Origin of the sequence: Paenibacillus sp. V4I3, assembly GCF_030817215.1 — a bacterium.
GTDB lineage: Bacteria > Bacillota > Bacilli > Paenibacillales > NBRC-103111 > Paenibacillus_E.
Window position 1 is genome coordinate 3,824,587 of sequence record NZ_JAUSZA010000001.1, and the last position, 115,343, is coordinate 3,939,929.

Annotated in this window: 93 protein-coding genes, 2 pseudogenes, 2 riboswitches and 1 other annotated feature (2 of these 98 only partly in view); of the genes and pseudogenes, 65 read left to right on the forward strand and 30 right to left on the reverse strand. The window is 44.8% G+C overall.

Going from position 1 to position 115,343, the window contains the following annotated elements; all coding sequences use genetic code 11:
• On the reverse strand, positions 1-1,768 hold the 5' portion of the coding sequence (locus QFZ77_RS17465; protein ID WP_307441394.1) for a PAS domain-containing hybrid sensor histidine kinase/response regulator. 170 nt of this gene lie to the left of the window's left edge; only the first 1,768 of its 1,938 coding nucleotides appear in the window; it begins with the start codon at positions 1,766-1,768; the stop codon falls past the left edge of the window.
• An 83-nt stretch (positions 1,769-1,851) separates the two neighbouring features.
• Positions 1,852-2,712 (reverse strand): AraC family transcriptional regulator, encoded by an 861-nt coding sequence (locus tag QFZ77_RS17470; protein WP_307441396.1) that lies wholly within the window; start codon positions 2,710-2,712, stop codon positions 1,852-1,854.
• A gap of 136 nt (positions 2,713-2,848) precedes the next feature.
• Between QFZ77_RS17470 and lacZ the strand changes: the two genes are divergently transcribed.
• The gene (gene lacZ / locus QFZ77_RS17475) at positions 2,849-6,001 is read left to right on the forward strand and encodes a beta-galactosidase, LacZ type (protein WP_307441398.1); all 3,153 of its coding nucleotides are present in this window, start codon (positions 2,849-2,851) and stop codon (positions 5,999-6,001) included.
• 72 nt (positions 6,002-6,073) lie between these two features.
• On the opposite strand, the gene QFZ77_RS17480 is transcribed toward lacZ, so the two are convergent.
• From QFZ77_RS17480 to QFZ77_RS17490, 3 genes are read right to left on the reverse strand one after another with little or no spacing between them, the layout of a single operon-like run.
• Positions 6,074-7,603 (reverse strand): MDR family MFS transporter, encoded by a 1,530-nt coding sequence (locus tag QFZ77_RS17480; protein WP_307441401.1) that lies wholly within the window; start codon positions 7,601-7,603, stop codon positions 6,074-6,076.
• Positions 7,604-7,663: 60 nt separating this feature from the next.
• The gene (locus QFZ77_RS17485; RefSeq protein WP_307441403.1) at positions 7,664-8,386 is read right to left on the reverse strand and encodes a pentapeptide repeat-containing protein; all 723 of its coding nucleotides are present in this window, start codon (positions 8,384-8,386) and stop codon (positions 7,664-7,666) included.
• Positions 8,387-8,402: 16 nt separating this feature from the next.
• The gene (locus QFZ77_RS17490) at positions 8,403-8,732 is read right to left on the reverse strand and encodes a PadR family transcriptional regulator (protein ID WP_307449593.1); all 330 of its coding nucleotides are present in this window, start codon (positions 8,730-8,732) and stop codon (positions 8,403-8,405) included.
• Between the two features lie 175 nt (positions 8,733-8,907).
• Here QFZ77_RS17490 and QFZ77_RS17495 point away from each other — a divergent pair, with 175 nt between their 5' ends.
• The 3 genes from QFZ77_RS17495 to QFZ77_RS17505 all read left to right on the forward strand — a co-directional run bounded on the left by QFZ77_RS17495 (position 8,908) and on the right by QFZ77_RS17505 (position 13,569).
• The gene (locus QFZ77_RS17495) at positions 8,908-9,789 is read left to right on the forward strand and encodes an NAD(P)-dependent oxidoreductase (protein WP_307441407.1); all 882 of its coding nucleotides are present in this window, start codon (positions 8,908-8,910) and stop codon (positions 9,787-9,789) included.
• A 1,729-nt stretch (positions 9,790-11,518) separates the two neighbouring features.
• Positions 11,519-12,976: a catalase KatA gene (gene katA, locus QFZ77_RS17500; protein WP_307441409.1), complete on the forward strand. Its 1,458-nt coding sequence runs from the start codon at positions 11,519-11,521 to the stop codon at positions 12,974-12,976.
• A 101-nt stretch (positions 12,977-13,077) separates the two neighbouring features.
• Entirely contained in the window at positions 13,078-13,569 is a 492-nt protein-coding gene (locus tag QFZ77_RS17505) for a hypothetical protein (RefSeq protein ID WP_307441411.1), read from the forward strand.
• A 2-nt stretch (positions 13,570-13,571) separates the two neighbouring features.
• Here the strand turns inward: QFZ77_RS17505 and QFZ77_RS17510 are convergent, their stop codons facing one another.
• The 4 genes from QFZ77_RS17510 to QFZ77_RS17525 all read right to left on the reverse strand — a co-directional run bounded on the left by QFZ77_RS17510 (position 13,572) and on the right by QFZ77_RS17525 (position 17,516).
• Positions 13,572-13,784, reverse strand: a complete 213-nt coding sequence (locus tag QFZ77_RS17510; protein WP_307441412.1) for a hypothetical protein — start codon at positions 13,782-13,784, stop codon at positions 13,572-13,574.
• 114 nt (positions 13,785-13,898) lie between these two features.
• Positions 13,899-15,020 (reverse strand): Ger(x)C family spore germination protein, encoded by a 1,122-nt coding sequence (locus tag QFZ77_RS17515; RefSeq protein WP_307441413.1) that lies wholly within the window; start codon positions 15,018-15,020, stop codon positions 13,899-13,901.
• On the reverse strand, positions 15,013-16,101 hold the full coding sequence (locus tag QFZ77_RS17520) for a GerAB/ArcD/ProY family transporter (protein ID WP_307441415.1): 1,089 nt from the start codon (positions 16,099-16,101) through the stop codon (positions 15,013-15,015). The genes QFZ77_RS17515 and QFZ77_RS17520 overlap by 8 nt, the downstream gene beginning before the upstream one ends.
• 11 nt (positions 16,102-16,112) lie before the next feature.
• Positions 16,113-17,516, reverse strand: coding sequence for a spore germination protein (locus tag QFZ77_RS17525; RefSeq protein ID WP_307441416.1), 1,404 nt, complete (start codon positions 17,514-17,516; stop codon positions 16,113-16,115).
• 225 nt (positions 17,517-17,741) lie between these two features.
• On the opposite strand from QFZ77_RS17525, the gene QFZ77_RS17530 reads away from it, so the two are divergent.
• The 12 genes and pseudogenes from QFZ77_RS17530 to rpoN all read left to right on the forward strand — a co-directional run bounded on the left by QFZ77_RS17530 (position 17,742) and on the right by rpoN (position 27,599).
• Positions 17,742-18,380, forward strand: a complete 639-nt coding sequence (locus tag QFZ77_RS17530; protein WP_307441417.1) for a DMT family transporter — start codon at positions 17,742-17,744, stop codon at positions 18,378-18,380.
• 64 nt (positions 18,381-18,444) lie between these two features.
• Positions 18,445-18,555 (forward strand): annotated as a pseudogene (locus QFZ77_RS17535) (DMT family transporter); the annotation flags it as partial.
• Between the two features lie 237 nt (positions 18,556-18,792).
• Positions 18,793-19,275, forward strand: a complete 483-nt coding sequence (locus tag QFZ77_RS17540; protein ID WP_307441419.1) for a YhcN/YlaJ family sporulation lipoprotein — start codon at positions 18,793-18,795, stop codon at positions 19,273-19,275.
• A gap of 26 nt (positions 19,276-19,301) precedes the next feature.
• Entirely contained in the window at positions 19,302-19,547 is a 246-nt protein-coding gene (locus QFZ77_RS17545) for a hypothetical protein (protein WP_307441420.1), read from the forward strand.
• Positions 19,537-20,067 carry a YitT family protein gene (locus QFZ77_RS17550; RefSeq protein ID WP_307441421.1) on the forward strand — a complete coding sequence of 177 codons (531 nt, stop codon included), beginning with the start codon at positions 19,537-19,539 and terminating at the stop codon, positions 20,065-20,067. The genes QFZ77_RS17545 and QFZ77_RS17550 overlap by 11 nt, the downstream gene beginning before the upstream one ends.
• Before the next feature lie 309 nt (positions 20,068-20,376).
• Positions 20,377-21,021, forward strand: coding sequence for a chromate transporter (locus QFZ77_RS17555; RefSeq protein WP_307441423.1), 645 nt, complete (start codon positions 20,377-20,379; stop codon positions 21,019-21,021).
• Positions 21,022-21,036: 15 nt separating this feature from the next.
• Positions 21,037-21,513 carry a chromate transporter gene (locus tag QFZ77_RS17560; RefSeq protein ID WP_307441425.1) on the forward strand — a complete coding sequence of 159 codons (477 nt, stop codon included), beginning with the start codon at positions 21,037-21,039 and terminating at the stop codon, positions 21,511-21,513.
• A 289-nt stretch (positions 21,514-21,802) separates the two neighbouring features.
• On the forward strand, positions 21,803-23,371 hold the full coding sequence (gene pckA / locus QFZ77_RS17565; protein WP_307441426.1) for a phosphoenolpyruvate carboxykinase (ATP): 1,569 nt from the start codon (positions 21,803-21,805) through the stop codon (positions 23,369-23,371).
• 80 nt (positions 23,372-23,451) lie between these two features.
• Positions 23,452-24,063: a helix-turn-helix transcriptional regulator gene (locus QFZ77_RS17570; protein ID WP_307441427.1), complete on the forward strand. Its 612-nt coding sequence runs from the start codon at positions 23,452-23,454 to the stop codon at positions 24,061-24,063.
• Between the two features lie 15 nt (positions 24,064-24,078).
• Positions 24,079-24,879, forward strand: a complete 801-nt coding sequence (locus tag QFZ77_RS17575; RefSeq protein WP_307441429.1) for a pyruvate, water dikinase regulatory protein — start codon at positions 24,079-24,081, stop codon at positions 24,877-24,879.
• Between the two features lie 41 nt (positions 24,880-24,920).
• Entirely contained in the window at positions 24,921-25,886 is a 966-nt protein-coding gene (gene glpX / locus QFZ77_RS17580; RefSeq protein WP_307441431.1) for a class II fructose-bisphosphatase, read from the forward strand.
• A 402-nt stretch (positions 25,887-26,288) separates the two neighbouring features.
• Entirely contained in the window at positions 26,289-27,599 is a 1,311-nt protein-coding gene (gene rpoN, locus QFZ77_RS17585; protein ID WP_307441433.1) for an RNA polymerase factor sigma-54, read from the forward strand.
• Positions 27,600-27,658: 59 nt separating this feature from the next.
• Here the strand turns inward: rpoN and QFZ77_RS17590 are convergent, their stop codons facing one another.
• The 3 genes and pseudogenes from QFZ77_RS17590 to QFZ77_RS17600 all read right to left on the reverse strand — a co-directional run.
• Positions 27,659-28,495 carry an IS3 family transposase gene (locus QFZ77_RS17590; protein ID WP_307434634.1) on the reverse strand — a complete coding sequence of 279 codons (837 nt, stop codon included), beginning with the start codon at positions 28,493-28,495 and terminating at the stop codon, positions 27,659-27,661.
• A complete protein-coding gene (locus QFZ77_RS17595; RefSeq protein ID WP_307434631.1) occupies positions 28,492-28,821 on the reverse strand; it encodes a helix-turn-helix domain-containing protein in 330 nt (109 codons plus the stop codon). Before QFZ77_RS17595 ends, QFZ77_RS17590 begins: the two co-directional genes overlap by 4 nt.
• A 529-nt stretch (positions 28,822-29,350) precedes the next feature.
• Positions 29,351-29,596, reverse strand: a pseudogene (locus tag QFZ77_RS17600) (pyridoxal 5'-phosphate synthase lyase subunit PdxS); the annotation flags it as partial.
• 142 nt (positions 29,597-29,738) lie between these two features.
• On the opposite strand from QFZ77_RS17600, the gene gabT reads away from it, so the two are divergent.
• From gabT to QFZ77_RS17640, 8 genes are all read left to right on the forward strand, one after another.
• Complete coding sequence (gabT, locus tag QFZ77_RS17605) at positions 29,739-31,106, forward strand: 4-aminobutyrate--2-oxoglutarate transaminase (RefSeq protein WP_307441435.1); 1,368 nt, start codon at positions 29,739-29,741, stop codon at positions 31,104-31,106.
• A gap of 7 nt (positions 31,107-31,113) precedes the next feature.
• Entirely contained in the window at positions 31,114-32,538 is a 1,425-nt protein-coding gene (locus tag QFZ77_RS17610; RefSeq protein WP_307441437.1) for an aldehyde dehydrogenase family protein, read from the forward strand.
• A gap of 258 nt (positions 32,539-32,796) precedes the next feature.
• On the forward strand, positions 32,797-33,462 hold the full coding sequence (locus tag QFZ77_RS17615; protein ID WP_307441439.1) for a hypothetical protein: 666 nt from the start codon (positions 32,797-32,799) through the stop codon (positions 33,460-33,462).
• A gap of 160 nt (positions 33,463-33,622) precedes the next feature.
• Positions 33,623-34,705 carry a Gfo/Idh/MocA family protein gene (locus QFZ77_RS17620; protein ID WP_307441441.1) on the forward strand — a complete coding sequence of 361 codons (1,083 nt, stop codon included), beginning with the start codon at positions 33,623-33,625 and terminating at the stop codon, positions 34,703-34,705.
• A 33-nt stretch (positions 34,706-34,738) separates the two neighbouring features.
• Positions 34,739-35,824 (forward strand): Gfo/Idh/MocA family protein, encoded by a 1,086-nt coding sequence (locus QFZ77_RS17625; RefSeq protein ID WP_307441444.1) that lies wholly within the window; start codon positions 34,739-34,741, stop codon positions 35,822-35,824.
• A gap of 144 nt (positions 35,825-35,968) precedes the next feature.
• Complete coding sequence (locus tag QFZ77_RS17630) at positions 35,969-36,751, forward strand: SDR family NAD(P)-dependent oxidoreductase (RefSeq protein ID WP_307441446.1); 783 nt, start codon at positions 35,969-35,971, stop codon at positions 36,749-36,751.
• Positions 36,752-37,174: 423 nt separating this feature from the next.
• Positions 37,175-39,010: a right-handed parallel beta-helix repeat-containing protein gene (locus QFZ77_RS17635; protein WP_307449596.1), complete on the forward strand. Its 1,836-nt coding sequence runs from the start codon at positions 37,175-37,177 to the stop codon at positions 39,008-39,010.
• A 28-nt stretch (positions 39,011-39,038) separates the two neighbouring features.
• On the forward strand, positions 39,039-41,132 hold the full coding sequence (locus QFZ77_RS17640) for a pectate lyase family protein (protein ID WP_307441448.1): 2,094 nt from the start codon (positions 39,039-39,041) through the stop codon (positions 41,130-41,132).
• 401 nt (positions 41,133-41,533) lie between these two features.
• Here QFZ77_RS17640 and QFZ77_RS17645 read toward each other — a convergent pair whose 3' ends face one another.
• Together QFZ77_RS17645 and QFZ77_RS17650 are read right to left on the reverse strand one after the other, a co-directional pair.
• On the reverse strand, positions 41,534-41,644 hold the full coding sequence (locus QFZ77_RS17645) for a YjcZ family sporulation protein (protein ID WP_307441450.1): 111 nt from the start codon (positions 41,642-41,644) through the stop codon (positions 41,534-41,536).
• Between the two features lie 150 nt (positions 41,645-41,794).
• The gene (locus tag QFZ77_RS17650) at positions 41,795-41,905 is read right to left on the reverse strand and encodes a YjcZ family sporulation protein (protein WP_307441451.1); all 111 of its coding nucleotides are present in this window, start codon (positions 41,903-41,905) and stop codon (positions 41,795-41,797) included.
• Between the two features lie 227 nt (positions 41,906-42,132).
• Between QFZ77_RS17650 and QFZ77_RS17655 the strand changes: the two genes are divergently transcribed.
• From QFZ77_RS17655 to QFZ77_RS17685, 7 genes are all read left to right on the forward strand, one after another.
• Positions 42,133-43,479: an ABC transporter substrate-binding protein gene (locus tag QFZ77_RS17655; protein WP_307441453.1), complete on the forward strand. Its 1,347-nt coding sequence runs from the start codon at positions 42,133-42,135 to the stop codon at positions 43,477-43,479.
• A 160-nt stretch (positions 43,480-43,639) separates the two neighbouring features.
• A complete protein-coding gene (locus QFZ77_RS17660; protein ID WP_307441455.1) occupies positions 43,640-44,671 on the forward strand; it encodes a LacI family DNA-binding transcriptional regulator in 1,032 nt (343 codons plus the stop codon).
• Between the two features lie 7 nt (positions 44,672-44,678).
• Positions 44,679-45,794 (forward strand): glycoside hydrolase family 88 protein, encoded by a 1,116-nt coding sequence (locus QFZ77_RS17665; protein WP_307441457.1) that lies wholly within the window; start codon positions 44,679-44,681, stop codon positions 45,792-45,794.
• On the forward strand, positions 45,787-46,938 hold the full coding sequence (locus tag QFZ77_RS17670; RefSeq protein ID WP_307441459.1) for a DUF2264 domain-containing protein: 1,152 nt from the start codon (positions 45,787-45,789) through the stop codon (positions 46,936-46,938). Before QFZ77_RS17665 ends, QFZ77_RS17670 begins: the two co-directional genes overlap by 8 nt.
• Positions 46,939-47,124: 186 nt before the next feature.
• Entirely contained in the window at positions 47,125-48,780 is a 1,656-nt protein-coding gene (locus tag QFZ77_RS17675) for a PucR family transcriptional regulator (protein WP_307441461.1), read from the forward strand.
• A gap of 122 nt (positions 48,781-48,902) precedes the next feature.
• Positions 48,903-50,018: an alanine dehydrogenase gene (gene ald, locus QFZ77_RS17680; protein WP_307441463.1), complete on the forward strand. Its 1,116-nt coding sequence runs from the start codon at positions 48,903-48,905 to the stop codon at positions 50,016-50,018.
• Positions 50,019-50,242: 224 nt separating this feature from the next.
• Positions 50,243-51,775 carry an FAD-dependent oxidoreductase gene (locus QFZ77_RS17685; protein ID WP_373462616.1) on the forward strand — a complete coding sequence of 511 codons (1,533 nt, stop codon included), beginning with the start codon at positions 50,243-50,245 and terminating at the stop codon, positions 51,773-51,775.
• 50 nt (positions 51,776-51,825) lie between these two features.
• Here QFZ77_RS17685 and QFZ77_RS17690 read toward each other — a convergent pair whose 3' ends face one another.
• Entirely contained in the window at positions 51,826-52,719 is an 894-nt protein-coding gene (locus QFZ77_RS17690) for an AraC family transcriptional regulator (protein ID WP_307441465.1), read from the reverse strand.
• A 142-nt stretch (positions 52,720-52,861) separates the two neighbouring features.
• Here QFZ77_RS17690 and QFZ77_RS17695 point away from each other — a divergent pair, with 142 nt between their 5' ends.
• The 5 genes from QFZ77_RS17695 (at position 52,862) to QFZ77_RS17715 (ending at position 61,552) form a co-directional block, all read left to right on the forward strand.
• The gene (locus tag QFZ77_RS17695) at positions 52,862-54,832 is read left to right on the forward strand and encodes a glycoside hydrolase family 127 protein (RefSeq protein ID WP_307441466.1); all 1,971 of its coding nucleotides are present in this window, start codon (positions 52,862-52,864) and stop codon (positions 54,830-54,832) included.
• A 79-nt stretch (positions 54,833-54,911) separates the two neighbouring features.
• Positions 54,912-56,351: an ABC transporter substrate-binding protein gene (locus QFZ77_RS17700; RefSeq protein WP_307441468.1), complete on the forward strand. Its 1,440-nt coding sequence runs from the start codon at positions 54,912-54,914 to the stop codon at positions 56,349-56,351.
• Between the two features lie 119 nt (positions 56,352-56,470).
• A complete protein-coding gene (locus QFZ77_RS17705) occupies positions 56,471-57,385 on the forward strand; it encodes a carbohydrate ABC transporter permease (RefSeq protein WP_307441470.1) in 915 nt (304 codons plus the stop codon).
• Positions 57,385-58,215: a carbohydrate ABC transporter permease gene (locus QFZ77_RS17710; RefSeq protein ID WP_307441472.1), complete on the forward strand. Its 831-nt coding sequence runs from the start codon at positions 57,385-57,387 to the stop codon at positions 58,213-58,215. The genes QFZ77_RS17705 and QFZ77_RS17710 overlap by 1 nt, the downstream gene beginning before the upstream one ends.
• A 244-nt stretch (positions 58,216-58,459) precedes the next feature.
• Positions 58,460-61,552 (forward strand): DUF5695 domain-containing protein, encoded by a 3,093-nt coding sequence (locus QFZ77_RS17715; protein WP_373462748.1) that lies wholly within the window; start codon positions 58,460-58,462, stop codon positions 61,550-61,552.
• A 74-nt stretch (positions 61,553-61,626) separates the two neighbouring features.
• Here the strand turns inward: QFZ77_RS17715 and QFZ77_RS17725 are convergent, their stop codons facing one another.
• Genes QFZ77_RS17725 through QFZ77_RS17735 form a run of 3 tightly spaced genes read right to left on the reverse strand, consistent with a single transcriptional unit; the run spans position 61,627 to position 64,188 of the window.
• Positions 61,627-62,475 (reverse strand): MetQ/NlpA family ABC transporter substrate-binding protein, encoded by an 849-nt coding sequence (locus tag QFZ77_RS17725; RefSeq protein WP_307441474.1) that lies wholly within the window; start codon positions 62,473-62,475, stop codon positions 61,627-61,629.
• A gap of 28 nt (positions 62,476-62,503) precedes the next feature.
• On the reverse strand, positions 62,504-63,166 hold the full coding sequence (locus QFZ77_RS17730) for a methionine ABC transporter permease (protein WP_373462617.1): 663 nt from the start codon (positions 63,164-63,166) through the stop codon (positions 62,504-62,506).
• The gene (locus tag QFZ77_RS17735; RefSeq protein ID WP_307449607.1) at positions 63,163-64,188 is read right to left on the reverse strand and encodes a methionine ABC transporter ATP-binding protein; all 1,026 of its coding nucleotides are present in this window, start codon (positions 64,186-64,188) and stop codon (positions 63,163-63,165) included. The genes QFZ77_RS17730 and QFZ77_RS17735 overlap by 4 nt, the downstream gene beginning before the upstream one ends.
• 241 nt (positions 64,189-64,429) lie before the next feature.
• On the opposite strand from QFZ77_RS17735, the gene QFZ77_RS17740 reads away from it, so the two are divergent.
• The gene (locus QFZ77_RS17740) at positions 64,430-66,091 is read left to right on the forward strand and encodes a hypothetical protein (RefSeq protein ID WP_307441478.1); all 1,662 of its coding nucleotides are present in this window, start codon (positions 64,430-64,432) and stop codon (positions 66,089-66,091) included.
• A gap of 24 nt (positions 66,092-66,115) precedes the next feature.
• Positions 66,116-67,075 carry an alpha/beta fold hydrolase gene (locus QFZ77_RS17745; RefSeq protein ID WP_307441480.1) on the forward strand — a complete coding sequence of 320 codons (960 nt, stop codon included), beginning with the start codon at positions 66,116-66,118 and terminating at the stop codon, positions 67,073-67,075.
• 45 nt (positions 67,076-67,120) lie between these two features.
• Here the strand turns inward: QFZ77_RS17745 and QFZ77_RS17750 are convergent, their stop codons facing one another.
• Positions 67,121-67,999: a helix-turn-helix domain-containing protein gene (locus QFZ77_RS17750; protein WP_307441482.1), complete on the reverse strand. Its 879-nt coding sequence runs from the start codon at positions 67,997-67,999 to the stop codon at positions 67,121-67,123.
• 130 nt (positions 68,000-68,129) lie between these two features.
• Here QFZ77_RS17750 and QFZ77_RS17755 point away from each other — a divergent pair, with 130 nt between their 5' ends.
• On the forward strand, positions 68,130-71,111 hold the full coding sequence (locus tag QFZ77_RS17755; protein ID WP_307441484.1) for a family 78 glycoside hydrolase catalytic domain: 2,982 nt from the start codon (positions 68,130-68,132) through the stop codon (positions 71,109-71,111).
• Positions 71,112-71,512: 401 nt separating this feature from the next.
• Here QFZ77_RS17755 and QFZ77_RS17760 read toward each other — a convergent pair whose 3' ends face one another.
• Both QFZ77_RS17760 and QFZ77_RS17765 read right to left on the reverse strand, forming a co-directional pair.
• A complete protein-coding gene (locus QFZ77_RS17760; RefSeq protein WP_307441486.1) occupies positions 71,513-72,226 on the reverse strand; it encodes a DUF977 family protein in 714 nt (237 codons plus the stop codon).
• Positions 72,201-73,832, reverse strand: coding sequence for an ATP-binding protein (locus tag QFZ77_RS17765; RefSeq protein ID WP_307441488.1), 1,632 nt, complete (start codon positions 73,830-73,832; stop codon positions 72,201-72,203). Before QFZ77_RS17765 ends, QFZ77_RS17760 begins: the two co-directional genes overlap by 26 nt.
• 225 nt (positions 73,833-74,057) lie before the next feature.
• Here QFZ77_RS17765 and QFZ77_RS17770 point away from each other — a divergent pair, with 225 nt between their 5' ends.
• From QFZ77_RS17770 to QFZ77_RS17795, 6 genes are all read left to right on the forward strand, one after another.
• Positions 74,058-75,125, forward strand: coding sequence for a Bug family tripartite tricarboxylate transporter substrate binding protein (locus QFZ77_RS17770; protein ID WP_307441489.1), 1,068 nt, complete (start codon positions 74,058-74,060; stop codon positions 75,123-75,125).
• A 75-nt stretch (positions 75,126-75,200) separates the two neighbouring features.
• Positions 75,201-75,659 (forward strand): tripartite tricarboxylate transporter TctB family protein, encoded by a 459-nt coding sequence (locus QFZ77_RS17775; protein WP_307441490.1) that lies wholly within the window; start codon positions 75,201-75,203, stop codon positions 75,657-75,659.
• A 55-nt stretch (positions 75,660-75,714) separates the two neighbouring features.
• Positions 75,715-77,241, forward strand: coding sequence for a tripartite tricarboxylate transporter permease (locus QFZ77_RS17780; RefSeq protein WP_307441491.1), 1,527 nt, complete (start codon positions 75,715-75,717; stop codon positions 77,239-77,241).
• A gap of 95 nt (positions 77,242-77,336) precedes the next feature.
• Positions 77,337-78,260, forward strand: a complete 924-nt coding sequence (locus tag QFZ77_RS17785) for an AEC family transporter (RefSeq protein WP_307441493.1) — start codon at positions 77,337-77,339, stop codon at positions 78,258-78,260.
• Positions 78,261-78,291: 31 nt separating this feature from the next.
• The gene (locus QFZ77_RS17790; protein ID WP_307441496.1) at positions 78,292-79,725 is read left to right on the forward strand and encodes an NAD-dependent malic enzyme; all 1,434 of its coding nucleotides are present in this window, start codon (positions 78,292-78,294) and stop codon (positions 79,723-79,725) included.
• Entirely contained in the window at positions 79,722-79,964 is a 243-nt protein-coding gene (locus QFZ77_RS17795; protein ID WP_307441497.1) for an HPr family phosphocarrier protein, read from the forward strand. Before QFZ77_RS17790 ends, QFZ77_RS17795 begins: the two co-directional genes overlap by 4 nt.
• A gap of 458 nt (positions 79,965-80,422) precedes the next feature.
• Here the strand turns inward: QFZ77_RS17795 and QFZ77_RS17800 are convergent, their stop codons facing one another.
• Positions 80,423-80,629: a YrzA family protein gene (locus QFZ77_RS17800; RefSeq protein ID WP_307441498.1), complete on the reverse strand. Its 207-nt coding sequence runs from the start codon at positions 80,627-80,629 to the stop codon at positions 80,423-80,425.
• Between the two features lie 184 nt (positions 80,630-80,813).
• On the opposite strand from QFZ77_RS17800, the gene QFZ77_RS17805 reads away from it, so the two are divergent.
• From QFZ77_RS17805 to QFZ77_RS17845, 9 genes are all read left to right on the forward strand, one after another.
• Positions 80,814-82,568, forward strand: coding sequence for an ABC transporter ATP-binding protein (locus QFZ77_RS17805; RefSeq protein WP_307441500.1), 1,755 nt, complete (start codon positions 80,814-80,816; stop codon positions 82,566-82,568).
• Complete coding sequence (locus QFZ77_RS17810; RefSeq protein ID WP_307441501.1) at positions 82,552-84,354, forward strand: ABC transporter ATP-binding protein; 1,803 nt, start codon at positions 82,552-82,554, stop codon at positions 84,352-84,354. Before QFZ77_RS17805 ends, QFZ77_RS17810 begins: the two co-directional genes overlap by 17 nt.
• A 350-nt stretch (positions 84,355-84,704) precedes the next feature.
• A riboswitch (cyclic di-GMP riboswitch) is annotated at positions 84,705-84,790 on the forward strand.
• Between the two features lie 94 nt (positions 84,791-84,884).
• On the forward strand, positions 84,885-86,555 hold the full coding sequence (locus tag QFZ77_RS17815) for a pyridoxal phosphate-dependent decarboxylase family protein (RefSeq protein ID WP_307441502.1): 1,671 nt from the start codon (positions 84,885-84,887) through the stop codon (positions 86,553-86,555).
• Positions 86,556-86,562: 7 nt separating this feature from the next.
• Positions 86,563-88,299: a methyl-accepting chemotaxis protein gene (locus QFZ77_RS17820; RefSeq protein ID WP_307441503.1), complete on the forward strand. Its 1,737-nt coding sequence runs from the start codon at positions 86,563-86,565 to the stop codon at positions 88,297-88,299.
• A 166-nt stretch (positions 88,300-88,465) separates the two neighbouring features.
• Positions 88,466-90,637 (forward strand): GDYXXLXY domain-containing protein, encoded by a 2,172-nt coding sequence (locus tag QFZ77_RS17825; RefSeq protein WP_307441505.1) that lies wholly within the window; start codon positions 88,466-88,468, stop codon positions 90,635-90,637.
• 122 nt (positions 90,638-90,759) lie between these two features.
• Complete coding sequence (locus tag QFZ77_RS17830) at positions 90,760-91,626, forward strand: EamA family transporter (protein ID WP_307441506.1); 867 nt, start codon at positions 90,760-90,762, stop codon at positions 91,624-91,626.
• 48 nt (positions 91,627-91,674) lie between these two features.
• Positions 91,675-91,895, forward strand: a binding site (T-box leader).
• Positions 91,896-91,974: 79 nt separating this feature from the next.
• On the forward strand, positions 91,975-92,832 hold the full coding sequence (argS, locus tag QFZ77_RS17835) for an arginine--tRNA ligase domain-containing protein (protein WP_307441508.1): 858 nt from the start codon (positions 91,975-91,977) through the stop codon (positions 92,830-92,832).
• Positions 92,833-93,861: a DALR anticodon-binding domain-containing protein gene (locus QFZ77_RS17840; protein WP_307441509.1), complete on the forward strand. Its 1,029-nt coding sequence runs from the start codon at positions 92,833-92,835 to the stop codon at positions 93,859-93,861.
• Positions 93,862-94,206: 345 nt separating this feature from the next.
• Positions 94,207-94,836, forward strand: coding sequence for a hypothetical protein (locus QFZ77_RS17845; RefSeq protein WP_057306470.1), 630 nt, complete (start codon positions 94,207-94,209; stop codon positions 94,834-94,836).
• Between the two features lie 163 nt (positions 94,837-94,999).
• Here the strand turns inward: QFZ77_RS17845 and QFZ77_RS17850 are convergent, their stop codons facing one another.
• The 4 genes from QFZ77_RS17850 to QFZ77_RS17865 all read right to left on the reverse strand — a co-directional run bounded on the left by QFZ77_RS17850 (position 95,000) and on the right by QFZ77_RS17865 (position 98,656).
• Positions 95,000-96,205, reverse strand: a complete 1,206-nt coding sequence (locus QFZ77_RS17850) for a threonine synthase (RefSeq protein ID WP_307441513.1) — start codon at positions 96,203-96,205, stop codon at positions 95,000-95,002.
• 161 nt (positions 96,206-96,366) lie between these two features.
• Positions 96,367-97,122 carry a YheC/YheD family protein gene (locus tag QFZ77_RS17855; protein WP_307441515.1) on the reverse strand — a complete coding sequence of 252 codons (756 nt, stop codon included), beginning with the start codon at positions 97,120-97,122 and terminating at the stop codon, positions 96,367-96,369.
• Positions 97,115-97,516 (reverse strand): aspartate 1-decarboxylase, encoded by a 402-nt coding sequence (panD, locus tag QFZ77_RS17860; protein ID WP_307441517.1) that lies wholly within the window; start codon positions 97,514-97,516, stop codon positions 97,115-97,117. Before panD ends, QFZ77_RS17855 begins: the two co-directional genes overlap by 8 nt.
• Before the next feature lie 372 nt (positions 97,517-97,888).
• On the reverse strand, positions 97,889-98,656 hold the full coding sequence (locus QFZ77_RS17865) for a sulfite exporter TauE/SafE family protein (protein ID WP_307441520.1): 768 nt from the start codon (positions 98,654-98,656) through the stop codon (positions 97,889-97,891).
• 189 nt (positions 98,657-98,845) lie between these two features.
• On the opposite strand from QFZ77_RS17865, the gene QFZ77_RS17870 reads away from it, so the two are divergent.
• A complete protein-coding gene (locus QFZ77_RS17870) occupies positions 98,846-100,177 on the forward strand; it encodes an MFS transporter (protein WP_373462749.1) in 1,332 nt (443 codons plus the stop codon).
• A gap of 20 nt (positions 100,178-100,197) precedes the next feature.
• On the opposite strand, the gene QFZ77_RS17875 is transcribed toward QFZ77_RS17870, so the two are convergent.
• Entirely contained in the window at positions 100,198-101,979 is a 1,782-nt protein-coding gene (locus QFZ77_RS17875) for a putative bifunctional diguanylate cyclase/phosphodiesterase (protein ID WP_307441524.1), read from the reverse strand.
• Positions 101,980-102,041: 62 nt separating this feature from the next.
• A riboswitch (cyclic di-GMP riboswitch) is annotated at positions 102,042-102,134 on the reverse strand.
• Positions 102,135-102,340: 206 nt separating this feature from the next.
• Between QFZ77_RS17875 and QFZ77_RS17880 the strand changes: the two genes are divergently transcribed.
• From QFZ77_RS17880 to QFZ77_RS17915, 8 genes are all read left to right on the forward strand, one after another.
• On the forward strand, positions 102,341-102,991 hold the full coding sequence (locus tag QFZ77_RS17880) for an HAD family hydrolase (RefSeq protein ID WP_307441526.1): 651 nt from the start codon (positions 102,341-102,343) through the stop codon (positions 102,989-102,991).
• A 41-nt stretch (positions 102,992-103,032) separates the two neighbouring features.
• Positions 103,033-103,455 carry a GNAT family N-acetyltransferase gene (locus QFZ77_RS17885; protein ID WP_307441528.1) on the forward strand — a complete coding sequence of 141 codons (423 nt, stop codon included), beginning with the start codon at positions 103,033-103,035 and terminating at the stop codon, positions 103,453-103,455.
• A gap of 332 nt (positions 103,456-103,787) precedes the next feature.
• Positions 103,788-104,624 carry an electron transfer flavoprotein subunit beta/FixA family protein gene (locus tag QFZ77_RS17890; RefSeq protein WP_307441529.1) on the forward strand — a complete coding sequence of 279 codons (837 nt, stop codon included), beginning with the start codon at positions 103,788-103,790 and terminating at the stop codon, positions 104,622-104,624.
• A 61-nt stretch (positions 104,625-104,685) separates the two neighbouring features.
• On the forward strand, positions 104,686-105,828 hold the full coding sequence (locus tag QFZ77_RS17895; RefSeq protein ID WP_307441530.1) for an electron transfer flavoprotein subunit alpha/FixB family protein: 1,143 nt from the start codon (positions 104,686-104,688) through the stop codon (positions 105,826-105,828).
• Entirely contained in the window at positions 105,825-107,135 is a 1,311-nt protein-coding gene (locus tag QFZ77_RS17900; protein WP_307441532.1) for an FAD-dependent oxidoreductase, read from the forward strand. Before QFZ77_RS17895 ends, QFZ77_RS17900 begins: the two co-directional genes overlap by 4 nt.
• Positions 107,132-107,419, forward strand: a complete 288-nt coding sequence (locus tag QFZ77_RS17905; protein ID WP_036634482.1) for a ferredoxin family protein — start codon at positions 107,132-107,134, stop codon at positions 107,417-107,419. The genes QFZ77_RS17900 and QFZ77_RS17905 overlap by 4 nt, the downstream gene beginning before the upstream one ends.
• 148 nt (positions 107,420-107,567) lie before the next feature.
• Complete coding sequence (locus QFZ77_RS17910; RefSeq protein WP_307441535.1) at positions 107,568-109,763, forward strand: alpha-galactosidase; 2,196 nt, start codon at positions 107,568-107,570, stop codon at positions 109,761-109,763.
• 392 nt (positions 109,764-110,155) lie between these two features.
• Entirely contained in the window at positions 110,156-110,671 is a 516-nt protein-coding gene (locus tag QFZ77_RS17915) for a DinB family protein (RefSeq protein ID WP_307441537.1), read from the forward strand.
• Positions 110,672-110,704: 33 nt separating this feature from the next.
• Here the strand turns inward: QFZ77_RS17915 and QFZ77_RS17920 are convergent, their stop codons facing one another.
• Positions 110,705-110,932, reverse strand: coding sequence for a hypothetical protein (locus QFZ77_RS17920; protein ID WP_029198041.1), 228 nt, complete (start codon positions 110,930-110,932; stop codon positions 110,705-110,707).
• Positions 110,933-111,135: 203 nt separating this feature from the next.
• On the reverse strand, positions 111,136-111,936 hold the full coding sequence (locus QFZ77_RS17925) for a helix-turn-helix domain-containing protein (protein WP_307441538.1): 801 nt from the start codon (positions 111,934-111,936) through the stop codon (positions 111,136-111,138).
• A 135-nt stretch (positions 111,937-112,071) separates the two neighbouring features.
• Here QFZ77_RS17925 and QFZ77_RS17930 point away from each other — a divergent pair, with 135 nt between their 5' ends.
• Together QFZ77_RS17930 and QFZ77_RS17935 are read left to right on the forward strand one after the other, a co-directional pair.
• Complete coding sequence (locus QFZ77_RS17930; protein WP_307441540.1) at positions 112,072-112,848, forward strand: sugar phosphate isomerase/epimerase family protein; 777 nt, start codon at positions 112,072-112,074, stop codon at positions 112,846-112,848.
• 22 nt (positions 112,849-112,870) lie between these two features.
• The gene (locus QFZ77_RS17935) at positions 112,871-113,890 is read left to right on the forward strand and encodes a Gfo/Idh/MocA family protein (protein WP_261301246.1); all 1,020 of its coding nucleotides are present in this window, start codon (positions 112,871-112,873) and stop codon (positions 113,888-113,890) included.
• A 122-nt stretch (positions 113,891-114,012) separates the two neighbouring features.
• Here the strand turns inward: QFZ77_RS17935 and QFZ77_RS17940 are convergent, their stop codons facing one another.
• Positions 114,013-115,343: the 3' portion of an LTA synthase family protein gene (locus QFZ77_RS17940; protein WP_307441544.1), read on the reverse strand. 781 nt of this gene lie beyond the right edge of the window; only the last 1,331 of its 2,112 coding nucleotides appear in the window; its start codon lies beyond the right edge, outside the window — the gene reads right to left on this strand; the stop codon is at positions 114,013-114,015.

Genomic DNA, 115,343 nt, shown 5'->3' on the forward strand with positions numbered 1-115,343 from the left:
TCATGGGACATCGTTCTGGCGGGAGTGATTGTCTAATCATTGCGGTTGCATCAAATCCGTTAATGATTGGCATTTGGAGATCCATAAATATAATATCAAAACGGTCCCTTAAAGCGGTCTTCACTGCTTCTTCCCCGTTAGCAGCAACTTTAATGATATGACCCTGCTTCTCCAACATTTTAATTAAAACGAATTGATTAATGATGTTGTCTTCGGCGATAAGTATGTGCAAGGAAGCATGCGCTATACCTTCATTCGTATTAGCCTGATATTCATCAGAATTATGATCCTCTTTGAGACAAAGGGTGAAAATGATCGTAGTACCTGGGGCGTCGGCAGGCTCTACCCAAATATCGCCTCCCATAAGTCGGACCAGCTTTTTTGAAATAGCTAAACCAAGCCCAGTACCCTCGTATTTGCGTGTCATGACATGATCGACTTGATTGAAAGGCTCGAAGATATAGCTTCTTTTATCAGCTGGAATGCCGATTCCGCTATCTTTTACAATGAATTCTAGTTGGATGATGTGATCTTCTTGTATGCGTTTATTGACATGTACGGAGATTCCGCCGAATGGTGTAAACTTGATGGCATTGCCAACCAAATTAATAAGTACCTGCTTCAACCGTTCAGAATCACCCACTAAGGAGTGCGGGACGTTGGGATCTACTGTAAAAGTTGTGGATAATTGCTTTTCATCCGCTTTGGTCGATAAAATATGAAACGTTTCAGAGATCGTATCTCGGATATTGAAAGGGATTTCGTGAAATTCAGTTTTACCGGATTCGATTTTGGAGAAGTCTAAAATGTCATTAATGATACGAAGCAGCGTTTCACCGCTCTTATGAATAATCTCTACGTACTCTTTTTGTTCATCGTCTAACGTTGTCGTTTGCAGCAAAAGGTCTGTCATTCCGATAACGCCATTCATCGGCGTCCGAATTTCATGACTCATCATCGCCAGAAATTCACTCTTCGCTTTATTCGTATTCTCAGCTGTTTCCTTCTCAATCATTAATTTCTTCTGTTCGGTCATGTCCTTGGCAATGATATAGAACCCAACAATCATTTCGTTCATGATGATGGGAGCAATCGTCGTCAGTACTTCAACGATTTGACCATTGATTTGACGAATATGATCAATCTTCTTCTCCATGGAAGCATCGAATAGGGAATCGCTAAGGATTTGTTTCACATTGTTTTTGCCAACAAATCTGGAAAAAGGCATTCCTACGAATTCATTGTTGTAGAAACCTAACAACTCCTGTGCCCGCGTATTGCCATTAACAATAATTCCGTCCAAATCAAGAGAAATGACAGCATCATGAGTATGCATTTTCAGAGGTGTATAGCGATCAATAGATTCTTGAAGCTTTTGTTCAATGGACTTGAGCTGTGAAATATCCGTCATATGAACGATACCATACAGAGGAGGCCCGTTATGAGTATCGCAAACGAATGTGAGTTGAACGGAAGTCCAGATGATGTCGCCATTCTTATGCAAATATCGGATATCCATGGTAAAAGAAGAAGCAAGACGAGCTAACAAGTTTTGAACTTGATCGGTGTAGGGGAGCCAATCATCAGGAAAGGTGATTTCACGAATGTTAAGCTTCTCAAGCTCATCTTCTGAGTACCCAAGAATCGAGCAATAAGCTGGATTCACTTTCAGTAGGGACCCGTTTAAGGATAAACAGGCAATCCCATGAGGAGAGAACTGAACCATCTGCTCGAAGAAACGATGTATATCGAGTTGTAAGCTGCTCATCATTAGCCCCCAATCATTTTACCCATATATAACCATCATAAGCCTTTTTTGAAACGAAAACGAATGTCAAGCAGCCAGGCGAACTAACGGAAATCTTCTGATTGGTTCTTTTTGTTGTATTGATTTCTGAAAACTTCGGGCGTCAAACCGACGGATTTGCGAAATGTCGAGATGAAATGCGAAGCGTCGAGGAATCCGGTCGCGTCAGCGATTTGTTTCACCGTTTGATTAGGCTGGGCAATCAGCAATTCCTTGGATTTCTGTAAGCGCAGCTGCAGTAAGTATTGGTAAGGAGAGAGGCCAAATGCTTTGCGGAACAATGTATTGACATGTTGAGAGCTTATGCCAAGCAGCTGAGACATCCATCCAAGCCCTACGTCGGAAGATGCGAAGCTATGCTCCAGCTCTAACAATAACGGCAGCAAGCGTTCGTGACTTTGGGAAAAGGATGCGCTTTTATTTACGTTGCCGTGCTTTTTGAGCAGAGTCAGGAATTGATATATTTCTAGTGAACCATTCATACCTGTGAAGTCATGGCTGTAGCGGTACTTTTCGTAATAGTATTCATGAATATTGGCGAGAGGAGTTTCCATACCCCAGCTAATTGATGTGGATAACGGTATCTCTAAGGCATATACAATGGAGGCAGCGAGTGCGCCATCGAAGGTTAAATACCACGTCGACCATTTGGCGGCCGTGATGTTATATTCATGGGGGACGCCCGCAGACAGGAGCATGCCTTGATTCTCACTAAGCTTGACAGATCCGCTTTCGAGGATGATCTCTCCGCTGCCCTCAATCGTTTGGAGCCAATGGAAGCAGGGATATCCTTCTTCCCGTTTGTAAAATTGCTGCTCATTTTCGTAACCGACTGTTTCCAGGATGAGAGGAAGCTTCCGATCCGTTTCTGTAATAAGGAAAAATTTTCTGTAATCGGTAGCCATCGCTCAGAGTGTCAACTCTTTCATTTTTTAATATATGATGCGTATTATCTTATATTTTAAAAGAAATTATTGTCTTGTACAATAAGAAGATAGTTGAAGAAATTTATACAACCTATAGAAGCGAGGAATTCAAGAGATGGCTAAAAAATTCATATATACACCGCCCGTAAACGGATACCCGGAATGGAACAATAATCCTCAGATTTTTCAATTGAATCGCATGGAAGCACATGCTACGTTAATGCCTTACAAGTCCGAAGATGAGGCACTAGCAGGAGTTCGTGAAGCGTCCGACTCTTACCAATCATTGAATGGAACCTGGAAGTTTCATTTTGCTGAGAATGCGCAAGGCCGTCCGCAAGAGTTCTACAAGAGCGACTATGATTGCAGCAGTTGGGCGGACATCGCGGTGCCTTCCCATTGGCAGCTGCAAGGGTTCGATTTTCCACAATACACGAATGTCATCTATCCTTGGGTGGGGCATGAAGATTTGAAGCCTCCATTTGCTCCGGTAAAGTATAACCCTGTGGGCTCCTATTCCCGCAGCTTTACGGTTCCGGCAGCATGGGCAGCTCAACCCGTATACCTGAGCTTTCAAGGGGTTGAGTCCGCTTTTTACGTGTGGGTAAACGGCGATTTGGTGGGCTTCAGCCAGGATTCGTTTACACCTGCGGATTTTGATATTACACCCTACTTGGTAGAGGGGGAGAATAAGCTTGCTGTAGAGGTTTACCGTTGGAGTGATGCGAGCTGGCTGGAGGATCAAGATTTCTGGCGGTTAAGCGGTATTTTCCGTGATGTTTATATGTATAGCACGCCGATCACGCACATTGCCGATTTCAAAGTGTTGACCGATCTGGGCGCTGACTTTAAACATGCGGATTTGCATATTCAAGCGAAAGTAACGAACTACGATGGTCTCGGCACAGGGACCCGCCGAATGGAAGCTGTTCTGTATGATGCTGAACAGAAGCCTCTCTGGGCTGCGCCGCTTTCCGCTCAAATTCAAGTAAGCGGTAAGGAGAAGCAAGATGTAAAATTATCAGTTAAGGTAGCTAAGCCAGCCCTATGGAGCGCTGAAAAACCAAATCTGTACACGCTGGTATTGAGCTTGAAAGACGAGAATGGCGCTTTGCTTGAAACAGAAAGCTGTAAAGTTGGCTTCCGCAAGTTTGAGATTCATGACGGCTTAATGAAAATCAATGGCGAGCGTATCGTATTCAAAGGCGTAAACCGCCATGAATTTGATGCAGACCGCGGTCGTTCTGTGGATAAAGAGAGTATGCTTGCCGATATCCTGCTGATGAAGCAATATAACATTAATGCTGTTCGTACTTCTCACTATCCGAACAACACGCACTGGTATGAGTTGTGTGATCAGTACGGGTTGTACGTGATTGATGAAACGAATCTGGAAACGCATGGCTCATGGCGCTATGGCCAGTTGGAAGACGATGAAGGGGATACGGTTCCGGGCAGCAAGCCGGAATGGACTGAAGCGGTTCTGGACCGCGCCAATTCCATGATGCAAAGAGACAAGAACCATGCTTCTATCGTGATCTGGTCGCTTGGGAATGAGTCATGGGGCGGAGACAACTTTGTTAAAATGCATGATTTCCTTCGTGAAGCGGATCCTTCCCGCGTCGTTCATTACGAGGGTGTAGCCAACTGCCGCGGTGCTTCAGAGGCAGCTTCGGATATGGAAAGTCAAATGTATACCAAAATTGAAGGCGTAGAAGCCTATGCAAAAAGTAACCCTAAGAAGCCATTTATTCTTTGTGAGTATAGTCATGCTATGGGGAATTCATGCGGCAACCTGTTTAAATATTGGGAGCTGTTCGAGAAGTATCCAGTGCTGCAAGGCGGCTTTATTTGGGACTGGATCGATCAATCGATCCGAACAACAACACCAGAAGGTGTTACCTACCAAGCCTACGGCGGCGATTTCGGGGATACACCGAATGACGGCAACTTCTGCGGCAACGGGATTATTTTCGCAGACCGCTCCGTATCGCCTAAGCTCTTTGAAGTGAAGAAGGTTTATCAGAATGTGAAGCTTGCAGCTCTGGACCTGACTCAAGGCCGAGTTTCGGTGAAAAATGAATTCTTGTTCACGGATTTAAGCGAGTTTGATTGGGTATGGACCGTTGAGCGTAACGGAATTGCGGTTGGGGACGCCAAGCGTGGATCATTTGCTGTAAAACCTGGCGAAACGGCTGAGATTGAAATCGCTGTGGATGCTTTGGAAGTGACCTTCCCGAAAGACGAGTTCGTTCTGACCATTTCACTTCAACTGAAGGAAGATACGTTATGGGCGCAAAAAGGGCATGAGATCGCTTGGGAGCAGTTCCTGCTGCCTAACCGTAAAACAGGTGCTCTTACTGATTTGGTTGTGCAGGCAGAAATCGCCGCGGCGGTTTCGGAGTCTCAAGCCGTTGAAATTGCAAAAACTGCAGAAACTATTGCACTAAAAGGCTCTAACTTCTCGCTTACGTTTAGCTTAGTGACCGGTGATATCACATCTTATGTGTACGAAGGCAGTGAGCTGTTCCTGACAGGTCCGGTACCTAATTTCTGGCGTGCCTACACGGACAACGACCGAGGCAATCAGCACCACATCCGTTGTGCGCCATGGCAAGCAGCAGGAAGCGGAAGAAAGCTGCAATCGCTCCAGGTGAAGTCCACATTGGATGGCCGTGCGGAAGTTCATGTTTACTTCGAGCTTGCGACAGCGCCTGTTTCCACGGTGAAATTGACGTATACGGTTTCCTCCAATGGCGAGGTGGAGGTTCATATGGCGCTTGTTCCGGGTGTGAATCTGCCGGAGATTCCGGAAGTCGGCGTACTCTTCGAGCTAGACCGTTCCTTCCAGCAGCTTAGCTGGTACGGACGTGGTCCACATGAGAACTACTGGGATCGCGCAGTTGGCGCTAAACTGGCTATTCACAGCGGTACGGTTGAGGAACAGTTCGTACCGTACTTACGCCCGCAGGAATGCGGCAATAAAACGGATGTGCGCTGGGCGACGTTGACAGATTCGAACGGGCGAGGACTTCGCATTACAGGACTTCCTACCGTTGAATTGAATGCTCTGCCTTATTTACCTTCCGAGTTGGAAGCTCATGACCATACGTATAAGCTGCCTGCTAGCGACAAAGTCGTGCTGCGGGTGAATTATAAGCAGATGGGCGTCGGCGGGGATGACAGCTGGGGGGCAAGAACACACCCAGAGTTCACCCTGTATGCCAATCGTACCTATGCGTATTCATTCACGTTTAAAGGAATTTAAGTGATTTATTTCAAATGAAAAGTGCCACTTCATCTACAGGTTTGCTGTAGTTGGAGTGGCACTCTTTTTGTCTTAATGTGACATAGCTGCTTCGGTTTCTTGTGTTGGATCCAGCTTCTCTTTGCTCATCGCGATGGCACAAACGAAGGCAAGAACAGCAGGAAGTATAGTCCAAGCAAAGGTGAGAACGATGGAAGACGATAATGCGGTTGTGATTTTCTCTAGAACTGGCGCAGGAATCTCCATTCGTTTCGCGGGATCAAGCAGCGTATGCGAGTCTCCAGTTGGTATTGCAGCTCCCGTTTGACCTTGACCTGCAAAGACATCCGTCAATTTTCGAGTAAAAGCATGACTCTGAACAATTCCGAATACGGTGATACCCAGCGTCATCCCCAAGGAGCGGAGGAAGTTCAGTGTTGAGGAGGCTGAACCACGCTGCCGTACATCAAACAGATGAATGGCTGCATTACTTAATACCGAGAAGGAAGCACCGATACCAAGTCCGATAATAATCATGTAGATCGTGACAAGCCAACGAGAGGATTCTGGCGATAACGTAGTCAAGAGAGCCGTTCCGACAATAAGGAGGAAGGTCGTTGGAATCATAATCGCTCGATAACTCATTTTATTCATTAAGAAACCGCCGCCTGTTGCCGTTACAACGGAGCCTAACATCATAGGCAGAAGAACTAAGCCAGAATTGGTTGCGGACCCGCCTAAGACACCTTGAATGAAAATGGGGATATAGACAGATGCTGTGATAAAAGCTGCGCCGCTAAAAATGGCAACGGCATTGCTTGATGCATACAAACGATTTTTGAACATCGCAAAAGAGATAATAGGTTCGGCAGCGCGACGCTCTACGAAGACGAAGATGATTGTCAATACCGCAAACAGAGCGAATAAACCAAGGATAAACGCTGAATCCCAAGCGTATTCCTTGCCGCCTAATTCGAGAGCGAACATGAGGGAGACGATGGCACCAACAAGTGTAAAAGCGCCCCACCAATCGATCCTCTGTTTAGAATGTTCAACGGATTCGCGATAGAAGAAAGCAACAAAAACAAGGGAGATCAAACCAAGAGGCAGGTTAATGTAAAATACCCATTTCCAGTTCACATAATCTGTGATGTAAGCGCCAAGAAGTGGTCCGAATATGCTAGACATGCCGAATACAGCTCCGAACAATCCACCAAGTTTACCGCGGCTCTCTATCGGAACGGCATCGAACATAATCGTGAAAGCAACCGGCAGCATGGCGCCGCCGCCGATACCTTGAATAGCGCGATAGACACTGAGCTCTATAATCGAACTTGCTGTTCCACAAAGAATAGAACCAAGCATGAACACGATAACACCAAAGATGAAAAACTTTTTGCGTCCATACATATCGGATAGTTTGCCGAATATCGGCATGCCGGCCATTTCCGCCACCATATAGGCCGAAGTGACCCAAACGAATTTATCCAATCCGCCTAATTCACCGATGATGGTGCCCATGGCTGTGGCTACAATGGTATTATCCATGGCAGCCATTAGGATACCCAGCAATAGCCCGGCGATGACAATACCTAAGCCTTTGTTTTTGTTCTGCGCTACCATAATGATTGTTTTCCTCACTTTCTCTGAATCCGATTTAATTTATTTTCTATAGGTGAGTTCCTAAATGATCGTAACATGACTTAAGTTGGCTTTAAACCCTTTTAACAAAGCATAGGTGCCTCTATCCATCTTGGCGCCATCAAAAATTGTTTTTTTGACATCAGCTTTGAAGGAACAGCTTTGAAATGTGGCATTTCGAAACGATGTTCCTTTGAGATCTGAATGATGAAAAGTAGTTCTTGTAAAGATTAGGTTATCCATACATACACCAGTTAAATCGCAAGAACGGAACTCTACAAGGTGTAACGTACAGTTCTTGAAGCTGGCTCCTCTAAGATTGGATTTCGAAATCTTCGCTCCTGTCAAATTAGAACTGTCGAACTTTACCCGATCTAAGTTGCTGCACTTAAAGGAAGCATTGGTTAAGTCTGAATGGCTGAAATCGGAATCCTGAAGATTGCTGTAATTGAACTTGCCATCATGGACTTGGATAGACTTTAGGTCGGATTTTTGCAAATTCTGCATAGAGAAATCAATGCCAATGATTTGTTGGAGCTTCGTGGTGTTTGCATGAATGCTTTCGATCAACTCGGATATTTCGCCGATGGAAGCAATCGTCCTTTGAAAGGCAGCTTCTTCATCGAAGCCATCTTTTTGCAGATCTTGGAGTCTTTCCTGCAAATCAGTTAAAAGCTCTTCTTTTAATTCCTGGATGGGTCTCAAATCTTCATAATGTGAAAAAACATCATTCAAATAAGCAATGAGCCTCGGGTTTGGTTTCATCCATCATACCGCCTTTCTAAATGAGCAAATCGAGAATGGTCTTCGCATGTTCCCAATTTAACTTGTTGATTTTAAAAGCTTCTTTGCCCTTATCGGTAATGCGATAGTACTTTCTACGGCCGCCTTGCGTTTCATCCCCCCAGTAAGAGGTAATGCTTTCTTCCTGTTCTAATCGCTTGAGACTGGAGTACATGGTTGCTTCTTTCAGTTCATATTCCCCGCCTGAAGTAACTTGCACCAGCTTTGAAATTTCATAGCCATATTTATCTCCGGAAATTAAAAGCTTGAGAATAATACTGTCGGTGTGTCCTCGAATGAGATCGGACGTTATTTTCAAGTCAACGATAATCCTCACCTCTATATTATAATATACAAGAAAATACTATGTCTGTCAAAGTAATTTTATTTTCGTTACACATATAGGTATGAGCTCGGTTTGACCAGATGCACAGACGGTGATAACTTAAGAATGAAACATCATTCGAAATCAGTTACTGTTAAAATGAGAGGTGGCATTCATTGTGGTAATCAATCCGGCACAAACGATTGTAGGCTTAGTAGGAACAGGTGTCATGGGCAAAAGTATGGCAGGCCATTTTATTCAAGCAGGCTACGAGGTACATATATATAATCGAACGAAATCCAAGGCTCAGGAGCTGATAGATCAGGGTGCTCATTGGCAGGATTCACCAGGACAATTAGCGCAGCAATGTGATGTGATTATTACAATGGTAGGCTTCCCAAATGACGTAGAAGAGATTTATTTAGGCGAAAATGGTATTCTTTCTAACACTAAGCCAGGCAGCTACGTAATTGATATGACAACGTCTAGTCCAATGCTGGCCAAACAGATTTATGAAAAAGCACTCGCGCATCAAGTGTTTTCACTAGATGCACCCGTTTCAGGCGGAGATATTGGAGCTAAGGAAGCGAGACTATCGATTATGGTTGGGGGCTCACGTGAAGCTTTTGATGCCATGCTGCCGCTTTTTGAGAAGATTGGCACCAATATTGTCTACCAAGGAGAAGCGGGTGCAGGTCAGCATACGAAAATGTGCAACCAAATCGCTATTGCAAGTAATATGATGGGCGTTGTTGAAGCGCTGGTATATGCGAAGAAATCAGGACTCGAACCTTCGACTGTTCTCAAAAGTATTGAGTCGGGCGCGGCGGGCAGCTGGTCCTTAAGTAACCTGGCACCGCGCATCATCGCTGGGAATTTTGCGCCTGGCTTTTATGTGAAGCACTTCATCAAAGATATGAAGATCGCGCTTCAATCTGCCGAAGAGATGAAGGTGGAGCTGCCAGGACTTTCGCTGGCGAAATCCCTTTATGAGCAGCTAGCAGCGAGCGGCGAAGAAGACAGCGGTACTCAAGCGCTGTTTAAGATTATTGATAAGTAGCTCAAAATGATGAGCTATTGAAGGAGGCATCCCGTGAGGGATGTTTTTTTTTAGATAGCGCGCCTAGCCAAGCTAGACACAACTAATCGATGAAAGTTCAATCGAGGTAAGAGCCAATTCGCCTCGTAGCTGACAGGCAACTGGTGGAGAGATCCTAAACGTCCGGTTTGATGCAGGGGGAGCTGGAAAAGTAAAAGGAGGGCTTTCACCCTCCAATAAAATTTCAGTTCTCTACTCTACTAAGAATTTATATGTTTTATGGTTTGGGGTGAGCGTAGCTTACCCCTATTTAATTGGGCCGCCGAGGAAACGGATGTATTCATCGCTAAAGTGCGGGGAGTGCATGGAAGTGACTTGTTAGTGAGATAAACACGCTTAAAATCGGAGGATCCGTCAGAAACCTCCGAATGTCTGCTGAGGCGATGAAATTCATCGCTAAAGTGTGGGAATGGAGCTATAGCGCAGTGAGAGGTCGAAAATGCACTTTTCAGATGCTCTAAGTAAAGTAGCTTGTTGCGTCCTGAGAAGGCAGAAAAGGCTGTCTCGGAGTATCGAACTGAGCGAAAGTGTCCTGAGACGTCTGAAAAGGACTTCTCAACTGCTGAAAGCAGGCAAGTTAGCGGGTTTGCAACCTGAGAAGGCATAAAGGGGCGTCTTAGAGGCTCGAAAAGAGCGAAAGTAGAGCGAGACGTCAGAAAAGGACTTCTCAACTGCTGAAAGCAGGCAAGTTAGCGGGTTTGCAACCTGAGAAGGCATAAAGGAGCGTTTCAGAGGCTCGAAAGGAGCGAAAGTGGTGCGAGACGTCTGAAAAGGACTTCTCAACTGCTGAAAGCAGGCAAGTTAGCGGATTTGCAACCTGAGAATGCATAAAGGGGCGTCTCAGAGGCTCGAATGGAGCGAAAGTGGCGCGAGACGTCTGAAAAGGACTTCTCAACTGCTGAAAGCAGGCAAGTTAGCGGGTTTGCAACCTGAGAAGGCATAAAGGGGCGTCTCAGAGGCTCGAATGGATCGAAATTGGCGCGAGACGTCTGAAAAGGACTTCTCAACTGCTGAAAGCAGGCAAGTTAGCGGGTTTGCAACCTGAGAAGGCATAAAGGGGCGTCTCAGAGGCTCGAATGGATCGAAATTGTCCTGAGACGTCTGATGAAGACCTCTCAACTGCTGAGAGGAGGCAAAGCAGTAGGATTTATGATTTGAACAGTATTACAAAGTTTAAGAGTTAATATTTAACTTGGTTATTAGCTTCTCAGATCGCCTGTGTATTCTTGTGAATCTTGTAACCTCTAACGCATTTTATACCATCACCAGCTGGCTTAAGGAGTGATTTTTCAGACATCGATTTAAGAATTCGGCAAGCTTTTCTTGAACTGAGTTGAAGTAATTGGCTTACGTCACTTGGATTAAAACTCTTCCAATCGTCAAAGCCAACGAATTATTTCCTTCTCTATGTAATCGGTTTTAAATTCTGATAAAGACGTCCCACCAAGGTAACGACCCATAAACTGCTGTAGGGTTTGTTGATGGAGGAAGCGAGCTGAAAGCGTGCGCGGGCGCGCCCGGAGGGGAACCAAGCACTTCCTTACCCTGTGATAACCGCAGCATCATATCATGACAGGTTCTCGAATACATATGAATAAGGGAAATGGAAGGTTGTCACATACATAATCCTGTAAGCGATGAAAGCGCTATGCGCAGAGTTCCAACATTTTACTGAAGAGGTGATTCGAAAATGAGTACAGAAAAAAACAAGCTTACGACCAGCTGGGGAGCTCCTGTTGGGGACAACCAAAACTCGATAACGGCGGGTTCGCGGGGGCCAACGTTGATTCAAGATGTCCACCTTTTAGAGAAACTAGCACACTTTAACCGAGAACGCGTACCTGAGCGAGTCGTTCATGCCAAAGGGGCGGGAGCGCACGGCTATTTGGAAGTGACACAAGATTTGACGAAGTATACGAAAGCGAGCTTGTTCTCAGAGGTAGGTAAGCGTACACCGTTATTCGTTCGATTTTCGACCGTGGCGGGTGAGAATGGTTCCTCGGACACAGTCCGGGACCCGCGCGGATTCGCTGTGAAATTTTATACGGATGAAGGCAATTATGACTTGGTCGGCAATAATACGCCTGTATTTTTCATTCGCGACGCGATCAAATTCCCTGACTTTATTCATACACAGAAAAGACACCCCCAAACCCACTTGAAAAATCCAAATGCTGTCTGGGATTTCTGGTCATTATCTCCTGAATCTTTGCATCAAGTGACGATACTGATGTCCGATCGCGGAATTCCCGCAACGCTGAGGCATATGCATGGATTTGGCAGTCACACGTTTAAATGGGTCGATGCCGAGGGTGAAGGCGTATGGGTGAAGTATCATTTTAAAACAGAACAAGGCGTTCAGAACTTAGCGCCAGATGTTGCTGCACAGCTAGCGGCTGACAATCCGGATTATCATACAGAGGACTTGTTTAATGCGATTGAAAAAGGCGATTTCCCTGCTTGGAAGCTATGTGTACAGATTATGCCACTGGAAGATGCGAATACGTACCGATTTGATCCATTTGATGTCACGAAAGTTTGGTCACAGAAAGACTACCCTTTAATTGAAGTTGGGCGTATGGTGTTGGATCGCAATCCAGAAAATTATTTTGCTGAGGTTGAACAAGCCACATTCTCGCCAGGGACACTCGTACCAGGAATCGATGTTTCACCAGATAAAATGCTGCAAGGCCGATTGTTTGCATATGGGGATGCACATCGGTACCGCGTAGGAGCTAATCATCAAGCATTGCCAATTAATCGTCCGCGGAGTGAAGTGAATAATTATCAGCGTGATGGTCAAATGCGTGCGGATAACAATGGTGGGGGTTCTGTTTATTACGAGCCTAACAGCCTTGGCGGACCAAAGGAAACGCCTGCTGATAAACCGGCACCCTACGAGGTATCTGGGTCGGCGGACAGTGTTGCCTATGATCATCATGATCATTATACGCAACCAGGTGATCTATACCGCTTGTTAAGTGAAAAGGAACGTACTCGTCTTGTTCAAACGATTGTTGGTGCAATGAAACCTGTTGAGTCGGATGAAATTAAGCTCAGACAGATTGGTCATTTCTATAAGGCAGATCCCGAATATGGTATCCGCGTGGCTGAGGGTCTTGGGTTATCCATACCAGAAATGAAGTGAATAGTGAGAGGCAGCTACCTTTTCGCCACAAAAGGATAGCTGTCTTTTTTCTATGGCATATGCTACAGGGGAGCAAGGCATAATCCGAAGAGGTGATTAAGGTGGGAACTCGTCTATTATCTGAGCAACTTGTGAGAAATCGTTTTCCGCATTTAAGATATATAAGAATCCATACGCCTGAAAAGCATAAAGCGACGATCTACGCTTGGAATGGAGATTTGTATTTACCCGACAAGGATGTTCAAATCCTACAACATTATGCAAGCGGTTACTTATATCCCTATGTCAACTTTCAAGTAAAGGCATATAGCGCGGTTCAACCCGATAAAGTTCCACAACTGAAAGAGATACCGGCAGCTATCATCGAAACAGCGATGCGCAGAAACTTGAATCAATATAGCATCTTAGAGGCGATAAACCGATTATTTCCGTATGGTCGTTTAACATTTAACAGATATCAAGCTGCGGATAGTATCATCCATTTTGATTTTCATGCCATTAGATTGCTCCATGATAAGGAAAAAAAGGCCATGTACGATTATTTGCAAGAATTGATTCCACTAGGTTCCTATTGTAAAGTGACTTTTTATTAAGGCTAATAGCTGGAGCGTTCCTCAATACGGAACTCACTTTCATCCCTCAAATAACTCGTTTCGCCAATCTTTACGTAATGAGTCGTATATTTTTCGATCACGCCTGCAGCAATGAAGACAGGAATATCATCCGCTGTATGTTGAATGACTGCTACTGTAACTTGAGATAGCGCAGCCGCGAATAATTCCATATCCGTTGACAGTGTCTTGTTCATTGGGCTTTTCACCTCCGTGCTCCTTGTCTCGTTAAGCCATTCCTCTGATTCTAGCACAGGAATATTAACGTTAAAAGAGCCAGGAACAGTTCAAGCAGCTTTCAAGTTAAAAAGCTATCGAATCATACCGTAATCACGAATTGTGGTATCAACTTCTACTCGGATATCGGCACGGGGGTAAATGGATTTCCAATTCAAATTGTTCCATTTCTCATAACTCATACTGTTACGGACGTAAGTGCCAATACCCAAGTTATCCCCGCCGCTGCGCTGCACATGGCTAACTATCGTTTGTAATTGTTCGCGAATGGCTTCAGACAAATCCTGATCCAAATTTTTTTGCTCTTCCGCTTTTTTGAATGTCGATTTTCCTGTATATTCCAAAATAATGCCGCTTAAGCGAATACGGATAACGACTTGGGGAACGGTCCTTGCACGTTCCTGTTTGTTTACAATCACTTCTCTTTTGCTCGCGATTGAACTAATCATCGCACTTTCTTTCTGTCCCGATGAACGATCCATGAAAGTAATATCGAACTCACCCATTTTTAGGCTTTTATTAAGAATAGAAAACATGACGGTTTGTTCTGCACTGATTTTGCCCATGTAACGATCTTTCTTGAAAAGGGCAATCCCGTCGATTTCAACATTATCACCGTTCACGACAAGCATAGGAGCGATTGGATCAGTACCATCGTCATAATAGTCACGTACGAAACTGTAGAGAGATACGTCAGGAACCTCATGGATTTTGGCCTCTTGGGTTAATAACTGATCAATATGATTTCCGACGGATCGTATTTGAGCATATTTATGGGTCAACATGTCTACAGCACTGCCGTTAACTACGACAATTTTCAGCTTTTCTCCAACGGTATAATCGCGGCGATAGGAATCAAGTTCCTTCCAAATCCCCTGTTTAGCCAAGTCTTTCCCGAACACCATACTTCTCAACTGCCCTGAAACAAGGACTTTGTCAATTTTACGGGACAATTTGCTCCGCCCATCTTTAGGGGATTCAGCTATGGTTTGTAAAATGTCTGCTTGCTGTTTGTCCAGAGTTCCAGCTGACGGGATGGAGATAGCAATAGACACTTCCGTTTCAGAAGGTTTTCCATTCTCTTCATACACGGTGTCCATAGCAACGGCATCAGACATGCCTAATTTCTCAATGCGATTTTGTTCGACACAACCGGTGAGACACAATAGTACGACAACCATAACCCAGCTACGCATAATTCCGCCCTCGATATTTGTTAATTAACAGGACTACCAATAGAAAGATCGGCAGCAAGAAAGCAACCCCAGCTTCAGATAATCCAAACAAACCTAACCAATGTTCTGTCTTTTCAAGCGCTGAAGGTATGACAAACAAGGCGGCTAATGGGAAAATTGCAAAAATAACATAAGGGATCCACTGCTTGTTTGAAGCAGGCAGGAGCCATTTTATCGTTTCAATAGCTGCCCAAGCGTATAGGGTATTCGTAATGAGAACTCGAAACAAAGTGATATTAAACAACAGATCATCGATTCGTTTCACAAAGGGGAGTTCCACATACGAGAACATATTGAGTATAGGATACTTCATATGCTGAAGTTGATGCAGGCTGAAAAAGCCAAAGGAAACAAATGCAGTTAACGTATAAGTGAATGTGGTGATTAGATTTGCAATTTGAAAAGCACGGATTAAGTGTGTTTTTTCATTGGTATAAGGAAATAACAAAAGACAAAGTTCATAACCCAGAAAAGCTATGTAAACCTCAATCCATCCTTTGAATGAGTGAGTGGCATCCTTAAACCAGAAGGTAGTCATTCGCGATAGATCAAAATCTTCATAGGCATAAGACAATAGCAAAATATTCCAAATAGTGACATAAAAAGCAAGAACCGCGGTACTGGAGATACTCATAATGCCCTTAGTTAAAAGTAAGAAAACAAGAATTTCGAACAAAATATACAAATAGGCGGGGTGGAGCGAGGGGAATGATAACGATTTTAGAATTAAAATATATTCTTTACCAACCAAGCTGCCTAGAATTGCCCATAATCCAGCTAGAACCCCGAAAAAAGGAACTAAAATGAATTTCGGTAAAGCAGATTGTGAAATTTCGAAAATAGTTTTCCCTCTACTTAACCGATAAACAAATGAAATTAGCAGTATATTGAAAGCGGCAACGGAAGAACAGATAAGTAAAGCTACCCACCCATTTGTACCAATATTCTCAGATAGTAGCCGAGGAAGGCTGAATAGGACAACGCCAGTTTGAGCGAAGTTTGCCAAAATGGTGGTCTGATAAAATGGAAGCTTAGCACGCATGAGTGTCTCCTTCATTCGTTCGGATTATTGGTGGGAGGCTTTTTGAGTTTGGTCAAAATTTGTATGGGTGCTCGGATAATAAGTTCTATCCAACGACTTGGTTTCGACGGTGCAATTGGGTATAAATAAGATATGCCTAACATGTTAAGCCCAGAAAGTTGAATCATAATAAAGCTGAGTCCACACACCAGGCCGAAATTTCCGAGGAGGCCAGCCATCAAAATGATCACAAATCGCAGCAAGCGGATGGAAGAGCTCATAATATAGCTTGGTATGACGAATGAGGCGATTGCCGAAATAGCTACCGAGATAATGAGGATATTGCTTGTAATGCCAGCCTGAACGGCTGCTTGTCCGATGACGATCCCGCCAACGGTACCGATGGTCGGACCGATTTTGGTAGGTAAACGTGCGCCTGCTTCACGAAGCAGCTCGATGGTCATTTCCATGACAATGGCCTCTAAAAGAGGCGAGAATGGCACTTTATTGCGAGACTCCATTAAGTTTAACAGCAGGGTTGGTGGAATCATTTCATAATGATAAGTAACTAAAGATACATAAAATGCAGTGAAGCAAAGTGTGATGAATAAGGCAATGAAGCGTAGAATACGAACCGCAGAGGCAACAGCCCATGGTTGATAATAATCGTCTGGCGATGAGAAAAATTCAATAAACGAGGTTGGTGCGCTGAAAGCTATCGGACTCCCGTCTAGCAGCCCGATCACTTTACCGCTCGTTAGCTTGTCTGCTATATGATCAGGTCGGGCGCTTGTAAGGAATTGTGGGAAGATCGATAGTTTGTCAGGACTTAAGTATTGCACGAGTGTATTTGTATCATAGATCGCTTGGATATTAAGTTTGTCAATCATTTCGCTTAACTGCTGCACATGTGTGGGTTCTGCAAGTTCCTCCAAGTAAAGAAGAACCATCGTCGTTCCTGTTCTAGTACCGATTGTGAAGGTGATCGCTTTTAATCCAGAATCCTTGATGCGCCTCCGTATCAAAGACAAATTTGTACTTAGCGATTCAGTAAATGAGTCCATGGGACCATTAATGACGCTTTCTGTCTCTGAATTTTGAATGGATCGAGATTCAGGCGCGTAAGCTTCGTGTAAGTAGCCTCTATTTTTAAAGTAAATAGCGATATTTCCAGCCAAAATGCCAGTAACGAGTTCGCTTGCTTGCGGCTTATGTTTATAGGATGATTGGCTCAGGATAGCGACCATATCGGCATCTTTGTCACTGAAAGGCTCTACGGCATCTTTTCTTAAAGCCTCTGAGCTGACAAGGTGACTGAAATAAATGATATCGATTTGCTGTATCGGGAGATGCAGATGAGATAAATCCGAGCAATCGCAGAGCAATTGCAATGTTTGCTCTAGCAGACTATTTTCACTCTTCAAGTCTCCGTTCATGCTTATCGATCTCCTTCCTCGCTGTGATTCAGGATTGCCCAATATTTCCATCCTTTATTATGTTTCTTTTTCGAATTCGCTATTCGACTTCACGGAAACGATCCCAATCAAGAGTCTTATTTTCCATACATCACCTTGTAGGTTGAATCATATGTTATCATGATAAATGAATATGTGATTAAGTGAATGAACCAAGAGTTATTCAAAAAAGGAGCTCGAATCTATATGATCAAACATTCCCCCTACATTCTGCTAGTTCTCGCCACATGTATATGGGGAGGAAATTTTGTTGCTGGCAAGGCGCTTGTTCTTCACATTCCGCCGATTACGCTGGCTGCATTACGTTGGAGCATTGCTTTTATTTGTCTTCTTCCTTTCTTCGGTAGGCAGGCTTGGCAGCTAAGAACTGAATTTCTCCGCAGCTGGAAAATGATCCTTTTTCTGTCCGCAACCGGTGTGGCAGGATTCAATACGTTAACCTATGTGGCAGTCCAATATACGGGTTCGATTAATGCATCGTTAATGAATTCGGCCACACCCATCATGGTTGTACTTTTAACCTGGTTAGTTATGAAAGAGCGCTTCGCTTGGTCGGCTTTACCTGGAATTTTGGTGTCCATGGCTGGTGTGAGCTGGATTATTAGTCGGGGGAGTGTGTCCGCGCTGTTGAGTCTTTCCTTTAACAAAGGCGACCTGTTCATGCTAGTGGCCGTTCTGTGCTGGGCTCTATATTCGGTGGGTATGAAAAAGATGTCAGGGCGATTCCCATCCAGTCCTTTTTTACTGATTCAAATGACTGTGGCCTTAGTGCTGCTGCTTCCGCTTTCGGCAGTGGAATGGGCGCTAAAATCGCCGCACGTTTGATTGGAGTCCGCCTCTTGTAACAGGTCTTATTTATATTGGTTTGTTTGCTTCGATTGTTGCTTTCTTGAGCTGGAATCGAGCCATTGAGCTTGCTGGGCCTCAGCGTTGTGCGGGTTTTCTGAATTTGATTCCGATGTTCAGTGCCATTTTTGCAACTGCTTTTACCGGGGAAGCGTTAAGGATGTATCATCTTTTAGGGGCTATATGGATCGTGGTTGGGGTATATATCACGAATTATGCAATTAAGAAGCAGCAAATGAAAGGCGCAAGAATAGAGATAGCCAAAACCTAGCGGAGCTTCCGCTAGGTTTTTTACATGAATCGATTTTCTTCAAATGATTGAAATGAATATGATTATGATTGGTAAAGCATACTAAACACAATCACATATATACAAAAGGGGCGTAATAAGATGCTTGTAACCAAAGGTTCCCAAAAATTTTTAGTTTTAACTGTAGCGACCATGTCTATATTTATGTCAGGATGTACAGCTAACCCAAATAACGTTAAACAGCAAGGTACACCAATCAAACAGCAACAGGTTCAACAAACAAGTAATGAAGATAATCGCATCCAAATAGCGAATGAAGCGGCAGCTAAAATTGCAAAGCAAGACAGCGTAAAACAAGCAAATGTGCTGGTAACCAAAAGAAATGCCTATGTTGCAGCTGTGCTAAAAAACGACCAACCATTAACACGGGATATAGAAGACCAAATTGCAAATCAAGTCAGATCAACGGATCCGAATATCCAGAATGTTTACGTCTCAACAAATCCAGATTTGGCGAACCGCTTCAATACTTATGTACTTGATGTTCAACAAGGAAGACCTGTTGCAGGTTTTGTTGAACAGTTTAGTGAGATGGTATCTAGAGTTTTTCCTAACGCCAAATAATTTCTTATTAGGGATGGAAATATTTTATGAGCAGGCAGCCGGCATTTTTACTGGCTGCCTGCTCGTTTTCGGGCAGGGCTCGTCCAGTATGTTCTGAATTGTCCAAGGAACGGGCGCTAGCCGTGTTTGGCATTGCAAAAGATAAGATTCTTTTATTTCTGTTACCAGCATATGAATCAGACAAGCCTTTTACAGGAGCTGGTTTGTTTGCCTTCGTTACAAAAACACGTTGTAATCATTTTGGGAAGTTTACTGATCTCAATGGGTATTAATTTTTTTCTGATGCCTTTTAAGGTACTAGATGGCGGGCTCATTGGAATTGCCCTTATTATCAATTATTTGTTTGGACTCAAAGTGGGACTTATTATGTTTTTGTGCAGCATTCCTATTTTTATATTGGTATGGTTCCATTACAGTGACATGTTTTACAACAGCATTTATGGGTTGTTTTTTTCTTCATTCGTTATCGATTTTTTAGTGCCATACCGTGATCTTTTCTTATATTATGTGGATTTAACAGCATTCAGCAGTTCCTTGATCGGCGGATTTATTGTGGGTACTGGAATAGGAATTATGCTGCGTTATGAAACCAGTACCGGAGGGACGGATTTGCTGGCTCAATATTTTTCAAAGTGGGTTCCTATAAATGTGGGAATAATTATTTTTATAATCGATGGTATGATTATCTGCCTTGGAGGACTACTGCTTTCGGCTGAAACATTTCTGCTCTCCATCCTTACAATTACCGCAGGCGGGATAGCTACTAGTCTTTGTACGATGAAATTGAAATAGCACTGGAGTGCCAAAAAACTGCGTCCCCTACAACCGTAGAGAACGCAGTTTTTTGTTTTTATCTATTTTCTTCAAATGTGCATGATTGCGGTGGAGGAGATTAATAGTGCCGATAGCGTCTGAAGCCTATCTTTCAACCAAAATATATTAAACTTAGCGTAATAATCGGGATAATCGGGATGATCGGGATTGAATTGGACGTACATCCTACATTATAAGAGATAATGAGAGAAAAGATTAAATCTTTTGATTGGACAATAAGTGATCTTTAGTTCAAAATAGAATTAAGTGCAGGGGAGGTCAGCCAACATGCCGATGAATAACTTTCGTCATTTACTACGTATTTTTTGGACGTTTCTTCGTATCAGTCCACTTACATTCGGTGGTGGTTATGCCATGCTACCTGCTATCCAAAGAGAAGTTGTCGTTACGAACAAGTGGATGACCGACGATGAGATGTCGGAACTGCTTGCTATTTCAGGTGCCGCTCCAGGCGGTGTAGGCGTTAATGTATCAGCTTTAGTAGGGTATCATTTGGCAGGAATAAGAGGAGCAGTAGCAGCCGTCATCGGCATTACGCTTCCTACTTTTTTTATTGTGATACTCCTGAGTATCATTTACTCATTTCTTCAAGGTTATCCCAAAATGCAAGCCATTATGGAAGGTATCCATGCCGCTATTGTAGGATTGATCGCTGCCGCTGCTTACAAAATGGCGAAATCCTCAATTATAGATAAAATGACGCTAATAGCCACAGTTTGCACCGTTCTTCTGCTGCTCTTCCTACCGATTTCACCTATTTTAATGATTATATTCGGTCTATTGGTCGGGATTGCCGTTGTTTTCCTGAAACAACGCTGGGGAATGAAGAACCCGATCAAGAAGCAAGAGGACTCTATGTCAGGGGACAAAAGCAATCGTACTGCCGACTTTTACTTCGCAGACGGGATTTGAGGAATGAGGTGGATTATGCTCTTAAGTTTGTTTATTACTTTTTTTAAAATTGGCATTATCTCCTTCGGTGGCGGTTACGCCATGATACCTGTTATCCAGCGCGAGGTGGAGAGGCATCAATGGCTCACTTCAGATGATTTTAATAACGTTATATCCTTAGCTGGTACTGGACCCGGGCCTATAGCAACGAATAGTGCCACTTTAATCGGTTTTCATACAGCCGGTGTACCTGGTGCTATTGCAGCTACGCTAGGAATGGTGCTGCCTTCACTCATCCTTATTATTGTATTAGCCGCTTTCTTGTATAAATGGCACGCGAATAAATGGTTTAAATCTTCTTTCTATGGTTTGAAACCGAGTCGTAACAGGCTTTATCATTTTTGCAGCGATACACTTCGGGTGGTCGGGGTTAGGTTCAGTGAAGTACCAAATATCATGGGACCAAATTGCGACGGTGCTTATTGCGGTAGGTGCCTTTCTGGCAATTATTAAATATAAGCTGCATCCTTTTATGGTCATCGTATTTGCGGGTGTTATGGGCATTGTTTTTTTTCAGTAATTTATTAAGCATCTTCTTACAGGACTCTCTTTTCATTCCTTCAGATGGAGTGAAAGGGGGTTTTTTCGTATTATTGTGTATTATTTGTGTCGAATAGTGATAAAAAAATATTTTATGTGCTATAAACAATATTATATTCACTTATTTCGTTATATAATGTACACTATATAATAAATAGAACACACTATATAAATAAGCCTTATTGAAGAGAGGAATGGGAGAATGAGCATAGAACTAAAGGTTGAACAGCTAAGAGCAGGTGCCACCCACAATAATTTGTCAGTGTCAGAGCTAATGAGAATGAGCATCGAGCGCAAAGAAGGATCTTTCGCATCTTCCGGAGCGCTTCAAGTGAACACTGGTAAGTATACAGGGCGTTCTCCCAAGGACAAATACATTGTAAATGAGGCTTCAGTAACTGATCATATCGATTGGGGAGCTGTGAATCAGCCGATGTCGGAGCAGCAATTCGAGCGGCTGTATCAAAAAGCGCAAGACTACATGGCGACGAAAGAATTATTCATCTTTGATGGTTTTGCAGGAGCAGATTTGGCATACAGGCTGCCGATTCGAGTTGTCAATGAGTATGCTTGGCACAATTTGTTCGCCCGACAACTGTTTATTCGTCCGAGTAAGATTGAACTGATGGCACATAAGCCTGAGTTCACAGTCATTGCTCTGCCGGGGTTAAAAGCCGATCCACTCACTGACGGTACCAGGTCAGAAACTTTCATCTGTCTCTCCATGGAGAAAAAGATCGTACTGATTGGTGGTACGGAGTACGCGGGTGAAATGAAGAAATCCATTTTCAGCGTTATGAATTATATCTTGCCTGGTCAAGATGTTCTACCTATGCATTGCTCGGCCAATGTTAGTGAAGAAGGAAATGTAGCCTTGTTCTTCGGGTTATCTGGCACGGGGAAAACGACACTTTCGGCTGACCCGAATCGCCGTCTCATTGGCGATGATGAACACGGCTGGTCAGAGACGGGTGTGTTTAATTTCGAGGGAGGCTGCTACGCAAAATGCGCTGGCCTTACCGAGGAGAAGGAACCGCAGATTTGGCAGGCCATCCGATTCGGCACTGTTTTGGAGAATGTGGTGATTGATCCAACGAGTGGCGTTGCCGATTACGGCAATACGCAGATCACGGAGAATACACGTGCAGCCTATCCGTTGGAGTATATCCCAGGAGTTAAGATTCCTGGAACCGCTGGTCATCCTGATGTCATCATGTTCTTGACGGCAGATGCTTCCGGAGTTCTGCCTCCCATATCCAAGCTGACGAAAGAACAAGCGATGTACCACTTCTTGTCTGGCTACACGTCAAAGCTCGCAGGTACGGAACGCGGAGTTACGGAACCGGAAGCCACATTCTCTACTTGTTTCGGGGCGCCTTTCCTGCCGCTTCGTCCTAACGTTTATGCACAAATGCTGGGGCGTAAGATTGAAGAACATAAAGCCAATGTGTACCTCATTAATACAGGTTGGGTTGGCGGTTCTTACGGCGAAGGCAAACGGATGAACTTAGTCTATACAAGAGCGATGGTTACAGCTGCTCTAAATGGCAGCTTGGAGAAGACGACTTTCACAGAAGTACCTTTCTTCGGTCTGTTATGTCCTGATGCGGTACCAGGGGTCCCGAGCGAGCTCTTGCTGCCAAGGAACACTTGGCAAGATCAAAGTCAATATGACGCCAAGGCGAAGGAATTAGCGCAGCGTTTTATCCACAACTTCCAAAAATTCGCGGATGTCGATGAACGAATCATCACTGCTGGACCTAAGATTTGAAACGAGGTCTAGATGAGTTAGAATAGATAGGACATGTATTATGAAGGGAGGGAAACCTCATCGAGCTTACATCCCGACAGATGGAAATTATTGATCTCGTCAAAAAGCATGCACCCATTACAGGGGAGCGAATTGCTGAATTGCTTGGAATTAGCCGTCCGACCATTCGTTCCGATCTTGCTGTTTTGGTTATGCTTCGCCATATTGATGCTAAGCCAAAGGTTGGATATTTCCTAGGAACAGCTGCTCTTGAAGTAGATTCACCATTCAAGCATATAGAAGCTGTAAGAGTAAAGGATGTTATGGGAATCCCTATTGTTCTAAGGGAAACCGTCACCGTAAGCGATGCTGTAGTAACTCTTTTTCTCGAAAATGTAGGAAGCTTGATAATTGTGAATTTGCAGGGGGCTTTAGCAGGTATTGTTACACGGAAGGACTTGCTAAAGGTGACGCTTGGGCAGGCGACGGCAAATACGATGCCCGTTTCACTAGTCATGACAAGGCATCCGAATGTTGTGACGGTAAACCCGGAAGACAGTGTATTAGAAGCAGCGCGGAAAATGATTCATCATCAAGTGGATGGGCTGCCTGTGGTTAAGAGTGAGGCTGATCAAGAGCCAGGTGAAGTGGTTGGCCGAATTACGAAAACAACAATGACCAAATTGCTGCTTGATGTAGCGCTGGGGACTTAATCAGGGGGAGTGTAAGTGGGAGAGAAGATTTATACGATTTTCGTTTGTTCGGATTCAGTGGGGGAAACGGCGAATACTGTCGTACAAGCAACGATCCGCCAATTTAATGCAAGCCAAGTGCAAGTCAGGCGTTTCGGATCTATCCGAACGGAAGATGAAGTACGTGCTTTAGTAGAAGAGGCAGCGAAAGTGGATGGGTTCATTGCTTATACGCTAGTACTACCTGAACTTAGAGAGATGATGCGGCAGGAAGCCATACGTTTAAGTGTAAATGCCATTGATATCATGGGACCCATGATGCAGGCTTTCATAGATACCTTTAAGGGTTCTCCGAAGCGGAAAGTCGGTCTGCTTTATCAGCTGGATGAACAATATTACCAGCGAGTGGAAGCGGTCGAGTTCACTGTAAACAGTGACGATGGCAAGGACCCAAGCGCTATGAAGCAAGCGCAGATTGTTTTAATTGGACCTTCCCGAACCTCCAAAACGCCACTCAGCATTTATTTGGCGCACAAAGGCTATAAGGTGGCGAATTACCCGCTTGTTCCTGAGGTAAAGCCGCCTGCAATTATATATGAGCTAGACCCGAGTAGATTGATTGGTTTGACGATGAGTCCTGAACATCTGGTACGTATTCGTACGGAACGTCTGAAAGCGGTTGGACTACCTTTTGGCGCTAAATATGCGACAGGGGAGCGAGTCGAAGAAGAGCTGGCATTCGCAATGAAATTATATCGTGAGCTTGGTTGTAAGATCATCGATGTAAGTGAGAAAGCCATTGAAGAAACGGCTGGTCTGATTTTGGCAGACAGATAGCCAGGAAGCCGACATTTCCTAATAGAAAGGATGAATGATGTATGCAAAGAGATTTGTCTCTGGAAATTGTACGAGTAACAGAGTCTGCAGCTTTGGCGTCCGCACGTTGGACGGGAAAAGGGAATAAACACAGCGCTGACGAGGCAGCAACTTCTGCTATGCGTTCTATTTTTAGCTCCATTCCTTTCCGTGGAACGGTTGTCATTGGTGAAGGTGAGATGGATGAAGCCCCGATGCTGTTCATCGGTGAGTCTGTAGGAAATGGGTTGGGTCCCGAATATGATGTGGCTGTTGATCCGCTCGAAGGTACCGATATTGTAGCTAGCGGCAGGAGCAATGCCCTTTCCGTGGTAGCCATAGCTGAGAAAGGGAACCTGCTGCATGCACCGGATATGTATATGGAGAAGCTGGCAGTAGGACCGCGGTTGGTTGGCAAATTGAATTTGGATGACCCCCTCGAATTAACGATTAGAAAGGCCGCTGTTCTGTTACAAAAAGAGATAACAGAGCTGACCGTTTCCATCTTGGATCGCAAAAGGCATGCAGAGAAAATCCTTGTTTTAAGGACGCTAGGTGTCAAAATTCATTTACTGAATGATGGCGATGTTGCGGGTGCTATGGCTGCGGCTTTCCCTGAAACGGGCATTGATCTACACGTGGGTTCCGGAGGCGCACCGGAAGGGGTACTCGCCGCGGCTGCACTACGTTGTATGGGAGGCGAATTTCAAGGACGGCTTCTCCCAGAAAATGAAGAAGAGATACAGCGGTGCAAGGAGATGGGGATTGTTGATCCCTCCAAAGTGCTTGGAATGAGCGAGTTAGTAGGCGAATCCGACATTTATTTCGCTGCAACCGGTGTAACCTCAGGAGACTTTCTGAGCGGAGTTAAATTTCTATTTGGCGGTCATGCAGAAACACATTCGGTCGTTATGAGGGCGCAAACTCAGACGGTCCGTTTCATCCAATGCGTGCACCAGATGCATGAGTACCACCTCGGGAGCGCCTGAGCAGACATACTGAGGACCACAATCAACGCATGCAAAGAAATCTCTCTTTCGTATAAGGAGAGATTTCTTTGTGTTTAACAATGGATCAACATTTATGTGATATTGTATTCTATTGGCACGATTATTGCTAGATAAAAGATAAGAAATCTATATTTGTGTTTATAACATGGTAGTATGAGGAAGGAGAGTCTATGGATATGCATGCTAAAAGTAACTTTGGTGGAAAAAGCGGCATCATTCGTCTGGAGATGTTAGGTAGGCGAACTGTAGGACGTTTCCATAAGCCAAATGGGTTTAAATAGAGCTATAATTGATTTATAATATTCGTAAGCGTTTTCAAACAAAGTGACTTATGCTCACCACGAAAAGTGTTGCCAAGGCAGAACTCAAGGAGGGACCGGTATGAGAACAGGCCAAAGTCTAACACAAGTACAGAACCAGAAGCTAACGATGACTCCTGAACTGCAACAGTCCATTCATATATTGCAATTATCAAGCTATGAGTTGTCGCAATACCTCCAAGAGCAAGCCTTGGAAAACCCCATACTGGACATCGAATCTTTCACAAGTTCTTATTTGAAATCGGATAAATCTTCACAAATGGCGGGGTCAATAACAGATCTGCTATGGAAGGCGAAGGCGAGGGAGGAAACCTTGGAACAGTGGCTTCTTAGCCAACTGCGGATAGCAGGAGTTTCCGATACCTTATATCAGACAGCAGCCTATCTGGCAGGAAATTTAGATGATAAAGGTTATTTACCCCTTTCCATTACGGAAGTAAGCTCGTTTTTGAATAAGCCTAGCGAGGCTGTCGAAGAAGCGCTAGCTTGTCTACAGTCGCTGGATCCGCCGGGTGTAGGAGCGAGAGATTTACAGGAATGCTTATTGCTGCAGATTTCTAGGGATCACGCCGCACCGTATGGCACTTTTGAAGTGGTCAACCAATGTATGCCGCAGCTTGCTCAGATGAAGCTGGATAAGATTGCGCTGCAGTTAGGTGTAACACTCATACAAGTGAAGGAGATTGTCACGTATATTCGCAGTTTAAATCCACGACCTGGTATGGCCTTCGGCTGGATCGAAGAATCTTATATTACTCCCGATGCTACCATTTATAAAGAACAAGGGAACATCGTGATCCAAATGAATGCGGGTGCAGTTCCCAAGACCTCAGTCAATAAGGACTATTATAGCCATATCCAGCATGCAGGTTGTAAAGAAGCAGTTTCCTTTCTGAAAGAAAAATGGAAAACAGCGGATTGGATTGTGCGCAGCTTGGAACAGCGGAAGATGACTCTGTACCGGGTCATTCGGGCTATTTTTGAAGAACAGCTGGCGTTTTTAGAGATTGGCGAACGTGGCATGAAGCCCTTAACCTTAAAAATGATATCCGAGAAGCTTGACCTCCATGAATCTACGATAAGTAGGACGGTACAAAACAAGTACATTCGTACCCCCTACGGAGTGCTTGAGCTAAAATATTTCTTTTCCTCGGGGCTGCAATCGGATGTAGGTGAACTAACGTCTATCAAAACAATCAAGATAAGAATCAAGGAACTCATATCACAGGAACATAAGAAACAGCCTTATTCCGATCAAAAGGTTGTAGAAATCTTATCGGAAGAGGGCATTCGAATTTCACGCAGAACGGTGACCAAATATCGAGAAGAGCTGCATATTTTATCTTCTGCACTGCGTAAGAATATTTTGTAAGCAAAAACCCGCCAGAGGTAATTGGTCAAGACCCCGTTTAGTGGACATTGGAAAAAGCCCTATGCAACAAGCTGGCGCCGGTATTCAACCGGTGTCAGCTTGTTTAGTTTTCGTTGAGCACGATCTTCATTGTAAAATTGGATAAATTCCTCGATTCGCCTTTGTGCCTCATCAATAGATCGTATATCATAGGGATAGAGTGCTTCGACTTTAAGATGAGAGAAGAAGCTTTCTATCGAGGCGTTGTCATAACAATTTCCTCGGCGTGACATGCTGATTTGGGCTCCAACCTGTGGCAGCATGTCGTGATAAGCATGAGACGTGTACTGGCTTCCTTGATCACTGTGAATGATCAATCCAGTCACGTCTTTATGTTTTTTGAATGCCTTCTTAAAGGTCTCTAGAACAAGTGGATTGTCGTTGTTCCTACTTATATGGTAGGCAATGATTTCGTTATTCCAGAGATCCTTAACGGCTGACAGATAGATTCTTTCATCCAATACCCGATACTGGGTTACGTCGGTTACCCATTTTAGATTGGGGGCGTCTGCATTGAAATTCCGTTGTAACAGATTCTCTGCGATTCGGCCATCCTCTACGGCTGCTTGCTGACTTGTACGGTGAACATATTTGCGGCGGATAACAGCCTGAATGCCCAGCTCCTGCATTAAACGCAATACCTTCTTGTGATTAACCACAAGGCCATGCTGGCGGTACAACTCATCCTGTACGCGTCGGTAGCCGACAGTCTTGTTACGCCGTTCGAATATGGCTGTAATTTGCAGTTTCAGATCTTCGTCAGGATCATGGTTGCTTCTTTTCAGATAGCTATAGTATCCACTACGACTGATGCCAAGGTATTGGCATAATCCTTTTATGCTTTGTCTGTTCTTCATTTGGTCGACAACGATGTGCTTACAGTATGCACCTCCTGATTCAAGATTTGTAACCACTTTTTTAGCACGTCTACCTCCAATTGTAGCCTACGGAGTTCGCGCTCTTGTTCGGTCTCCGTTCGTTTTGGATCTCCCCGACCATCCTTAAATGCGGTGTCTCCAACTTCCCGATACTTCCTCACCCATACCTTAATTCGATCTTTATCCTGAACTCCCAAATGAATAGCAATGGACCTCTGACTCCAGCCCTCCACCGTGTGAAGACGAATTGCCTCCATCTTAAGTGATTCAGGATAATGCTTAAACTTTTGCCCTTTCAAAGCCATAAAAAAACACCCCCTAGAATTTCATCGGTTTAACCCTAGGGTTTTTCCAATGTCTATTCTAAAGGGTGCACTTCAAATTTCTCTTGGCGGGTTTTTCTTGTCTTTAAATTATGCAAAAGGTAGTCATTATTCAAAAATGCATATTTGTTGGTCAGTCCCAAGAGAATCAAACGGGTGAATAAGCGCTCATATGGAAGTTAATCTTCATCCGCCTTCGATGTTACGCATTGGCACTGTTCTTGCTGATATATAAAGATATAAAGAAAAACTACATTTAATGAGGTGCCGATGATGCTAAGTATTGACGTAAAAAGAGAAGCTGCTCACACATGCGCGGCCGTTCTTTACGTTATATGCGATATCAAAACCCAATCATGGCACCCCCCATACAAAAAATAAAACCGCTCCCCAAGCAGCAAATGCTGAAAAGGAAAGCGGCGTGTTCTTCACGGACCGTCATAACTATGAATTTATACAGTTACTGTAGCGTAGAAATATGAAAGGAGTCATCCAATTACCAACAACACTATTACCAACCGCGCTGAGTCATAAGTTCACTTTGTTGTAAGGTAGAAAGCTCAATTCCTTTCATGGCGGTGCCTAAATTTTTGGATACGGAGGCTATCAATGCATAGTCTGTGTAATGGGTAGTCGTTGTGACAATGGCGCGAGCAAATTTCTCTGGACTTTCGGATTTAAAAATGCCGAAACCGACGAAGACGCCTTCCGATCCCAGATGCATCATTAATGCAGCATCCGCAGGTGTTGCTACACCGCACATCTTCGACTCGTTACTAGTATCTTATCGGATTGGCTGTTATAACGTGAGCTTAGATTTACTACTCAGTGGCATCAATATTGCTAGGTAGTATATATATATGCTAATTTCAGCGTTGTTAATAAGGAGGATGCTTAACATGAGCACTAATAATCGACAATTTGTATCTATCGCAAGTTCAGTACCAGGAGTTAAATCACTGGAACTGCTTGAGCAAAGAAAAAGATATGTACCTAAAGGGGTTAGCAATAATACGCCTATTTTTGTTGAAAAGGCAGAAGGGGCTTTATTGCACGACGTAGACGGCAATGTGTTTTTGGATTTTGTTGGTGCAATCGGTTCATTAAATGCAGGGCATTGCCCGCCGGAAGTTGTAGAGGCAATTCAAAAACAAGCAGAATTATATCTGCATACTTGCATCCATATTGCGATGTATGAACCTTACGTGCAGCTTGCCAAGAAATTAGATGAAATCACGCCAGGTAACTTCGAGAAAAAGACGATTTTTCTTAACAGTGGCGCGGAAGCCGTAGAAAATGCGGTGAAGATCGCTCGAAAATATACGGGGAAAACAGGTATTGTTTCGTTTACTCGCGGGTTTCATGGACGCACATTACTTGGAATGTCACTGACTAGTAAAGTAAAGCCATATAAATTTAACATGGGACCCTTTGCCCCGGCGACCTATAAAGCTCCGTTCCCGTATCCTTTCAACCGTCCTACATCGATGACGGAAGAAGAATACGCCGATTTTTGCCTGAAACAGTTTGAAGATTTCCTATATACGGAAGTGGCCCCAGAAGAGATTGCCGCAGTTATTATGGAGCCTGTACAAGGGGAAGGCGGTTTTATAGTGCCTCCCATTTCTTTTGTGCAAGGTGTATACAACATCTGTAAGCAGAATGATATTCTTTTTATCGCGGATGAGATTCAGACAGGTTTTGGTCGGACAGGTACGATGTTTGCATCTAGTCAATTCGGTATTGAGCCAGATTTAATGACGTTATCTAAATCGATTGCGGCGGGACTTCCCATTAGCGCAGTGGTCGGCAGAGCAGGAATTATGGATGCACCTGGGCCCGGTGAAATCGGGGGCACCTACGGAGGGAGCCCGTTAGGATGCGTGGCTGCTTTGGCTGTTATTGAAATGATGGAGCGAGACGACCTCCCAGGGAAATCCAAAATCATTGGTGATAAAATCCGCAGTTTCTTTCTAGCATTGCAAGAAGATGTTCTGCACATTGCTGATGTGAGAGGACTTGGAGCGATGTGCGGTATAGAGTTTGTCGACCCGGTGACAGGTAAACCCTCGAAAGAGCTGGTGGCTAGCTGTGTAAAAGCTTGCTATGAAGCGGGCGTCATCGTTCTGAGTGCAGGAATTCACGGGAACGTTCTGCGTTTCCTCACGCCGCTGGTCATTACAGATGAGCAACTTCAAGAGGGATTGGACATTATCGGCGAGGTTCTGAGGAAGTTAGTTCCGGCCAAATTAACGATGGAGGTATGAGGTTCGTATGAAAAAACATTTATTTATCGATGGAAAATGGAAAGAAGCAGCCATCTATACCGATTTATTCTCGCCCTATTCCGGTGAACTTATTGCTCAGGTAGCCCAAGCAGATGAAGAGGATGCAGAAGATGCAATCCAAGCAGCCGAGGCTGCGAGTAGGATAATGAAGAAAATGCCTGCACACGAACGCGCAGCAATTCTGGAGAAAACAGCGCTTCTGATGGAAGAGCGCAAAGAAGAATTAGCCCGTCTGTTGGCGATGGAAGCGGCCAAACCGATTAGAACAGGCAGAACGGAAATTTCTCGAACGATTCATACTTACAAATTTGCAGCAGAAGAAGCTAAACGTATTCACGGTGAGACTGTACCCCTAGATGCAGCACCGGGTGGCGAGGGACGTCTAGCGTTCACCGTGCGTAAACCGCTTGGCGTTGTAGGAGCCATAACCCCATTTAATTTCCCATTCAACCTTGTTGCCCATAAAGTGGGGCCTGCTATAGCAGCCGGCAATACGGTTGTATTGAAACCAGCAGGTCAAACACCGTTAAGCTCGCTTGCATTAGCGGAGATTATGCTAGAAGCCGGCTTACCTGCGGGGGCCCTTAACGTCATCCCAGGTAAAGGATCTGTGATTGGCGAGAAACTGGTACGTGATCGGAGAATTGCGGCTATCACGTTTACAGGCAGTCCTGAAGTGGGCATTGCGATGAGGAATAAAGCAGGGCTTAAACGAGTCACCCTTGAGTTAGGATCTAATTCGGCCGTAATCATCGATAGCAATGTGGATATAACGCAACAGCTAGTGGATCGTTGTGTGCTGGGAGCTTTCTCCTTCAGCGGTCAAGTGTGCATCTCCATTCAACGTATTTATGTTCATGAAAGCAAATACGGAACGTTCGCAGCTAAGTTCCAGACCGCGGTAGAGAAATTGGTCATTGGTGATCCGCTTGAGGAATCTACAGACATGTCTGCATTAATCTCCTGTAAAGAGGTTGACCGCATCGCGAGCTGGGTATCCGATGCAATAACAGGTGGAGCGATTGCTCTGTCCGGAGGCAAAGCATTGTCACCGTGCCTTTTTCCGCCAACGATCTTGACGAATGTGGCTGAAACGGCCTCGGTCTCGTGCCAAGAGGTCTTCGGACCCGTTGTGACACTGACTCCCTTTACCACGTTGGATGAAGCTGTCTCGGCTGTAAATAATTCGCGCTTTGGCCTGCAGGCTGGAATTTATACGAATGATATTGGCGCAGCGCTAAGAGCTGCAGAGGATTTAGAGGTAGGCGGAGTGATGATTAACGATATTCCTACCTTCCGCGTCGACAATATGCCTTATGGAGGGCTCAAAGATAGTGGTGTCGGCCGTGAAGGTGTGAAATATGCGGTGGAAGAAATGACTGAGCTGAAGCTAATCAGTCTGAAGTTGTAATCATATTGAAACTGACGCGAGTTCCGACGGCGTCAGTTTATTTGCGAGCCCGCCCGCTAAGCGCCGAAAAGGCGCTTACAGTTCGTCGCGCCGCGCCAGCCCATCCAAGTGATTAGCCCTATCGTGGGATGGTTGAGAGTATGGGGAGTGATTAGATAGGAATGAGCACCTACTCGATATGTTGTTGACTGCTACTCATGGGCCAAGTTCTCTGCCGCATATACTTTAGTTGACAATAATGCGAAAAGAGGGATAACGATGAGTTTGACCCCAATTGATTTCCATTCCGTCGTCCGAAGCTGTATACCTCAGGAAGCCGAGGTTGTCGTATTGCAGAAGGAGGGGAGCCCAGCGGCTATTATTTATGCGGATGTGGACGGCGATGGTCAGCCTGAAATTACAGCTTTGTATAGATATTTGGACAATCAGTATCTGTTTTCGTTGAAAAACTATTCCGGTAACTGGTTTCCAATCGCTTCTGCTGCAACAGGTAGAATCCAAGCAGTTACGGATTTCGCAGCAGCCCCTGTGTCACGAAGAGAAGGTTGGGACTTGGTTATTGGCTGGAAAAATGAGCGTGAATCCTCCTCCGAGCTCGATATCGTTCAGTGGACACCAACCGGTTTCCAGCGTCTGATTCCTCCGGGAACTTTCTATAACCATCTTGAAATTGAAGATATGCCTGGCCGAGACGGAAGAGATGGACTTTGCGAAATAGCGCTGTGGGTGCATGAACAGGATCAGGCCTACAACGTGGAAACTTATCGATGGGATCCTTACAGACTTGTCCCCATACAAGATGTGTATTCGTATTATTTTCAGAAGGTCACTCGCTACTATGATGATTTAACCCGTGATCATCCGGATGAGCAAGTCTACAGAAGTTATCTGGAGGATGCGCAAAGGAAAGCAGGAGAAAGCTAGTCATTGTAGTAACTTTATAAACCAGGTGGTTAAAACCGTCTGGTTTTTCTTGTCGTAATTTCTTAACCTGATTGTCCTAAAGTTAGACTAAAAATATCGTTATTCCTATGCTACATTTATGACAGATGTCTTAATATCATATAGCGATGAGGTAATCTCGATGAACAAAACATTGAAGATCGGCATTATTGGAGGCGGCGGTATTGCTGGCGCTCATGTAAGAGCTTATCGTGAACTAGCTGACGTAGAGATTGTAGCGGTAGCGGATGCGGTACCAGGCAAAGCGGCACAATTCATTGATTTTTGGCAAATTCCTTCGGCACAAGCCTTTGATGATTATCGGCAGCTGTTGGAATTAGACCTTGATGGGGTAAGCATTTGCACACCTAATGTGGCTCACCATCGGACGACAGTAGATGCTTTACTGGCGGGGAAAAACGTTATGCTGGAAAAGCCGATGTCCGTCACGCTGGAAGAAGCAGTCGAGATGGCGCAAACGGCGAAGAAAACGGGTTTCATGCTCAATGTTGGATTCCAGCCGAGATATGATCCTAATATGAAGATTATTCAGGACGTGGTTCAGTCCGGTCAACTGGGTAAGGTCTATTATGTAGAAACAGGCGGAGGACGCCGCAGAGGCATGCCTGGCGGTACATTTATTAGCAAGGAAATCGCCGGAGCAGGAGCAATGGCTGATATTGGTTGTTACTCACTCGATATGGCTTTGAATGCGATTGGTTATCCGAAACCGCTTACCGTATCCGCTTACAGCAGTAACTATTTTGGAACGAATCCGTTATATCATAAGGAAGCTAGTCGATTCGATGTGGAAGATTTCGGTGTTGCGATGATCCGTTTTGAAGACGATCTCGTGCTGAATTTCAAAATTTCATGGGCGATGCATATGGATACACTAGGACCAACCTTATTCCTTGGTACCGATGGTGGACTCAAAGTAACGCCAGCAGGTAAAGGGCCATGGAGCGGAGTGTTCGACGGAAGTGTGGGTTCCATTGCCTATTTCCACGATGTTCGTGGACATCACACGGAAAGCCAAATTCCGCTGATTGATCATAAGCTAAATTTGTTTAACGAGAAAGTCCGCGATTTCGTAGAGGCTGTCCGGGATGGCAAACCAGCCCCGATTCCTGGTGAACAGATCGTTCGCAATCAAGCCATCATTGATGGCATCATTCGGTCATCGCTTATTAAACGCGAAGTCGCTATCGAACTTCCTAATTAACTCAAAACTAATCACTACTCTGGAGGTATTCACATGTCACGTATTTTTCGTATTGGTATTATTGGTTGTGGAGGCATTGCAAACGGCAAGCATTTGCCAAGTTTGAAAAAGCTTTCGAATGTTGAACTGGTCGCTTTCTGTGACATCGTGCAAGAGCGGGCTGAAACTGCCGCTGAGAAATACGGCTCCAAAGCCGCTAAAGTATATGAGGATTACAAAGAGCTTTTGCTGGATGCTGCTATTGATATCGTTCATGTGTTAACACCGAATGATTCACACGCCGAAATTGCCATTGCTGCGCTTGAAGCTGGCAAGCATGTGATGTGTGAGAAGCCAATGGCTAAGACAGCAGCGGATGCTAAGCGCATGGCTGAAACAGCGAAGCGTACAGGCAAGAAGCTAACTATCGGATACAACAACCGTTTCCGGGCTGATAGTCAGCATTTGAAGCGCGTATGTGAGGAAGGGGAGCTTGGCGAGATTTATTTCGCGAAAGCGCATGCCATTCGTCGTCGCGCAGTTCCAACTTGGGGCGTATTCCTGGATGAAGAGAAGCAAGGCGGAGGACCGCTTATTGATATCGGTACACATGCTTTGGATCTAACACTTTGGATGATGAATAACTACAAGCCGAAAGTGGTGCTGGGAACGTCATACCACGAATTGTCCCAAAAAGAAAATGCCGCCAATGCTTGGGGGCCTTGGGATCCGAGTAAATTCACCGTGGAGGATTCTGCTTTTGGTATGATCGTCATGGAAAACGGGGCTACAATTATGCTGGAATCCAGCTGGGCACTGAATACGCTTGAAGTCGACGAAGCCAAATGCTCATTAAGCGGTACCGAAGGCGGAGCCGATATGAAAGGCGGGCTTCGCATCAATGGTGAGAAACATAGCCGCTTATTTACAACTGAAGTGGATCTGAAAGCAGGCGGTGTTGCTTTCTATGACGGCGCTAAGGAAAGCGATGCGGATCTGGAAATGCGCACATGGATTAAAGCCATTGAAAATGATATAGATCCTGTAGTGACGCCTGAGCAAGCTTATGTCGTTTCACAAATTCTTGAGGCGATTTATGAGTCTGCACGGACAGGGAAAGCCGTTTATTTGAACGAATAGTGCGTCAAATCTATTGGTTTTAACCGGAGGAGCCTAGGCTCCTCTTTTTTAATCCATTGAAATTTGAAAAAATAAGTGGAATAGGAGTATGCTAGAACTATTGAAATATTTAACTTAGGATTGAAGGAAAGGAAGCGTGAAGCGATGCATTTGGGATTGCAGGGTAAGGTAGCCTTGATTACTGGGGGAAGTAAAGGAATTGGATTGGCAACAGCGATTTCCTTATCGAGAGAAGGAGCCAAAGTCGCGATACTCGCACGGAATGAGGAGCAGCTTCAAGAAGCCGCTGTCCATATTGCCAATTTGACAGAGGGTGAGGTGCTAACGATTCAAGCGGATGTGACCTCGGAGGCCGACTGTCAACGCGCTGTGGAACAAACCGTTCAGCGATTTGGAAGTTTACATATTCTAGTGAACAATGCAGGTACGTCTGCTGCTGAGCCATTTGAACAGGTTGGCACGGAGTTATGGCGGCAAGATCTGGAGTTGAAATTATTTGGAGCCATTCATTGCTCCCGTTATGCAATCCCTTACATGCGTCAAGCAGGAGGCGGTTCTATCGTGAATATAACGACTTCCGCAGCCAAAACACCACCCGCGTCTTCACTGCCGACTTCGGTCAGCCGTGCCGCAGGTCTTGCATTAACGAATGCGATGAGCAAAGACCTGGCATCTGCCCAGATTCGTGTGAACACAGTCTGCATTGGGAAAATTCGCAGCAGCCAGATTGAGAGAGGTTGGAAGCGTGAGGCGCCAGAAAAGACTTGGGAGGAGTATGCATCGGATCCAAAGCATGACATTCCGCTCGGCCGGATTGGGAATGCGGAGGAAGCGGCTAATGTGATCACCTTCTTATCCTCGGATGCAGCTTCCTATGTTACAGGCACTTCCGTCAATATTGATGGCGGAAAAGGTGCAGCACTGTAAGAGATCTTGACGGTTAAGCCCTTTATTTCATGATGAAACTCATGGATAGAGGGCTTTTATATATATTAATCCAAAAACAGATATAGTGATTATCATCTGAGTTAAGGATTATTGACTGCTGAGAAACCCTTATTCTACTGCAAACAGCAAATAAATGTAAAAATGATTATTGCTGAACGTTGGAAACTGAAGATATATTTTGTTTGTTAGACAGACAGATGATGGTTCCTTGGCAATGCCGAGAGAAATCCAATTGAGGGAGTTGGTCGTATTATTCGTTGGGAATATGTTCATCTCGTTATCAGATAGGAAATGGATAAGGTTATGACAATTAAAGGAGGAATGTAATTAATGAAAAAACTAAAACCTGGAAATACCCTTGCTGCGATTGTTACTTCATCTCTAATTGCTGGTATGATGCTCATGCCATCCGTTCTCGCAGCCAATTTATTCAGTGACAATTTCGATGACGGGAACGCGAGTGGCTGGACAACGCAAAATGGGACATGGTCCGTCGTACAGGACGGCGGCTCTTATGTGTATAAGCAAACCGGTTCAAGTGAAGGACGCGCATCAGCCGGTAATACGTCTTGGACGGATTATGCGGTAGAGGCAAACGTGAAAGTAGATAATTGGAACGGCACAAATCGTGTCTATGTAGCGGGCCGTTATCAAGACGGCAATAATTTCTATGCGGCTTCTTTGTACAACAGCAATGGAGGTAAGCTTGAGATTCGTAAAAAAGTAAGCGGTTCCACAACAACATTGGCGACATTGGATTATCCTCTCACGACCGGAACGTGGTACACGGTTAAGCTTGAGTTAGTCGGTTCAACAATTCGTATGTACGTGAATGGTGTTTTGCAGCTCACGAAAGATGATTCAGATCCAGCTTCGGGACCTGTTATAACTTCGGGAGCTGTTGGCTTGGTAGCCTATAAAAGTTCGGCTAGCTTCGATCAAGTCGTCGTTACCGATGGTGCTGGTTCAACGGCCACTCCATTACCGACAACGTCGCCTAGTCCGTCCCCATCGGCTTCACCATCGCCGTCACCGTCACCTAGTCCGTCTCCAACTGCTAGTGAAGTCTATGTAGCTCCGAATGGGACGGATAGCAATGCAGGTACGCTGGCTAGTCCAACAACGCTGACATCTGCTTTATCAAAAGTTGCTCCTGGGGGAGTTATTTATTTGCGCGGTGGAACGTACAGCTTCGGTAGTCAAATTACGATAGATCGTACAAATAACGGTACAGCAAGTGCTGTTAAACAAATCGTCCCTTATGCTGCAGAGAAGCCTATTCTTGATTTCAGTTCACAGAGCTACAATACAGCAGATGTATCACTCAATGCTAGAGGGCTCCAAATAAACGGCAGCTTTTGGACAGTCAAAGGGCTGGAAATCAAAGGGGCAGCGGATAATGGCGTTTATGTATCAGGGAATAATAATCGTTTGGAAAACCTGGATGTACACCATAACAGGGATACAGGAGTGCAGCTTGGCAGGTACGCATCCACAGCTGCTGATAACGAGTGGCCTGTTAACAACTTAGTATTAAATACATACTCCCATGACAACTTTGATCCGGATAACGGTGAAGACGCTGACGGTTTCGCAGCCAAGCTGACGGTTGGTCCTGGAAATGTCTTTGATGGTTGTATAGCGGCCTACAATACAGACGATGGATGGGATTTGTACACAAAAACAGAGACGGGTCCGATCGGAGCCGTTACGATTAAGAACAGTGTAGCGCATCATAACGGCCAGACTTCTTCGGGAAGCACAACGAGTAACAGTGATGGAAATGGCTATAAATTAGGCGGGGAAAAAATCGCCGTAAACCATATCGTTTCGAACTCCGTTGCTTACTTGAACAAAAAACACGGCTTTACGTATAACAGCAATCCAGGCTCCATTACAATGACAAACAACACATCCTACAGCAACGGGGCAGGCAATTTCACTTTTGATCTCGGAACTCACATGTTCAGTAATAACTTGTCTTACAAAGGAGCATCGAGCGATAAATCAAGCGGTACTGATGTACAAAGTTCGAATGTATGGTGGAAAAATAATCAAAGCACCAACGCCAAAGGTCTACTGGCCAGCGATGCTGATTTTGTTAGCTTAACACCTACATTAACGCGTAGTGCGGATGGTTCTCCGAACTTGGGCAGCTTTTTGAAGCTTGCTTCTGGCAGTGATTTGATTGGAGCAGGAACGCCAACAGGAACGAATATAGGCCGGAACGAACCTTAAGACAGAAAAAGGGAGTTGAATTTTGAGAATGAATGCCAATTTAAAAATGAAAAAGTTCGATAAATCGATTGTATGGGTCCTCTGCGCAACGATTCTTTTATCCTTGGTCATTGCATTTCCAGCCAATGCGGCAAACCTATTAAGCAGTAATTTTGACGATGGTACTGCTTCTGGATGGACACCAACAAGCGGAACGTGGTCTGTCGTTCAAGACGCGGGTAACAACGTATACAGCCAATCGAGTACAAGTGAGGGAAGGACCTCCGCGGGTAGTCAATCGTGGACGGACTATAGCGTTGAAGCCAAGGTAAAGGTTGAAAATTTCAATGGCTCTAACAGAGCTTATGTAGCCGGCCGATATCAAGACGGAAATAATTTCTATGCAGCATCTTTGTACAATAGCAATGGGGGCAAGCTTGAGATTCGTAAAAAAGTAGGCGGTTCTACAACGACGTTGACGACCATGGATTATCCACTTGCGACTGGGACATGGTACACCGTCAAGCTGGACTTATCCGGTAAAATGATTCGTATGTATGTGAATGGCACCCTGCAGCTATCTTTTGAGGATACTAGTGATACCAGTTTAACTTCCGGAGCAGTAGGACTTGTTGCTTTCAAAACCGTAACGAAGTTCGATCAAGTCCTTGTGACAGACAGTGCTGGTGGAGCAACGCCAAGTTCAACTCCGATTCCGACTCCACCATCTCCAACGCCAACAACTACACCAAGCCCAACGCCAACAGCAACACCGAGCCCAACACCGGCTCCAACCCCAGTGCCAAGTACCTTAAGCACGTATAATTTGGCCGGGTTTGCTGAGGGCAATACGGGTGGCGGTAACATACCGGAAACAGATCCTCGTTACAAAAAGGTTTTCAATGCCACAGATCTTGCTGTTGCTTTGAAAAAAGGATCCGGTTTCAAAGTCATAGAAATTATGAATGATCTGAATTTGGGCTGGAATGAAATTCCGATAGCTGCACAAGTCATGCCTTTCGTCGCTAACAACCCTGCATTGACTCATCCTGTGCTGCTGACGACAGGGATAAGTAAAATTTACATCGATGGCTTTAATGGGTTGACCATCTTCTCAGCTAATGGAGCAAAAATCAAACACGCTGCACTAGACGTGAAGTTCAGTTCCAATCTGATCATTCGCAACCTGGAATTTGATGAATTATGGGAATGGGATGAATCAACGAAAGGGAATTATGACAAAAATGATTGGGATTATCTAACGATCGAAGGAGCTAGCACCAAGGTTTGGGTAGATCACTGTACGTTCCATAAAGCCTATGACGGCGTACTTGATGTGAAAAAGGGAAGTAACGGCGTAACGGTCTCTTGGTCATCATTCTTACCAGACGACCAGAGCTCTACTAGCTGGGTAACCCAACAAATAAACGCGATGGAAGCCAATTTGTCAGCCTATCCGATGTACGCTTATCTGAGGAGCAGCAGCATTGGTTTAAGTAAGGCTGATGTCATCGCTATAGCTGCCGGCCAAAAGAAGGGACATTTGGTTGGATCAACAGAATTTGCTACCGACAATGCCGATCTAGAGGTAACTCTGCACCATAATTACTACAAAGATATGCAAGACCGCATGCCTCGTTTACGTGGAGGAAATGCGCATGTGTATAACGTTGTGATGGATAATGCGTCAGCATGGGCCGCGAAGGATAAAATAACTTCGGCGATGGAAACCGCATTAGCAGGGAAAGGATACCATTTCGGTGTGACGAGCAATGGTGCGATTTCAACTGAGAACGGTGCTGTACTGGTTGAAAATTCGCAAATTATTGATGTCGCTTACCCTTTACGCAACAATCAAACAGATCCTGCGAACGCAACCTACACGGGCAAAATTCGCGCGGTAAATACGCAATATACACTTGAAGGTTCTTCGTATACAGGTGACAGTGAAACGGCTGGCAGTCCGCTGGCGCCGGTACCGGCACCAGTCAAAGCGTTCTCATGGAACGGTTTCAGTACGCTGCCCTACAACTATACACCAGATCCTGTATCTACCTTAAAGACAAGGCTTACCGCTGCAGATGGTGCGGGAGCCGCGAAGCTGAACTGGTCCAAAGTAAATTGGTTGTCTACGAGCTACTAATTCCTTACTAACAGTAAAAAGGCTGCATCTCTAGAAGGAATTCTTCAGAGGAGCAGCCTTTTTCCAATCAACCTCGATAAACGCTGGCGTCCTGCTGGACGTCATAGGCGTTTATTCGGATGTATTTTTTTCCGTAGGGATACGAGTCATGTTACGCTCTTCGCTTTTTTCGTAGATACCAGACCAACATGGAGATAGCGTCTCGGATCGAAGCGGTTTGGTGAAAATTGAGTGTCGTTGTCATAAGCAAGAAACCTCCCTAACCCTGAAAGAATGTCATGCATAAACAGTATTACGTAAGAAAAGTGGAAAAGGTTTTATTTTTTTTTATGTAAATGATCACAGCAAGAGATCCACAGCGTGTGCTGTGGATCTGAATTTATTTTACAGAATACGTCGTATTACAATGCAAAAGTCATTGTAATAATAACCAATAAAATAAAGAGAACCAATACTGCTGCTGAACTAGACCCGCCGTAGCCTGCTGTTGCTGCTCCTGCTGCATATCCCATATTCAGTCACTCCTTTCATCGTAATTTGTGGGCTCCTCAATAGCCAAGAAATCAATAAGGACAAGTGGAGAGATTGGGGGGGAGAATGGGTTGAATGGTATCCAAATTACTTCCTACGAATGTTGCATTCTTTTAAAGGCTTGTTACGAATTACAATACAAATGCGCTAGTAATAATAACCAAAAGAATGAAGAGAACCAAGACTACACCTGTACTTGTACCCAGACCACCGCCATAACAACCTCCTGCAGCATAACCCATTCCAATTCGCTCCCTTCTGCATTAAGATAGACTATTGTATTTCAATGGCATTTGAAATGCATGGACGAATGTCAGTTAAAGAAGCCTGTTTTGAGATTGGAGCCAATGATCACTGTTTTTTGAACAAACACCACTATTTTCTGCATTAATCTTTCCTTCCGAAAGTTAGATAATAAACATGTAAGCGTTACCCAAATTCGATCGACTCATTTAGGGGAGGAATAGAGATGAAAAAAGTTTTCACCTTAGCTCTGTCGCTATCTATGATGTTCACGGCAGTAGCTTGTTCCACAGGCACTAAAACGTCAACAACAGCAGCTAGCAGCGAACCGTCCAAAACGGCGACGACAGCACCGAGCACCGCACCAAGTAAAGATCCTGTTAAGCTTCGTGTTGCTTGGTGGGGAGGGCAAGCGCGTCACGATTACACGTTGAAAGTTATCGAGCTTTATGAGAAACAGCACCCGAATGTAAAAATTGAAGCGGAATACGCACCATTTGACGACTATTGGAAAAAGCTTGCGCCTCAGGCTTCTGCAAACCAATTACCAGATGTTATCCAGATGGATATCTCTTATCTTTCGCAGTATGGGGGGAAAAATCAGTTAGCTGATCTCACGCCATATACGAAAAATGGCCTTCTCGATGTCTCTTCGATCAGCCCTAATGCTATATCCGGCGGTGAAGTCGGAGGTAAACTTGTGGCTATGAACTTAGGGGTTAATGCGCTAAATACGACATTAGATGTGAATACGTTCAAAAGCCTAGGAATCACAGTACCAGGAAAAGATTGGACTTGGGAAGATTATGATGCGATAGCAGCCAAAGCCAAAGCAGCCGGCAAACAAATAGGCGGTTTCGGTGTCCGCCATGAAGTATTTTTCCCGTATTATCTCAGAACGATCGATCAAAAGATGTACAACGCAGATGGAACGGCTCTTGGTTTCTCAGATGATAAGCCACTTGTAGACTACTTCAAGCGTTATCAAAAATGGTACGATGCCGGCTATATCCTTTCACTCGACAAAGAGTCACAGAAGAAAGGCGTAGCAGAAGAAGATGAAATTTTACTAGGCAATGCAGTTTCAGGTAATGGTTGGTCTAACCAATTTTTGGCAGTAGCCAATTTGATTAAAGATCGTCAGCTTGAATTATTTCCGCTCCCTGGTCGTAACGGTAATAAAGGTCTATTCTTGAAGCCTAGTATGTATTTCTCAGTAACGAATAACTCTAAGCAAAAAGAAGAAGCAGCGAAATTCATCAGCTTTTTCGTGAATGATATTGAAGCGAACAAATTGATTAAAGGTGACCGCGGTGTCCCTGTTTCCTCCAAAGTGAAGGAAGCGCTGAAGCCACTCTTATCACCGAATGAAGTCAAAATCTTTGATTATGTGGCGTGGGCTGAACAAAACAGCAGTCAAATGGATCCTCCTAATCCAGTAGGTTCCATCGAAATTGAGAAACTGTTAAAAGCGACGAGCGAGCAGATCTTGTATAAGAAAACAACGATTGAAGAAGCGGCAGCCAAATTCCGCAAGGATGCGAATGCCATTTTGGAGAAAAACAAAAAGTAAGGCGTTAATAGAAGATCGAACTACCTTCGGAGAGAGGGTGTTCGGTCTTTTTTTATTGAGAAAGTGTTAAATTATTTATTTTATCTCTTGACAGGTTAAACGTTTCAATTTAAGCTAATAGAGGATGTTAAACGTTTAACAAAACGGAGTTGAAACAAGGATGAGCAAGCCCAAACAAGTCACAATTGTAGAAGTGGCAGCAGCAGCAGGAGTATCCATTGCCACAGTCTCCAATGTGCTGAATCGAGGTGGTATTCGTTCGTCGAAAGAGACGATACACAAGGTCGAATTGGCTGCTGAGCAATTAGGTTATCGACGGAATACGATGGCAGCGGGGTTAAGCCGCAGCAAAACGTATGAGATCGGTCTCATCTTACCGGGGGTAACGAATTATTATGGACAGCTTGCTGAACATTTGCAGATTGAAGCACATAATGCGGGGTATCACTTATCTGTATTTTCCTCAGGGGGGTTCGATCCGGATATTGAGCGGAGAAATCTCGAAGTTTTGCTGCAGCGTAGAGTAGACGGTTTGATATGTCATGGTTTAGCAATGGGCTTCGAATCTACAAGATCGATCGTAAACAGCGGTACGCCATTAGTTCTTATCAATGGTTGGAACTGGCCGGAGGATATTGCATTAGGTGCAGTGAATCTAGGCTTTGCCGAGGCTTGCAAACAATCCACTAAATTGTTGGTGGAACGTGACTGTAAAGCACTTTGCTACGTAGGCAGTAAAGGTTCGAAGGTTATCGACGAACAGCGCCGCATGGGGTTCAATGCCGGGACGGAGCAATATGCAAGCGATGTCAATCATGAGATCGTGGATACTTCTAAGGATTTGGATATAGAAGCTTTTCTCAAAAGCTTACTGCAGCGCCATGTGGCACCCGTAGGCATCATTGCTTTTGATGACCATGTAGCCTTACGAATCTTATCGGCAGCCAATAAGCTGCGGATTGAGATTCCAAACCAGCTTCAGATTATTGGAATTAACAACGATTATATAGCTAAACACAGTTATCCGGGTATATCAAGCTGGGACATTCCTTATAACTATCAAGCCCAAACGGCCATTAACAAGCTGCTACATAAATTTGGCAATAAGGCTGAGACTGGTGAGAAACGAGAGATCGAGGTCCCGCTTACTTTCATAGAACGAGAATCGACCAAATCATTTAAAACGGAGTGAATCAATCATGTGGAAACAAGCCATTGAAGATGCTTTGCAAAAAACGAAAGTGAATATCGAACGTTTTGGGGATTTGTTTCCTCACGTAAGCGAGAATGATGTGTATCATTTGAATCCGAATACGGATTGGACGGACGGCTTTTGGTCAGGTATTTTGTGGTTAGGCTACGAATATAGCGGTGACAAAGCGTTCCAGCAAGCCGCTCAGAAGACGGTTGCAAACTTTAAGCAAAGACTGGAAAACAATGTAGCACTAGACCACCACGATATTGGGTTCTTATATTCTTTATCTTCCAAAGCGCAATGGATTATTGAGAAAGATGAAGCTGCGAAACAACTTACGCTGCAAGCAGCCGATGTGCTGATGAAGCGCTGGAGACCGAAGGGTCAATATATTCAAGCTTGGGGTCCTGAAGGGGATAAAGAAAATGGGGGCCGCATCATCATTGATTGTTTGATGAATTTGCCCTTGCTGTACTGGGCTTACGAGCAAACTGGCGATGCTAAATACAAGGATGTTGCCGTAATTCATGCGGATTTGAGCCGCCGCTATTTGGTTCGTGGCGATGATTCTTCTTTTCATACGTTCTACTTTGATCAAGAGAATGGTGAACCTCTTCATGGCGGGACTGCGCAGGGTTATAGCGATGGTTCAACGTGGACTCGTGGCCAAGCTTGGGGAATTTATGGGTTCGCGCTTTCTTACCACTACACCAAGAACCCGCTTTACCTAGAAACAGCTAAACGTTTGGCACGTTATTTCTTTGACCGCTTGCCTCAGGATGATGTTGTTTACTGGGATTTTAATGCGCCTGTGAACGCAGAAACGAAGCGGGACAGCTCAGCTTCAGCCATTGCTTCAGCGGGGGCTTTGGAACTATTGGAGCATTTATCGGCTAATGATGCAGATCGTGGTTATTTGGAAAATGCGATACAGCGCTCCATGGCTGGCTTAGTGAAATCTTACGCAAGCAAGCCGGATGCACAAGGCTTCATCGAGCGCGGTTCTTATAGCGTTCGCGGCGGAGCGGCACCTGATGATTTCGTGATTTGGGGCGATTACTACTATTTAGAGGCCTTGGTTAGATTGGAAAAAGGAATCAAAGGCTACTGGTATGAATAATCGCGCTGCAGCCGGCAATGACCGAGCATATTGGTTGGCTACGATGCTTCGTATCGCTGATCCTGTGATAAAGGCATTGGCATCCAGAAAGCTGCGCGCAACAATGCCAGTAGAGAATAAAAAAGAAGCGCAGCTCCAGTTCTCGCATCTTGAAGCATTCGCGCGGACACTGGTAGGCATGGCACCGTGGCTAGAAAGACCAGCTCAGGATGCAGAGGAAGAGAAGCTTCGCGTTCACTACGGCGAGCTGGTCCGGGCTGGTCTGGATGCGGCGACAGATCCGGAGTCGCCTGATTTTTTGAACTTTTCCCATGGCATGCAGCCGATTGTAGATACGGCATTTCTGGCTAATGCGATCCTAAGAGCCCCTAACACACTTTGGCATCGTTTGGACAGCCGTATTCAGGGCAATCTGGTGAAAGCCCTGAAGGCAACAAGAACACGCAAACCGGGTTTCAACAACTGGCTCTTATTTGCAGCTATGACCGAAACGGCTTTAGGTGTAATGGGCGAGGATTGGGATACCATGCGCGTGGACTTTGCCCTTAAGCAGCATGAGCAGTGGTACCTTGGGGATGGGATGTACGGCGATGGTCCTCACTATCATGCTGATTATTACAACAGCTTCGTGATTCAACCCATGTTGGTTGATATCATTGAGCATGCTCATGGGCATTATGAAGATTGGGCGGGAATGCGCGAGAATATTTTGATTAGAGCACAGCGTTACGCGGCTCTTCAGGAGCGATCAATTTCACCTGAGGGAACGTTTCCTGTAACGGGTCGGTCACTTGCCTATCGCTTTGGCGCCTTTCAATCACTAGCGCATATTACACTGCGACGTGAATTACCGGATGGTGTTGCGCCAGCACAAGTAAGGTGCGCACTAAGTGCGGTAATACGCAGGCTGATTGAAGTCCCAGGCACTTTCGACGAGGCCGGCTGGCTGAAGATTGGACTATGCGGACATCAGCCCGAGCTTGGCGAAACGTATATCTCCACAGGCAGCCTGTACTTATGTTCAGCTGTTTTCCTTCCATTAGGATTACCAGCTGATGATCCATTTTGGCAGGGGGCAGATACCCCTTGGACGTCTCAGAAGGTATGGTCAGGGCAAACCGTTGCCATTGATAAAGCGTTATAATAGATTGCTTAATAAAAAGCGTACTGTTTCTTAATGAAACAGGCGCTTTTTTCGTGTAAACTTAAAAGGGAAACTTGCTTGATCGGATGTCACTAAGCAGTTGGTTAATATTTATCCACAAGCAGCCCGATAGGACGGTTGTGGATAACTTTTAGATATGAGTGGAAAGAAAGTGGAGTGACTCTTTTGAATCAAGATTATCAGTTAACGTTACAGGAAGTGCTGGGACGACCCACTTTCGAGCAAGCCTATATTGCGGCAGGTAAACAGGGATTACAGCGTCTAGTCCGCTGGGTGCATATCATTGAAGTGATACAGTTTGAACAACTGCTGCAAGGTGGAGAAATGATCCTTACGACAGGGGCTGCCTTCAAGAGTGATACGGAATTGTTTATGACATATCTGGAGCAGTTGATCAATAAAAACGTGACATGCCTCTGTATTGAAATGGGACACTACTTGAGTTCAGTTCCACAGGAATGGATACATGCGGCGGAATCCTATAATTTCCCGCTCATTATTTTTCCGCAAGCTGTGCGGTTCATTGACATTACGCAGGATATTCATGCGCATATTATCAATCAACACCATAAAGCACTTCAGGATTTGGAGAAAATATCGCGTGAATTCCATCGAATGACGCTTTCTTCACAAGGTGTCTCCCATGTACTGGGGCTGCTGCAAAGCAGTACCAAAGCCCAAGTTATTTATGTACCTCTGAATGGACAGCCGAAGTTTATCCCGCATTTGGGAAGCCGGGAGTCTGGACAGTGGCTGGATTTTCTAGAAAGTCGACTCGTCGAAAGCCCGAACAACGGAAATATAGCGGCCCCTTCCGTGATGGAAGATGAGGGTCAAACCGTTATCGTACAACCCGTTGGGGCTATGGGTAAAACATGGGCGCATATCATCCTGGTGTTCAGCCGAAAACCGCAGGAATATGAGTACTTAATTCTGGACTCAGCCTCATTGTCTATCGCACAGGATTTGCTGCGCAAACGCTATATCGAGGAGCGTAAATTGTATTCACAAACGCTTTGGGTAGATGATCTGCTGCATCTGAGGATACGTGACGAAGAGCAAATAAAAGTATTGATTGGAACTGAATTTAAGAGGCTTAACGAACTACCCTATCACGTCATCTTGATCGAATTTGTGCATGAACAAGCGGAAGGGTATAGCACGGAGGAGGAAGGTGTGGAGTCTTCGGGTATTCATCTTTCACTTGCTGTAAGATCTGTTTTTGAGCAGCACTCCTTTCATCCATTAATTACGTTGAAAAATAATAGACTCGTCGTTGTAGCCTTCGATAAAGCGATGAAAAAACGATCGTCTAAAGAACGCCTTCAGCAGGTTTTCCAATCCATTCAATACCTGAAGGTCGAGGATGAGATCAAGTTAACTATTGGCGTTGGACAAAGCAATCGAAGCTTTATGCAAGCTCACTTAAGCTACCAGGAGGCGCTTCAAGCGATTTCGCTCTCTCCAACACTGCATGGGAAGGTGCTGTTTTTTGATGAGCTTGGCGTGTTCCAATTGTTATTTCACATGCCAGATAAACAGATTTTACAATCCTTCGTACGCACATATTTGGGACCGATCATCGATCATGATCAAATGAAAGGCAGTGAGCTTCTGCGAACACTTAAGGTGTACCTCGACACGGATGGCTCCAAGCAAATCGCTGCCCAGCAGCTTTTTATCGTCAGACAATCACTTTATTACCGCTTGGAAAAAATAGAAGAGCTGCTTGGAGCCGACTACATGCTGCCGGAAAAGCGCTTGGCGCTGCAGGTGGGGATACGGGCTTACCAGCTTTTGAATCCGGATATGAAAATGTGAAAAGAATTTGTAAACATTTTTTACAATTTGTCTAATGGAACGTCCATGGATCGGTCTTATACTTGGAGACAAGATGAGATTGATCCATTTTTTATGGGATCGACAAGAGAGGCTGATGCAGAATGATTATTGGGGTTCCTAAGGAAATAAAAAATAATGAATTTCGCGTTGGTATGACGCCTAGTTCCGTCCTTTCTTACAAAAAAGCAGGGCATGACATTATCGTCGAAACCTTAGCAGGTCAAAGCATTGGATTCACGGATGATGATTATACAGGGGCAGGTGCGACTATTGTTACCTCAGCAGCTGAAGTATGGTTGGCAGATATGGTCGTTAAAGTGAAAGAACCGCTTCCTGAAGAGTATAGCTATTTTCACGAGGGTTTGATTTTATACACGTATTTACACCTTGCACCTGAGGCCGAATTGACGCATGCCTTAGCTCACAATAAAGTGACAGCAATCGCGTATGAGACCATACAATTGGACAATGGCAGCCTTCCGCTGCTGACGCCAATGAGTGAAGTGGCTGGTCGCATGTCTGTTCAAATCGGTGCTCACTTTCTGGAGAAAGCGCATGGCGGCAAAGGCATTCTGTTAGGCGGTGTACCAGGAGTTGAGCCGGGCAAGGTGGCTGTCATCGGTGGGGGAATAGTGGGTGCGAATGCGGCGAAAATGGCCATCGGGCTTGGTGCCGATGTCAGCATCGTAGATTTGAATCCGGATCGCCTGCGTCAATTGGACGATCAGTTCCAAGGACGCGTGAAGACAATTATGTCCAATCCTTACAACATCACCGAAGTCGTTCTTCGGGCTGATTTGGTCATTGGGGCTGTCCTTATTCCAGGAGCTCGAGCACCGCGTCTCGTGACGGAAGATATGGTCAAAATGATGAGCGCGGGCAGCGTTATCGTTGACGTAGCAATTGACCAAGGCGGGTCCATCGAGACGATCGACCGCATTACCACGCATGATCAACCGACTTATGTGAAGCATGGGGTCATTCATTACGCGGTGGCAAACATGCCAGGAGCTGTTGCACGTACGTCTACGCTGGCTCTGACGAATGTGACGACACCTTACGGCTTGCAAATTGCAAGCAAAGGCTATGCGCGTGCAGCTTTGGACAACAAAGCCATTGCAAAGGGCATCAACGTGGCCGCAGGTCATGTTACTTACCAAGCCGTTGCTGACGCACATGGCTACACGTATACCGATATTTACTCGCTTTTGCAATAAACGATATTTAGGGATGGGGCTTCCGCAACTTTGGCGGAAGTCTTTTTTTGACATAAGAATTTGTAGGGTTTGGGGTAAGCAAGCTTATCCCTTATTTAATTTGTGCGTGGACGCGCAGGATGGTTTGCTGAGAAGTTAATTTTCGGCTTGTCTGCGAAAAGTAGGTGTAATTTTGGATGAAGTTGGATAATTTATCTTAAAAAGGTACAAATAGGAGGACATAAATGATGACAGAATCATCTTTTGAAACATTTCCACAATTTCCGGAATCGTATTGGTTAGCCTCGACCGAACTTCCTTCATTTTCTAAGCTTCATTCAGATTTAAAGGTCGATGCGACCATAGTAGGAGCAGGTATTACAGGCATTACAACGGCCTATCTGCTTGCCAATCAAGGGTTTAAAGTGGTTATCGTAGATGCAGGACAAATCATGAACGGAACGACAGGGCATACAACAGCGAAAATAACCGCGCAGCATGATCTCATTTATCAAGAATATCTCGCGCATTTTGGTCGAGAGAAGACGAAGCTTTACTATGATGCTAACCTTGAGGCTCTGCAATTTATTAAACAAACGGTTAAGACCAATCACATTCAATGCCAATTATCAGACGAAGATGCCTATATCTATACTACTTCAGACGAGTATGTAGAGAAAATAGCCTCCGAATATAGGGTCTACCAGGAATTGGGGATTACTAGCAGATATGTGGATCAAGCACCGCTTCCGTTTTCGACCAAGGCGGCTATTGTGATGGAGAATCAAGCGCAGTTTAATCCTGTCCCGTTTTTAACCTTTTTAGTGGAGCAATTCATTCGTAAGGGTGGTCAAATTTATGAGCAAACTACGGTTAGTGGGGTTGAAAAGGGAAAGCCTGCGGTTGTAAAAACGAAGGATGGTCATCGAATTACGACAGATTACGTCGTATCCGCCTCCCATTTTCCGTTTAATGATCGAAATGGTTTCTATTTTACCAAGCTGCATGCAGAACGTTCCTATGCTGTAGTAGGAAAAATAAGCAAAGACATCCCCAATGGGATGTTTTTAAGTGCTGAAAGCCCAAAACGTTCTCTTAGGTCTGTGCAAATAAACGGAGAGTCGATGCTTCTGATCGGCGGAGAAGGTCATAAAACGGGGCAGGCCCTTTGTACATTCCAATATTATGATGCGTTGAAATCGTTTGGCGAAGGAACTTTCGGATTGAAGGATATTGCCTATCGATGGTCTGCACAGGATTTGTATACACTCGATAATATGCCCTACATTGGTCAGGAGCTTAAGGATGAACCTAATATTTTCGTTGCAACCGGTTTTCGTAAATGGGGAATGACTTCGAGTGTTGTGGCAGCCTTGTTAAACTCGAAACTGATTTTGGGAGAACCAAGTCCCTATCAGGAGCTTTTCTCCCCGTCAAGATTCAAAGCTGATCCAAGTGTAAAGACATTTATTATGCAAAATGCCAATGTGGCTAAGCATCTAATCGCCGGCAAATTGGAAATGGTTCATAAAGATGTGGATGATTTACAAAAAGATGAAGGGGCTGTTGTCAAGGTTAACGGAAAAAGAGCAGGCGCCTACCGGGATCATGAGGGGGCCCTGCACTTGGTGGATACAACCTGCACCCATATGGGCTGTGAGGTGGACTGGAACGAAGCCGAAAGAACGTGGGACTGCCCCTGCCACGGGTCCCGCTATTCCTACGAGGGTGAAGTGATAGAAGGACCAGCCAAAAAGTCGCTTGGGAAGGTTCGCTAATATAAAGTAGAATGGCTGTCCCAGCCGGTCTGAGAGGACCGAGGGTTTCGCTATACATGATTAATAAACTTCCGACGGAAGTTCAAGGGAGAAATACCTTCCTTGTTGGAGAAACAGAACGAGAAGTACGAGCCATGCTGAAAGCCAACCTCTTCAGCGATTCGAGTCATCGACCATCTGGTTTGGATGAGAAGCTTTTTTGCTTGCTCAATTCGGTATTGAAACAAGTAATCCATCGGCGTAACCCCATACACTTTAAGCATACATTTGGCCAAGTAGTTAGGGTGGTAATTCAATGCCTGTTGTAAAAGCGAATTTGTCACTTTTTGCGTATAGTTTTGGCGGATGAACAGCTCCACTTTTTCGGCGAGATGGAACGCCGTTACATCGGAGGACGCCGCGAGGTCGCGATCGACTAATTGCATGAATTGTTGGAATACACTTTGCCGTTTCCAATTACGCAGCGACCTCGGCTCCTCATCCAATTGGAAAAATTGCTCCAAAATATCCAGTGCCTTTTGGGACAACTTCATATATTTCGGGATAAACACGGAGCACACCTCACTGTGATTCAAATAAGCCATTTGCTTATGATTAGCAATTAACGTGGCTTGGTTATCCAAGCAATCGCTCATACTGCTGCACTCATCCCACGCGCCAAATGTTTGAAAATGAATCCAAATAATCTCCGTCTCACTCGCACATGGAATGGTCCCATAATGACTCGCATCCGGTCTTAATATGAGGGCTTCGCCTTTCTGAATCGCCCACTCCGATGTTCCTTCACCTACGTGCAAGGTTCCTTTTGTCACGACCATCAGGTCAAAAGCACCGATCTGACTTCTGCTAACATGCTGTTCTCCTTCCCGATATTGAAAACGCCCACAATCAATAAAATAAGGGATGGGAGGGGAGATAAAGTGTAAAATTGGTGAGTTCATCATCGTTTTTTACTCCAATCAAAAGGTTGATATTTTTAAAAATGTGGTTGGAAAATGCTATATAAATACCATGGTACACCATGTAGTATATTAATTAAAGCGCTTACGAAAAAGATCATATTTATAAAATAAAGGGGACCCCTACATGGCGAATTTATCAATCTCCAGACCATTCCCATTGAAGAATATACGCATCACAGATAACTTTTGGTCTGCTTATATTCGATTGGTTCGGAATGTTGTCGTTCCTTATCAGTGGGAAGCGTTAAACGATCGAATTGAAGGAGCAGAACCTAGCCATGCGATGAAAAATTTTAAAATTTCCGCTGGTTTGGAGCAAGGTGAGTTTTACGGAATGGTATTTCAAGACAGTGATGTAGCGAAGTGGTTGGAAGCAGTAAGCTATTTGCTGGAAACTGGTCACGATCCGGAATTGGAGAAATTGGCTGACGAGGTTATCACGATTATAGCAAAAGCTCAGCATAAGGATGGGTATCTGAATACTTATTTTACACTGAAGGAACCAAATGGCAGATGGACGAATTTGGCCGAATGTCATGAGTTATATTGTGCAGGTCATTTGATCGAAGCGGCAGTTGCTTATTATAATGCGACAGGAAAGCGAATGATTTTAGATGTGGCTTGTCGATTAGCCGATTGTATTGATGAAGTATTCGGACCCGGTGAAGATCAAATTCATGGTTATGATGGTCATCAAGAAATCGAGCTAGCGCTTGTAAAACTGTATCAAACGACGAACAATGACAGCTACCTTCGATTAAGTCTGTATTTTCTGGATGAGCGGGGGAAGGAACCCAGCTTCTTTGAACAGGAGCTTCATCGTCGGAATGGTCAGGTTCATTTTCCTGATTTGGATATGGTAAATGACCGTACCTATAATCAAGCCCATTTGCCAGTAAGGCTGCAGCAAACAGCTGAAGGGCACGCCGTTCGCGTTGTGTACATGTGTTCAGGAATGGCCGACGTCGCAGCCGAGACAGGAGATCAGGAACTGCTTGAAGCCTGTCGAAGGCTGTGGACGAATATTGTAAGCAAAAGGATGTATATTACAGGAGCCATCGGTTCCATGGCACATGGGGAATCCTTCACGCTGGACTATGATTTGCCAAATGACACAGCCTATGCCGAAACCTGTGCGTCCATTGGATTAATCTTTTTCGCACAGCGAATGCTGCAAATGGAAGCCAAAAGTGATTACGGAGATATCATGGAGCAGGCGCTATATAATACCGTCATCAGTGGAATGTCTCAGGATGGTAGACGATTCTTTTATGTGAATCCACTTGAAGTCTGGCCGGATGCGATACTCAAAAACCATCATTTGAGCCACGTGAAGCCTCTTAGACAAGGGTGGTTCGGGTGTGCTTGTTGTCCGCCTAACATCGCTCGGCTGCTTGCTTCTTTAGGACAATATATTTATACATCGCAAGGGAACACCATTTACACCAACTTATATATAGGCAGCCAGGTTACGCTGGATATCGAGGGACAACAAGTAAGCATTGATCAGCATTCCGAGTTTCCATGGAACGGGAATGTGCGATTCATCATCCATGTAGCTGAAAAAACAACGTTTACGTTAGCACTGCGAATTCCAAAATGGTGCACAGAGCCTAAGCTGACCGTACAAGGAATCCCTGTCCAACTGGATGAACAGGTCCGAGACGGATATGTCTATATCACCAGAGAATGGCAATCCAATGATAGCGTGGAGTTGATCTTACCCATGCAGGTTAGCCGAATGAAAGGCCATCCACATGTTCGTGAAACGATAGGTAAGGTCGCCATACAATGTGGTCCGCTGGTTTATTGTTTAGAGGAAACCGATAATGGAGCAGGCTTGCACCAGATTGTATTGGAACCCCAGGATGAGCATCGGAAGCATTTCGACCATGAGCTATTGGGCGGTATACAAACGATCTCCGTCCCGGCTAAACGAATCCGTTCTGACGATTGGGAACAAAAGTGGGGCGAACATTTGTATATCGCGAACGCTTCTCATGAATGGGAGACGATAAACGCAACCTTCATTCCATATTATGCATGGGCGAATCGCGGACAGGGTGAAATGTCGGTTTGGGTCAAAGAAAAGTAAAAATGGCTTTAACCTACAAAGGTTTATGGTATATATAGGTAAAAGCGAAAATGATAAACGATCATTTGGAGGGGTTAATTTGAAGTCTTTGAGAAAAGGATTAAAAGTGAGCACGGTTACAACGTTAGCGTTAGGTTTAATGGTCGGTTGTAGTTCAACGAGTACCCCAACATCCACCGATATCGCTTCACCGACAGCGAACACTCCGGCAAGTTCGACAGCTCCGGCAGCAACGAAAACGCCGGACGGCGGAGAGAAAGTGACGATTCGATTCACGGATTGGGCGAACAATGAAGAAGCGAAATCAACACGAGTTAGTTTGGACGCCTTTGAGAAAGCGCATCCAAACATCAAGGTTGACTATCAGAACGTAGCACTCGCTGAATTTGGTGCAAAGCTTAGCGCCATGGCCGCATCTAAAACGCTACCCGATATCAGTACGATGCTGGAAGCACAAGCGCTCAAATATGCAGAATCAGACATCCTGATGGATTTATCACCGTACTACAAAGATGGCTCGGTAACACCGAAGCTGGAAAGCAACAAATTCGTCACCCCTGACGGTAAATTGCTAGGATACAGTGTTGCTAACGAAATCATCCTTCTTCACTATAACAAAGCTATGTTCGACGAGGCGAAGCTTCCTTATCCGCCTGCCGAGACTGAAAAAGCTTGGACTTGGGATCAAATGCTGGATGTCGCTAAAAAACTAACGAAAGATAAGGGCGGTAAACACCCTGGCGAAGCAGGCTTTGATGCCAAAAACATTGTGCAATACGGAATCAACGTGTCTCATGGTCAAGACTTCTTTTGGACACCTTTCGCGATTTCCAATGGCGGTGGGGAAGTGAGTCAGGACGGTAAGCAGCTTTTGCTCGATAAACCGGAAACCATTGAAGCGATTCAGAAAATTGCGGATCTCTCGAATATTGAACATGTCTCGCCGACGGCTGCCCAGTCATCTGGATTGCCAGGCGATGTTGGTCAATTGCTGCTTTCCAAAAAAGTGGCGATGGTTACTTCCGGACAATGGGAACTGGTCAATATTAATCCGCAGCTAAAAAATGGACTAAAAAATGGTATTGGCGTGCTTCCAATCTTCAAAAAGCCTGCAACAACCAATACAGGAACGCCAATGGTCGTGTATAAGAGCACGAAGCATCCGAAAGAAACCATTGAGCTGTATAAATGGCTTATGGATATTGAGAAAAACTTAGCTAACATTGATAGTGGAGTATGGATGCCGACGGAAATGAGTTGGTACACGGATCCTGAGAAAATCAAGAGATGGACGCAATCACCCGTTCATCCGCCAGAGTATAAAACGGCTGTCATTGATTACGCTTTAAAAGCAACCTATCCTACGCCTTGGTTTTTCCTTCCTACTTACAGCCGGATTGGCGATGTATTGAATCCTGGATTGGATCAGGTCTGGTTAGGAACTAAATCAGCTAAGGATGCCATATCAGAAATGATGCCGAAAATTAAGCCGATTTTTGAAAGTGGAAAGGCCAATTAAAGACTTTATCAAATGAGTTAACAGGTAGGCAAACAGCACCCAGGAATAAGGTGTATTCAAAGTACTTGTTCCTGGCGTGCTACGATGTAAGTTTTGCCACACATAGGAGGTACAGGTTCATGTCCACAGGTCAGCAGTCCAGTTACAGAAGCCTCAAACGGCAGCAGGTGATTGTCGGATACTTGTGCATCCTGCCAGCTATTCTGGGACTATTCATCTTTACGCTCGGTCCGTTGCTCTATAGCTTATATTTAAGCTTTACGGATTGGACCATTCTGAAACCGAAACAATGGGTTGGCTTCGAGAACTACCGCCAAATATTCACGCAGGACCTCTTTTTCTTCGACTCTCTCAAAGCTACGGCCTATTATGCCATCGGCTCCGTTGCAGCCTCGATCTTGTTTTGCTTTGTAGTCGCGTTGTTTCTCAATCAGAAAATAAGAGGCCGAGCCGCTTTTCGTGCTATTTTCTACTTACCATCAATCATTCCGGTGCTCGCGAGCAGTATCATTTGGTTATGGCTCTATAATCCCGATTTCGGCATTATTAATCATCTCTTAAGTTTTATTGGGATTGATAAGCTGATGTGGGTCAACAGCCCAGACACGTCTGTTCTTTCGATGATTATCATTGCAGTATGGGGATCCGGCAACGTCATTGTGATTTTTCTTGCAGGCCTGCAAGATGTGCCTGCGCATTTACTCGAAGCTGTGGAAATCGATGGTGGAGGCTGGTGGCACAAATTACGTTCCGTAACCATTCCACTCATGTCGCCAATCATTTTCTATAACGTCATTCTCGGATTTGTGAATTCGATTACGGCTTTTACACAAGCATATGCCATGACTCAAGGAGGACCGGGTAACTCAACTTTATTTTACGCCTTTTACATTTATCGAGAAGCGTTCCAACGTCAAAATATGGGCTACGCCTGCGCACTTGCTTGGGTACTATTCATCATTGTTGCATTCTTCACGTACTTGTTATTCCGTTCTTCAGCTGGATGGGTACATTACGAAGGAGGGAACAAATAATGACTTACCGTTTCAGAGGCAAAATCGTTACGTATGCCGTACTTTTCCTGCTTTCTCTTATCGTATTTTTCCCCATGTATTGGATTGTTCGTTCATCCTTACTCAACCTGCAAGAGATTTTGGAGTTTCCACCGATCTGGTTTCCAAATGCATTCCGTATCGATAATTACACCGAAGTCATGGAACGTGTTAATTTCGGGAAATATTTTCTGAATACGTTCGTGGTCATCATACCGGTGTTAGTTGGTGTGGGTCTGACGGCGAGCTTAACGGCATATGGATTTGCGCGACTTGAATTTCCGCTTAAAAACCTCTGGTTCTCTCTCATCATCATGACGATTTTACTTCCTAGCATTGTCACTTTAGTCCCCACATACATTGGTTGGTCCAAATTGCAGTTAACGAATACCTATTGGCCGTTAATCATTCCTGCTTTTTTCGGCGGCGGCGCTTTTAACATCTTCTTACTGCGACAATTTCTAATGACGATTCCCAAAGAGCTTGACGAATCAGCTGTTATCGATGGTGCCGGGTATTTTACCATTTACCGCAAAATTATTCTTCCTCTCATTAAACCTGCGATTGTCGTTGTTCTCTTATTCACATTCGTAGGCGTATGGAATGACTTTCTGGGTCAGCTTGTGTATCTGAATGATGCCAATAAATATACGGTGTCACTTGGATTATCCACACTTCGTGGAGCCAACAATACACCGATGAACCTGCTTATGGCGGGAACAGCAATCATGGTCATACCAGCTGTAATTGTTTTCTTGTTTGGACAGAGGTATTTCATTGAGGGAATAGCAACAACAGGTATTAAAGGATAATCCAAGAATAGCCAAATAGAGTGACAGACAACGTAAGGGGCGTTCTGTCTATTCTCTATCACCTTGATTGTATGCGCTTTCACTAGATGAAGGAGGCTTAACTCTCGATGTAAATGGTTGAAAGGGGGTGATGAAAAGTCAACCGCTTCAAAAATAGTTTTACGAATTCTATTTGATGGAGGTGCAATTCATGAGAATGCCAAGCTTTCAATACAACAGAAGTATTCTTGCTCTACTCGTCAGCATGTTTCTGACTGCCATTGTTTGTTTGTTCTTTTCCCCTGGTATGGCGTTCGCGAATACCTTATCGAACAGTACGTTCAATGTGCAAACAGGGACGAATGGTGAGATTACGTCGCTTAAGTTAACAGGAGACACTTTCTCCACGGACTATGTTATGAATGCGACAAACGCGCCCAATCAGAACACGGCCGATCATGAATGGCTAGGCGAATTGATGTTCACGTACAAGTTGGGCAGTGGGGCTTGGACCAAGGCCTACACGAATAAATCTGCAGATGGGAGAACGATTACACAGAGCGGCAATACCGTGACGGTCACGTATCAGAATTCAGCGAATGCCGAAGGAATTAAGAATTTTAAAGTGGTTGTGACCTACTCTTTAATCAGTGATTATTTGCAGTGGTCCATCAATATTATGAATACAAGTACACAGTCCATTGAGTTCGGGGATGTCGGACTTCCGCTTCCTTTCAATGAATTCTGGACAGCAGGGAATGATCCGATCTATGAAACGAGGGTAGTCACTCATTCCTATGTAGGTAATAATAGCTCCTACATAACGGCTGCTCGTCCAAGTGGAATTGGTCCATTCTTACTGATGGTGCCGGACGCAACAACAGGAGCCGGTTTCGAGTACCAAGATCGTTGGAGAATTGAAGAGCATCCGGGCAGCATGTGGGCCATGGATCAAGGCGGTTGGGTAGAGGGCTTAAATGTTTTCTATATTCATTCCAACGTGATTAAAAGCACCAGTCGTGGATATTTACCGAATACGAGTCTGATTCTCGCTGCGAATCAAAGCAAAACGTATGCGTTTAAATTCTTTAAAGTGGCGAATGAAAGTGCGATGAAAGATAAATTATATACGGAAGGTATGGTCGATGTTACCGCCGTACCAGGTATGATGTTCGCAACGAATATGAAGGCGAAGATCGATCTGCATACTTCCAAAACGATCACATCTGTTACAGCGCAGTATCCGTCTGAAACAACGATTACGTATCTGAATACGACAGGCACCGATCATAAGATCTATGAGCTCAATTTAAATCATCTCGGGCCAAACAACATTACCGTTAACTACGGGACTGGTGAGAAAACGGTACTGCAATTTTATGCCATTGAACCTATCGATGCAGCGTTACAAAGACATGCAACGTTTATGGTGAATAAAACGCAGTGGAATGCACCCGGTCAAATTTATGACAAGGTGTTCGATGATTGGATGATGCAAAATAAAGCCAAGCGGGGTTCCTTTGCCGGGTATTGGGGCTGGGGCGACGATTGGGGCTATACACACGGGCAATTCCTTGCTGAGAAAAACGCACTGACGCCAATAGCTTCTGAGGTTACCGCAGTAGATCAATATTTAGAGACGGCGATCTGGAATCGACTCATGATAAATAACCATAGCGATTATCTCGTTCATGATTTCCTGATGCCAGAGCCGAACGATACGCCTACCTACCGCGGCTATGCTTATCCGCACATTTATAACACGTATTTCAGCATGTACAAAATCGCGAAGCTTTACCCGAATCTCATCACATACACGCAGCCTAAAAACACCTATTTGCTAAGAGCATATAACATTTTCAAAACCTTATATGATGGCCCTGTGGCTTATAACTGGAATACCGGATTGATGGGTGAATTAACGACACCTGATATCATCAAAGCCTTACAGGATGAGGGCTATAGCACTCAGGCCAATGATATGATTGCGAAAATGGCAACGAAATATAACAATTTCAAAAACACGACCTACCCGTACGGATCTGAATACTCCTATGATAATACGGGGGAAGAAGCCGTGTACACCTTGGCCAAAATGAATAACAATACCACGATGATGAGTAAAATTAATAACAAAACTCGGGCAGCCCGCGGTCAAATGCCGATCTGGTATTACTATGCGGACCCAGTGACGATTACAGGCGAGAATTGGTGGAATTTCCAATATACCGTATCCCTTGCTGGGTATGCCATGGATGATTGGATTCGAAACCATTCCACAACACCTGAAGTTGAACAGCGATTGTCTTATGCAGCTAAAATTGCCAATGTCGGCGCGATTAATTCCGGACAAATCTCCTCAGATGCTGCCAATATCGGTGCCGTTTCCTGGACCTACCAAGCGGAGAAAGGCAATTATGGAGCCCTCGGTCTGGATGGTGGACCTTTGTTTAATGGCTGGAGAGGGATGAGCGGTGAAGCCGATCTAGGTTTGTTCGGCGCACTCAAAATTCTAAGCAGCGACATCGCTGTCGATCCCATTTTCGGACTGTTCGGCTATGGGGCTGATGTTACTCAAAGCGGTTCTAGCTATGTCATCACCCCGAAAGATGGTTTGTTCAAACGCTTGAATCTAATCACGCAGAAGCTATCCATGGAGCTGGAAAAGGATCAGTATACCTCAGCCACTGTGGCGCTTGCGAAAAACAATATCAACTTTACGTTGAAGAATCTGACGCCTGGTACAGCTCATACGACGAAAGTGACATTTAGCGGTCTTGCGGCAGGCTCCTACGACATCTTAGTCAATAATGTAAATGTAGGAACGGCAACTGCTGTGAATAGCGCGAAAACAAGCATTAATCTTAGTGTTGGAACAGCTGCCACTTATGATGTGAAATTGCAGCTTGGAACTGCTGCCGGCCCCGTTGACATAGCTCCTCAAGGGACAGCTATGACCTCGTTTGTATCTTCTTGGGAGAGTCTGGCTGGCTTAAACGATGGGTATACGCCTACAAGTTCCAATGACAGAGGGCATGCTGTGTATGGAAACTGGGATAATCCGGGAACTACGCAGTGGGTTCAATTAGATTTTACAACCGCTAAGACGATTTCCGGATCAGATATTTATTGGTTTGATGACGACCAAGGCATCGACCTTCCTGCATCCTATACGCTGCAATACTGGAATGGTACCGCGTGGGTCAATGTGGGAAGTCCATCTGGATTAGGTGTCACGGCAAATCAGTATAATACGACGACCTTTACTCCGGTATCGACGACCAAAATCAGATTGAATATCACAGCGAAATCGACATTCTCATCAGGGATTGAATCGTGGAAGGTTTACGGGTCTTAACTGTGAAAAAAGCTGTCCCTCAAGGTCTTGAAACGACCTAAAGGAACAGCTTTTTGTTTGGATCGAAAGTTTGCTTAGAACGCAGGCACGATAGCACCTTTGTACTTATCTTCGATGAACTTTTTTGTATCAGCGGAGTTCAGTTCTTTAGCAAGCTTTTGCATCGCTTCGGAATCCTTATTGTCCGGACGGGAAACGATGATGTTCACGTAAGGTGAATTTTTGTCCTCGATGAACAAAGCGTCTTTCGTCGGATTTAGATTCGCTTGAAGTGCGTAGTTCGTATTGATCAGAGCCAAATCAAACTCACCGATCGTACGTGGCAGCATAGCAGGGTCTAATTCTTTGATTTGAAGTTTCTTTTTGTTTTCCACGATATCTTGAACCGTACCTTTGATGCCAACGCCGTCTTTCAGTTTAATCAAGCCGTTTTTCTCCATCAACGCAAGCGCACGGCCGGCGTTAGAAGGATCGTTAGGAATAGCGATCGAAGAGCCATCTTTTAATTCTGCAGCGGATTTCACTTTTTGGGAGTAAGCGCCGAACGGTTCGATGTGAACGCCAACTACTTTAACGAGGTTTTGTTTTTTATCTAGGTTATATTGATCCAGGTAAGGCTGATGTTGGAAAAAGTTAGCGTCCAATTGTTTTTCAAACACTTGTACGTTCGGTTGAACATAATCGTTAAACTCAATAACTTCAAGCTTAACGCCTTGTGTTTTCAATTTATCTTTCAAACTATTCAAAATTTCGGCATGAGGGACGGAAGATGCACCGATTTTAAGTGTAACTTCTTTTGCAGCAGCCGGAGTAGCAGAGGCAGCAGGTGCCGAACTTGCAGGCGTTTCAGCAGTTTTCTGTCCGCATGCTGCAAGAGCAAGCACAACGAATAGAGCCATTAAAGATAGCGTAAGTTTCTTCATGATGAGATTACCTCCAAGATAATGTGTTTTATTTGCGGTTAAATTTGGCGACCAAACGGTCTCCTAGCATTTGTAAGAGCTGAACGAATAGAACGAGAATGACAACGGTCACGATCATGATATCTGTACGGAACCGCATGTAGCCGTAGCGAAGCGAGAGATCCCCAAGGCCGCCGCCGCCAACTACACCTGACATCGCGGAGTAGGAGAGCAGGGCAACAGCTGTTACGGTGACGGCTGAAATCAGACCTGGGCGCGCTTCCGGCATCAGGACGCGCCAGACGATTTGCCACGGCGTAGCGCCCATTGACTGCGCGGCTTCAATAACGCCGCTGTCGATCTCGCGCAGCGCGGTTTCAACAAGCCGCGCGAGAAACGGCGCGGCTGCGATAACAAGAGGCGGGATCGCGCCTTGTACGCCGATGGTTGTATGCACGATGGCCTTCGTGATCGGAAAAACCGAGATCATCAGAATCACGAAAGGCACGGAGCGCAGGATGTTCACGATCAGCGAGAGCACTCCGTAAAGCGGCAGATTTTGCAGCAGCTGCCCTTTGGAAGTAAGAAATAAAATGATGCCCAGTGCCATGCCGATAATGACAGTGAATAAGAGCGACCAACCCAGCATTACGAGTGTATCACCAGTTGCTTTCGTAATTTCGGACCAGTTAATATCCCAGGTCATATTCATTGGTTGAGAACCTCCACGTCGATTCCTTCTTGCACAAGTTTGGCAATCACAGAATCGATTTCTTCTTGGTGTCCGCCTGTTAATTCCACAACCAATTGACCGTAAGGGACACTTTTCATAGAAGAAATAGTACCCTGAAGGATAGCAAAGGACACATTCGTCGACTTGACGGTTTCGAACAAGATCGGTTCATAGGTTTTGGCACCGATGTAGGTAATTCGGATCACCGTTCCGTGCTTTTCCCCCAGCTTCACCATCGGATCCTGGTCTGAACTTTGTGCGAAATCCGAAACTTGTCCGACGAATTCCTTCGTTACCGCATGCTGAGGCTTCAGGAATACGTCAAGCACTTTCCCGGTTTCTACAATCAAGCCTTTCTCCATAACAGCAACACGGTCACAAATCTCACGAATGACCTGCATTTCATGTGTGATGAGCAGGATTGTAATGCCCAACTTTCGATTGATATCTAGCAGCAGCGCAAGAATCGCATTCGTTGTTTGAGGATCAAGCGCTGAGGTCGCTTCGTCGCAGAGTAGAATATCCGGATGATTGGCCAAAGCTCTTGCAATACCGACACGCTGCTTCTGCCCGCCTGAGAGCTGGCTTGGGTACTTATACGCGTGTTCCTGGAGACCGACTAAATCGAGCAGCTCCTTGATTCTCGCTTGAATCGCCCCTTGCCCCATCCCAGCCAATTTCAGAGGAAAGGCAATATTTTCAGCAACGGTAGAGGAAGAGAGGAGATTGAAATGTTGGAAAATCATCCCGATTTTGCGGCGTTTCGTTTGCAGCTGGCGAGAATCCAACTTTGTCATTTCTTCACCATCAATGTGAATGCTGCCAGAGGATGGTCGCTCCAGTAGATTTACACATCGCAGTAAAGTACTCTTTCCTGCACCGGAGTGTCCGATAATGCCGAATATTTCTCCGCGATCGATATGTAAATGGATCTGCTGGATGGCCGGTACACGTCCCGGTATATCCTCATATACTTTTTGTAAATTTTCGATATGAATCAGGATGAATACCTCCTATTCCATGCAAATATTGGTGATTTTATATTTTGACCAACGGTAGATCATTTTATAAGAAATTGCAAGAGGATGCAACATTTAAAATATGGAAAACGAATCCTCACTTTGCATTGACGCTCCAATTATTTACATATAAACTGAGGTTAACCGTTTCAATTTAGAAAGATAGCGCTTAATTAGTGTGAAAAACTGCATTTTTTAAGTTTTTGATAAGGAGTGTACAAAATTGACAAATTTGCAACAACGCCAATATGAAGTCTTGAGCAAAATTGCCGCAGCGGCATTCAAACAGCCTCTTCAGAGCAGCGGATTATTATATCATCACGATATCCGAGATAATTTTTACTATGCTTCTTATTTATTTGCCGCTTCTCAGGAGGAAGCTATCCCATTTAACGGGGATCGTGTACAGGCTAAGCTCAAGGCTGAGGGCATCCTGCTTCATGTACTGGAACTCCAGGACCAGAATGAAGAGAGTGTAACCTATGGTCATTGGCCCTTACATCTAAGACCTACTCCACAAGAAGCACCGAAAAATACACTTCCTGTTGAATTAATGGGAAGTCTGATGGTTTATTTCTATCAACGCTATTCAGACAATTTGAGTGAATCATTGCGAAACTTATTTGCTTTAGCGCTGCTGCATATTTATAGAAGCAACTTTTATCGTAAACCATCTGAGCATTACAACCATCATGAAGCGAAATACACAGCAGCTAAGCTTATTTTCGGACAGCTTTATGAGGATAAGGCATTGCTTGAGGATGGCTGCCAAAGCTTGCGCAGTACGCTGAATCGGGTTACTTCGTTAGGCATGTCGGAGTATGGAGGGTTACCTTGGTTCTGGCACTGGATGCAGGCGTTTACGTGCGCTTGGGAGCTTATGAAGGATGCAGAAATCAAAGCCGAATTAGCTCGTTTATTGGAATACCTCTGGGAGGTTCGCTCGACGTATTATCTGGGAGGGGCATGGGTGGGCCCGCATTCGCGGATATGGCCGCATGATATGCCGAAGGACACCAATGTGCTGCACGATTATGTCCAGTTTGGCGATTTCACATTGGCTGATTACATGCCTCGAACCGAGTATGCAGGTTTTATTGCCTATGAAGCTTCGTCAGAAGTCAAGCGTACGGCCTTACATCGTGCGGCTCCGGTAGAAGTTACTCGCAGAGTTCCCAAACAAGCAGCTTTAGCTATTAACGATTACGATGTGCTGCACAGTTATGTATATATCACAGAAAACTTTGCAATAGGCGGTATGTGGGAACGCGTACAGGAGTTTGATAATGAGCAACATCGCTGGGATGTAGGACTTCCGTTAGATACGGTCCAAGGTGTAAATCATTTGTATTTTTTTCACCCAGGTCAAGGCTATGCAGAAGGAGATTTACGTCATCAAAGTGAGTATTCCGAAGTGCTTTTTCATCAAAATGCATTGATCTCCTCCTATCAAATTCCAGATGGTCAGCCTGAATTCATTATGGGATGTCTGCCTGTAGGAGATTGGATTGAGGAATCGAATGGACTTTTTGGATTATGTGGTCATGTTTACATGGCTATTTATGTACAGCAGTCCTTTCTAAGAGAATTGCGCGAAGATCGATCCATTGTCACAAGCAAAGGAAAAACGAATTCCGTAGTTGTCGAATGCATCGACCAGAAAACAGCTGAGACCCTTCAAATCAAGGATATACAGCAATTTGCGAATGTGATGAAGCAGAAACAACCCGTTTATACCTTGTCCAGCCAGGGCGATTTGCAAATCACCTATACGACTTTGAAAGATGAAATGATGGCTTTAAGCAGTGGCTTATATAGTGACAGGAAGATCATCAGACTTGTGAATGGCGAAGCTGTTGATTTCACTACCTATACGGTCGCTTGAAAATAAAAGAAAAGAGGATTTGACATGCCATTATTTGATTTTCCATTAGACAAGCTACTTACTTATGAAGGACGTAATCCCCGCCCTGAAGATTTCGATTCTTATTGGGAGCGGGCAATTGCTGAAATGAAGGCTGTCGATCCCCAAATCGAACTTCGTCCGAGTGAATTTCAAGTGCCTTACGCCGAATGTTTTGATCTCTATTTTACAGGTGTCAAAGGGGCGCGTATTTATGCCAAATATGTTCGTCCTAAACACGCAGATAAGCCGCATCCTGCTATCGTTGAATTCCATGGTTACTCCGGTAGCTCTGGCGATTGGTCAAATAAATTACCGTATGCCGCTCTAGGCTACTCGTTCTTTTCCTTGGATTGCCGTGGTCAAGGCGGTTTATCGGAAGATGCGGGTGGTGTAAAGGGGACGACGCTTCGCGGACATATCGTTCGCGGCTTAGATGATCACCCTGATCAATTGCTGTACAGGGATATTTTCTTAGATACGGCTCAACTCGCCGGCATTGCGATGAGCATGCCAGAGGTTGATCCCGAGCGTGTAGGCGCATTGGGTGGCTCTCAAGGGGGCGCTTTGACGATCGCTTGTGCTGCACTGGAGCCTCGCATTAAGCGGTTAGCGCCAGTTTATCCATTCCTAAGCGATTACAAGCGTGTTTGGGAAATGGATTTGGCGAAGGATGCCTATCAGGAACTGAAGGACTTCTTCCGCCGTCACGATCCACAGCACAAACGCGAAGATGAAATATTCACGAAGCTTGGCTATATTGACATTCAGAATCTGGCAAATCGCATCCAAGGTGAAGTACTGATGGCCGTTGGTCTTAGCGACACCGTATGCCCGCCTTCCACGCAGTTTGCTGCTTATAACAAAATCAAGTCGAAAAAGCAGTTTGAGTTGTACCCGGATTATGGTCATGAAGGTTTACCTGGCTTCAGCGATAAAACCTTGCAATTTATGTTAGGCCTTTAAAATGAAATGCCTCTCACATCTTCGTGATGGAGGGGCATTTTTTGTTTAACTATTCTGCTGTCGGAACTGGCTGGGGGTGACACCGGTCAGCTTTTTAAATAGATAATTAAAAAATTTCATATCCTGATAGCCGACACTTTCGGCGACATCACTGATCTTGTGATCGTTCGCTCGTAATTGCTGACAACAGGCTTCAATTCGTGCGTGCTGTACGTACTCCATGAAGGACATTCCCGTATGCTTTTTAAGCTGGCGATGAAGCTGACGCTCGCTGATGGTCAATCTGGCGGCAGCTTCCGTGAGCGATATTGGGCTGCTGCAATGCCCGCGAATATGGGCGAGGAGACTATCTAAGTCCTGTAGGCTCGCTTTGGACGATTCCGATGTGAAATCCATTTTGGAGCGATACATGTAAACAAGAAGCTGTTCCACACAAGTTTGTAAAATCGTCATAAAACCGCTTCGATGGGCGTTATATTCGAAGTGCAAACGTTCAAAAAGAGGCTGGAATTCCCCATTGCGCTCTTTAAAAGAGAGCCAAGTAGAGTGTTCGGTTGCCTGCATAAATAGGACGTTGAAGTCATCGTTACTTCCATGCCATTGCGAGTAAAATAACTGATTCAACCATTCCTGTGTAAAAATGCAATTGTAAACCACAAGGTTTTTTTTCTGAGCAGTAGATGATGGGCGAAACACATGGGAGACGCCAACCGGAATGAAAAAGAGATCTCCTTTGGATACGGGTAATGAGATATTGTCGATGTAATGTGCACCACTGCCCTCAGCTACATAGCTAATTTCAATAAAATCATGCGTATGCTGCAGCATTTCAAATGATTCGTGAACTCGGTTGACGTAAAGCGGAAGTTCTGGGAGGAAAAATTGATCGCCGGGCGTTTCGATAATACTTCGTTTAATCGTCATTTCGTTTTACTCCTATTATGTCAATTAAGACCCTAATGAATGTCGGAATTAACCCTAAAAATGAGTACGCTCTCATCATAAAATAAAGGCATCGAAGTAACAATCATTATTTTTGGTGGAGGCAGCTGAAATGAGACAATTAAAAACTGACTGGCAAGCTCAATGGGTTTGGGGGAATGGTGAAGCAAGTCCACGAAATGAGTGGCGGTGTTTCAGAAAGACATTCAATGTGGGCGCTGAAGGCTGGGGAGCAGCAAAGATATCCATTACTGCTGATTCGCGATACGCTTTATATGTGAATGGAATCAAAGTGGGACGAGGTCCTGTTCGTTCATGGCCTTTCGAGCAGTCTTATGATACTTATGAAATTGGACACTTGCTGCATAAAGGACGACCTAATGTGATTGGGGTCATGGTACTCCATTTCGGTGTGTCTAATTTCTATTATTTGCGCGGACGCGGCGGTTTGTTAGTGCAAGTAGAGAGTGAGCGTGAGCGTGAGGGTCATTCTGTCGTAGAGCTGGTGACGGACGAAAGCTGGAAAACCTCGCTGCATCTTGGGTATGATAGCCGCTCTGGGCGGATGTCGTGTCAGCAAGGCTTTGCTGAGCGGATGGATGCGAGCGCTTGGAGAGCGGATTGGTATTTGCCAGATTACGATGATTCTGTATGGGATCAAGCCTCTATCGTTGGAGCAGTTGGTATAGATCCTTGGAGCCGTCTTGTGCCGAGAGATATTCCATTCCTTACTGAGGAACTCGTGTGGCCGGTTCGTATCGAATCCCTTCACCAGGTAAAGCCCGTTGCATGGACTGCCTCGATTGATGTCCGTAATCAAATGGTGCCAGACAGTGTGAATCATGCGAATCCAGTGGGATTTGCTGGGTATATGGCAACGGTAGTGAGAACCGACAAGGCCGTAAAAGCTGTATTAGGACTCGTACAGCCGAGTACTGTGAAGGGATGCAGTGTGAATGGCGAGTGGCTGGATGAAGAGCGTTATACGGGTGTATTGCCGGAAAGGTATGCCGAGATTGAGCTGAAGGCAGGAGACAATCTCATCTTGTTGGAAACGACGGGTGTTGATCATGGCCGAACGCTGCAATTTGGCATTGATTGCGATGCTTATTTTGAGGTCGTTTCTCCGTTAGTGGAGGCAGGCCTCGATACTTCACCATTTATTTCAATCGGTCCTTTTGCATCTTTTGAATACATTGATCACCAGGAAAGCAGTGAAACTTTACAACCATATGTAGGCTATGGGTCATCTTCAGCGGGTGATGATCGAAGGGAGGAGTTGGAAGCAGATGCCAATCCTGCTTTTAAGATCTATGTGGAGATTCGCAGTCTTTCTACTGCTAGGGACCTTAGCCGCTATACGGATTGGGTTCGCCCTTTCCCACTGGAATTGGTGAGCAGGGATTCTATTTTTGCACTCAGTGTCTGGAAAAAAGAAGCGCTGGCGCAAGCTGTGCCTTACCCTTTGCAGCAAGCGGTCATCCCTAGTATGAATTCGGCTATTTTACCGAGATATGATGATGCGGATACGGAAATCATTCTTGATTTTGGCCGTGAGTTTTCTGGCTTTATACAGTTTGAAGTAGATGCCGCAGAAGGAACCATACTTGATTTCTATGGCTATGAATACATGCGCGACGGGTGGCGTCAAGACACGTTTGATTTAGACAATACGCTGCGTTACACGTGCTCAGAAGGGCGTCAATCGTATACGTCTTATGTACGCAGAGGGTTCCGATATTTGATGGTTACGGCAAGGAATGCTGCAAGAGCAGTCAAAATGTACGGCGTACAGGTGCAGCAAAGTAATTATCCTATAGCAGAAATAGGCAAGTTCCAGAGCTCAGATGCGCTTTTGAACGATATATGGCAGATTAGTAAACACACAACCCGACTTTGTATGGAAGATACATTCGTAGATTGTCCAGCTTATGAACAGGTTTTCTGGGTTGGGGACAGCCGGAACGAGGCATTAGTCAATTATTACGTGTTCGGAGCTACGGAGATAGTCGAGCGGTGTTTGCGGTTAGTGCCTGGTTCCAGCACACAAACACCGTTATATGTGGATCAGGTTCCTAGTGGGTGGAGCAGCGTCATTCCGAACTGGACGTTTTTCTGGGCGTTGGCCAGCTTTGAATATTACGAGCATACAGGCGATGAGGTTTTTGCGAGAGACTTATGGCCGCATATTCGTTATACCCTTGAGCATTATGAACAAAAATTGGATGATCGTGGATTGTTGTTTATAAAAGGCTGGAACTTGCTGGACTGGGCACCGATTGATCAGCCGAATAATGGGGTGGTCACCCACCAGAATATGATTCTGGTCAAAACGCTGCGAAGCGCGGCAGAGTTGGCGAAAGTCGTTGGCGATGTGGAAGAAGCAGCAGAATATGAAGGGAAAGCGCTTCGTCTGAGCCAAGCAATTAACAAGCATTTATGGAGCGAGGAGCGCAGTGCATACTTGGATTGTATCCATGCGAATAGCCGAGCTTCGACTGTTTTTAGTATGCAGACGCAGGTTATTGCTTACTTATGTGGTGTCGCTGAGGGCGAACGTGCAGAGCAGATGAAGATATATTTGTTTGCTCCGCCGCCGGATTTTGTTCAAATCGGGAGTCCGTTTATGTCCTTCTTTTATTATGAGGCTCTCGCGAAAATGGGCCGCATCGGTATTGATCGTATGATCACAGATATGCGGCAGCATTTTGGGCAAATGATTGAATATGACGCCACGACCTGCTGGGAAATGTACCCGAATTTCGCGGAAAATAGAGCGAACCCTGACATGCTGACGCGAAGTCACTGTCATGCGTGGTCGGCAGCGCCGGGCTATTTCTTAGGCGCGCATGTGCTTGGTGTCACTCCCGCCGACAAAGGCTGGCGGAAGGTCGTTGTTGCCCCGCAGCCTGCGGATTTGCAGTGGGCGAGGGGCACTGTTCCACTGCCGCAGGAGGGACGGATCGATGTCGCTTGGCGACTCGAGGAGGACGGACGCGTGATGCGGCTGCAGGTTTGGGCGCCGCGCAGCGTGGATGTGGAGATCCGCATCCCGGACGGCATGGACGGGATTGTGGAGCGTCACGAGGTATGACTTAAGATACGCCGGTTGGTTAGGCCGGCGTTTTTGTTTGGAGATTTTATCGTTTCAGATCCTAGGTGGGGGTGTATTGGACTGAAAATTGGGATGAGAGGACCAAAAAGGTCTTCTCAGAGGAGAGTAAACTTTGTTGTAAAGCTGAAAGTGCCGAAATGGCGATTAAAGCCGTAGGTTTTGAGGTTTTGCGTGTTTGAGGTTTAATGTAGGATTATTGGTCTGGAAATCGAGCTGTGAGGACCAAAAACGTCCTCTCAAAGTGAAGAACTAACTAACTCCAGCTGAGAAGTCAGAAAAGGACGTTCAGATCCTAGTTAGGAGTATTTGCCTGAAATTTGTTTAATGTCAACGCTAGTTTTCGGCGATACACCACGGCCTAGTGTGCATAACTCTATCAATCAAGCGTTTTTCCTCCGGTAAACCCGCTCCGGACGACCGACCACACCGTAAGACAGGTCGGCGTATAAATCGCCTGAGCTGACTAAGTGCTCGAGGTAGCGGCGGCCGGTGGAGCGGCTGACACCGATTTCTTTGGCGATCTGATCAGCGGTCAAGCCGCCGGATGCGCTAGAAATCGCTTGTACGATTTTTACCAACGTTAGCTTATCAATCCCTTTGGGCAGGAAAGAGGTGTCCAAGTTGTTTTCTTTCTTGGAAGTTCCTGACATAAGCCGATCAACATCGCTCTGATTGATCATGCCGCTTTGGTTCATCCGACTTAGTTCACGATGGAAATCCAGATAGCGCACTAGCGTTTCTTGAAGCCGATTAAAGACGAGCGGCTTGATGATATAATCAAACGCACCGCTCCGTATAGCATCCCGAATGGCGTCTATTTCTTTGGCAGCTGTGATCATAATGACGTCTGTTTCCCGGTAATGCTGCCGAATGAAGGAAAGCATCTCTAAGCCGTTGGCGCCCGGTAAATAGACATCGAGTAGGACGAGATTCGGAGTCAGAATTTCCAATTGCTCCTTGGCTTGACCCAGATCCGTAGCGATACCGACAACGTGGAATCCATCTACTTTTTCTATGAATCGTCTGTTAATCTCGGCAATTTTCTCATCATCTTCTACAATTAATACTTCAACGGTTTGATTCTGGTGTTTCATGGGGCAGACTCCTTTCTTTGAGATCAGGGATCTTGGGAATCGCAACGGTGAAAATTGTGCCGCCTGCGGGGTTTTTATGAAACGTAATGTATCCACTCAACTTTCCGACAGCATGCTGGACCAAAGCGAGTCCAATGCCGCGGTGTTCCCCCTCTTTGGTCGAAAAGCCTTTTTCAAATACAGCCATACTCATTTCCTCAGGAATTCCTACCCCTCGATCTTCACATTCGATAATAAGATCCTCACCAAGGTCGGTTAGAAATAATTTCACATACGGTTCCGTCTGATCGCCACCAGCAAGTACAGCTTCCATGGCATTGTCAACGAGATTACCAATGATGGTGATGAGCATATTTCGATCAATTTGAGCTGGGATGTCGCTGAATGAGCTTTCGTGATCGATTTCGAACGTTATCTTTAATTCCTGCGCATGATTAAATTTACCAATGAGCAGCCCGCCAATCATGGGATCTGGGATTTCTCGCATAATGAATTGTACCCAATTCTGATGCACATCGGCCTCCCGTGAGATAAGTTCGACAGCTTCTTGATACGATTCCAGTTGGATTAATCCAGATATCACATATAGCTTGTTCGAAAATTCATGCGTTTGTGCGCGAAGCGCCTCTGCAAAGCGTTTGACCTGAGACAATTCTTCGGCCAATCGATACAGCTCTGATTTGCTACGAAAGCTTGAAACTGCACCGGTCACGCCTAATTTTCGTTCAATAATCGGTACCCGATTCACAATAACCTCATGGTCGCCAATAAGCATTTCATGGTCAAATTCAGCTTTACCCGAACGAACGACTTCATACAATCTCGTATTCGGTATCATGTCCTCAATATGTCTTCCAGTAATCTTTGCTGTGACAGGCAGCTGCAGCAGCTGAAGCGCATAGCGATTTGCCATCGTAATAATACCCTCACGGTTTACCGCAATGATGCCTTCGCGTATGGACTCTAGAATCGCCTTCTTTTCGGTATATAATGCGCCGATTTCCTTGGGCTCTAAGCCATGAATGGAACGTCGGACGTTATTGGCGATGAGGACAGAACCGACAAGTCCAATGAGCAGAACAATCAAAGAGATCATCTCAATTCGTGTTTGATACGCAGTGGTAATTCGTGCAATGTCCTCAGTCAGGAAGCCGACGGATACGATACCAATCACTTGACCATTGTCGCCAAATACCGGAGCTTTGCCGCGGAGTGAGGGACCCAGAGACCCTATAGCCTTAGAAATAATGGATTGCCCCTCGAGAACGGGACCGTTGTCTCCACCGACCATTTCTTTGCCTATTCGATCAGGCAGGGGATGCGAATAACGGATACCTTCGCGGTTCCCAACAACGATGTATTCCGCAGCTATTTTCTCACGAACCGACTCCGCAATGGGTTGAATGACGGCCGAGGGGTCATTTAATTGAAAGGCATGCCTTATTTCTGGCATACTAGCCACGGTTTCCGCTACCTTCAAGGCGCGTGTACCAATCTGATCCTCAAGGGCGGAAGTCATCAGGTAATAGAAAATGCCGCCTAGACTTAGGATGATGAAGACAAGCAGTGAACAAATAATCAAGATTAGCTTGGTTTGCAGCCTCATTCCGAGTTAAAGCCCCCCGTTTTTGCTAGTATTGTATCATAAAGCGCTCTCATTTAGAGGGAAAACGCGTTGGAGCCGTCGTGAACAATATGAACAAAATGCCCAAAACGATGTTATTATAATTAATCTTGTTAAACTTCTCAAATTTCTATTCAGGTGATATTCTGAAAGCGCTTCAAAGAAAGCGGATTCACATTTAACACCAAAAAGTTGGAGGGGTTTCATTTGATAAAAAATGTCTTAGCAGCATCTTTGAAAGTAACATCGATCAGTTTATTAGCAATCTCCTTGGCAGCATGCGGTAATGGGGCAGCTAAACCAACAGACGCAACGGGTGACAAGGCCAAAGAAACAACAGCACCAGCACAAGCGGCATCCAAATATCCAGAAAAAGCGCTGAGCATCATCGCGCCATCCGGTGCAGGCGGCGGTTGGGATATGACGGCTCGTACGATTGCCAAAGTATTGTCGGAAACGAAAGCACTTGATAAGCCGATTTCGGTTGAAAATAAACCGGGTGGAGGCGGTACCGTCTTCATGGCGGAATATGCTACGAAAGATGTGAAAGACAATTACAAATTGTTCGTTAGCTCACCGCCTATTCTTATTAACCATCTGAAAAAAGAAGGCAACACGCCATACGGTTATACAGATACAACGCCACTTGCTCAATTGACGAAGGATTATGGCGCAGTTGCGGTTGCGGCAAACTCAAAATATAAAGATTTGAAATCACTGTTGGATGATATGAAAGCGGATCCTACGAAACTGACGGTTGCTGGTGGTTCTGCACCAGGCTCTATGGATCATCTGGTTTCCATTCTTCCTGCCTTCAAATACGGTATCGACCCGAAAAAGGTGAAATACGTATCCTATGATGGCGGCGGGGAAGCGGTAACAGCATTGCTTGGCGGTAATGCGGATGTACTTGGAACTGATGCATCTTCCTTAGATCAGTATGTAAAAGCTGGCAAAATCAGAGTGCTTGCTGTGGCATCTCCGCAACGACTTGGTGGCAGCATGAAAGATGTTCCAACGATGAAAGAGCAAGGTGTTGACGCTGAGTTCTTAATCTGGCGCGGCTTCTTCGGACCTAAGAATATGGACGCTGGGGCGAAAAAGTTCTGGGAAGATACGATCAAGAAAATGGTTGATTCCGATACATGGAAAAAAGAAATGACAGCAAACAACTGGGAAACAGATTATAAAAAAGCGGATGATTTCAAAGCTTTCCTAGGTCAGCAAGAAACGCAATTGAAAGATATGTTGACAGCTTTGGGTATGCAGAAATAAGAGAGCCTTTGGATGCTGGGGAGAAGCGAATTTGACTTCTTCCCATGCACGAAGGGCGGGAGGTTGAGAAGGCATATGAATACCATGTTTGACCGTTATGCAGGTATCGTTTTTTTCGCTATCGGCACCACATTTGTGATCGGCAGCAGGAGCATTTCAACAAGTGCATATGGCAGTAATGTAGGCGCAAATATATTCCCAATGATGCTGGGGTCTTTCCTAGCATTAATGAGCATTCGTCTCATTTACGATACATTCCGCAAGCAGCAAACGCAAAAGCATAAAGAAAATTTGGATTACAAAAGATTTGGTATCATTTTCGTTTCAGCAGTCCTATATGCGTTATTTCTGGAAGATATCGGATTCGTCATCTCCACGTTTCTCTTTTTAATGATTGGGTTCCAAACGATGCAAAAAGGTAGAGTTTGGGTTTCACTTTTGATCTCAGCTGCATTTTCCTACGGGGTGTATTCGCTGTATGTGAATGGATTGGATGGGTCGCTTCCTGGATTCCCAACTTGGTTAGGCTTCTAAGATATCGCTTACGCAGTGGGTTTGCTAAAAAGCAAGCTCTAAGGAGGTTATTGAAATGAGCACGATTGATTATGTGCTTCATGGCTTGGGTACTGCAATGCAGTGGCACAATGTCGTGTTTGTTTTTCTAGGCGTATTAATTGGTACAGTGGTAGGTGTCCTACCCGGGATTGGACCCATGAGCGGTGTAGCTCTGTTAATCCCGATTACAGCGACTATGACCGCAGGATTAGGCCCTGAAGAAGCCGCGACGAGCTCCATTATTCTGCTCGCTGGTGTCTATTATGGAGCGATGTATGGAGGTTCGACGACTTCCATCCTGCTGAATACACCGGGAGAATCTTCTTCCGTAGTAACGACCTTAGATGGTTATCAGATGGCTAAACAAGGCAGAGCCGGTGCTGCGCTTGCGATTTCGGCAATCGGTTCCTTTGCGGCTGGCATTATTTCTCTAATAGGCCTTATCTTCCTAGCTAGGCCCTTGTCGGCAGTTGCCATTAAGTTTGGCCCAGCTGAATATTTCTCCCTCATGGTTCTCGGCTTACTCGCAATCAGCGGTCTAGCTGGTAAATCTATGGTCAAAGCTTTAATGATGACAGCTTTCGGACTGCTGCTCGCAACGATCGGGATTGATAATGTATCCGGCGTTGAACGGTTTACATTTAATATTCCGGAGCTCTATCAGGGCTTGGAATTCCTTACCGTGGCCGTAGGTACTTTCGCTGTCGGTGAAGTATTCAAGACCATTCTACAGCGGGAAGGTAACGATGGAGAATTGGCCAAAATCAATCGAATCCTACCAACGAAGCAGGATTTGAAAGATAGCGCGGCACCTATCGCTCGAGGCTCAGTTCTTGGATTTTTCATCGGGCTTTTACCTGGTGCCGGTGCTATTCTTGCCTCCTTTTTCGCTTATATTGTAGAAAAGAAAATCAGTAAAAATCCCGAGAAATTCGGGAAGGGTGCCATTGAAGGTGTAGCTTCTCCGGAAGCTGCGAATAATGCGGCATCAGGCGGCGCCATGATTCCACTTTTGACACTCGGCATTCCTTCATCCGGGACAACTGCTATTCTGATGGGTGCTTTCATTATGTACAATGTTCAGCCGGGTCCTTTGTTATTCCAAGATCACCCGCAGCTCGCATGGGGCGTTATTGCCAGTATGTTCGTGGGTAACCTGATGCTGCTTATTCTGAATATGCCGCTCGTCAAAGTGTTTGCCAAAGTCATTGAAACACCAACGAAATATTTGATTCCATTAATTATCGTGTTTTCCGTATTCGGAGTTTACGCGGTTCAATATTCAACGTTTGATTTGCTCTTGATTATGGGCTGCGGTCTTGTTGGGTACTTCTTATCGAAAAATGATTACCCGTTAGCACCACTGGTACTTGGTCTTATTCTTGGACCGATGCTGGAAAATAACATGCGCAGAGCATTGACCATTTCGAATGGAGATTTCATGATTTTCTTACAAAAACCTGTTTCCCTCGCCTTCTTAATTATCGGTTTCCTTTGGTTGACGATCCCGTTAATCCTAAAGATGAGAGGCAAGAATGTTCTTGTAAACGAAGAAGCATAAGCTGGACGAAAACCCCTATGATGCTGGGTGGAGCTCTGATACCAATCAGCCTCTACCTTGTGTACTAGGGGTTTCATTTCATGGAGTGAATTCAGATGGACGTACTATTTCTTATCGTGCTCAATGTCATTGTACCTGTTTTTATATTAATTGGAGCTGGGGCTTTTATGCATCGTGTATTTCATTTCGATATGAGTACACTGTCTAAGCTCAATGCGTATTTCTTACTTCCAGCCGTCTCTTTTACGAATATTTATCAAAGTAAGCTGGAATGGAGTACGCTGCTGCAAATCGTTAGCTTTTTGCTTCTGCAAAGTATTGCTTTAATCGCGCTGAGTGTAGGAACTGCAAAGTTAGCTAAATTTGATAAAAGCTTGTCCTCCAGCTTTTCGAATAGTGTAGTGCTAAGCAATTCGGGTAATTTCGGCTTGCCGGTGTCACAGCTAGTGTTTCAGGGGAACCCGGTCGGCTTGTCTGTTCAAGTTATTGTAACCATCTATCAAAACCTTTTAACCAATACATATGGGTTGGTTAATGCTGTTTCCGCTCAAAGCCAAGGACAGAAGATGCTGCGAGAGCTTTTGAAAAACCCAATGATTCTTGCATTTTTACTTGGGTTACTGATGCATATTCTAGCGATTCCAATACCGGCATTCATATGGCATCCGCTCCAGAATGTATCTAACGCCTTCCTTGCTATAGCACTAGTTACGCTAGGTGCACAGAGTGCTTACTTGCAGTTTAAGCAGCTTAGCAGCGCACTTATTTTCAGCCTTCTCGGAAGACTTGTTGTCTCACCGATTCTCGCACTAATCTTGATTTTACTGCTTCATTTAGAAGGGACAACCGCACAAGCCTTGCTTATCGCCAGCTCATTTCCCACGTCAAGGAACAGCGCGGTATTTGCATTGGAATACGGGAATCACCCGGAATACGCGGCTCAAGTGGTCCTTCTTTCTACTTTACTCAGCAGCTTGACTGTTACCGTAGTCGTGTACGTATCGAAACTATTATTTTAGGCATGATGCCCGTAGAAACGAGGAGTTCACTTTGAAAGACACGATTGGTGGCAAAAGCATTATTCTGCGCGTGGAGCTGCAAACTGAAGCCGTTCATTTTGGACAATTAATCACCGTCATTACGGAAAATGGTGGGGATGTTATTGCCATTGACGTTATCCAAACAGGCCCAAATTGGACGGTTCGTGATATTACTGTCACAGCATCCGAACAGGTTCAACTGGAGGCCGTCACCGGCGCCATCAAGTTGCTTCAGGGTGTAAAGCTTGTTCATGTATCGGATCGCACCTTCCTGCTTCACCTAGGTGGCAAGATCGAGATGAAGCCTAAGGTGCCGATTCAGAATCGGGACGATCTGTCTCGGGTATATACACCCGATGTTGCGCGAGTTTGTATGGCGATTCATGAGAAGCAGGAGAATGCGTACAAACTTACAATTAAGCGGAATACGGTTGCTGTTGTTTCGGATGGCAGTGCGGTACTAGGTTTGGGAAATATCGGACCCTACGCAGCTATGCCAGTCATGGAAGGTAAGGCGATGCTCTTCAAGCAGCTCGCGGATGTCGATGCTTTTCCAATCTGCTTAGACACGCAAAACACGGAAGAAATTATTGCCACGATTAAGAATCTAGCCCCAGCTTTTGGCGGGATCAATTTAGAGGATATCTCTTCGCCGCGTTGTTTTGAAATTGAGGAAAGGCTGCGCGAAGAGCTTGATATTCCTGTATTCCATGATGATCAGCATGGGACGGCAGTCGTTCTATATGCGGGGCTCATTAATGCACTGAAAGTCGTTGGGAAATCGATTAACGAAGCCAAGGTTGTCATTTGTGGCATTGGGGCGGCTGGCATAGCTTGCTCCAACATACTACTCGCAGCAGGTGTCAAAGAATTGATCGGAGTTGATCGAGAAGGAGCTTTGGTGAGCAGCACTTCGTATAGCAATCCCATGTGGAACTGGTACGCGGAACGGACCAACCCGAATCGACTAACGGGTTCCTTGCACGAAATTATTGAAGGGGCCGATGTCTTTATCGGATTATCCTCCGGTGGTGTGCTGAAGCGCCTCGATGTTGAGCGGATGGCGCCGCATCCCATTGTCTTCGTGATGGCGAATCCGACACCGGAGATTCATCCCGATGAGATTGAAGACATTGCAGGCGTAATAGCGACCGGAAGGTCTGATTTCCCGAATCAGATTAATAATGTCCTATGCTTCCCAGGCATTTTTCGAGCCGCGTTAGACTGCCAGGCTACGACAATTAATGAGGAAATGAAGCTAGCTGCTTCCGCTGCTATCGCCTCTGTTGTAGCCCCGCAAGAATTGAACAAGCTGTACATTATTCCGAGTGTTTTCAATCAAGAGGTAGTTAGACGTATTCGAACAGGGGTCATTGAAGCAGCAATAAGAACCGGAGTGGCTAGGAGAATGCCGCGCGAATTCAGGTCGGGGGGATCCATATGAGTGGTTTAGGGACAAGAGCGATTGTAGAAATCAACCAAGTGGCAAATCAATTTCAATCGAGCATTGTTATCAAAGTGGGCAAGCGTTTCATCGATGTCAAAAGCATTCTTGGTCTAAGCATTACACTCTTCAGCAACGAGGTGTACCATTTAGAAATTCATGGCCCCGACGAAGCTGAGGCTAAGCTTGCCATGGAGGAGCTATTTATCAAACATGGGCTTCCGCTTAGCGGAGTTTGAACAGGAACGAAGGGTTGTCACTAAAGGGCAACACCGAGTGAGAACAAGAAGTGGCAACACCAATCGAGCAATCCCAAAATCTGAGCAAAAAACCTTCAACACCACTATTAGAGTGGAGCTGAAGGTTTTTTTATCGCATTTTACTTACATTGGAGAAGATTTGTTACACAAGTTGTACATCGTACAACAATTTCCATGATTTCTTCTTGTTAAACGGAAGATGTTGTATGTTGTGCAACAATTTAGCCTTCATTCCTGCTTTTGAGCTACTTTTTGCTGAGATTGTTGTACTTTCTTTTTACAACAATGGATAGGAATAATGTGGATTTACTTACCTAATGCTGTAAAAAGTACAACATCAGGCAAGTAAATGTTTAAAACACCACGTTTGGGCTTGCTTGCATCAACTGTGACAAATATTCTAGTCCAAGAGCGGTGTAAGTAAGCGGTTTATCTAGTTATTTAACCTTAAAATGCACAACTGCGCTATACAGCATTTTACCAGCGTTCGGGTCGAACACGATGTGATGCTGAATCGCGAACACGTCCAGCAATAAAGCCTTGTTGTTATCGATTTGATCGTTGATTTGCCTTTCCAGCGTCTTCATATCATAAGCTTGAAAAAACTCGATTTTATTATCTATGCGATCCAAAAGAAAGTCCATGATCTTACTCCTCCCTAAGCTAAGTTGTAAAGTTAAGACAACTTCTCTTATTATAACGTCAATATCTGATATAGGAAGTACATCTGATTAGGCGTATACTGTAAAGGGATACATGACCGCATGTTCAGATGGATCGGGAATACCTCATTTGCTAGACAAACTTGTAGTAGGAAGTGATGTTGTTTTGAAGTCTACACGGTTATTGGTTGATTTCTTCAAAGAGAAATGGCCGTTGTACGTTGTAGCCGCATTGTCCATTTCTTTAGGTAACATTGTTCACTCGTACTACCCCAAGCTGCTTGGCATGTTTACAGACCAGCTGCAGCAAGGACTTTTGAGCAAAACTCTTATTGTTGACTACAGTCTAAAGCTGCTGATGATTGGCGTTACATTCGGTGTTTTAGCAGCCATTGGTCAGTATATGATCATGCGTAACGGAAGACGCTTCGAGTTTGTTTCAAGAAACCGCCTGTTTAACCATTTCACACAACTGGGCGCAACATTTTATTCAAAGAACGGCGTTGGTAAGCTGCTGAGCTATGTGATGAATGACGTAACTGTCATTCGAGAATCGATTTCCATGGGGATTAACCACGTGATAAACTCTGCGATTTTGATCACGGCTGTCATTGTTATGATGCTGTTCAGTTCGATCCCGCTCTATTTAATTCTCGTCTGTATATTGCCCTTATTGCTTATTCCTGTTCTAACCGTTCGATTTCAGCCTATTATTAAAAAGCATTCCTTGCAGGTACAAGAAGCATTGGGCAAAATGACGGAATCGGCCGAGGAACAATTCGGCGGCATACGGGTAGCCAAGAAATTCGCTGTGGAACCGATCATGGTTCGTAGATTCAGCGAAACGGTAGATCGGATTCGCGACAACCAATTAAGATTGGTTCGGCTATCTTCCTTATTTGAAGCACTTATTCCGTTTCTGGGCGCAGTATCGCTGATCATCGCGATTGCTTTCGGGGGCTATTTGACCATTCAAGGGCGAATTACGATTGGCCATTTCGTTGAATTAACGCTATACATACGGATGATGGTAAACCCTTTACAGCAAATTGGCCGCGTCATTAACGCCATGCAGCGCTCTCGAGCTTCGCTTGAACGAATGAACGAGCTGCTCGATTTGAAATCCGAAATTGTGCAAAACGAGCTCGCGCAAATATCCGATCTCGATCACGAGGGAATTCGGATTGAACACTTGTCCTTTGCCTATCCTGATGATGAGGACGAAGTGCTTCATGACATAACACTGACGATTGAACCTGGTAAATCCATTGGCATTATCGGGAAAACAGGCAGCGGTAAATCGACATTGGTGAAGCTAATGCTTAGGATATACGACCCACCGGAGGGGACGGTTTGGATTGGGGATACGGATATTCGCGATGTGACATTAGAAAGCTTGCGAAATCAAATCGCTTACGTTCCACAAGAGGGGTTCTTATTTAGCACGACCATTCGCGATAACATCGCCTTTTATAAAAGAGAATTACCCTTAGAACAGGTTGAGCGTGCTGCCAAGAAAGCACAAATCCTCTCCAGCATTACGTCATTTCCTGAGAAGTTTGAGACGAAGCTGGGTGAGCGCGGTGTCACCTTATCAGGTGGGCAGCGTCAACGAACAAGCTTAGCTAGAGGGATCATTAAGGATTCTCCTTTGATGATTCTAGATGATAGTGTTAGTGCTGTAGATTCCGTGACGGAGAGGCACATCATCGATACGATCCGCAAAGAGCGATTGAACAAAACGACCATTTGGATTGCTCATCGGATCTCCGCTCTGAAGCATACGGATGAAATTATCGTGCTTCACGAAGGCAGGATTGTGCAGCGCGGCACGCACGAAGAGCTAATTGCGCAAGAAGGCTTGTACGCCGAGCTTCATGCGATACAAGAGGGAGGTAGCGACGATGCCCAAACAGAGTAACAAAAGCAATGAGGAGCGGCAGAAGACGCGATCTTCCTTTCGTTCTTTATCCGTTTATGCCAAACCGCATAGGTTTACCTTTGCAGCTGTTTTATTTTGCGCGTTACTTGGGATAGCAGCCGATTTGTTTCAGCCGTATCTGGTTAAGATCGCGATTGATGATAATTTGATGATTGGGAAAAATGATTATCGCTCACTGCTGCTCATTTGCTTGTTCTATGCAGGTCTATCTATCAGCAGTTTATTCTTCAGTTATCTGCAGAACAATTTATTGCAGTTTGCTGGCCAAAGCATCGTCGCCAAAATACGCAAGGATTTGTTCGAGCACATCTTTAAGCAGTCGATGTCTTATTATGACCGGACACCAAGCGGCAGCCTGATTACGCATGTTTCTAGTGACACGGAAACGCTGAATCAGTTTTTTACGCAGGTTCTTTTAAGTCTGGTTCGCGATGGCATGACACTCATATTCATCATCGTGCTGATGTATCATCTAGACCCACAGCTAACGCTGTACAGCATGATTGTGATTCCCATCATTGTGCTCATAGCGGTTAGCTTTCGCAGATATATGCGCAAAACCTATCAGCTCTCGAGGACGCAGTTGTCTCAAATGGTTGCCTTTGCCGCTGAGAATTTATCTGGGATGCATCTCATTCAAGCTTTTCATCAAGAGAAGGAACAGATGAATCGCTTCACTGAGCGGAATCTGGGGTATTTCCGTGCTAATTTGAGAGAAATTCGTACCAATGTTTTGTTCAATCGTTCCTTTGATATTTTGGGCAATTTATCGGTAGCCTTTATTACTTGGATTGGCGGTATTGCCGTTTTTGATAAAACAATTGAATTCGGTGTTTTGTATGCATTTATAACGTATATTCGGCAGTTTTTTCAACCGATTAATAACATTACACAGCAGTGGAATACCCTTCAATCTACGACGGTGTCTGTCAATCGAATTTGGAATATCTTCTCCATTCAACCGGAAGTTAAGGATAAGGAAGGCGTGTTGTGGCCCTCGTTGTCCGACGTGAAGGGGGACATTCATTTCAATCATGTGCATTTTGGATATTTGAAGGATACAGCTGTTATTGAGGATCTAGAGCTTCATATTGAACCCGGCGAAATGATCGGTATTGTTGGGACGACGGGCGCAGGTAAAAGCTCGCTGATTAGTCTGCTTTGCCGCTTTTATGATGTGCAGGAGGGAAGTATCAGCATTGATGGCACGGATCTTCGAGATATCCCGCAGGCCGTATTACATCGTATGGTTGGACTTGTACAGCAGGAACCGTATTTATATGCAGGCAGTATTCTAGACAATGTCCGGATGTTCGATGAAACCATTACACGTGAGGAAGTTATTGAGGCATGCAGGATGGTTGGGGCAGACATTCTCATTTCACGAATGAAGGATGGTTATGAGACACGCATATCCGAGAGAGGAAGCGGGCTTTCCGCAGGAGAGAGACAGCTGATCTCGTTCGCGCGAATTATCGTATTTCAGCCGAAAGTACTGATTCTAGATGAAGCTACAGCGAATTTGGATTCCCAAACGGAGCAGTTGATTCAATCCGCGCTGCAGGTCGTAGCCGAGGGAAGAACGACACTTGTCATTGCGCATCGCATCTCGACCATTATGCATGCCAACCGCATCATTGTGATGAGTCAGGGGAAAATTGTTGAAGAAGGGAACCACGCTCAATTACTTGCTCTCCGTGGCTATTACGAGCAATTATATCTGCATTCACAGGGGAATATGGATCCTGCACAAACCATTTCGTAGCCTGAATGCACCGCAACTGAGGGTGTGAAAATAAGCTTTGTCGGACTCCTTGTTAGGAAGTCGTGACGAAGCTTTTTTTATACGTGATAAAAGTCCTAGAAGGATCCGCAAGATTCTATCGTTTATTGCTTAAATTGATTGGTATAAACTGTCTCGAAAAGAGACAAATGAACCTATTTTATCAAGGGGTCAGGGAAAATGTTAAAAAAGCAATTTAGTTACATTATAATAACTTAACAAACAATAATGGAAAATTGTGTTGTTTTATTTATATTACTATACTATACTAATGTATAAAATTGTAAAGTTTTGTTGTCGGTTATTGTCGAAGATGGGAATTTTCACCTACAACTTTATAATGGCAAACCTATTGAAAAATAGGGACGCAAAGCTAGAGGGACTACATCCAACAAGGATATGTCAGCCAGTTGCATTGTAGCAATTGGAGGAATAGGGGCATTTATGCCTATGTTTCTCCTTTTTTTTGTGAACATTTTCTTCAAGCAATTCTATCGATAGGAGAGAAATTAATGAGAGAGAAAAGACTAACGAATGTACAGCAACTATTCCCCAGTGAGGATGGAAACCAACAAACGCGTCAAATCGTTTTGCGGCTCATTGAACAATTAGTAACGGGAGTGGATGATCTCAAAAACCCGGACGGCGTCAATCTCAAGGGCGAGAAAAACCGAACAGGGACCTTTTATAACAATCTTATTCGAAATAGCTCCATTCCTAATGGCAGCGTCCCCTTAGAGGAAGTTAATACAGAGTTATTGAAATTGCTGCATGATCATCCATATCATACGAAATATTTTTTAACGAATATTTTGCCGATGGCCAGTATCCCGGGAATTATGGGCATGATCGCGGCGTTTTTGGTTAACGGCAACAATTTATGGGATGTATACGGCCCAGCCGGAGCTGAAACGGAAATAAGGGTCATCAGCATGATGTCCAAATTAATAGGCTATGATGCGTTGAAAAGCGGCGGGTATACGACATGGGGCGGGCAAGGAGCTGTATTCTCAGGACTCCGGATAGCGATCGCCAAATTCGTTCCGGATGCATTGCAAAAAGGTGTTCCCGACAACTTGTATGCTTTTTGTTCCGAAGCCGCTCACTACAGCTTGTTTAAATCTATGGAGGCATCAGGCATAGGGAGCGATAGATTGATCCGAGTTCGCACGAACACTGACAGCTCCATGGATGTGGAAGATTTGCAACATAAAATGGAAGAAGTGATCGCAAGAGGCGGAATCCCGATGTACATTGTAGCTACGACAGGAACGACGGATGCCATGGGGATTGACGATTTGGAACAAATTTATGCTGTGTCTGACAAGTCAGCCGTTCGTCATGGGTTGCGCAGACCTCATATTCATGCAGACTCTGCTTTAGGTGCATTCTTTGCTTTCTTTAATGACTATGATTTCGCCGCCAATCCACTTGAATTAAAGAAAGATGTCGCTCAGGCTTTAATTTCTATTCAAAGCAAGATGAAGCACTTGCATTTGGCCGACTCGCTCTGCTTCGATTTTCAAAAGCTAGGGCAAACCCCTTACCTGACAAGTCTATTCCTGGTCAAGGATGCCGCCGATTTAAGGCTCATGGATCTGCATCCGGATGAAACCCCCTATGTCGGACATCGGGGATACGGTCAGTATCATTCCGGATATACGTTGGAGTGCTCGCGCATGGCTAGCTCCATCAGTATATACAGCGCTTTGCTTGCATTCGGTATTCAAGGGTATCAGCAATTGCTAGCTCAGTTCGTTGAGGTTAATCTCGCTTTCCGGGAAGCGCTGCGTCAAGAAATCCCTCAAGCTGAAATCGTTAATAACGACAACCCCGGCATCATTACATTATTTCGTATATATCCGGAAGGCAGTCCTCAATTTCAGGAAGAAGTTTCGGGCAAGTGCACGCTTAAGGAAATTGAACGGAATAATAAATTTAACGAGCGTTTATTCGAAATGCTTGGGAATCATCGCGACCGTATATTTTTTGGCGATACCAAAAAGCATCTGCTTGTTCAAACGAAAGATGATAGTTCTATCGCATTATACGCGACAAAGATTTTTGTCATCTCCCCTTATACGGAGACAAAACACGTACATGAAATTATTCAATATTTGAAAGAAACTGTAGCGCAAGTTTACGAGAAATATTCCGAAACATCGATATTAAGCAGGAGGTAATTGAAAAGTGGCAAAGCATGCTCCAAATAAAATAATAAACTGGTTCAAAGGACAAATCGCGGTGAAGATGACGAGCAGTATCTTGCTGCTGTTGGTATTCGTATGCGCAGCTTTCTCCGTCTCTTCCTATTTGGCCAGTAAAAGTTTAACAACGAAGCTTGAGGATCAATTCGTACTAAGATTGACCACAAATATTGAAAATATTTCGAAATATCTGACTTCAATTCCCGAACATGCAGATGAAATTACAGGCAAAGATAAACCGGCCTATACGAAAATTAAACAGCAATTTGAACAGTTTAAAAAGCAAGACTCTCTTGAGAATGTCTATGTCTTACAGAAAGTCCAAAATAAAGATCAAATCGTCATTTTAACCGGACTTGATGAAGATTTCGGCACCGAGTATCCTTTTACGCCTGAGATGAACAACGCGATCAAGGACAATAAATTAACGATCAGTGAAATTTATAAGGATGATTTTGGTATACATAAATCAGTATTTGTTCCCCTCAAAAACGGTAAAGGCGAAAATGTCGGAATTGTCGGCATTGATTTAGACGCCTCGGTCGTTCCCAAAACGAAGCAAGAATTGTTATGGACAACCTTTACGATTACCTTATTCGTTGTAGTCTTAGGCGGTTTAATAGCCTATTTCATAAGTCGGAGTGTGACGAGACCGGTCATTCAACTGATGCGTATAACAGAAAAGGTTGCTGCCGGTGATTTGTCTGCACAAGTCTCTATTCAGCGAGTAGATGAGATCGGTAAATTGGCAAATGCTTTTAACGAGATGCGTCAGAATTTAGATTCCTTGATCCGCCAAATATTTTCTTCATCCAACCTCATTACCAATACCAGCGCACAATTGTATCAGTCTGCGGACGAATCTAGCGCAAGTAGCGGGCAGGTTGCCGTTTCTATGAACAGCATGAACGAAGGGGTTGCTGAAGTTGTTTCTTCCATTACAGAGAGTACTTCATCCATCGTTGAGATCAATTCGGAGCTATCAGAAGTAACATCCGAAGTCAAAGAGATGCAGGAAATGGCCCATAAGGTAGGTGCACAATCTGCAGACGGCCAGCAGCTTGTTGAGAAGACATTACATCAGATGAATGTTATTCAGAAAGAGATGAAGCATTCCCAAGAAGCCGCGCAGCAGCTTGGAAACCGTTCGAAGGAAATCGGGGAAATTATCCATATCATCACTGAAATTGCACAGCAGACGAACCTATTGGCTCTGAATGCGTCCATTGAAGCGGCACGGGTTGGCGAACAGGGGAAAGGCTTTGCCGTTGTCGCTGGTGAAGTGAAGAAGCTGGCCGAGCAATCCACGAAAGCCGCAAGCTCGATCACCGAGCTCGTTTCCAGTACCCAAAATGATAGCCTTCTTGTTATGGAGAGCATTGTTCAGGGAAATCAAGCAGTTGAACAAGGTCAAAGCTGGATTAATGATACGTATGAAAGTTTTAAAGTTATTTTTAACGGTATTTCCGTTTTCTCCAATCGGACAGACCATTTGATCAGTACTTTAGAGAGAGCAGAAAGATCCTTTGAGATCATTTCTAACGCCATGCAGAAAATCTCTGGGATTACTGAGGAACAATCTGCAGGCTACGAGGAAGTTGCGGCGGCAGCTCAAGAGCAAAGTGCTTCCATTCAGGAAATTACTTCGGCTATTCGCCAGTTATCTGATATGGCTGTTGTACTGCAAAGTTCTGTTCAAAATTTTAAGATTACAAATTGAATTTAAGGGTTTTCTTTATTTGATTACTTGCCAGCCTAGGGCTGGCTTTTTTGTTTTTTTAAAGTCGCAGTCATCCATGGGCTAATGATCTGGTACTAGGAATAGATAGTACTTCTCAAACTGAACATCTCTAGTACAATAAGAAGTAAGCGAGGGGGGAATCATCATGAAATCCAAATTTGTTACGATTCAACTAGGCTATGTATTGGGAGCAAGTGCTTTACTAACCGCCATTGTATATTTTTTTGCTACGAATTGGGAGAAATTAAACCGCTGGGAGAAATTCATTCCTGTCTTTGTGCTCATAATGGGCTTTTACGGCTTATCTGTATGGCTTTCTCGTCAAAATGGCAGGCAGTTTCTAAGTAAACTTAGCCTGTTTGCTAGTTGTATATCCTTCGGTGTAGGTGTTGGACTCATTGGGCAAACCTACAATTCTCATGCTGACAGTTACAGTTTGTTCGCCGTATGGTTCATTCCAGCATTTTTACTTGCCCTATTAACTAGATGGCAGCCCTACTATGTACTGGCCTATATTTTAGGCCATCTCGCTTATGGGATTTATTTCTTCGGACGTTGGGGAGGGATTTCAGATGTGGAAATCATCCAAATCGCCATCTGGCTCGGAATCGCCATTGCGAATGCCATCTTGTATGCCCTGACCGAGAAGGGTCGTTTGCACTCGCCATTTCTCAAATGGATCTCTTTTCAAGTAGGGATGGCGGTTTTAGTCGTCGCTTCAAATTCTCAAGCGTACGAAAAGTACGGTTGCTTTATGAACTTACCTCTCGTCCTAGTACTTGCGATAACCGTTTACTATACACACAAGACGAGGAACAAAGCTTATCTACTGTTTGCCGGTTTGTGGGTATCGATTACGGTGACAGTCAAATATATCGAGCTTATTATCCAGCATTATAACGAGTTTTTTTTCATTGCTAGCTTGTTGTTTATTATCTTGTTCATCTTTGCGAATGTGAAGTTCATGAACTTTATTCGCTCTTGGAATCCTGAATCCAAGCATTTGGATCCGGGAAATCGCTCAGATTTAGAAGCTTCGGATCAAGCGAAGCCGGATGGAGATTTTACCAAATGGGTCGTCCGTGTCCTCACGGTTTCTGTCATCATTATTGGTTCGCTTCTGGGAAGCTTGACGATCATTGGGATTATCACTGTTGTACTAGGATTTAATGAACCGGAGAATATACTAATAGGCTTTGGTTGTGTCACTGTCATTGCGATGATCATAGCGAAAAAACTAAATTCATTAGTGCGATACACGATTCTCATTAGTGGATTGCTGCTTGGCGCAGGAGCGGCTGTTTTTACAGAGAATGTTCCTATTCTCTTGGTTTTCCTGGTTCTTACGATTGCAGCTTTTATCTGCATTGCTGGGTTGGTTCATCGTATATTCTTTTTTCTTGCCGCTGTTATTGTTGCTTCCTTTGTACTTTTCAATTGGATGGATAGCGGGATAATTGTGCTTACCATGCTTACCAGTTTATTATTCGTTATATTTGCCAGTGGTCAGGTCATAGCAAATGCAGGAGTCAGACAACCTATACTTTACAGCAGTTTTCCTTCATTTCTGATAACTTTATTTGCCTTAACCTTTATGGCGGAGTCATCTTGGTACTATATAGCCAATGTGCTGTTCTTTATCGTCGTTGTTCTCGCTTTGGTCATTAGTAGACAACTGCATATTAAATGGATTTACGCTTGGTCAATGGGCTTCTGGATTGCTTTCCTAGTATACAAATATTACGATCTGCCCTGGAAGCTTCTGCACAAATCGATTAGCTTTGCAGTCATCGGGATTTTGGTTCTCGCCTTTACAGTTTGGTATGAAAAAAGACATCGCTTGGAAGCGATTGAACCAGCGGAGGTTAGCTCTAATTATACAATGAACCGCTGGATTATTGCCCTGCTAGTTCTGCTGCAAGTCATGGCAATGTCCTTACAAATTGGTAAAAGTGAGTGGCTGCTCGCTCACGGACAGCTAATTAAGCTGCAGCTTGAACCGCTTGATCCACGTTCTCTCATTCAGGGTGATTATGTGCGTTTGCGTTATACGATATCTGAGACGGAAATCTTTGAAGTTATGGATCATGCGTCCACTTCTAAGAAGAAAATTACAATCGTTCTCGCTCCGAACCGGGCGACAGGTGTTTACGAATACCGCCGCGTGTACACTAAAGGGGAAACATTAGCAGCGGGAGAGGTTCGCTTGAATGGAAGCAAAATCGGTTACGAGGGTATTGAGTTCGGCATTGAACTTATTTCATTCCGGAAGGAACAGGCGGTGTATATGAACGGGATGCCAAATTTGCTGAAGTAAAAGTATCTGCTGGCGGCGATGCGATCCTTGTGCGTTTATTGTTACAACCAAGTGTTGTTCAATAAAGATTAATGTGGTAAAATTACCCGATCTTTGCTTAAAAGAAAGGGGTATCTGTTCTCATGTGGCTCATATTTTCAGTACTTGCGGCTATCAGTTTCGGGCTGCGGGGCATTCTATATCATTGGACCAGTCAGCAATCGCTGAATCGGAATGTGCTGCTCTGCGGCACATTTATTATGGGGGCGCTCGTCAGCATTGGCTGCGCCCTTATTTCACAGCAAGAGTGGACGGTGTCTGCTCTGATTGGTGTTCAGATGGGATTGTTCTCATTTGGAGCCAATGCCAGTATGTTCAAAGGCTTTGCGGTAGGCAAAGCCTCGTTAGTTGCCATCCTCACCGGGTTACCATCGGTCGTTGTGGTCTTCGTTGCATTTCTACTTTGGGATGAACGACTCAATTTATGGCAGTTCTTTGCCTTCATTGTGATCGTTGTAGGTATCTTATTCGTTCGTTATTCGAATGATATCACATTAAAGAATCTGCAAGGAGCCGGATGGGGAGTGCTTGCTTTGTTTCTTTTTGCCGGAAATGATTTGTCTAGCAAATGGACAACCATCGTTTCTGCGCCATTATTTCCAACGCTATTTTTTATGTTTGCAACAGGGACATGCTGTTTTGGATTATGGTGGTTGAAAGACAGGGCCAAGGATATAGGAAAGGAAGCTGCGCCAGCCAGTTGGACAGAACGTAGAACCTTCCTGATTGGAATGGTCGTCGGGATTACAAATGTCATTGGCATGATCTTCATTATCCATGCGTTCGATGAGGGGAAAACGGGGTTAGTTTCCGCGGTCGTTGCACTTAATGTATTGATAGTTTTATTGTATACACGGTTTGTTTTGAGGGACAAATTCTCGAAAATGGAGCAATCCGGCTTAGCTTTAGCATTCATTGGCATTATGATGATGAAATTAGTTGCATCTTGACAACACATTATTATTGCTGTAATATTCAGTAAATTCTTAATCTCATAAGCAACATTGGTGAACAGGACAGTAATTCTTGTCGGACAGTCGCAGCGAGCCGGAGCAGGTGGGAACCGGTACGAATGTCAAGAGTGAAGCGGGCCTGGGAAATGGTCTTCCGAAAGTACGATGTAGGGAGATCCGGCATAAGCCGTTATCGTTGGAGTGGTTAAACCAGTGGTTTAACACTTAGAGTGGTACCGCGGGAATGAACAGCTCTCGTCTCTTATTGTAGAGACGGGGGCTTTTTTGTGTTTTCCTGCAAAAAACATTTGCAGTTTCGCACTATCCTATTAGGAGGAATATTCCATGATTCAGCAGCTTCTAACGAATGAAATCAAGCTTCATGTAGATGTTTTATTTCAAGAGTACGGAATAGAACAGCCTGCGACTCTGAAAATCTTGACGGAGCACCCAGCTCATCCTGAGCACGGTGATTACAGCACGAATGTAGCAATGCTTTTAGCCAAAATAGTTCGAAAAGCTCCTTTGCAAATCGCGCAAGAGCTTCAACAACGCATAGAAAAAAACGGGTGTGTTCAAGGCTTATTCGCCAAAGTGGCGGCGGTGCCGCCGGGGTTTCTGAACTTTTATGTAAATTGGGACACCTGGTCTTCTGGTCATTATGGTGCTGCCAAAGAGCTTGTTGACCAAAAAAACAAAACTAAAATTTTGATCGAGCATACGTCAATCAACCCCAATAAAGCCGCTCATGTTGGCCATTTGAGAAATTCCTGTATCGGTGATTCGTTGTCACGCATGCTCTCGCAAGCAGGCTATCAGGTGGAGGTGCATAACTATATTGATGATCTGGGGAATCAATTAGCGGATACCGTGGTGGGCATTCTTCATACACAAACAGAAGAGCCTTATAATCGATTTGGCGACTTTTGTTGGGAGACTTACGCGAAGGTGAATCAGGCTTACAAAGTGCAGCCGGAGCTAGTAGAGCAGCGTTCTACAGTTCTTCATTCGCTAGAGAGCGGGCATTCCAATCTTGCATGGATGGGTGCTTTGGTGGCGGAAAGGATCGTTCGCGAGCAGTTGGAAGAAATGATGCAATTCGGTATTCACTACGATGTGCTGGTTTGGGAAAGCAGTATTGTGAGAGCGGGATTTTGGGATACAACCTTCGAGCTGTTAAGCCAAACAGGTATGTTTCATTAGGTGACGGATGGGAAACTAGCAGGCTGCTGGGTACTGAAGAATCTAGAAGAAGGAGCTGTTACAGCTGGAGAAAGCACGGATTATCAAGGGGATAAAGTGCTCGTCCGTTCCAATGGTATTTTAACGTATACAGCAAAGGATATAGCCTATCATCTATGGAAATTCGGTGTGCTGCCGAATGATTTTGTATATAAAAAATGGGAGGATGGACTATGGTCCACAGCTTCCCAGGGCAGAATGAAATCGATAGGGCAAGCGGATGTCGTCATTAATGTCATTGATTATCGTCAGCAATACCCGCAGGAAATGGTTAAGCTAGCTCTAGAAGTACTGGGCTATGAGCAGCAGGCGAGTCAACTTAAGCACGTGAGCTACGGGGTCGTTTCCTTAAGCCCGGAAACTGCTTCAGGACTGGGTATTGATATTTCGGATGACAAGCGCTCCTATGCGATGTCTGGACGCCAAGGGATTGGAATTAAAGTCGCGGACCTACTTGATCGCATGGAGAGAGTCATTGACGCTAAACGCTCAAGAAAAGCGGGGATTTCCAGCAGATCGATAGCTGCGGCTGCGATCCGTTATTATTTGCTGAAATATCAGCTGCAAACGGAAGTTGTTTTTGACCTGGAACATGCGACGGAAATTACCGGGAACACGGGCGTCTACTTGCTTTATGCATACACAAGAGCAAACAGTATATTGGACAAAGCGAAGAAAGATACTCGACTTCATAAGATGGAGGCAAAGTTCGATGGGACCCTTTTGGAAGAACAGGAATACCACCTTTTGAGGCACGTCGCCTATTGGCCCGAAACACTGGAAACTGCCACTAAGCAATTGGCACCTAGCATACTCTGCCATTATGCTTTCGAGCTAGCTTCGCTTTTTAACCATTTCTACAGTGTTTGTCCGGTTTTAAAAGGTAGTGAAGAACACATCGCCCATCGCCTTTGGATCACGCAAACGTATAAACAGACCATGCATCATGTATTGGAAGTACTGGGTATGCCGACACCAAAACGATTGTAACCGGAAAAACGATCACATTCATCCTATGTACTCGCCGAGACAACCTGTCACTCCTTGCGCATATGCTACTGGAGTATGCAGCTGTTGTTCATGCGCTCAAGTGGAGGAGGAGCTCGTCTATGCTTAAATCAAAGCTATAGCAATGGAAAATTGAAAGGAAGAGTAAGACAATTTGCTAAAGCAACGATCGGTCAAGGAGGCATTGCCATTTCGATAAATGCTTCGGAAGTCGGGGTTGTTCGCATTCGACCTTAAAAATGCAACATAAGCTTTCTGATCTTGATCAAATGCGGTACAATAGGGATATTCGTGCCAATTTGAATGATTCAGGAGGCTTTAACCACAATGACAGAAAAAGATATCGATACACAAGCTCCAGTAGATAACGAACAAGATCAAGAACGCGAGCAGGCCCAAATCATTATGACTTGGTTTCAGCACATTCAAGAAGTAATGAAAGAACAATTTCCCGAATATGAAGTAGATGGACAAATCGGTAATAATCCGACTTACGGTCCCATGTTTGCTTTCACACTTAAAAATGATGAAAAGTCCACATCATGCGGATTTTTCTTGAATGAAATTATGAGAAACTTCCAAACGAATCCGAATGCGGGGCTGTGGCTATCGTCCTTCTTCGTAGACTTGCTGAGAAGCCCAGAAAATCATCCGCTGCCGAATCCTCCACAGTCGGAAGATGAAGCCAAAGAGCTGCTGGATAAACATATTGTTCCTTATTGTGCGGCTACCGTACGAGAAGAATTCCCTGATCAAAAGATCTACGTGGACTTGGAGCTTCATGAGGAGCATGGTCCAGTCCTAGAGGCTGGCTTCGTAGCCGTTGAAGATGGCAATAATACGTGTGCACTTCCGCTGCAATATTTAATGACGTTATATTTATTGAATCGTGACCCGGCAGAGCCTTTAATTCAAGCGATGTATCGGTTGTATGAAGAAAATAATTTAGGTCAATAAGGTTGAGAAAATGAACAGCCAGGAGGGTTTCCTCCTGGCTGTTTTGTTTTGGCTTGGTTTATTTGGTTTTATTTGGTTTTGTTTGGTTAGGTTTGGTCTTTTCTTCCTGTAAATAGGCTTTTTTGTGTTTGCATCATGGGAAGTTGTACAACGTACAGCATTCCTACAAACGGCAATAATCCTCATAGCTTTTAATAATCGGAAGTGCAGAGATGGAACCAAACTTCACATATTTCATCGCATGCGATGTGTTAAAAAGCACAACGGAATCGCTCGGACGCAGCCATCCGCTGTCACAGAGGGCAAGCAGTCCTGCCCAAGTTGCCGAGCCTTCGGGGGACGCGGAGATGCCCTGCGAGCCCAAAGTGCGAGTGGCCTCGGCAATTTGGCTCTTGGAGAGGGCGATGGCTGTGCCGCCGCTCTGTTCCACAATCGACAGGATGAACGCCAGATCTGGCGGATTCGGTACGCGCATACCTGTCGGACTTGCTTCTACTCCGGCAGCTTGGTCACTTTCAGCTTGGCTGCATGCTATGCCATCGACAATTGGCTGGCATCCCTCTTCCTGAACGCAGACGAATCTTGGCATGGGACCGTCAATCCAGCGGAGTTCTTTGAGCTCCTGGTAAGCTTTCCACATGCCAATAATACCAGAGCCGCCGCCGGTTGGATAAATGATAACGTCGGGGAACGTCCAACCAAGTTGTTCGGCGAGCTCAAGTCCCATTGTTTTCTTGCCTTCTACACGTCCGGGCTCCTTCAATGTGCCGATGTTTACCCAACCCTGATCTTGTTTACCCGCTTCAATGATTGCTGCTGCATCATGAATGAAGCCGTCGACAAAGAAGGTGGCTGCTCCATATAACGGACACTCGTCCACAATTAATGGTGGGCAATCCATGGGGATAAAGACGGAAGCCTCGATTCCGGCACGCCCTGCATAGGCTGCAAATGCGCCCGCGGCATTTCCATTTGATGGAACGGCCGCTTTAGTCGCTCCGGCTTCTTTGAGCAAGGAAACAGCGACGGAGAAGCCCCTCGACTTAAAGCTCCCCGTCGGGTTCTGCTCTTCTCTCTTGATCCATAGACGTTTAATCGGCAGCTTCTGCTCCCATTCCTGCATGCGCAGCAGCGGCGTCCAACCTTCTCCTAAGGTGATGATACAATCAGGGTTACTCACTGGAAGCAATTCTTTATATCTCCACATCGATGGGTAGCGTGTTTGTAAAGCTTCCTTCGTTAACGTTCTAGCTATGTGCTCCAAGTCGTAATCGACCAATAAAGTGCCACCGCAGTCACATTTCATTTCTTGATAGCGGAAAGGGAGCCTTGCAGAACATCGCGAGCAATAAAGCCCCAATCGATTCATCTCCGGGCCTCCTCAAAGTTTTCAACAGGAAAACTATTGTAGTTGTAATTTGAGTTTCGCTATTGCAAACTCTTATTTAGACTATTACTAAGAGGAGAAGAAGGAAACGGCTTGTGTCTTTTGATTTATTTTATTTTTCGAACTTATTTTCCGGTTTATTTTTACGATTCATTTTTTTGTTTTTTTCTGTGAAATGACTTCATTATGTGGAACATCGATTTATCCTTCAGTTTCAAAAATAGCTCAAGCATGGGAGCAAAATTAACCTCAATAATCCAAACATCTCCCTCTTTATCAAAAGCCATATCAATCCCCATCGTACGCACCCAAGGATAGAAAGGACCTAATTTCTGAGCGGCTTGTAGAGCAACTTTATCGAGCTGTGAGAGGAGGTCAGCAGCCCGCATCTTTTTGAGCGCCGAGTTTTTGAGAGCATGCTCCACGGATACGACCTTACCGCTGCTCATGCGAATATTCGTTACGATAAAGCCCTTTCCGGCCACTTTGGCCAGTTTACCAGTCACTTCCCAAGGTGAATTGAGGCGTCGCTGCACCATCACTCTTAGATCAAAGGGCCGATCATTCACCGTAGCAAGCGGAATTCGCTGCTGAATGATGTTGTTCTTTCCCGCTTTCTTTTTGATATAGGCGTTTAATTGGGTATGCTCTGTAAAATTTTTCTTCGTAGCGCCATCCTGTACCTCATATGTGGAAGAATCCATCTTTTTGATCCGAATGACACCATTGCCCCCATAGCTCCCAGTCGGTTTAATGATGACCTCACCGTATTTTTTTATCATGCGCCAGAAAGAGCTCTTTCTCAGCCATGCTGTTTCTGGAAGATTCACACTAAGTTTAGATGATTTCCGCAGCAGCTTATATTTAGACCATTTGCTTGTGTTTAGTTTCTTAGTCATTAGACTTCACTTCTTGCTTTTGAATAACCAAATCATGTTCTTCAACTCGGAGTAATTGATTACGTTCATCAACGAAAACCACTTGAGGCTTGAGGTTGATAACTTCGGCTTCATTCATAAGGCCCATACTAAGAATAATAACGAGGTCGCCAGGAGCAAAAAGGTGGGCAGGGGGACCATTCAAACCGATCTTACCGCAGCCTTCCGGCGCAGGTATCGCGTAAGTTTTCCACCGGGTAGCGTTACGCAGGCTTGTGACTTGAACCATTTCATAGGGTAAAATATTCGCTTTGCGCATCAGTAAACCGTCTATGGTAATGCTTCCAACGTAATCTAAATCGGCTTCCGTTACCGTCGCACGGTGGATCTTCCCTTTACACATAAGTCGCTGCATATGCAGTAGCTCCTTTATCATCACATTGGGTATACATCACAAAGTATGACTAAGGTCAGTCTCCAGGTGTAGGTTAAAGCCTATTTCCTACGAAAAATGGGTTAATGCCACGTTGAATTATGCCTGTGATATACTAATTGTTTGCTTTCACAGCAGCAGTGGTAATTACAAGTATCATATTGAGCATACTTAGCTATAAATTGTGGTTTACTCGGGAAATGACGTTGAAGTAAAGGAGCAGATATTTCCCGGGGAACCGCACAAAACGACATGATATGAGCACAGCAAAAAGCGTCCGATTAAGTCTACTCGGACGCTTCTTCGTATGGATGACCAGTTGAATGAAAATAAAAACCGTGCCTCAGCTCCGATTCATCCTATTAATTTAAGACCGCTAATTAATACCAGACTAGCAATAATCGTGCGCAGAATATTGGTCGGTGCCTTGGTGGATAGCATGCTGCCGATGATGACACCGGGAACTGAACCGATGAGAAGATTGAGGACGAGTGTATAGTTTACATTCCCCATACTTGCGTGCAGAATACCTGCAGTTGTCGCAAGGAAGAAAGCATGAGCGATGTCAGTTCCTACGAGCTGAGCAGGAATCATACGGAAAAAGTAAAGCATCACAATGGCATACAGGGAGCCAGATCCAATGGACGTAAGTCCGACAACAAAACCCAATACAGCACCAATTGTAATGGTTAGTCCTCGTTTCTCCTCCAAAGATTTGAGCTGCCAACGATTTTCTTTGATCTTGTGGCCGAAGAAAACTTTAAACAAGGTAGCAAAAGCTACTAGAATCAAGACATAACCAAGAGCATGCTTAATAATGATCTCCTGATTATGAAAGAACGAATTGAATAATTTCAAAAAAATAATGGCTGCGATTACACCAGGAATACTACCCATAGCGAGCATTTTAACCAGCTTGAAATCAATCGTTTTCTGCCGCCAATGCTGAATGGTGCCAAAAAGCTTTGTAATCGAATTATAAAGAAGGTCTGTTCCCACGGCAATTGAAGGATTTATACCAATCAGGATCAAGATGGGGGTGAGCAGCGAAGCTCCGCCTACACCAGTCAATCCGACCATAAAACCAACGAATACACCCATAAATAAAACTGTTAAAGTCATGTTGTCATGTCCCCAATCCAATTACCCACTAACCATATTGGATTAATTTTATTATATAGAAAAGCATTATGTAAAGGAAAACTTTTAATTTAATTGATTTCATCATGCTCTGAACATGCTATTCATTCATTCTGGAATCAGTTACAATATATGGATGTAAAAAAAGTCAGCATTAAGGAGGGGACATCCATTAGAAATCGAACAACGGTTATGGTGAGTATTGTTTTGGCGGTATTAGTGTCGTCTATCGATACCACGATTGCGAATACCACAATGCCGATTATTGTGAAAGAAATTGGTGGCAATGACCTGTACGCATGGGCATTTACCTCTTATATGGTCCTTTCTACTGTATTAGCTCCATTAGCAGGCAGATTATCTGACCTATTTGGGCGAAAACGGATCTATGCAGCAGGCATACTACTGTTTCTCTTCGGATCAGTGCTTTGCGGTTTATCCCAGAGTATGCTGCAGCTGATCCTTTTCAGAGCGATTCAAGGGATTGGTGCAGGGGTGATGATGCCTTTTCCTGCCATCATTGCTGGAGATATTTATCCGGTGGAGCAGCGCGGTAAAGTTCAAGCGTATTTCACAGGGATGTGGGGGTTATCTGCGATATTAGCGCCTCTTCTGGGTACATTCTTCGTGACCTACCTGAGCTGGCGGTGGATTTTTTTCGTTAATATACCAGTATGTATCGTTGCACTTCTTGCCTTGCAGCCGTATAAGGAAGTGTATCAACCGAAGAAAGCAGTGGTCGATTATGGCGGAGCTATTTTGTTTGCCTGTGGTATATCTTTATTGCTGCTTACAACAGCAGTTGAGCATTATAGCTACATCTATGGTGCGCTAGGGGGCATATTTATGATTGCTTTCTTTTTATATGAGAGAAAACATCCTGCGCCACTCGTTCCGTTAAATCTGCTGCGCAATCGTCCGGTGGCCACTATGATTGCCAGCTCTTTTCTTAGCTGCGCGGCTCTCTTTGGGACTTCCAGCTTCATACCTCTCTTCTTGCAAAATCAAGGCTACTCGTTGTTTGTCAGCGGTATTGCACTTCTAAGTACATCCATTGGGTGGATGGCCGTTGCTATACCTGGTGGAAAATGGGTGCTTCGCTTTGGATATAAACGGCTATTAGTCATAGGTAATATAATACTGGTTATTACTGCGGCCTTATTTTACTTCATTCACGAAGGTACTCCATTCTGGTACACGTTTAGCGCTCTAACTACGCTTGGTATTGCTTACGGTATAATTTTCACCATTACAACAATCGGTTCACAGCAGCTTGTAGAAGCACACCAGAAGGGGATTTCAACCTCGCTGCAGCTTTTTGCAAGGAATATTGGGACAGCGGTCAGCGTAACAATTATGGGGGCGATCCTTACTAAATCCAGCGTCTTTTACACGGGTATTCACGGCATGTTCGTGTTTGGACTTTTGGCAAGCTTACTTTCATTTGCCATGCCGTTTGCTATTCGTTCGGCGTCCAATATGAAAAGCCAGAAGACGGAGTAACTTCCGCATTCTGGCTTTTCTCATAAAGCATTTGGACTAGCATTTGCATCATGAATAACATAACTCTTTTCAAATAGCTGGGCTGTAAGTGGAACTGAGAATAAGTATCCTTGTATATTTTGACAACCAACTCTTTCTAAAAAAGTGAGCTGTTCATGAGTTTCTACACCTACGGCAATGACACTCAATTTTAAACTATGCGACATGGCCATAATAGCTTCAATGATTGAAGATGCAGATATACCGGTGAAAATGTCTTGAACGATTGTTTTATCAATTTTCAAAGTATCGACTGGCGATTTATGTAAATAACTTAAAGAAGAATAACCAGTTCCGAAATCATCGACGGAGATTTTAACTCCCATACGCTTTAAAGCATAAAGCTTTTCCATGCAGCTGAGGCCGTTATTCATCGCTGCGCTTTCGGTAATTTCGAGTTCTAAGTACTGTGCTTCCAGCTCATTTTGATGCAGAATCTCGAGAATCATAGTCACCAAATCTTCTTGATGAAACTGGACAGCGGATATATTGACTGCAATAGGAACAGGCTCCATACCCGCATCTTGCCATTTTTTCATTTGTACGCAGGCTGTATGTAAAACCCATTTCCCGATTGCAATAATTTGTCCGGATTCTTCTGCAATAGGAATAAATTCCTTCGGTGAGATGCTTCCTAACTCATGGCTATCCCACCTTAGTAAAGCTTCTACCCCGATTATTTTTCCGGTAGGAATATGGAATTTGGGTTGGTACATCAGGTAGAGTTCATTATGATCTATGGCTGTCCGGAGAGATTGTTCACATGCGCTTCTCCTCGAATAAATGACACTCATTTCCTGTTCATAAAAATAATAATGGTTTCCTCCACGTTCTTTGGCCAAATACATCGCTTGATCGGCATTTTTCAGTAAAACCCCCGGATCTTCTCCATCGATTGGATACAAAGAGATACCAATACTGGTGGAAACAAAAACATTTCGCCCGTCGATTTGGAAAGGAGCTTCCAATTGTTGAATGATTTTCTCCGCTTGCAAAGCAGCAGACTTCCGATTTCCGAACGGGTGCAAAATCACGAATTCATCGCCACTAAGTCTGGAGACAATGCCTTGTTCAAACAAACTTTCGGAGAGCAGGGCGGAGAACTTTTGCAAAACTAGATCTCCTAAGGGATGGCCTAAGGTATCATTTATGAGTTTAAACCGATTTACATCAAGGAAGAGTAGAGCTAAGCTCTGATTATGTAGTATGGCATTGTTTAACGTATCATGGAAAAGCTGAGTGAACTGGTTGCGGTTTGGCAAACCTGTCAGAAGATCAAAATAGGCTAGCTGCTGTATCATTTCCTCGGACTTCTTTTTTTCAGTCAAATCGCGAAGATAAGCTGTATAGACATGCTTTCCTTTATACGGAATGCTCGTAATCGTTATTTCCGCCGGAAATAAGCTGCCATCCGATCGAAATGCTTTCAATTCAATTCGCTTTCCGATAATCGTTTCGTCTTTGGCCGTGAATAGCAGATTTAAGAAGGTTGTCTCCTGGTCATCTTTTTCAAAAAGAAAATCGATTAACGTAAGCCTTAGAGCTTCTTTGCGTTCATAACCAAAAATGGCTTCTGCCGCAGGATTAAACTCTATGATCCTCCCATTTGAATTAAACATCATGATACAATCGATAGCAGACTCTACAATGGAAGCTTTGAGTGCTGTTTTGTTAGTAAAGGATATGTAAAGAGCAATTATTAAAATAATGAACGATAGCAGCATGAGGTAAATAGGATAACTATCTGTTAGCGTATGGTGCATGAATCAACCTCATTTCTTATAAATAAAAAAGTCCATCCCGAATGAAAGGATGAACTCCTTGACTCGGTAACCTGTCGTCCATAGCATCCCAATTAGGGATGCCTTAGGTCATGGCTTTGCGTCGCATTGTTTCCAATGGTTTGCTATTAACGATTCTATATATGTAGTTCAAAAGGCACTAGTTAATGATGGGAAAAGCTTTTATACCAGTTATTACGCCTCATTATAATTAGTTGAAAATGACGTGTCTATAGCGGTATTTACATATAATTAGCGAATAATGTCGAATTCAACTAAAAATAATTAATAATGCTAAATTCTTAAATTTTCTATAGTTCTAGAGATGGATAGGTGAGGTTCAATGTATAAATCAAGCCATGTTCGAGGCATTATTTTTGATATGGATAATACACTGCTGAGGTCTAGGATTAATTTCCAAATGATGAAAAAGCAAGTGGCGGACTACCTTATTGTGCATGATTTATTGCCGGTTGGTTTTCCAATTCAAGGGCATACCACATCAACCATGATTGAGTATGTGAAAGCGAAAGGGATGCCTGAAGAGTCCTATACAGAAGTGATGAAAATGGTCGTTCAACATGAATTAGTAGGTATGGAGGGCGCTGGACTGGAATCCGATGTTTCCGAGCTTCTGAATGTTTTAAAGACTGGCTATGTCCTGGTTATTGTGACAAATAATTCATACGAGGCAGCGGTCCATGCGTTGGAAACGACCGGAATTCATCCATACTTCGATTTGATCATCGGGAGAGAGCAGATGGAAGCCATGAAACCATCTCCATCCGGTTACTTCGCTGCTAAGCAGCATTTTCCGCAAATTCTTGAGAGCGAATGGATATCGATCGGAGATTCGTGGATAGATGGCAGAGCATCCATAGATGCTGGAATCCCCTTTATCAACTATGGTCCCAATGGACACTTGATGAAGGAGAAGGGGATTACCCCAATAGCGAATATTGACAGCTTGCTTAAGTTGTTAGATTATGTGTAGATAACGATTAATGAAAGTAGTGAATAAAGATGTTAGTTAATGTGAAATCTCGACTAAACGAAAATGAAATACAAGAACTGCTTAGCTACAGTGTTTTCCCCGATCCGGAGGCGCTACAACCTGTAATTGATCGTTACGAAAATGATGCTAATCTATGGTTGTTTGGGTATGAATCCGAAGGTATCTTGGTGGGCATCATCGGCTTTGAACTCAGTGATAATCAGGAGATGACGATCACTCATCTGGCCGTTGAACCGGAGAGCAGAGGGGTAGGCTTTGGGAGAGGGATTATCCTTGAAATTATTGAAGATATGCACCCCGTTCGAATCGTGGCAGAAACGGATGAAGAGTCGGTCCAATTTTATCGGAATATTGGATTCGTCATTCGAAGCCTCGGGGAGAAATATCCCGGTGTAGAGCGTTTCCTATGTACGTATGAGGTAGAAGAAGCGGAAGAGGAGTAAGCTTGTGTAAATGTTCTCTTTTAAAAAAGGATCTGAGTCGTCGACTCAGATCCTTTTTTTGTGTGCGCCCATCATGGGCGTTCGGGGCTAAACGCCATCTCCTACTCGATAGCGAGCAACATCGGTAAGAATACTTTTGAGCCTTAGACTAAAGTAAGTGTCATGTTAGGAAGCTTTTCGCATATATTGTGTTAGATTATTAACTTAAAAAAAAGAGTGAAAGCGATTTCGTTTCGTCATTTTAAGTGACAAAATTCACAATGCTGACAAGCTCAGATCCATTTGCTGTCGAATGTGCAAGCAAGTTTCCTAAGAAATAGGAGGGTGCAGAGATGCTGCATATTGTAGTTTGTATCAAGCAGGTACCTGATTCTAGAGAAATTCGCATTGACCCCAAAAATAATACGTTAATTCGCCAAGGTGTCCCAAGTATCGTGAACTTCTATGATATGCATGGGCTGGAAGAGGCACTCCGTATTAAGGATGAACAGGGTGCGAGGATTACAGTAGTAACAATGGGACCTCCGCCTGCGGAGAAAGGCTTAAAGGAATGCATCTCCCTAGGGGCAGACGATGCCGTGTTGGTGACGGATCGCGGCTTCGCGGGAGCGGACACACTGGCGACATCGTACGTTGTTGCCCGAACCATCCGTAAAATAGCCGAAACGTGGGGACCGGTGGATATCGTTTTTTGCGGCAAACAAACGCTGGACGGCGACACGGGGCAAGTTGGGCCTGGCGTCGCATGCCGATTGGATTTGGAACAGCTTACTTATGTAAACAAAGTCGCCAGTGTGGATGAAAAGCGGCGGAAAGTTCGTGTGCATCGGCTCTTGGAAGATGGCATTGAAGTCGTTGAGACAAGCATGCCAGTGCTGATCACGGCGCTGAAGGAACTGAATAAGGTGAGACGAGCTTCGCTGCCTGGCATGATTCGGGCTGCGCGCTATAAGCCAACGGTTTGGACGACAGCTGATTTTCCAGATCTTGAAAAAGCGAAAATCGGGCTAAAAGGCTCACCAACGATTGTAGCCAAAACATGGGTTCCAGAGGTAAAAGCGGTTAAAACGCATATGATCGTGTTTGATTCGCCAGAAGCAGCAGCTGCTCAGTTAGCTGATCAGCTCATGACGAAGGAGATGCAGACTTTGTTGGACTGGTCTTCGTGAAAGTAAAGCATGTGTACGACCTAATCTCAGAATCACCGTTACGGGAATGGAGGAAGTCACGATGTCAAATGAACAATCACCGGACCAGCCTGAAGCGTCGATGCCCGATTGGTCGGCTTATCGGGGGGTATTGATCGTTGTGGAGCAGCGAGATGGAGCTGCGAAGAAGGTCTCCTGGCAGCTGCTAGGCGAAGGCAAGAAGCTGGCCGCGAAGCTTGACGCGCCGCTCATGGCGCTCGTCATCGGCGAGGATGTAGCCCATCTCGCCGATGAAGCCGTGCATTACGGCGCGGACAGGGTGTTCTTATGCGAAGCGCCCGAGCTTCGCACATACAGGACTCGGCCATACAGCCGAGTCTGCTTGAAGCTGATCGAGGAAGCGAAGCCCGAGATCGTGCTGTTCGGCGCGACAGCGACGGGCCGCGACTTGGCAGGCGCGATAGCGACGCACCTGCCGACGGGGCTGACGGCCGACACGACGCAGCTCGACGTGGAGCCGCCGCCATCAAGGCTGCTGCTGGCCAGCCGGCCGGCTTTTTCCGAGAAGATGATGGCCACCATCCTCTGTAAGCAGTACCGGCCGCAGATGGCGACGGCGCGCGCCGGAGTGTTTCAGGCGCTGCCGAAGGACGCGACGCGCCAAGGCGAAATCTTTCGCATCCAGGCGACGATGCGAGAGGAAGAGATTGCCGCGCAGGTGCTCGACTTCCTGCGCGAAACAGGCAAGCTCAATCTCGAGGATGCCGAGATTATCGTGGCAGGGGGCCGCGGACTGGGCGGGCCCGATGCCTTCGGGCTGCTCGCCGAGCTAGCGGATGCGCTCGGCGGCGTCGTTGGCGCATCGCGTGCCGCGGTCGATGCGGGCTGGATCGGTCACGAGCACCAGGTTGGTCAAACCGGTGCCACGGTCAGGCCGAAGCTATACTTCGCCATCGGCATTTCAGGTGCTGTTCAACATACCGTAGGTATGAGCCATGCGGATGTAGTCGTGGCGATTAATAAAGATGATAAAGCGCCAATCTTCCAATTCGCTCATTACGGCATAGTAGGCGATATGTTTAAGATTGTTCCTGCCATTACGAATGAGATAAGGAAGCGTCGAACTTTATTTGGCATCCAACTAGCAAGCACCGAAAGCTCCTTGCCGTCCGACGATTCGAAGACAGGGGTTAACGTGGCCCTTGAGAGGAGTGAAGCCAAGTGAACGAGAAATTTGACGCGATAGTTGTTGGCGGTGGACCAGCCGGTTCAGCAGCCGCTTTGACGATGGCACGTGCAGGATTATCCGTTGTTTTGTTGGAGAGGGGCGAGTTCCCCGGAGCCAAAAACATTTTCGGAGGCGTCCTTTACCGTAAGCAAATCGAAGAGCTTGTTCCCGAATTTTGGAAAGAAAAAAACTTTCCCATGGAGCGTTACATTGTGGAGCAGCGCATCTGGATGATGGGCAAAGAATCCATGGTCACCTTCGGGCACCGCAATGAGGCTTACAAGGAGCCTTATAATTGCTTTACTGGACTGCGGGTTAAGTTCGATCAGTGGTTCGCGGACAAAGCCGTTGCGGCTGGGGCCATACCTATCTACGAAACCGTTGCACTCGATGTGATACGCGAAGGTAATAAGGTCGTCGGTGTTCGTACCGATCGAGATGACGGCGATTTGTACGCCGAGGTTGTTGTCATTGCCGATGGCGTGAACTCCTTGCTCGGTAAGGCGATGGGCATTCACAAAGAATGGATGCCGGACGAAGTTTCATTGGCTGTGAAAGAAGTTATTGCACTTCCCAGGGAGAAAATCGAAGACCGATTCGGACTAGAAGGTGACGAAGGCGTTACAATTGAGTTTATGGGCGAGACCTCGCTAGGAATGGCAGGCATGGGTTTTCTATACACGAATAAAGAAACCATTTCACTAGGCGTAGGCGTTATGGTTAATCATTTGCGGGACAAAAAAGTGAAGCCTTATGCCGTCCTCGATGCTGTTAAGCAGCACCCTATGATTCGGAAACTGATTCAAGGGGGAGAAACGAAGGAGTACTCCGGGCACTTGATTCCCGAAGGTGGCTTTCACTCCATCCCGCCGTTGTCGGGAGATGGCTGGTGCGTCTGTGGGGATGCCGCGCAGTTAATCAACTTTGTGCACCGCGAAGGAACGAATTTAGCCATGACCTCTGGTCGACTGGCCGGTGAGGCGATTGTCGAGGCCAAAGCGCAAAGCGATTTTTCCGCTGCTTCCCTCAAAGCCTACGATCAAAAAATTCGTGAATCTTTTGTCCATAAAGACTTACAGAAATACAAAGGCATGCATCAATTCCTCAAAGAGCAGGACCCTGAATTACTGTTCGACAAGCTGCCCAGAGCGCTGAATGAAGCGGCTTACAACATGTTCCTCGTGGATGGGATTACCAAAGCGGATAAGCAAAAAATGGCCATGAAGCTCATCAAAAATGCTGCAGGCGGTACAGTAAACCTGATGAAGCTAGGCTATAAAGGATGGAGGGCGATGAACGGATGAGCCAAAGTGACATTTCAGATAAGCTATTTACCATTCGTTATAAATGCGATGATAAGTCGCACCTCGTAATCAAGGATACCCAAACCTGTTTAAATTGTGTAACAAAGGATTGCAATTATTTCTGTCCCTCGGACGTCTATGAATGGGAAAAGAAACTCAAGATTACAACAGTTGCGTTTGAAAATTGTATCGAATGCGGGACCTGCCGAATCGCATGTCCATCCTACAACATTGATTGGGTCTACCCCAAAGGCGGCTATGGCATGACTTATAAATTTGGCTAAAAATGGTGAAAATGAAAGTGAGCTAGGGCAAGTCGAGCCTTGGCTCCTTTTTCTTTGCACTCTAAACTACATTCCTCCATATGTAGGTGCTAATTCTCCATAGTTTTGTTCGCGAAGGGATACGATAATAGGAGGTAGGAGGGATATCATGCGAATTACATTTGAACCAACACAAGGACTATTCCATTTACAAAACATGCAAATGAGCTATGTTATTCAACTAATCAATTCCGCTTACCCAGCCCATGTTTATTGGGGACGCCCCATCCGATCAGGTCAACTGGCTTCGATCCTACAATTTCAGGAGAGATGTTCGTTTTCACCAAATCCTGTTCCAGAAGATCGCAGCATTTCTTTCGATACATTGCCTCAGGAGTATCCGGCATACGGTACAAGTGATTATCGGGAGCCAGCTTATCAAGTTGCTCTTCCTGATGGATCTACTATTTCTGAGCTCATCTATGACAAGCATCGAATCTACCAAGGAAAACCGGTGCTCGAGGGGCTTCCTGCGACCTATGTAGAGCAAGATGATGAAGCGGAAACATTGGAGCTTGAACTCGTTGATTCTGTCATTGGCCTTCGGGTCATTCTTACCTATACGATATTTGAGCAGCATGCAGCGATGACTAGATCGGTACGTTTCGTAAATGAAGGACCGGGAGATCTAAAGCTGCTACGAGCGCTTAGTATGAGCCTTGATTATCAGCATAGTGAGTTTGATCTTCTTCAGCTTTCAGGTAGTTGGGTTAGAGAACGACATATCGAGAGAAGACCCTTAGCGCCAGGAAAATTAACCGTAGAAAGTCGTCGCGGATCGAGCAGTCATCAGCACAATCCTTTTATTGCGTTGCTTTCCAAGGACGCCAATGAAGATCATGGCGATGTGTATGGTTTCAGCCTTGTTTATAGTGGCAATTTCGCTGCCCATGCAGAGGTTGAGCCGTATGGTTCAGCACGTGTATCCATGGGTATTAATCCATTTGATTTTGGCTGGTTGCTTGAGCCGGGACAACATTTTCAAACGCCTGAAGCTGTAATGGTTTATTCAAACGCTGGCCTAGGGGGTATGTCAAGAACCTATCACAAGCTTTACCGTACCCGACTTTGCCGCGGTGAATTCCGTGATCGGACAAGACCTGTGCTCGTGAATAACTGGGAAGCAACCTATTTTCAATTTAATGCGGATAAAATCGAGAGCATCGCCAGCGCCGGCAAAGAGCTAGGCATCGAGCTATTCGTTCTTGACGATGGCTGGTTTGGCAAAAGAGACAGCGATAACAGCTCCTTGGGAGACTGGGTCGTTGATAAAGCCAAGCTGCCTGGTGGACTAGAGGACCTCGTCTCCAGAGTCAATGGGATGGGACTTGAGTTTGGACTGTGGTTTGAACCAGAAATGGTTTCACCAGACAGTGACTTATACCGAAAACACCCAGACTGGTGCCTACATGTACCGAATCGTAGACGTACGGAAGGCCGTCAGCAATTAATATTGGATTTTTCACGTTCAGATGTATGTGAAGCGATTACGAAAATGATCAGTGATATCCTAAGCAGCGCACCGATCACTTACGTGAAATGGGACATGAACCGTAATATGACCGAAATTGGTTCTGCTGCGCTGCCTCCGGAAAGACAACGAGAAACTGCTCATCGCTACATTCTTGGGCTGTACCGCGTTCTTGAAACGTTGACAACCGAGTTCCCTCATATATTGTTCGAGAGCTGTTCCGGTGGCGGTGGTCGGTTTGACCCAGGTATGCTGTATTATATGCCGCAAACGTGGACAAGCGATAACACAGATGCGATCTCCCGTTTGAAAATTCAGTATGGGACGAGCATCGTTTATCCTGTTAGTACCATGGGAGCACATGTATCCGCCGTACCTAATCACCAAGTTCACCGTGAGACATCGTTGGAAATGCGCGGCGATGTTGCGATGTCCGGCAACTTTGGTTACGAACTTGACCTAACCCGGTTTACCGACGAGGAAAAAGAAATCGTCAAAAAGCAAATAGCCGATTATAAACATATCCGGCCGCTCGTCCAATTCGGCGATATGTACCGCTTACTCAGTCCATTCGAAGGTAACGAAACTGCGTGGATGATCGTTTCTGAAGACAAGACCCAAGCTATGGTCGCTTACTTCCGTGTGCTCGCCGAGCCCAATGCGCCTCTCAAAACGCTGCGGCTCAAAGGTCTCAACCCATCCTTCGATTATCAAATCGCAGGCTTGGATGGTGAGTACCCCGGCGATCATCTTCTCTATGCCGGACTGCCAGTCTCTGGTCTCCATGGAGACTTCCAAAGTAAAATCTGGCTACTCGATCAAAAGCCATTATAGACAGTTCAAAAACACTGACTTCTTCATTAAGGTCAGTGTTTTTTTGTTTCACGGAATATGGATAGATACATAGTAGGTCTGAGTTTGGAGTTAACTCTGTACACTATCCCTTTAGCTCTTAATCACTATCCCCTGTTTTTAAGCAGAATTGTAGATATCACAGAATGGCTTAATTGAAAAAGTAGAAGAGGTTGGAAACCAATGAACACTATAATGGGTTGAAGTCTAGCATTTGTAGATACCACAGAAAGAAACTATGAAAGTAGAGCGTTAAGACCAAATGCGCTTTTTTTAATTTGAGAGTTGAGCTGGGTTCATATTTGTTTATGTTTACGATATGATAAGGATATACATAATTTCTATTTTATATCACGAAGGGAGATTCATACGATATGCTGCAGCGACCTAGTAGTGAAGAATACTCACCATTTTTTACTGGTTATATTAATCAAGTTCCGGAAAGCGACTATCTATCCTTTTTACACAGCCAATTAGACGCTGTTATCGCTTTGTTTTCGTCGATTAGTAATGAGCAAGGGCTTTATCGATATGAGCCTGGGAAGTGGAGCTTGAAGGAAGTCTTGGGGCATATGACAGATACGGAGCGGATTATGAGTTATCGGATGCTGCGTATTGCTCGTGGAGATACAACGAATTTACCAGGATTTGATCAGGATTTATTCATCACAAATACTTCCTTTGACGAACTGTCGATGGACGATTTGTTAAACGATTTTAAAGCTGTACGAGAAGCCACATTTACTCTGCTGAAAACAATTTCAGAAGCAGCATGGTCCCGTAAAGGGATAGCAAATGCCAATGTAATCTCTGCACGCGCTCTTGCCTATGTGATAGCCGGTCATGCTCAGCATCATCTTGGCGTCATCCGACAAAAATATAATTACTAAAAAAACGAGAAGTCCTAAGGACTTCTCGTTTTTTTAGTAAAGGGATAATGCAAGGGAGTCGCGCTCATTAAAGGAATGGAGAATCGCTTCACAACCTACGATCTCAATACTAATAATAGAGTCCAAGCATTTCTTAATCGTTGCTCTTCCTTTGGTCACTTTCGCTTCGAGAGCCGATTTCAATAAATTGAATTTCTTTTTATTTTTCTCATCTGAGTAGACTGGCACGGGTTTGTTGTGAATTGTAATAAACATTTTCATCATTTTTCACCATCCTAGGAATTGGATATAGGTCTAGCATATATGAATATTATTAAATTAACCTTAAAATAGTTTTACAATTTTGAAACAAAACCATATATTTCTATGTATTTTTACTTCTCATATGCTTATACGAATGAGAGAGAGGAAATGTTTCACTCTAAGACAGCATTTCTTGAAATATTTGTGAATTCGATCATTCATTAGTTTTGCTGAGCGTTTTGTCGAAAAAGCTTGGGGGATGTCCCAAATCTCTGTTTAAATGCTCGGTGAAAGTAGGGATAGCTGCCGAAACCGCAGCTTAGGGCGATTTGCTCCAAGGACATTGAACTATCATGCATGCGTTCCACAGCGCTGGATAGACGCACTTCTAGGGCATATTGTATCATGGTTTTACCGAAGCATTCTTTGAACAAATGAACCGCGCGGGAAACGCTAAGTCCAACATGGTTGGCAACATCATCAACTTTAAAAGTAGCAGTAGCTTGTGCTTCAATGAACCTCTTCATTCGAGTCCCGGTAAATGGGCGTCCTTGTAAAGAGACAGTTTCTGTTGCTGCACGCTCTACATATAGGCAAAGTGCTTGCAGTAAGTAGCCGCTAAGCTCTTGATTTTCTTCTTCCATTCTTCGCTTCTCGAGAATAAGCTGCCGCCATAGCGAAATCAAGCGAGCATCTAAGTCGATACGCGTACAAGTCTGTTTGTGGCTGCGTGTCCACCACGCATCGATCCAAGCACCTTTACAGAATACGTAATAGTCGCCACTGGCGATTTTATTGTTAGGTTGATCCAATTCATGGTCGATATGAAGTTCATAAGGTTCTCCCGGTTGAAAAAGGAGTAAATGACCAGCTTCCATTCGCTGCATATGACCATCCACTAGAACCTCGGAAGTGCCTTCTGTTTGCAAACGGAAAAGATAAGAATTGAGACCTGATTTGGTACTCACATTAAACGGTTCCATATGAAAAGAATAGCCGCAGGTTAAGACCTCAGTTTCCATTGTATTCACCTTTCATAGCCAAATAGGAGATGTCTTGATTATATCGTGAATGGTCATATAAGGCTATGATCCATTATACTAATTCTATCGTGTTCGATTTATCAAAATATGGATGATGAGAAAAGAGGAGAACAAATGGGACGTTTAGGAATTGGTCTGCAATTGTATACATTAAGAGATGATATGGAGAAAGATATGGAAGGCACACTTCGTCATGTAGCGAAGTTAGGATATGAAGGCGTAGAATTTGCGGGGTATTATGGTAAGCCTGCTGCAGAGCTCAAACAGCTGTTGGATGAGCTTGGTTTGAAAGCATTCGGCAGTCACGTGAGTTTAGAGAGATTTCGTAAAGATTTGCAGGGAGAACTTGACTACCTAAAAACTATCGGCGCTAAGTACGCTATTTGCCCGTATGTTGGTGCTGAAGAACGCGAGTCAGCGGATCAATGGAAAGCACTGATTGCTGAGTGTCAAGCGATTGCCGTAGAAACGAATAAGCAAGGTTTGCAATTCCTTTATCACAATCATGATTTCGAATTTCATTATAAAGTGAATGACGAGTTCGTCTTTGATGCCATGTTTGCCAAAACAGGCGAAGATGCAATTAACGTAGAGATGGACGTTTGTTGGGTTCAATTCGCTGGTCAGGATCCACTTGCCTACATAGCAAAATATGCAGGTCGTTTACCGCTGCTTCATTTCAAAGATTTCACGAAAGATGCAGAAGGTAAATTAGTAACACTAGAGCTGGGCCTAGGCGATGTTCCTTTGGAAAAAGTGATTAAAGCTGCTGAGCAAGCAGGCGTGGAATGGCTTGTTGTGGAGCAGGATCACTGCCAGAAGCCACCACTTACAAGTGTTGAGAACAGCTTGAACTGGGTAAAAGAGCATTATACGAATGTTCATAACTAACAATAAAAAGGAGCATTATAAAATGAGCAAAATTAAAGTGGCCGTAGTAGGTTGCGGTTCTATAGCTAAACATAGACACATCCCAGAATATGCTTGGAACTCGAATGTTGAACTTGTTGCTTTCGTCGATCCTGTTCTAGAGAGAGCTGAGCACTTCGCGCAGCTGCACGGAGGCAAAGCATACAGCAGTTATACCGAAATGTTGAAGCAGGAGAAAGTGGACGCAGTTAGTGTATGCACGCCGAACTTTCTCCATGCTGAAGTATCCATTGCCGCTGCAAATGCAGGCGCTCACGTATTGGTTGAGAAGCCAATGGCTTCAACGGCAGAAGAAGCAGAGGCAATGATTGAAGCGGCAAAGAAAAATGGTGTGTTTTTGATGGTTGGTCACAACCAACGCCTGATGCCTCCACATGTCAAAGCTAAAGAAATTTTGAATTCCGGCAAATTGGGTAAAGTGCTGACATTCCGCACATCTTTCGGACATCCAGGTCCGGAAGGGTGGAGCGTGGACGGACGCGAAAGCTGGTTCTTCCGCAAAGAAGAAGCAACAATGGGCGCGATGGGCGATCTTGGCGTACACAAGTCAGATTTAATTCGTTGGTTGCTTGCAGATGAGGTTGCACAAGTAGCTGCTTTCGTCGGTACCCTGCATAAAGAAGGTACAGATGTTGATGATAACGCGACTTGCTTACTGCGCATGAAAAGCGGCGCGACTGGCTCACTAGTCGCTAGCTGGACTTATTATAAAGGTCAAGACAACTCAACCGTGTTATGGTGCGAGAATGGTGTTATCAAAATTGATACCGATCCGAATGACCAAGTCATCGTTGAGCTTCGTGATGGTACGGTTGAACGATATAAAGTTGGACAAATCGCAACGAACGAGAAACAAACACATAGCGGTGTCATTGACGAGTTCATTACTAGTATACTGGAAGGCAAAAAGCCGCGTATTTCCGGCGAAGAGGGGCTTCGTTCTTTGCAAGTTATCCTTGCGGCCTTCGAATCCGAAGCAACAGGAAAAATTATCTCCCTGTAATCGAGGTCATACGAGAAAAGAAAAGCTCATCCATTCGTGGATTGAGCTTTTTTCTTTTCATCCCTAAGAAAAGACCCCTTTTTCTCAAATTAGAGAAATGGGGTCTTGGCATCCAACCTAACTTAACGCCCGCCTATTTCGATAGGCAATGTGTTTGATTTACCAACGACGGTTTCCTTTGAATCTTTCACATATACTTGAATGTCCCAGATTCCAGCTTTGAGTAAATGGCCTTCGACCTTGGCTGTCAGTGTATGTTCATCTTGCCACGTGCTTGGAACGGCTTTGCCATTTAAGGTAACATAGCCAAGGGCGGGGATATTGCTTCCTCTCACCGTTAGGGTTACACTTGAGCGTCCAGATAGATCCTGCGTGTCAGATTCGACTTTATCAAGCTGGATCGGTCCAAATCCGAGCATATACTTGGCATCTATAATGGGAACTTTATAATCCTTGTAAGCATGCCGATCGCCGAAAATGATATCATACTGCAAAGTCTCGTAATCCTTAAGGTCCTGCTCGTTAATATGCATTGCCTCATAATGATCCTTCGGTGGTATGACAGGGATCTTTTTCGAGAGTTGACTTAAATAATCGGTATAATAGCTGCCTTGCTGTTTGGATAATTCAATGAGATAAGGGCCTAAGAAAGAAGGGCTAATATTTAATGTATCTTTGCGCCCTTGGTCAAAATTGTTCCAAACGACGAGCGGAACGCTGTACATCTTTTTCAGGAAATCGGGATCGTCTTTACCGCTAATATACTTAGTGTCAATGTAAGTGGCATAATCATCGCCCAGGGCTGGTAAGTGGTCTCCCCAGAAAGCGATAATCGTTGGTTCACCCTTTTTCTCATAATACTCGACTAATTCCTTTAACATCTTATCTGAGGCACTGATGCCTTGGGCAAGCGTTTCAAGCATACCTTGAGAAGAAGGTGACATATTGCCAGTAACATCGATTGTGTTTTTTGGGAACTTACCAGGGAAAAAGTGGAAATGGTTTTCCATCGTATTGGCAAATACGAAATCGGGTCCATCGCTTTGGTCTGTCGCATGAATAATATTGGCAGCAACTTCGCTGTCTGCGATATAAGGACCAGAATAGTTAGGCTTAAAGTATTCGATTGGAATATACTTGGAGAAGCCAAAGTATTTATATATTTTATTACTGTTGAAATACCAGTTGTAGAATGGACTAACCGCCGTTGAGGTGTAACCTTGTCTGGCATAAATACTTGCCAAAGAATCTACTTCATTCGTTAGGAATTGATTGTAGGCGATAGACCCTTGCGGTAGGAAACGCATGGAGTTACCTGTCAAAACCTCAAACTCGACATTGGCTGTACCCCCGCCATACTGCGGTGAAAGCATCGTACCGCTTGTCCCCGTCTGCTGCAGCTTATGGAAGAATGGAATCGGGTCACGGCTGAATTCCACACCTTTGATAACGG

Bases quoted from the DNA above. Each gene is read 5' to 3' on its own strand.
- QFZ77_RS17470 (WP_307441396.1), bottom strand. From the start codon at position 2,712: ATGGCTACCGATTACAGAAAATTTTTCCTTATTACAGAAACGGATCGG.
- QFZ77_RS17615 (WP_307441439.1), top strand. From the start codon at position 32,797: ATGAGTTTGACCCCAATTGATTTCCATTCCGTCGTCCGAAGCTGTATA.
- QFZ77_RS17630 (WP_307441446.1), top strand. From the start codon at position 35,969: ATGCATTTGGGATTGCAGGGTAAGGTAGCCTTGATTACTGGGGGAAGT.
- QFZ77_RS17890 (WP_307441529.1), top strand. From the start codon at position 103,788: ATGCTGCATATTGTAGTTTGTATCAAGCAGGTACCTGATTCTAGAGAA.
- QFZ77_RS17825 (WP_307441505.1), top strand. From the start codon at position 88,466: ATGAAATCCAAATTTGTTACGATTCAACTAGGCTATGTATTGGGAGCA.
- QFZ77_RS17645 (WP_307441450.1), bottom strand. From the start codon at position 41,644: ATGGGATATGCAGCAGGAGCAGCAACAGCAGGCTACGGCGGGTCTAGT.
- glpX (WP_307441431.1), top strand. From the start codon at position 24,921: ATGCAAAGAGATTTGTCTCTGGAAATTGTACGAGTAACAGAGTCTGCA.
- QFZ77_RS17920 (WP_029198041.1), bottom strand. From the start codon at position 110,932: ATGAAAATGTTTATTACAATTCACAACAAACCCGTGCCAGTCTACTCA.
- QFZ77_RS17610 (WP_307441437.1), top strand. From the start codon at position 31,114: ATGAAAAAACATTTATTTATCGATGGAAAATGGAAAGAAGCAGCCATC.
- QFZ77_RS17655 (WP_307441453.1), top strand. From the start codon at position 42,133: ATGAAAAAAGTTTTCACCTTAGCTCTGTCGCTATCTATGATGTTCACG.
- QFZ77_RS17590 (WP_307434634.1), bottom strand. From the start codon at position 28,495: ATGAAGAACAGACAAAGCATAAAAGGATTATGCCAATACCTTGGCATC.
- QFZ77_RS17555 (WP_307441423.1), top strand. From the start codon at position 20,377: ATGCCGATGAATAACTTTCGTCATTTACTACGTATTTTTTGGACGTTT.
- QFZ77_RS17880 (WP_307441526.1), top strand. From the start codon at position 102,341: ATGTATAAATCAAGCCATGTTCGAGGCATTATTTTTGATATGGATAAT.
- QFZ77_RS17485 (WP_307441403.1), bottom strand. From the start codon at position 8,386: ATGAAACCAAACCCGAGGCTCATTGCTTATTTGAATGATGTTTTTTCA.
- QFZ77_RS17725 (WP_307441474.1), bottom strand. From the start codon at position 62,475: ATGAAGAAACTTACGCTATCTTTAATGGCTCTATTCGTTGTGCTTGCT.
- QFZ77_RS17560 (WP_307441425.1), top strand. From the start codon at position 21,037: ATGCTCTTAAGTTTGTTTATTACTTTTTTTAAAATTGGCATTATCTCC.
- pckA (WP_307441426.1), top strand. From the start codon at position 21,803: ATGAGCATAGAACTAAAGGTTGAACAGCTAAGAGCAGGTGCCACCCAC.
- QFZ77_RS17750 (WP_307441482.1), bottom strand. From the start codon at position 67,999: ATGACGATTAAACGAAGTATTATCGAAACGCCCGGCGATCAATTTTTC.
- QFZ77_RS17710 (WP_307441472.1), top strand. From the start codon at position 57,385: ATGACTTACCGTTTCAGAGGCAAAATCGTTACGTATGCCGTACTTTTC.
- QFZ77_RS17780 (WP_307441491.1), top strand. From the start codon at position 75,715: ATGAGCACGATTGATTATGTGCTTCATGGCTTGGGTACTGCAATGCAG.
- argS (WP_307441508.1), top strand. From the start codon at position 91,975: ATGATTCAGCAGCTTCTAACGAATGAAATCAAGCTTCATGTAGATGTT.
- QFZ77_RS17625 (WP_307441444.1), top strand. From the start codon at position 34,739: ATGTCACGTATTTTTCGTATTGGTATTATTGGTTGTGGAGGCATTGCA.
- QFZ77_RS17510 (WP_307441412.1), bottom strand. From the start codon at position 13,784: ATGAACAAGACACTGTCAACGGATATGGAATTATTCGCGGCTGCGCTA.
- QFZ77_RS17715 (WP_373462748.1), top strand. From the start codon at position 58,460: ATGTTTCTGACTGCCATTGTTTGTTTGTTCTTTTCCCCTGGTATGGCG.
- QFZ77_RS17745 (WP_307441480.1), top strand. From the start codon at position 66,116: ATGCCATTATTTGATTTTCCATTAGACAAGCTACTTACTTATGAAGGA.
- katA (WP_307441409.1), top strand. From the start codon at position 11,519: ATGAGTACAGAAAAAAACAAGCTTACGACCAGCTGGGGAGCTCCTGTT.
- QFZ77_RS17800 (WP_307441498.1), bottom strand. From the start codon at position 80,629: ATGGACTTTCTTTTGGATCGCATAGATAATAAAATCGAGTTTTTTCAA.
- QFZ77_RS17690 (WP_307441465.1), bottom strand. From the start codon at position 52,719: ATGATGAACTCACCAATTTTACACTTTATCTCCCCTCCCATCCCTTAT.
- QFZ77_RS17705 (WP_307441470.1), top strand. From the start codon at position 56,471: ATGTCCACAGGTCAGCAGTCCAGTTACAGAAGCCTCAAACGGCAGCAG.
- QFZ77_RS17660 (WP_307441455.1), top strand. From the start codon at position 43,640: ATGAGCAAGCCCAAACAAGTCACAATTGTAGAAGTGGCAGCAGCAGCA.
- QFZ77_RS17865 (WP_307441520.1), bottom strand. From the start codon at position 98,656: ATGACTTTAACAGTTTTATTTATGGGTGTATTCGTTGGTTTTATGGTC.
- QFZ77_RS17730 (WP_373462617.1), bottom strand. From the start codon at position 63,166: ATGAATATGACCTGGGATATTAACTGGTCCGAAATTACGAAAGCAACT.
- QFZ77_RS17935 (WP_261301246.1), top strand. From the start codon at position 112,871: ATGAGCAAAATTAAAGTGGCCGTAGTAGGTTGCGGTTCTATAGCTAAA.
- QFZ77_RS17755 (WP_307441484.1), top strand. From the start codon at position 68,130: ATGAGACAATTAAAAACTGACTGGCAAGCTCAATGGGTTTGGGGGAAT.
- panD (WP_307441517.1), bottom strand. From the start codon at position 97,516: ATGCAGCGACTTATGTGTAAAGGGAAGATCCACCGTGCGACGGTAACG.
- QFZ77_RS17855 (WP_307441515.1), bottom strand. From the start codon at position 97,122: ATGACTAAGAAACTAAACACAAGCAAATGGTCTAAATATAAGCTGCTG.
- QFZ77_RS17550 (WP_307441421.1), top strand. From the start codon at position 19,537: ATGGGTATTAATTTTTTTCTGATGCCTTTTAAGGTACTAGATGGCGGG.
- lacZ (WP_307441398.1), top strand. From the start codon at position 2,849: ATGGCTAAAAAATTCATATATACACCGCCCGTAAACGGATACCCGGAA.
- QFZ77_RS17795 (WP_307441497.1), top strand. From the start codon at position 79,722: ATGAGTGGTTTAGGGACAAGAGCGATTGTAGAAATCAACCAAGTGGCA.
- QFZ77_RS17905 (WP_036634482.1), top strand. From the start codon at position 107,132: ATGAGCCAAAGTGACATTTCAGATAAGCTATTTACCATTCGTTATAAA.
- rpoN (WP_307441433.1), top strand. From the start codon at position 26,289: ATGAGAACAGGCCAAAGTCTAACACAAGTACAGAACCAGAAGCTAACG.
- QFZ77_RS17930 (WP_307441540.1), top strand. From the start codon at position 112,072: ATGGGACGTTTAGGAATTGGTCTGCAATTGTATACATTAAGAGATGAT.
- QFZ77_RS17685 (WP_373462616.1), top strand. From the start codon at position 50,243: ATGATGACAGAATCATCTTTTGAAACATTTCCACAATTTCCGGAATCG.
- QFZ77_RS17635 (WP_307449596.1), top strand. From the start codon at position 37,175: ATGCCATCCGTTCTCGCAGCCAATTTATTCAGTGACAATTTCGATGAC.
- QFZ77_RS17525 (WP_307441416.1), bottom strand. From the start codon at position 17,516: ATGAACGGAGACTTGAAGAGTGAAAATAGTCTGCTAGAGCAAACATTG.
- QFZ77_RS17695 (WP_307441466.1), top strand. From the start codon at position 52,862: ATGGCGAATTTATCAATCTCCAGACCATTCCCATTGAAGAATATACGC.
- QFZ77_RS17530 (WP_307441417.1), top strand. From the start codon at position 17,742: ATGATCAAACATTCCCCCTACATTCTGCTAGTTCTCGCCACATGTATA.
- QFZ77_RS17850 (WP_307441513.1), bottom strand. From the start codon at position 96,205: ATGAATCGATTGGGGCTTTATTGCTCGCGATGTTCTGCAAGGCTCCCT.
- QFZ77_RS17480 (WP_307441401.1), bottom strand. From the start codon at position 7,603: ATGGTAGCGCAGAACAAAAACAAAGGCTTAGGTATTGTCATCGCCGGG.
- QFZ77_RS17595 (WP_307434631.1), bottom strand. From the start codon at position 28,821: ATGGCTTTGAAAGGGCAAAAGTTTAAGCATTATCCTGAATCACTTAAG.
- QFZ77_RS17915 (WP_307441537.1), top strand. From the start codon at position 110,156: ATGCTGCAGCGACCTAGTAGTGAAGAATACTCACCATTTTTTACTGGT.
- QFZ77_RS17515 (WP_307441413.1), bottom strand. From the start codon at position 15,020: ATGCGTAGCTGGGTTATGGTTGTCGTACTATTGTGTCTCACCGGTTGT.
- QFZ77_RS17895 (WP_307441530.1), top strand. From the start codon at position 104,686: ATGTCAAATGAACAATCACCGGACCAGCCTGAAGCGTCGATGCCCGAT.
- ald (WP_307441463.1), top strand. From the start codon at position 48,903: ATGATTATTGGGGTTCCTAAGGAAATAAAAAATAATGAATTTCGCGTT.
- gabT (WP_307441435.1), top strand. From the start codon at position 29,739: ATGAGCACTAATAATCGACAATTTGTATCTATCGCAAGTTCAGTACCA.
- QFZ77_RS17815 (WP_307441502.1), top strand. From the start codon at position 84,885: ATGAGAGAGAAAAGACTAACGAATGTACAGCAACTATTCCCCAGTGAG.
- QFZ77_RS17640 (WP_307441448.1), top strand. From the start codon at position 39,039: ATGAATGCCAATTTAAAAATGAAAAAGTTCGATAAATCGATTGTATGG.
- QFZ77_RS17765 (WP_307441488.1), bottom strand. From the start codon at position 73,832: ATGAGGCTGCAAACCAAGCTAATCTTGATTATTTGTTCACTGCTTGTC.
- QFZ77_RS17620 (WP_307441441.1), top strand. From the start codon at position 33,623: ATGAACAAAACATTGAAGATCGGCATTATTGGAGGCGGCGGTATTGCT.
- QFZ77_RS17875 (WP_307441524.1), bottom strand. From the start codon at position 101,979: ATGCACCATACGCTAACAGATAGTTATCCTATTTACCTCATGCTGCTA.
- QFZ77_RS17775 (WP_307441490.1), top strand. From the start codon at position 75,201: ATGAATACCATGTTTGACCGTTATGCAGGTATCGTTTTTTTCGCTATC.
- QFZ77_RS17830 (WP_307441506.1), top strand. From the start codon at position 90,760: ATGTGGCTCATATTTTCAGTACTTGCGGCTATCAGTTTCGGGCTGCGG.
- QFZ77_RS17670 (WP_307441459.1), top strand. From the start codon at position 45,787: ATGAATAATCGCGCTGCAGCCGGCAATGACCGAGCATATTGGTTGGCT.
- QFZ77_RS17845 (WP_057306470.1), top strand. From the start codon at position 94,207: ATGACAGAAAAAGATATCGATACACAAGCTCCAGTAGATAACGAACAA.
- QFZ77_RS17760 (WP_307441486.1), bottom strand. From the start codon at position 72,226: ATGAAACACCAGAATCAAACCGTTGAAGTATTAATTGTAGAAGATGAT.
- QFZ77_RS17665 (WP_307441457.1), top strand. From the start codon at position 44,679: ATGTGGAAACAAGCCATTGAAGATGCTTTGCAAAAAACGAAAGTGAAT.
- QFZ77_RS17925 (WP_307441538.1), bottom strand. From the start codon at position 111,936: ATGGAAACTGAGGTCTTAACCTGCGGCTATTCTTTTCATATGGAACCG.
- QFZ77_RS17520 (WP_307441415.1), bottom strand. From the start codon at position 16,101: ATGCGTGCTAAGCTTCCATTTTATCAGACCACCATTTTGGCAAACTTC.
- QFZ77_RS17810 (WP_307441501.1), top strand. From the start codon at position 82,552: ATGCCCAAACAGAGTAACAAAAGCAATGAGGAGCGGCAGAAGACGCGA.
- QFZ77_RS17910 (WP_307441535.1), top strand. From the start codon at position 107,568: ATGCGAATTACATTTGAACCAACACAAGGACTATTCCATTTACAAAAC.
- QFZ77_RS17785 (WP_307441493.1), top strand. From the start codon at position 77,337: ATGGACGTACTATTTCTTATCGTGCTCAATGTCATTGTACCTGTTTTT.
- QFZ77_RS17570 (WP_307441427.1), top strand. From the start codon at position 23,452: ATGGAAATTATTGATCTCGTCAAAAAGCATGCACCCATTACAGGGGAG.
- QFZ77_RS17545 (WP_307441420.1), top strand. From the start codon at position 19,302: ATGAGCAGGCAGCCGGCATTTTTACTGGCTGCCTGCTCGTTTTCGGGC.
- QFZ77_RS17540 (WP_307441419.1), top strand. From the start codon at position 18,793: ATGCTTGTAACCAAAGGTTCCCAAAAATTTTTAGTTTTAACTGTAGCG.
- QFZ77_RS17650 (WP_307441451.1), bottom strand. From the start codon at position 41,905: ATGGGTTATGCTGCAGGAGGTTGTTATGGCGGTGGTCTGGGTACAAGT.